Genomic DNA, 115,343 nt, shown 5'->3' on the forward strand with positions numbered 1-115,343 from the left:
CGCGGATTGCTGAGTTACAGGCGCAGTATCGTTTGGTGGAAATGACAGGCCCGGTGTTTTATGCCTGCGATGGCAACCCCGCCAATGAGGTGGTGGTCAGTTACTTTAAGACTGAGCCTGCCACGTTAATTGCCGAGCGTGGCGATCAAACGTCCTTGATGTTTGTTCAGCCCAGTGGCAGCGGTGCTAAGTATCAGGGCCGCAATGAGAGTCTATGGGAACACCATGGCGAAGCCAAAATCGTTTGGGGATACGAAGCGCCCGAGATGACCTGCGTAGTTAAGCCCCAATAAGCCTAGAAGTTGACTCCAAGACCTAGGGTGTAGGAGATATCCCGCGAATGCTGCACAGTCGATTTAGTCTCATTGATGTCGTATTTGAATGAGAGGTAAATCTGCTGTGTCAGCAGATATTTAAGCCCAAATGTGGAGTCCGAAATATATTCAATGGTGGGAATATCGGGGAAGGCGATTTGCAGATCCGCATAGGTTTCTAACACCCCGTCGAACCAATATTGCTTGTAGTTGATGGTTGCCGCCCAAGCGTTTAGCTCATAGGTAAATACTTGATAATCTAGCCAGAAATGGTTGTAAGTAAGCACAAAGTCGAGCTTGTCGCGGTTGACCCCCCAGAAACGATAACCGGGACCTATGGCCGCATAGTAACTGCGAATATCGAGTTCGAGGTTCTCCTCCCTAAAGTAATCCTCCTGACGTACTAACCAATGGTCACTGATCAAGTAGTCGACGCTGTAATGGGCTTCGAGGGTATTACGTTTGGTGGTTTTTTCTTCGGTCTCGTAGCGGACTTCACTCTTTAAATTATGGCGCCACTTTAAGGTTTCGGCGGTTACATCGCCCTTGGCATGTAGCTTTTGAGAATTTTTGCTGTTATCTGTGACATCTATCGCCGCCTCGGCACTGCCGCTGTAGCGCCATTCTGACTCGTTTAAGGTCTCGGAATAGATTAATTCACTGATGGGGATTTGCCGTTGATTGACTATCACAAAGCTCTCTAAGTCAGAGGCTTGAATCGTGACTTCCTCTATCGAGCGGTTGATACTCCAGTGCTGTGACTCACGGGTTTCAAAGCTGCGAATCGCGCTGCGTTCGATAGTGATTTTAGGGGCGTAGCTAGGTTTAATCACCAGATTCTGTTCGTCTAGGGCTTTAATTTCACCTGTGATTTTATCGCCATTGGTAAGAAACACAGTATCGGCAATCGCCGGATGGCTCAGGGCACAGAACAAGAGGGCAAGGCTGAGATTGAGGTCGCGTTTGGGCATCTTGCATCTGGCTCACATGGGAAATTAAGGCATGGTGGAGAGTCTAGCTTATCCTGCACACCGCAGCCGAGTGAGATGGCAAGGAATTGAAACTCATGCTCAATTCCTTACTCGTATCGTTCATTAGCGTGAATTAATCTCAGTGATTTTGAGGTTGAGCAGTTGTTTTTGCCAACGGCTTTTATCGACACCTTCAACCCAAATGACCGGACTCTTACGCTGCTCACCTTTGCGTAGGTAAGTTTCTGGCATGCGGAAAATCGCTTCCCAGACGTCGAGCTTCTCGGTTTTGAGCAGGGTGCCATCGTCGGCAAAGAAACTGGTTTCCACTTCAACTAAGGTCACATGTTCACCGCTGGTGCTGGCAAGCTCGAAGGTCAGGCCGAGTTTATCGCCCTTCCATTGACTTTCACTGAAGGTGACTTTAATGCCATCTTTAGCGGTAGAGCCTAAGAGCTCTGGGCGCGCAATGGCGTTCGCCGTTAGCGTGGTGACAGGTTTGGCTGCTTCAACGGCCACTGGAGTGGAAGCTACGGCTGCGACGCTGGGCGCGGCGGCAACTGTGGCTACCGCAGGCGCTTCGGCGACTTTAGTCTCTGTGATGATATATTCCCAAGTGAAGTCATCTTTTAATCTGACTTGAGCGCCATTCTCTAGGGTGATGGTCGCCACATCGGCCGCCATCACAGATGAAGAGAGCAACAATAATGAGCTGAGCGCGCTGAGGCGAAATGTACTGGGCATGGTTTCTGGCTCCGATATCCGTCTGAGTCAATATTTTGCCCTAACATAAACAATTTACTGCCATTAAGTCACTGTCTAAGTCGCATTTGTACCAATAAAATCGATTTTAAATCCCGACAATACAGCTTGTGCTTGTTGGCTGTGGCACTATCAACCCAAGAGCAGTATTTCAGTCCGCTAAAGGAGATTGCCATGTTTTGTCGATATGGATGTTTAATCGCATTATTGTGTAGCGGAATTGCCACCGCGCAGGAGGATGCGCCCAAGGGCTGTGGAGCTAAACTAGCGGCGATTGAGGCGCAGCTTGCCGAGGCTAAAGCGGCGGGAAATCAAAACAAGGTCAATGGATTAACAACAGCACTGGAGGCGGTTGTCGCCGATTGTGAGGATGACTCCCTATACGCCGAGCGTTTAGCTAAGGTCGAGGCCAAACAGGCTAAATTAGTCGAGCGCCAAAATGAACTCAGCGAAGCCATCGCTAGTGGCCAGTCTATGGAGAAGATCAGCAAAAAACGCCAAAAGGTCGCAGAGGCGCAGGCTGAGCTGCATCAAGCCGAGGCCGAATTGGAGCAATAACGGCGGTAAAACCGAGCCGAAAGGGAACCATTGTCGACTCATGCGGTATTTTACATAGATACGCCCTTTGAGCACTGGGTCTCGGATGCTAAAATCGTTTTAAAAATATATGGTTGTGAAATATTTGTTGCGGGTATGCCGCAGTCGCACGTCATGTGCTCGCAACCTTGAGCCCTTATCTTGGCATGGCTGACCTGGGCAGATAACCCAGCCGTTTTTCTAGGAGTAGATTGTGGATCAAGAAATTCGCCTTCAAATCTCGAACTGGTTATCGAGTATCGGGATCGACAGCCAACCATCCGACGGCATATCGACCAGCATTATGCTGCTTGCCTGTGTGCTGGTGGCGGCCATCGCCTATTTTATTATGCGCCGCGGGGTGATCCGTGCGGTCAACATGGTTATCCTGCGCTCCAAGGCAACTTGGGACGACGTATTTATGCGTTACCGGGTGCTGGAAAAGCTGGCAATGTTAGTGCCTGCTATCGTGCTAAACCTACTGGTGCCTATTACCTTAACCGAGCATCCCGTACTCAGCAGTTTGGTCGACCGTCTATTGAGTATTTGGTTGGTGATCCTGATGATCCGCGCCATTTACGCTGGGCTCGATGCGGTTAATGAGATTTCCGATGTCAATTTGGTCAGCCGCCGCTTGCCGGTAAAAAGCTTTGTGCAGCTGATTAAACTGTTCCTGTTCTTTGTCGGTCTGATCGTGTCGATTTCTGTACTGGCGGATCAATCACCCGTGTACTTCCTCAGCGGTTTAGGTGTGGCAACGGGTTTCGTGATGTTAGTGTTCCGCGACACCATTTTAGGCTTCGTGGCGGGGATTCAGTTGGCGGCTAACCGTATGGTCAGCAAAGGCGACTGGATCCAGATGGACAAGTACGGCGCCGACGGCGCGGTGGAGGAAGTGTCCTTAACTACGGTCAAAGTGCGTAACTGGGACAAGACCATCACTATGATCCCCGCCTATGCCTTAGTGTCGGATGCGTTTCGTAACTGGCGTGGTATGTCGGAATCGGGCGGTCGCCGTATCAAGCGTGCGGTCAATATCGATATCAACAGCATTAAGTTTTTAACCGAGGAAGAGCGTAGTCGACTCAGTAAAATCAATTGCTTGAAAGAGTATTTCCCCGCCAAAATCAGCGAGATCCAAGAGTCGAATGCCAAAGTGTCGGATCTGGATATGAAGGTCAATGGCCGCCATCTGACCAACGTTGGCACCTTCCGCGCATATTTGCAGGAGTACCTGCAACGCCATGATAAAGTGCACAAAGATATGACCCTGATGGTGCGCCAACTGGCTCCAACGACCGAAGGTTTGCCGATTGAGATTTATATCTTTACCAATGACACGCGTTGGGCTTTTTATGAGGCGATACAAGCGGATATCTTCGACCATATCTTTGCCGTGTTGCCCGAATTTGGTTTACAGGCCTTCCAAGCGCCGACGGGCAACGATATCCGCAGTCTAAAATCGGTGAAAGTCGAGGGCTAATCCCGACTGACTAAGATGGCGGCGAGGGTGAGAAACACGCCGCCGCTGGTACGGTCAAACCAATGCAGTTTGTTGCTGGCCTTTAGGCTCGGGGCCAGCACATTGGCCATAGAGGCATACAGCATCACAAAGCTAAAATCGACCAGCGCCCAGGTAAGCGCAAGAATCGTCAGTTGCGGCATTTGTGGGGCGGTTAAATCGATAAATTGTGGAAATAACGCCGCAAAAAACAGTAAGTCTTTAGGATTGCAGATCCCCACTAAAAATGCCTGTTTATAGAGTTGTTTAGCAGTCCCTTTTCCTTCTGTTTTCGTCACTTCCAGCTTTTGCCCCTGCGACTTGGTAAGCACGAGTTTAATGCCCAAAAACACCAGATAGGCGGCGCCGCACCATTTGAGCAAGCTAAAACCGTATTCCGAGGCGCTGATAATGGCGCCCAATCCTGCCGCCGAAGCCGCCATCAGCACCAGCGCGGCGCTGACACTGCCAAGCCCTGTGGCTATGCTGCGTTTTTTACCGAAATGAATGCCGTGGGACATAGACAACATGGCGATAGGCCCAGGGGAAATCCCAATCAACACAATCGCAAAAAGATAGAGTAACCAAGTCTCGGTCTGCATGTTTTACTCCGTAATTCCTCAAGCATTAACGTCTGTTGTCTGGCATATAGTCGGGGATCGTTTTGGGATGACGCCCTTTAATACTGCGGTAAAAACGGAGGATTTCCGCCATATCTTGCTCTATTGCTTTTGGTTGCAGTGGCGGTTGGATCACCACGGCCTTACGGGCAAAGTCTAAGCCCACAGGCACTATGGGTACCTGCGCCTTGGAGGCGATATGGTAGAAGCCGTATTTCCAGCGGGTCACTGGGCTGCGAGTACCTTCGGGAGCGAGCGCGAGTTTATAGTCGGGCTGGGTGGCAAATAGCTGCACGGCAGCATCGACTAAATTATTGTTTTTGCGCCTATCTACTGGGCTGCCACCGATAGCGCGGAAGAACCAACCCCAAGGCGGAATAAACAACTGATGCTTACCGAGGAAGTGTATACGGGTGTTTAAGGCGCCGCGGGCGAGTACGCCGATGATAAAATCCCAGTTACTGGTGTGTGGCGCAACAATCACAATGTATTTGGCCTGAGAGGGTAACTGCCCTTGGATTTGCCAGCCTGAAATCTTAAGTAGCCAGCGGCATAAATGTGTAAACATAATTTGGTGCTCAGAGTCGAAAAATGAATAATATCATCAGCTTTTTTTAATTATAAATCGGCTTTGACAAGATAGTCTGCGCCAATTTGGTTATAGTACAGTCTAACCTGATAGTTGGGGAGCGATACTATGTTGCGACAGGGATTGATGAAAAAACACATTTTACAGTGCCTCGCGGTACTGATGTTGCTGTTTGTCGGGCAGGTGAGTGCGGTGCCGACGGATGACATTGCCCAAATGCTAAAAGGTCAGGAAGATGCGTGGAATCGCGGCGATCTTGACGCTTACATGCAGGGTTATTGGAAGAGCGAACAGCTTAGATTTGTCTCTAATGGAAAGTTTCGTTACGGCTGGGATGAAACCCTTGCCGCCTACAAGAAAAACTATCCGAATAAAGAGGCGCTGGGTGAGCTGAAGTTCACCATCAAAGAAATCAAAATGCTCAGTAACTACGCCGCTATGGTCGTTGGGCGCTGGGATTTAAAGCGGCAAAAGGATGCGCCCACGGGGGTGTTTACCCTGCTGGTGGAAAAAATTGATGACCGCTGGGTGATCACTATGGACCACAGTTCGGACTGAACCACTAAAAATGGGCGAGACAGTCTGGCTCTTTAGGTAATTGTGACGGCAGGGTGAAGTGAAAATCCTGCTGCCCTAGTCGTCGCCCCTTACCGTCATATCTTACCTCGGTAAATTGGACTTCCCCTTGGGCATTTTGCAGTAAAATGCTGGTGGAGCGGGTGCCATAGTCGGGGTGACGAATATAAATTGCCGCGAGTCGGCGTTCCCACTCTAGTCCGACGCCTGTGTCGGGTAGCTCGTTATCCTCTGGCCGCGAATCATCCTGCATCAACTGAATGAGCGACTCTAGCTCAAGCGGCCCCGATTGTTGGATGAGGGCCTCAAGCGAGCGTTGGCCTTTAGCCATTTTCGGCCAGATATCATCGAGCGCGCCATTACTAATGGCGTGGAATCCTGCCGTGAGTTTCACCGTGTTTCGCTTAAGACTGTTAAAGCAATAGAGATTAGTACCTTGGCCAAACACGAGATTAAATGGCTGATAATCTTCGGCGTGCTCCTCAAGCCAGTTAGGGCAGATAAGCGAACCCGAGCTTAAGGCTTTAATGATCAGCTCGCCGCGGCTGCGCATTGGCTCTTGGGACTTTTGCGCCACCCTCAAGTTAGTGACTCCCGCAATTTGCCCCTGTTTATTCACCCCAAACCAAGTGCCCCCTGCCTGCAAATCTTTGCCCGCGAGCATATTTTGCTCAGGTGGCCAAAATTGTGCTGGTGCTGTGGGTCTGTGGTGAAACTCATCCCGATTGGCGCAAATGATCAGCGGATACTGGGGATGAGTTTTAAGGGCGACAAAGAGTATGCACATAACAGGCTAAATTTATCCTAGGAGTAGGATTAACTTAGCCTGTCTGTGATCAAATGAACAGTGCTAGTGATGGTGCTTATTTGCATCGCTGTGGCTGTGGCCGCCACTCTGATGTGAATGAGAGTGTGTATGGCCGTGACTATGGGCGCTTTCTGCTGCCGAGGCATGCGCGTGTGCATGATCATGGTTGTGCTTATGACCATGGCTAGCCGGTTTTAACATCATCAAGCGACGTAAGAACTTACGTGGCCCTAGGCGCAGTAAGCTCGCGGCAAATAAGCCTGATAGAACCAGCAAGGCGGCCAAGTTAATCGCCTCAGGCAAGGTGATTAAAGAGAACCACATAGGTAACCTGATAGCGGCGACGAGGGCGACGGCAATTATCGCCAGTAAAATACCGCGCTGCGGCCAGCTCATGAGTTTAAGTTGGGCGATGTTCAGTACGGGCGCTGCAATCAGAGGCAGTATGATGGCAATAGGGCTCCAGCCGCTGTAGGCGAGGGCAATCGACAGTACTGCTGCGCCTAAGTTACAGAAGCGCATAGGTAAAAACACCAACAAGAGTACGGCAATCTGCAACATAGGATTGCTTAACGGTACCGAAGGATGGCCGATCAGATTGACTAGTACTAGGCTGAGGAGCACCCAAGGGGCACTGCGATCAACCAGATGGGCAAAGCCAAAGCGCAGCGCATTGTTGGGCAACTTGCTGTGGGGATCGGTTATCTCGACCCGAGCATGGGCCAGATAAGCACTCATAATAAACACTACGAGTAGCTGGAATAGTGCTAGCCAAGGGCCAAGCAGTAGCGCGGTGAGCACAAGCGCCTCTGGGCCCGCTAAGCGTTGGAACCAACGGCGAGCAAGGCTGTTATCCTGCGGAGTTAACCCTAGTTGGAATCGCAGCGCGGCCGCGGCATAGCTGAGTAAAAGTACCGGTGCTATGGTCATTAACCAAGTGGTTAGCTGTTCGGTACTGTGATCGTGGTGGGCATGTTCATGGCCGCCAGAATCCATCAGTAACAGCACCATCAACAATCCAATCCCCAGTAAACTGCCGATACCAGCCTGATATTCATACTGGCCTTGCTTATCGGTATCGTGTTGACCATGGGGTTGATGCAGCACAACGTGCAGGATTGAACCTGTTACAAAGGCTTGTAAATAAACGGTATTATCTAAACTGAGTTGGGATAATAATTGCTCGCCCGCGAAATAACCCACGCCTGTGAGCAGCATCATGGCGACTAATACCAAACTCGCCCAACGGGTGCCGACTTGAGGTTTGAGTAACCACCAAATGGCGAGACCTACGGGCAGGCGATGCAATATCACCCCGAGCGCTAATAGGCTGGAATTGCCATCTTGCTGCGCCAGCACCATAGCGCCGCCATCTGTGATGGTATGCAGTAAAAGACCGCCAATCCCGAGTGATAGGGTGAGATTATGGGTGATCTCCGAGTAGCGATGGAATAAGCGTTCGCTGGCGGTCGGTCCCCAGAGGCCGAGGACGACAAAGACGATGGCCAATAGGCCGCCATGCTCGAGCAATTCAGGCAAAATATGGATCAGCACTAGCCCGCCTAAAGAGACGAAGATAAAGCCATCGAGTCCCTTCTGTAAGCCGCTGCCCGATGAAAAGTAGCGATAAAACAGTGGTCCGATTAATAGTGCGATACAGCTAGCGAGAAGATAGAGCATGGATTCCACGAATTTTGCTGAAAAAACGCCATAGTATACCAGTTGTAATCAAAATGAGCAGCGACTTACTGGCAATTTACTCAAGTGACATTTACCTCTCATTGCAGGCGCAGAAATCCCTTTAATGCTTGAGGGCGTAATATCAGTGCGCTTGGTATTTGTCGGGGGGGAAATTGACAATGGCATGCTGGCTTAGGGCCATCATTAGGAATTTTATAGATAATTTTTCACATCTGTAACGAGAAAAAGTTATACAATATCGACTCATGTTGGCTTGGGTGTTGATAACGTTAAATGGATATATTTTCTGCTGCGGTAATGTTGTTTTTGATCATGGATCCCCTCGGTAATTTACCGATTTTCGCGTCGATTTTAAGGCATATCGACCCGAAAAAGCGTCGTAGGGTTTTGATCCGCGAGCTGATTTTCGCATTATTGATCATGTTGGCCTTTCTGTATGCTGGCGAAGCCATCCTCAGTTTCTTAAATCTGCGTTCCGAGTCAGTCAGTATTGCTGGCGGGATTATCCTATTCCTGATCGCCATTCGAATGATTTTCCCTCAGCCGGGCGGCGTGGTGGGTCTTGCGGCGGGAGAGGAACCCTTTATCGTCCCTATGGCGATTCCGTTGATGGCAGGGCCATCGATTCTGGCTGCGCTTATTTTACTCGCGCACACCGACAGCACTCGCATGGGTGACTGGACGATAGCGCTAGTGTCTGCGTGGGGCGCGAGTGCGGTTATCCTAATGTTCTATAAGCTCTTTACTCGGATGTTGGGTGAAAAAGGCTTAACGGCAGTTGAGCGCTTGATGGGGATGGTACTGGTGATGATCTCGGTGCAAATGTTCCTCGATGGGGTTTCAAACTATATGAAAACCGCCAGCTAAACCTAGCTCTGTTTTGCAAGAACCGCATTAACGCCCGTTAATGCGGTTTTTTTATGCCTAAGAGGCGATGAGGCCTGTTTGCTGAATAACGGCTGACAAAACATAAAAAGAATCCCATCCCTGAATGTATCAAGTTGTTACGCAAAAGTAGTCCTGATATGTTTTTACATCCCTCGAAAAGTGGGGAAGGTATTCAAGATAGCGAGCCGCTAAAAACAAACTTGCCATAGAGCAAATAGGCACTAGCCTTAGAAAATAGCTTGGCTATAGCGCACATTGTGACGGAAGGAAGAGTAATGCGAAGTTCAAAAAGTATCACAGCGTTAGGATTGATGTTGGCCTTGGTGAGTGGCGCTAGTATTGCGGCGCCCAATCATACGCCAGCGGATGCAGGGGTCATCAATAAAGAAAGGATCCTTTATTGGTTGATCAAGCGGGGCGAAGTCTCCGCGGATGCCAGCGACAGCGTTAAGCAAGCGGCCGTTGAAGCCTATATTGCCCGTGCCAGCCTAGCCCAGCCCAAAGAGCCGAGAATGGTGGTTGAAGCCGAGCATGACAGGCTACAAAAAGTGAAGTCGACGGCGATGATGCGCGCGCCCGCACAGCGGGTGTTAGCGGATGCCGACGTGACCAAAACGGTGAAGGTATTAACCGTACTGATTGATTTTCCTGATTTAAAGTATAACAACAATGGTTTTACTGCGAGTGATACCGACATGTATTACTCAAGTTACCCTGCGTCTCACTATAAAAATTTACTCTTCTCCACCACTGGTTTTAATGGTCCCCAGGGGCAGACCTTAGACTCGGCCTATCAATATTACCAGGCTGTCTCGGGCAAGACTTTTTCCTTCACTGGCGATGTTAAAGGTTGGTATACCGCGAGCCAAAATGCCGATTACTATGGCGCGAATAATGCTGGCAGGGGAAGCGATGCAAATGTGACTGAGCTGGTTAAAGAGGCGGTCAGCCAAGCGGTTGCCAATATGTCGGAGGCGGAGCTCGCCACCTATGATATTGAAGACCCATACGATTTAAATGATAACGGCAATCTAAACGAGCCCGATGGCATAATTGACCATGTGATGATTTTCCACTCGAGTATTGGGGAAGAAACAGGGGGCGGTAAATTAGGGGACAACGCGATTTGGTCGCACCGTTACTATGTTGACCAGAGCACGCAAGGTTATAGCCTACCTGGGTCGACCAAAAAACTCTTTGGTTACACCATACAACCAATCGATGCGGCGACTGGGGTATGTACCCATGAGTTTGGTCACGATCTGGGCTTGCCCGATGAGTATGACACTACAGAAAACGATAACCAAGACGGCTCACCAGTGGGTTATTGGTCTTTAATGTCTTCGGGTAGCTGGACTGGCGCTCTTGCGGGTACTAAACCTAGCGGTTTTAGCCCCTACGCGCGTTCCTATTTACAGAAAAAATATAAAGGTAAATGGCTGAATGAGCGTGAAATCAGCTTAGACAGTATTCCTAGATCTGGCATGGAAGTGACACTGAATCAGGCGTCAAATCAAGACGTAGTAAACCAGATATCGATTCCTCTCCCCGCTGCACAAATTGCCTTTAAAGCACCCTATCAAGGGAGTTACCAGTATTATTCTGGCCAAGGAAACATGCTGAGCAACAGCATGAGCTTTACGGCAAATTTGCCGTCGACGAGTGAAAAATTCACGCTTGCGATGCAGGCGAGTTGGGAGATTGAAGCCGACTACGACTATATGCAGGTCAAAGTGAACGGTGTGGCGATTGCGGGCAATTACACTAAGCCCGTCAACGCGATTAACAGCGCTCGACATATTATTACGGGTAAATCATCGAGTATTTCGACAGCAGTAGACAGTGATGCTTGGGTGGGGTTGGAATATGATTTATCAGCCTACGCAGGCAAAGCTGTGACGATTGAATTGAACTATGTGACCGATGAAGGGGTGAGTGAATCAGGTATTACTATAGACAATATCAGTATCAAGCAAGGTGTAACTGAGCTGTATGCCGATAATGCCGAGGTTGCTGGTCAAGCCACTCTGGCAGGTTACAATCGTATTACCGACACCCGTCCAGGCCCTGCATCCCGTTATCTTATTCAGTTACGCAGTCACAATGGTGTCGATGCCGGATTAAAGAGTAAAGGTTTTGATCCCGGTGTACTCCTGTGGTTAGAGGATTTTAGTTACTACGATAACAACGTGTCTGATCATCCTGGCCGTAGTTTGATAGGAGTGATTGATGCGGATCAGAATATGATTGGCACTAATTCTACCGATGTGCAAATCCGTGATGCGGCCTTTAGTACGGTAAGACAAACGGCATATCTTGGCGACACTAAGCTTGAGCCTGTGAGCCTGTTTGACGATAGTTTCGATTACAGTGCACCGCTCCAACCTCAGTCGGGGATGGTGCTTCAAAAACTGGGCTTGACGATGCAAGTGGTCTCTCAAGCCAGTGATAACAGCACTGCGGTGATCCGTTTAGCCAATGCGAATGCCGATCCTGCGTTAGCTCCCTTAACGGCGGCAATCACTCTGAACCAAAGTGGCTTAACTGCTACTGTGGCTGCTGTGGTTGATGGTGGCGAAGGCGCATACACTTATGCTTGGGATTTTGGTGTTGCGGGAGCGACCAGTACTTCAGCGTCGGCGACTTATACCTACGCGAATGCAGGAACCTATACACTGACCTTAACGGTAACCGATGCCAAAGGCACAATCGCGACTGCCACTAAAACGCTTGTGGTGAGCTTGCCTTTAACGGCTGGCTTTAGTGTCAGTGCTAACCAACTTACGGTTAACTTTAGCAACACCTCGGCAGGTGGCGTTGGCAGCCTAAGCTATACATGGAACTTTGGCGATGGCACTTCTAGCACTTCGGCATCGCCAACCCACACTTACACTCGCGCGGGCACTTACACTGTCACGTTGACGGTGAAAGATACTCAAAACGCTACCGCGAGTAGCAGTTCAAGCGTTACCGTGACAGCACCAACTACGCCAGTCGAAACCCCAAGTAGTGGCGGTGGTGGTAGCTTAAGCTGGCTGAGCCTAGTGTTGCTCGGTGGCTTTGCGTGGCGCCGCCAGCGCCAATAAGCGGATGTGTTAACGAAAAAATGCCTCTGATTTAGAGGCATTTTTGTTTTAGCTTAGCGGTTAGGGTTGTAGCCTAGCCATCGCTTGTACTGCGGCCGGGAGGAACATTTCGCTGACAAACATTTCCTCCTCGTCATGGTGAAAATATCGGCGTCGGCCCCAGAGCTCGTGTTCGACGTTTTGCGCTAAGCTTTGAGCGAGTTGGGCGAGGCGACTGTCGGTGGTAAAGCGGGCTATTTCGATGCGACCGGGCACAAAACTGTCTTGGCTAAACAATAATTCGCCCAGAGGACGTGTACCTAGGCCTAAAAAATCGGCTTGGCGGGTCGATAATAAAGATTGCGGGATCAAGGTTCTAGCAAATACCCAAGGCACAGAATCGAGGCAGAGTAACACTTCTCGCACCCAAACGGCATTTTGCTTGGGATATTCGCCTTCGAGCGGGGCACATTGGCCTTCACCGAGGATTTTGACTTCGAATTTATCGCAACAGCCCTTGAGCTTTTGTGTCAGGCTTCCCGGTGCCAGCAACCATTCTTTAAGGGGAGAAGAAGGAAGATTTTTGGCATTATCGGCACAAAACCATTGAATAGATTCGCCATAGGGAAAGCTTAAGCTGGTCACATTCATTAAATACTCGTTACAATATAAGCAAACGTCGGCAGTCTACCAGATAGATTGGGAAGTTTCTTCCATTGACCATTATTGTTTTTAGGGAGCCGTAAACCAATATGAAAAAATTATTATCAGCCTGTCTGATCTTGTTCACTGTTGTGTTTAGCGCATATGCGGCCGACGAGAAAGAAGCGGCTCCTGCAGCGGAGTACGCCTATTACGGTTTTGAACCTGAAATCGTGACTAACTATATTTCAAACCGCAAAAAGCTTGGTTTTGTAAAGATCAGTGTCGAGTTGATGGTTAAGAGTCCCGATGATTTAGTGATCGTTGAGCGCCATGATCCTCTGCTGCGGGCGGCGATTATCGAAGTGCTGGGCAATCAGGCTGAAGAAAAAGTTAAGTCCCTCACCGGACGTGAAGAAATCCGCCGTGAATGCTTCGATATGGTGAATAATCTGCTGACCAAAGAAGCGGGTAAACCCTTAGTGGTCAACCTGTTGTTTACCTCCTATCTTTACGATTAATCTCGCCAATATGCTAAGGGCTGATCCTTGGATTAGCCCGCCCTTGTTGATAAGTCATTATGCCTAAACCCGTCAATAAAACTGCCGCTAAACCCGCGACCTCAGCCGCGGGTAAACGGGGCAAGCCAAGCGCGCCTAAGTCAGTGGTCAAACCCCAAGTTGCTAAGCCGAAAACGGTGAGTAAGCCTAAGGCAAAGCGCGGCGAGAAGAAAAGCTTACATCCGCGTAATTTGCATATTAATGGCTATGACTTTCCGGCCCTGATGGTGAGTTTTCCTAAGCTAAAAACCTTCGTTCGGCCCACGCCCTACGGCGCCTTATCTATCGATTTTGCCGACCCCTTAGCGGTAAAAACCCTGAATGCGGCTCTCTTGAAACATCATTATGGGCTGGCATTTTGGGATATTCCCAAGGGCGCGCTTTGCCCGCCAATCCCTGGGCGGGTCGACTATCTACATTACTTGGCCGATCTGTTATTTGAGGGCGGTAAAGTTAAGCGCTCTGCGGCGATCCATGCCTTAGATATAGGCACTGGGGCGAATGGTGTTTACGCCATCCTAGGTCATCAAGTGTATGACTGGCAGTTTGTCGCCTCGGATATTAATCCTCAGTCGCTCACCAATGTGCAGCGGATTATCGATAATAACCCGAGTTTACAGGGGCACTTATCCTTAAGGCGGCAGCAGGATGAAAAGGCGGTCTTTAAGGGAATCATTCAAGCTTCAGATCGCTTCGAGTTAACTCTGTGTAATCCTCCCTTTCATGGCTCGTTAAAGGAAGCGAGTGAAGGCTCGCTGCGCAAGGTGCGTAATCTGCAACTCAATCGTGGTGAGCAGCCTAAAGCGAACAGCGCGACCTTAAACTTTGGTGGTCAGGCGGCGGAGTTATGGTGCCAAGGGGGAGAAAAGCAATTTTTAGCCACTATGATCCGCGAGAGCCACGCGTTTGCCGAACAATGTTTGTGGTTTACCAGCTTAGTGTCGAAGCAGGAGAACCTTAAGCCTTGTTATCAGGCTTTGGAAAAGTTGGGTGTGGATACCGTAAAAACCATTGAGATGCAGCAGGGCAATAAGGTCACTCGGGTGCTCGCATGGAGTTTCCATTCGCAGGCTAAACGTTTGCAGTGGCGTAATCAGGTCGTCAGCGGGACATAAAAAACAGGCGCCGAATGCGCCTGTTGTTTTACTCAGCCTCAATTACTGGGCTTTTTCCTGTGGATGGTCGCGGCGAAATAGCGCCCACTCATCAATTTTTTCACCGCTTGGCAAAGTACAAATGCCATGTTCACCTTCAGCAGTTTTCTGGATTTCCGAAGTGCCACCCAGTGAGACGCAATATTCGGCGGCTGGATTGGCGATTTGCACCTTAGCGCCTGCTTTGGCTTCAGTTTTTACTTCTGCGGGCGACTGAGTTGCAGGCTCAGTCTTCTCGCCGCAGCCGACTAAGCTGCCGCACATAATCAGGCCGATTAACAATGGTGATGTTAACTTCATGCTGTTTTCCTTGTCGTTGAGTGACTTATTTACGTCCTAAAATCCGCAAAATACGCAGAAATAGGTTGATGATATCCATATACAAAGCGGCGGCACTGTCGACGGCATTATCGACAGTTTTCGGGATTTGATTCGCGCGGCCCCAATCGTAGCCAATATAGCCGCAGAAAATGAGCACAACTATCCAATCCAAAATGCCGTGGTGGGTTTTAAAGATAAATATTTCAATCAGTTCAACGACTATCACTAATAACAATGCGATAGTCAGCACCCCGACGATTTTCTGGAAGAAGGCAGGGAACATAGTTCCTAAACACATCATGGCGATAGTGACTAAGCCCGTTATCCGAATCGCTTCGGTCACTAGCTCTGGGTCGTACTGGCTAACGACCATATTAATGATCAAGCCGAAGGGCACGACCACAAAGTTGTAACCAATAAAACTGACGAGGGGATTGCTCGACGATTGAAATAAGTAAATCCCAAAGAAACACGAAGCGAAGTAACCGATAAAGAAAATCCACGGGTTAACGCTGGCAATTGCTTGGGGGTCGATATGGCTGACCATTATATAGTTCACGGCAAAACCCCAAAGTAGGGTTAAGCCAATCACTAAATTATAAAGACCGGCACCTATAAGAGTGTCATTGGTCGTGCGGCGGTCGAATACGCTGTCTCCAGAATCCATTTGATTTTTATATCCTTAGTTGTTAAAAGTAAGCTAGTTACTGACTGCAAATTTTGCAGTGGGGTTGTTTAGGGAGTTTCATTTCGCGAAATTCCATGGTCATGGCATCGATCATCAAGATTCGTCCTGCGAGTGTCTTGCCCATTCCTGCAATTACTTTAATGGCTTCAACCGCTTGCAAGCAGCCGACCATGCCAACTACTGGGGCGAGAATGCCAGATTCGACGCAGCTGAGTTGCTGCTCGCCAAAGAGTGAACTAAAGCAATGATAACAAGGTGTTTGTGCTTGATAGTCGAAGACAGTAACCATGCCTTCCATACGAATCGCGGCGGCTGAGACCAGTGGTATTTTGTGCTTAAAACAGCTTTGATTTAACTGCTCACGCACACTGACATTATCGGTGCAATCGACCACGATACTGTGGCTGGCGACTAAGGCGTCGATCTCATGGTCATCCAATACCGCATTGATGGTATTGATTTTAACGTGAGGATTGAGCCGATTAAGGCTCTGCTTGGCCGACTCGACCTTAGGTTGACCGATAGTGGCGTCTTGATGCAGCACTTGGCGCTGTAGGTTAGAGAGTTCGACCGTATCGAAATCCACTAAAGTTAGCTCGCCAATGCCTGCAACGGTTAGATATTGCCCCGCCGCGCAGCCTAAACCGCCGGCGCCAATCATCAAGACTTTGGCGAGTTTTAAGCGTTCTTGACCATCGATATCCATCGCCTTGATTGAGATTTGGCGACTGTAGCGGGTGAGTTCACCGTCGCTGAGGATCTCTAGTTGTTCATTCATCGAGGCGTACCTTAGCAGAGCACTGAATTAAAAGGTTCAACCGTCACTTGCGTGCCCACAGCCGTGTCACCTTGGAATTGCTCCAGCAGCACGAAACAATTCGCCAGACTCATAGAGGTCAACATGCCCGAACCTTGGCTGCCCGTGATGGCCACTTCCAATTCGCCCTGGGCATTGCGGGATAAAATGCCGCGCTGATACTCGACGCGGCCAGGCTGTTTACGCACTGGGGTTGTCAGGGTGGCGGACAACATCAGTGGCGCTTTCGGGGTTAAGCCCTGCATCTTATTCAGAATAGGCCAAACCAACTTGTAGAAGGTCACCATGGAAGACACAGGATTGCCCGGTAAACCGCAGAATACCGCCTTGCCTATGCGTCCCATGGCGAAGGGTTTACCCGGTTTAATCGCTAGTTTCCAGAAGGTGATTTTGCCCTCTTCATCAAGTATTTGTTTGGTGAAGTCAGCTTCACCGACCGAGACGCCGCCCGAGGTTAACACCATATCCGCTTGACTTGCTGCATGGCGAAATGCGTGGCGAATCGCCTCTGGGTCGTCGGCTATTACGCCTAAATCCAGCCATTCCACATTGGCGCGGCTGAGTAAACCTTGGATGGAATAACGGTTTGAATCGTAAATTTGTCCCGGCGCTAAGTCACTGCCGACGGGGCGTAGTTCATCGCCTGTGGAGAAAAACGCTACTTTGAGTTGGCGGTAAACCCGCACCTGACTCACGCCAATGGTGGCTAATACGCCCAGTTCTGCGGCTTTAATTTCGATGCCCGCTTTCAGCACTTTAGTGCCTTGCAGCAATTCCTCACCACGGTAGCGAACATTGGCGCCCTTAGCTTTAGGGTGATTGATTTGGATTTGGTTGCCCTGTGCTTGGGTCTCTTCCTGCATTTGCACTGTGTCATAACCCGCGGGCACGGGCGCGCCCGTCATAATGCGCACGCAGGAGTGAGGGGGGATTTCACCCTCAAAACCATGGCCCGCGAAGGAGCTACCAATCAGGGTTAATGTGGTTTGATTGGTGTCAGTCGCTAAATCGGCAAAGCGAAAGGCGTAGCCGTCCATCGAAGAGTTATCGAATGGCGGCAAATCGATACAAGAGGCCAAATCCTCCGCTAAAACGCGGCCAAGCGCGTGGGGAAGAGTAACGACTTCTGTGTCTGACACTGGGCTAACCTGCTCAAGCAGAAGGGGAATGGCTTGATCTGGATGCATTAAGCTAGGTTGCGAACAAGGATCGGCTTTCACGGACATCGGGTCTTCCTTATGGGCAAAAGATTGGGCAAATATGGGGGCTATTATGCCACGCTGTGCTTGCTTGGCTATGATCTGCATAGGAGTTTATGTGATTTGTCAGACAGTTTCCCCCTTAAGTGTTGCCTAAGGTGAATCCTTCTACTCTGTGATTTTGCACTACAGTTCAGGCGGCGCTAAACGCGAGTCGATGAACAAATGAAAATCATTTTTATCAACTAATCATTAACTTAGCTCAATAAACAAAGGTAAATTTTGTTGCTTTTGGCGACGCCCTTCATGACAATGTGTGCCAAGATTTCAGTTCGAATGCCCAAGAGGATTAACTATGCTGTCTGCAACCATGATCGAAAAGTTGAATGAACAAATTAATATGGAGTTCTTCTCCTCTAATTTATACCTGCAAATGAGTGCATGGTGTGAAGATCAAGGCTTTGAAGGCGCAGCAAAATTTATGCGCGAACATGCGGATGAAGAGATGGGCCACATGCGTCGTTTGTTCACTTATGTGAGCGAAACTGGCGGCTTACCGCTACTGGGTGCAATTGAAGCGCCGCAGTCGCAGTTTGATTCGCTGCTGGCGTTATTCGAGCTGACCTATGAACAAGAGCAACTGATCACCAGTAAGATCAATGCCTTGGCTCATGCTGCCTTTTCAAACCAAGATTATTCGACCTTCAATTTCCTGCAATGGTATGTGGCCGAGCAGCACGAAGAAGAAAAGCTGTTTAAGTCGATTGTCGATAAGATCCGTTTAGTGGGCGAAGATGGTAAAGCACTGTTCTTTATCGATAAAGATTTAGCTAAGTTGGCATCAAAGGGCGGTGAGAGCATTATGAACCCCCAAAGCCAGCCACAGGCCTAAGCGCCATTGTGATGATAAAAAAGCAGCCTAGGCTGCTTTTTTTATTGGCGATCATTCAGCTTAATGAGCCTTATATCAACTGTTTACGCACTTCTCACGCTGCTCTAAGTGCAACATTTTCGGCAAGGTCTGGCTGAGTAATGGGGTAATCTCATCGAATGGCAGCGGTTTAGAGAGTAAATAGCCTTGTGCATAGTGGCAGCCTAAGTCACGCAAAAACTTCCATTGGGCCTCGGTTTCGATTCCTTCGGCGACAAGCTCCATCTCAAGACTTTGCCCCATCATCACAATGGCCTTGACCAGATTGGCGTTAGAACAGTTTTCGAGGGCGTGCTCGACAAAGCTGCGGTCAATCTTGATCACCGAAATCGGGAATTTCTTCAAATAACTCAATGATGAATAGCCAGTGCCAAAGTCATCGATATAAATCTGCGAGCCTAAGTGGCGGATGGATTCGAGGGTGCTTAAGCAGTGGCTGGCATCACCCATCAGCATGCTCTCGGTGATCTCGATATGCACGTTTCTAGGATTGATATGGTGACGGTTAAAGCATTCCTGCAACACTTGGTCGAAGCCGATACCCCGGGTGTTTATGCACTGACGGCTGGAGACATTGATGGCGACATTCAGGTTGAGTCCCATATGCTGCCATTGTCTTAAATCGTGCATGGCTTGGTTGAGCACCCATTCGCCCATAGGTTCGATAAGCCCTGTCTCTTCGGCGATAGCGATAAACTGGTCTGGCGGGATCAGCCCTAAGTCGGGATCTTGCCAGCGGATCAGCGCCTCAACGCTGCAGATTTGCCCCGTCTTCATATCGACAATCGGTTGATAAAATAGGGTAAATTCATCCTGTGCCACGGCGCGGCGCAGCCGTTGTTCCAGCTCCATGCGGGCAAACATGGCTTGGTTCATGCCAGAGGTAAAGTATTTAAAGTTATTCCGCCCAGCATCTTTGGCCTGATACATGGCCATCTCGGTATTGCGGGTCAGCGAACTCACATCGAGCCCGTCCTCGGGGTAGACGCCGATGCCGAAGCTGGCCGAGATCTGGATTTCCCGCTCATTTAAGTTAAAGGGCGTGGCTAAGGTTTCAATGATCCGGCTCGCCATATGCTCAATCGCGAACTCATTGGTAACGCGGGGGAGGATAAGCACAAATTCGTCGCCACCGATGCGGGCGACAAAGTCGTTCTTACCAGCAATATTTTCCAGCCGCTTAGCCACGTCTTGCAACAAGAGATCGCCCGTCGCATGGCCTTGTACATCATTGATATATTTAAATTGGTCTAAGTCGATCAGCAGAATCGCCAGCTTACGGGAGTCGTGTTGGGCGAGTTGGATTTCATGCTGCAGGCGCTCGTTAAACAACTTACGGTTGGGGAGACCTGTTAAGGTGTCGAAGTTTGCCTGATACCAGAGGTCTTGTTCGTACTGCTTGCGCTTACTGATATCCATAAATAAACCAATATGTTGGATTATTTCGCCCTGTTCATTACGCACCACAGTAATGGCGAGGTACTCGGGATACACTTGGCCATCTTTGCGTTTATTCCAGATTTCGCCTTCCCATTTGCCCTCTTTATGCAGCGCTTCCCACATGGCGGTGTAGTAATGATGCGGGTGGCGATTCGAGCTTAAAATCGAGGGGCTGCGGCCCTTCACCTCTTCGAGGCTATAGCCGGTGATCTGGCTAAAGGCGGGGTTAATCAACTCGATATGGTTATCGGCATCCGTGACCATAATGCCTTCGGCGGAATAGTTAAATACCGCGGCGGCTCGGCTTAGGGCGTGGTTGGCTTTTTGGCGCTCGCTGATCATCCGATTCATGGCTTGTGCCATGCGGGCCAGCTCGTCGGTGCCAGAGGCATCGATATTGATATTGAGCAGCGGATCGGCGGCCATTTGCTGCATATCATTGGCAATCTTAGTGATTTTGACCATAAAGCTGCGAATGATTTTGCGCCCGAGCCAGAGGGTAATTGCCGCGGTAAAAATCGCGGAGAATAGATATAACCCGAGCAAACTTAGTGACTTAGTCTGCTCAACCTCACTCTGATGCGCCATTTTTTCGGTGATTTCATCACTGATGGCGTGCAACTTATTGATCCTATCGCTGGTGAGTGACCACCAGTGCTTGCTGCTGACGGGATGTGGCGGCATAAGCAATTTATTGATGGCGGCACTTAGATCCTGATCATCCACTTGGATAAGGGCGCTGATTTCTTCGAGTGATAGCTGTTGATGCTTTAACTGCTGCAACTGGGTCATGCAGAATTGATATTGATCTATGCTGTCTTCGATGGTTTTTACCGCAGGCTTAAGCTCAGGAATATTGCGGATCTCATGATTTAGCTCATCGAGATTGAGCTGAATAATCGATAGCGCCTTAGTAAATCGTTCCAGCGCGGCACTGTTTCCCTTAATCAAATAGTCTTGAAAACTGTCAATTAAGCCACCGTAGCCTAAATGGGCATTGATATTTTGCACTAAGGTACTGACGCGGATTTGCTGTTCGATGCGTTGGCTTATCTTGAGGATACGCAGGTTTTCGGGGGAGGTTTGTACCTTGCGGATTAAGGATTGGCGGTCGGAAATCGAGGCATTGCTGGCATGTTCAACTGCTTGGCCATATTCGTACATTATGGTGCTGATCGCGCGGTAGTCGTTAATGCTCAGCGTCTGCGACTGTAACATCCGATTAATCGCATCGCGCTCTTTTACCGCCAGCTGTTGCACCATGAGTATATTGAGCAAATCCGTATAGGCCCTAGATTGGCTGATATTGCTGGTTTGTAGCTGTAATTGCTGGATAAGTTTGACCAATTCAGTGTTGAACTGGTTGTATAAATCGATAAATGCCTTGGGATGTTGGTCTAAAGCCTCTTGGCGACCCGAAGCCAGTTTATGGCTCAGCAGTGTCAGGGTATTGAGCTGCTCCTGCAACTGCACGGCGGCGAGTTGATTGCGACCCAATGCGGACATCAAGTTGCTTAAGGCTGAGCCGTTGAGCAGGGTGTCTAAGGCATTGGATGTAATCTGTTGCTGCTGTAGGAGGCGAGTTTCTTCTTGGGGGAGCGCGGGGGCTGAAAGCTGGGCGCTGAGGCCATATTCGTTATGCAGTTGGTAGAGTAGTTCGGTGGTTTGGGCGGTCGCTTGGATTGCCAGATGATTCTGATTGGCGGAGCGATATTCCTTCACTAGCACATACATCCGCGACAATACAAAAATACTCATCATCAGCAAAGGTAGCAGTGAAAACAGAATCAACTTCTGCTTCAGGCTGAGATGCTGTAGCGTGGATGGCATGTAAACTTACTCCTACTTCTGCCTGGTTGGAGACATAAAAAATCAAGGCATAACCTTGATATGTTGAAAGCGAAAAAAAACCAGACACTGGGTGTGGATATTTAACATAGAAGCAAGAGGGTCGCGACCCCTAGTTTATGGATATCTAATCTAGCTCACGAAATTCAGTTATTTATTATATATAACTAACATACTATTTCTATTAGTGTATTTACTCACCTAGCAAACAAATAAATTGCCTGTCTGTGATATCCGATGGGATTTGATACAAAAGCTAAGATTTTGTGCCAAGGATAATCAGCAAATAAAAAAGGACGTGGGCAGGGCCAACGTCCTTTAAATCGAATTTCGCTTGTGGGGTTAATTAGCCAACGTTAGCTAATAACGACTTACGGTAAACGACGATATCTTCAATCGTCAGCACTGGCATATTGTGCACTGCACCAAAGGCGATAATTTCTGGCAGACGCGCCATAGTGCCATCGGGATTGGTGACTTCACATAACACACCCGCAGGCTTGAGTCCGGCCAGTTGCATTAAATCGATAGTGCCTTCGGTATGGCCACGGCGAGTTAATACGCCGCCGGGTTGGGCGCGCAGTGGGTACACATGGCCTGGGCGAGCTAAATCACTCGGCTTAGCATTGTCGGCTATAGCAGCTTTAATGGTGGTGACGCGATCCGCAGCCGAAACGCCAGTGGTAACACCCACTTTAGCTTCGATACTCACGGTAAAGGCAGTGCCATATTGGCTCGAGTTGTTTTCGACCATAGGTGGTAGCTCAAGGGCTTTGACCTTTTCATCTGGTAAACACAAACACACGATACCGCTGCATTCGCGGATCAGCATGGCCATTTGCGCATTGGTCAGTGACTCGGCGGCAAAAATTAAGTCACCTTCGTTTTCTCTATCTTCGTCATCGACGACCAACACACCTTGGCCTTGGCGCAGGGCTTCAAGACCCGCTTCAACGCGTTCGATAGCAGTACCAAAAGGAGCAAGTAAAGACTGATTCATGGTTAATATCCTTCAAAAATACGACATGGGAATTTCCAGAATCAGGGCGTGCAGAAATACAGCTTTTACCCCAAAGGGGATTGAGCTGTAGCAATAGACCCATTTAAGCTCAATGGCTTACGTCGGCAATTGCAAAATATGAGGCTAACATTCAGATGGTGGTAGCTTTCGCTCATTGGCTGAAACGAAGCGCCTGCATCCTAATGTTGTCTTACATTCTCTTCCATCCGGACTCAGTACCTTTGCAATGTATGCAAACAGTCCATTACCGTCGGCTCTGGAATAGTAGCGCTCGATAGGCGTTAACCATAACGAGACAAGCTAAGTCACCAGATCTGCTGACCCCGAAATTGCGTTCGGGCGCTCGCGGGCTTTAGTGGGAGTGAAAACGGCTCACGACACTATTTACCGCCGGTGGGGAGTTTCACCCCGCCCTGAGAATTGTTGTTAGGCCTTAGCCTAAAAACGCGGTTATGTTGCGCCTATTTAGTTGGAATGGCAATAAAATCGCGCCATCAATTGGGCAATGTTTGCGCAAGCGCACAACTAGCCGCCAAGCTTAAACCAGCATCATCTTTAGGAAACTCGCAACAAGCGCTAGCTTGGGTATATCATATCCGGCACATCAACTTATTGGCTTGCCGTCGTGCCCCACGATGGTGTTTGAACGTCACAAGGACGTATAAATGCGCACTCTGCTGCTTACTTTAGGTCTCGCTATGCTATTACCCGGTTGCTCCACTCCAAAAGGGCAAGTCTCTGCGCCCGTTGCGGAAAAAATTCCCCATGTGATGACCTTGCACGGGGTCACGCGCACCGACGATTACTACTGGATGCGCGACGATAAACGCCAAGACCCTAAGGTATTGGCGCATCTGAATGCCGAAAATCGTTACACCCAAGCCTACTTTAAGCCGCTTAAGTCATTACAGGATGGGTTGTTTAACGAGCTGACTGGGCGCTTAGTGGCCGACGAGTCGAGCGTGCCTTACCAATGGCACCAGCACAGCTATTACCGCCGCTACCAAGAGGGCGGCGAATATCCGCTGATCGCCCGCAAAGGCAGTGACGGGGTTGAGCAAATGATGCTGGACGTGAATGAGCGCGCTAAGGGCCATGAGTTTTATGGTTTAGGTGGCGTCAGCGTCAGCCCGGATGAAACCATGTTGGCCTTCGGTGAAGATGTGTTAAGCCGCCGCGTGTATAACATCTACTTTAAAGATATTGAGTCTGGCGCCATGATCACCGATGTGCTTGAAAACACAGAGGGACGCATCGTTTGGGGCAATGACAATCGCCATGTGTTTTATATCGCCAAGGATCTGCAAACCCTGCTGGGTTACCGCGTATATCGCCACGAACTCGGCACGCCACAATCGCGCGATGTGTTGGTGTATGAGGAGCAAGATGATGCTTACTACATCTCCCTCGGCAAGAGTTTAGACGAGTCGCAAATTGTGCTGTTCCACGAGAGCACCACAACCAGCGAAGTGTCGGTGCTGGATGCTAACGATCCCCTAAGCCTGTTCAAACCTGTGCTGGCGCGGGAAGAAGGCCATGAATACAGCGTCTCGAAACTGGGCGACAGCTATTACATTCTGACTAACTGGCAGGCAACCAACTTCCGTTTGATGAAAGTGGCGATTAAGGATGCCGCCGATAAGTCTAAATGGCAGGAAGTGGTTGCCCATAATCCTAATGCGCGCATCGAAGACGAGCTGGTGCTGAAGGATTATTTGGTGATTCAAACCCGTGAAAATGGTCTAACGCGTATTAAAGTGATGCCATTCAATGGTCAAAAGCCCTTTGAGCTGAGTTTTGACGAGCCCGCCTATGTGCTCGGTTTAGATGTTAACGCTCAGCAAGATAGCGATAAGTTACGGATTTTCTACTCGAGCCTGACTACGCCCGAGGCGATTTATGAGTACCACTTAAGCAATCCCGATAGACGCGATCTACTCAAGCAGGAACAAGTGCTCGGCGGCTTCGATGCCAGCCAATATCGCGCCGAACGTTTATTTGTCACCGCCCGTGATGGCGCTAAGGTGCCAGTGTCCTTGGTGTATCGTAAGGATAAGTTCAACAAAGACGGCACCAATCCTCTGTACCAATATGGTTATGGTTCCTATGGTTACACAGTAGAGCCTGACTTTTCGTCGTCGGTGATCAGTCTGCTCGACCGCGGCTTTGTATATGCCATCGCCCATGTGCGCGGCAGCGAAATGCTCGGCCGCCCTTGGTACGATGCGGGTAAGTTGCTGAATAAAAAGAATACCTTTAATGACTTTATCGATGTCACCACCGCCTTAACCGAGCAAGGTTATGGCGATAAAAATAAAGTGGTGGCCTCGGGCGGCAGTGCTGGTGGGCTGTTAATGGGCGCGATTGCCAATTTGGCGCCTGAAAAGTACTTTGCCATTGCAGCACACGTGCCCTTTGTGGATGTGGTTACGACCATGCTCGATGAGTCGATTCCGCTCACCACCAACGAGTACGATGAATGGGGTAATCCAAACGAGAAGACCTATTTCGACTATATGCTCAGCTATTCGCCCTACGACAATGTTGCCGACCACGAGTACCCACACCTGTTGGTCACCACAGGTTTGCATGATTCACAGGTGCAGTATTTCGAGCCTGCAAAATGGGTAGCAAAACTGCGTGAAGTGCAAAATAAATGGTACAAACTGGACGATAAGGTGTTGTTATTCGACGTCAATATGGATGCTGGTCACGGTGGCAAGAGTGGCCGTTACCGTCAGTATCAAGACACGGCGCAGGAATATGCCTTCTTCTTAAGCCTGCTCGGCATGACTAAGTAGGCGCCAACGGGTGACCGATTTAGTGATTGAAGCCGCTAATTCAACTCCCTCGGCTAGCCTCCAAAAAGGGGCTAGCCAAGCTCCAGCTGTTAACCAAACTCAGCTTTCGAGCAAGCCAGAAGCGCTAGGGGCTGAGCAAGCTGTGACTTCGGAGCAAGGCGTAACATCAGAGATAGAACAAGTCTCGATGTGGTATCTGTACCTTATCCGCTGCGCCAATGGCCACTTGTACACAGGCATCACCACTGATGTTGCACGTCGCTTTAACGAACATCAATCAAGCAGCCCCAAGGCAGCAAAGTACCTGCGTGGTAAAGGGCCATTAACCCTGATGTATCAAGAGCAAGTCGGCACCCGCAGTGATGCACTCAAGCGTGAGATCGCGGTTAAGAAACTGAGTCGTGCTCAGAAGTTGGCGTTGATTGAATCTGCTGAACATAGATAGTGCGAGATAAAAGAGCTAAATCATTGGTGTACACGTGTAATGATTAAGCACTGCCATTTCAGTGACACGCCGCCCTTTCATTTAACAAGAAGTATCCCTATAGGCTCGACCGTGACATCTGCTGCATAAGGAAGTGCGAATGCCGCGATCACATGGATGTGAAAGAGCGGCCATATCGCCAACGGTCACTTCCATGCCTGTGCTTAATCCCGTTAACCTCGGAGTGTTCTGTTAGCCTGCACATATCCTGATTCTGTTATTAGTGTAAGAAAAATAGAGCAGCTAAAAGAAGAGTTGAAATGGAACTTGCTCGTTTAAATGTCATTTCTTGTGATGGTGTATTTATTGTAATTCTGATAAATTTATTTTATTACAAGTTATTAAACATATGCACTTTACTGGTTTTATGAGGTTAACGCTCATGCGAACTAAGACGTTATGTTTCAAAGGAAATTGTGCGTCATATATGTTTTTAAAAAAATGTGTATTTATAATTTCTCTTTCAATAATATCTATATCGTGTGCGCCTGTAGTTCGAGATTACTATAAGCCAATATATAGCGAAGGAGTTACATACAGTAGTGGCTGTGGAGGTTCTGGTCCTGCGAATAAAATATCAATACAGCTTAGTGATGGTGTTGAACTCGAAGTATCTAGCTCGAGTTCAGCAAAAAATAAGAGATTTAAGAATTTTCATTTTTCAGCTTCAATTATTGCTCCATCCGGAACATATTTTCAATTCGAGAGCGATGAAATTGTAATTTCTGACAATACAACAAACAAAACATGGAGTGTAAAGATAGCTGAATTAATTACACAGGCGGAGAATATTCCAAACGCTAATTCTGATGAGTCAGCTAAGAGTAATGGATATTTCAGTGTAATTCCAACATCAAAGATAACTGGTAATACCTTTTTTGGTTATAACACATTATTTGGTAAAAAGTACTTTAATTCGGGTGCATCAATAAGTATTTTTTCGAGCGATATTGAGTATAAATTGGAAGATTATTCTGTCCAGTTACCATCCATTATTATAAATGGTAAAAAATACACTATTGAACCCATAAGGTTTTTACATGTGCGAAGCATAGGTATAGACCCGCTAAATTGTTAATTTTATATGTTTTCCTGGCATCAATCAGACATTGTAATTACTAATCATGGATGGCGTAAATGTTACTAAAAGTGTTATTGCTTCTCAGTTTTATATTGAATGGTTACTTGGTTTTTTGGTTCGTAAAGCACAGTTACACCATTGAAGCTCACTCTAGATTAATGCGTGATAGTTTTGTTTTATCCCAATTTGTTAACAGCTCAATTTCCAAAGACGAGCTTTTAAGTATTGCAAAATCAAAAATAGGCATCAAGAAAGTAAAAGAACAATATAATAATCAATCGTGGGACGATAAGAAATTTGCATCGTCTGTAATCATCGAGGGTATTAGCTTCTTTTTTAACGATAAAGATGAATTAATGCAAGTAGACCACTGGTACAAAGAGTGTTCACCTTTATGGGTAAGAACGTTTTAACAAACAGATTATAAGTAGTTTATCAGAATATCGATTGCTAAATTACCTTACCGAAAAATAGGGCAAAAAGTCAGGACAGGCATTCATCGGTTATCAATGGTTGCACCAAATCCAGCATTGTTGCGCCAGTGACATTCTAAAACATGAGAACGGCGAGTCACTGGTGTGGCTCATATAAGAGCGTGCGAAAGCCTGCGGCAGGCAATTAGGGAATACTATAGCCAGAAGCCAGCCTCTCGAGCTTTTACCGAAACTAAGTTTTGCCGTGGAACTGCCCATAGGCAGTATCGATGCCGCTGCTCCTTATGTATTTAAGGTTGCTTGTAGCCAGTCAATAAAGTGTGCGTTATGCCGATTGCTTAGTAGGGCTTTATTGGGGATGTAATAGCAAAGCGATGATTTTACAGCGTTAGGGCTAACGGCTTGCAATATCCCAGCCTGTACATATTGTTGGGTGAGCGTGGTAGAGCTAAAGACCCAAGCTTGCCCTGCGAGCGCCTGCTGAATACCAAACAACTCCTGATCATAGTATTTGATATCCAATCCAGAGTCTTGCAAGCCTTGCAGTGCCAACCAGTCCGTTAGCGGCGGTGGTGGTAAGTTATTATTTTTCCACCTTGTTGTGTATATGGTCAGAGGTTTAGGACCTGCTGGCAATGATGCCGCCGCTGGTGTGGCAAACATATTAAAGAACTCTGTTTTTAATACATCATTAGGATGTTGATGGCGCAGATCCCCAAAACGCAGCGGCAGTGTAAAGGCATCATGCTGCACATCTTCGCCTGTCGCGACTTCAACTTGGGTTTGTGGGTAAGTCGCGTAAAACTGTTGTAGTGCCGGTATCAAGACCAACGCTGCAAGTGACGATGTGGTGGCGACCTTAATATGGCGTCCAGTACTCGCGATATCGTCCAAGGTTTGATTTATGGCCTGAAATCCTTGAGTGGTCACGGTGGATAAACGCTCACCAGCCGGCGTTAAACTAATGCGTCTGGCTTGGCGTTGAAAAAGCGCGACATCCAAGCGCTGTTCTAGATTGTTGATATGGTGCGATATTGCGGTCGGTGATAGTGATAACTCTAGCGCTGCCAATTTAAAACTGCCGAGTCTAGCTGCTGCTTCAAATGCTTTTAACGCTTGTAATGAAACCTGCATAGTCATCCGCCTTCGATAAGTATTAGGTGAAAATAGATGAGTTTGGCTCACCTGTAAATGCGTTTTAGTCGTTTGTCTGTCATTCGCTGAAAAACCACAATAGCTGGGTATTTTCAGCTAAAGAGAGATTCAAGATGACACATATTCTTCATATAGATTCAAGCGTTAGAGCTGTGTTAAACGATAATCCAGCTCATAACTCTATTTCTAAACAATTGGCAGAACGGTTTATAGCTAGCTTTAAAACTCACTGTGCTACAGCTGAGTATACTTACCGTGATGTCGGGATGAATCCACCAGATTTTATCAACCAACAGTGGATAGGTGCGGTGTTTACGCCGGAGGCTAAACGCTCTGCGGCGCAGCGGCAGCAATTGGCATTATCGGATCAATTGATTGCGGAGGTGTCAGCGGCCGATCTGATTGTGATTTCTGCACCTATGTACAACTACGGTATGCCTGCTCAGCTAAAAGCTTGGTTTGATCAGATTGTAAGGATTAACAAGACCTTCGATTTTGACTTGAACCGTGGCGATACCCCTCTAGCGCCATTACTGTCAGGCAAAACCTTAGTGATTCTGACGTCCTGCGGTGAGTTCGGCTTTGAGAAGGGTGGTGTAAACGAACGGCATGGGCATTTGGTGCCGCATTTACGTACCCTGAGTAAGTATTTGGGGGTTGAGCAGATTTTTGAAGTCGCCTCTGAATATCAAGAGTTTGCCGATAATCGACATCGGCAATCGTTACAGCAGGCACTGGTAAAGTCCGCAGCCATGGGGTTACAACTAGCACAACACTACGCAGGGGAAGCGACTGATGTGTAATCACTTTTTACCTGCGGTTAACCACACCTTGGCGTTGGCGCAAAAGGAAGTCGAAGGTACAGGCCTGCCGTTTTCGGCTGTGATTGTGGATGAGTCTGGGCGGATTGTGGCTGAAGGGGTGAATCGGGTACAGGCGCTGCATGATTGTACCGCCCATGCTGAAATCCAAGCGATACGAATGGCGACTCTGCTACTTAAACAAGTCAGCTTGGAGGGCATGACATTAATCGCTTCTGGTGAGCCCTGTGGATTTTGTTATATGGCGATACAGCTGGCCAAAATCAGTCGGGTCATCGTCTTAGTCGATCGCCACGAAGCTTGCCAATATGGCTTTGATTATCGTTGGACCTATCAGCTATTGCAGGAGTCGAAATTGCAAATTGAGATCAGTAAATGGCCGCAGTTGAATTATCGGCTTCAGCCATTTCGCCAAAGTTCTATTGGGTTAGCCTCAATCGGCATGTAGGTCAGTGGTATGGTTTGCGGCAGTATGACTTGCCGCATTCACTAAGGCTTTAAAACGAAGGTCGCTTTTGCACAAAGGTGTGAGTGCTTCGGCTTTATTGAGATACTCCAGCGTGGTGCGAATAGCGTCTTGATGATGGCTACATTCCCTAAAAATACGCTTTGCAATCAACAGATGTAGCTGCTGTTGGTTCAATGCGGCATGCTCATGCTGCATTTGTAAAATAGTCTCCTCTAGGGAAATGGGAGGTATTTCTCCTAGGTTGACGAGGAAGGTTTTGGCGACTGATCTGGCGTGTGAGAAATAGTCCGAGTGCGCATCTAAGGCGTAAATATGCTCGAAAATGTGTTTAGCGAGGGCTGTATTACCATTGTGATAAAAGGTTTCGCCATCAAAACAAATATCCCCTAGTCCTTCCATTATTTCTCTTGGGTTATCCGATTGAGAAAGCGATTCAATTTCTTGTTGGTATTCCGAAAACCGATCCATATTTTCGACCTTACAGGCAATACTGCGTGACTTTGTGACTATCGAGCGGGAAGGTGAATTATCTTAACAAATTCGCGGAGTTAAAGTCTGGTTATCGCAAATTTAAGTTTTATGGTCTCACAAAAAAAGATGCCACTACAAGGGGTTAGTGGCATAAAGTGCATAAGAATGTCCATGGAACGGTAACGCAAAAGGGGTGGGTAGAAGACTGACATTTGGTTGGGTACTGCAACATCAGTCTCTACGCCGGGAAGTTGGTGGAGCGGTAACGCTGTTGGTCAACGGGCTTAGTGTTTACTGACTGGGCCATCGATTTTATCGAAGCTCACATCCCCTGAACCTGCCGAGAGAATGGTTAAGCCCTTAGTGTTCACCACATTGATATCGCCTGAGCCATCGTTGATGGTGACAGTGTTTTGCACATTGGCGACGTTGATTTCACCAGAGCCATCATCGATTGTGATACTGCCTTTAATATCATTAACTTGGATACCGCCAGAGCCATCGACAATCGCCAGATTACCGTTGACTTGGCTGACTTCAATCGCACCAGAACCATCGTCGATACTGACATTATTGCCGCCATGGATAGCCAGTTCGCCCGAGCCATCTTTGACCTTAATATCCGCAGTCATCTTGTTGATCAAAATCGCACCCGAACCATCGTCTATGTCCAGCGCTAATCCGGCGGGCACTTGTAACTTAAGGTCGATATAGGGTGAGTAATTGCTAAAGCTGCTATGGGATTCAAAGTCGGCCTTAAGCTGGGCTTTGTTGGCCTTTTTCTCAAGGGTGAGAATGACTTTGCTATCGTCATTGCTATAGATATCAGCGACTAGCTTAATTTGGGTTAGGCCTTCGACACCGATAATTTCAAGACTGCCCGCACCCGTTTCGGCGACGAGTTCCTGTAGGTCTTGAGCATCTAGGCTGAGTTCACGTTGTTGGTGATCTAAATCCGGCATACCAGCGGCGTTCACATTAATAATGCAGCCCGTGAGTGACACGCCAACCGTAAAGAGGGCGACAAATCCGAGGGTGAATATAAAAGGGCGTAGTGACATTTTCTTCTTCCTTGTTATCGACACTCGACGACCGACTGAGTGCTGAGCTATTAGCGATAAGCTTGATATCAGTCGAGATTGCACATCCTATGCCAATTTTAAAATGTATTAATAATCATGTAGATAAGTTAAATGTGTCCGCTTGGACGAGGGCGGACATGTCCGCTGAATGAGTGATTTTTCCCAAAGAGTGGTGAAATTAATCACTTATTCGGTTAGCGTGTGTCGATTCAGCCCGCTTGGCTAATCGCATGACTAGAAAGGACTCATATGGATTACTTAACGACCAATACAATCGCTTGGGATGCCCGCACTCGAGTGCACTTAACTTCTGATTTTTATGATGTTGAAGGCTTTTTGAGTGGCAACACATCCTTAACGGAAATCGAGCTGAGTGAGCTTGCGGTGGCGGGCAAAAGTCTACTGCATCTGCAATGTCATTTTGGTTTAGATTCCCTGTCGTGGGCGCGAATGGGCGCAAAGGTGACTGGGATCGATTTATCCGAGGTGGCGATTGCTGAGGCGCGCAAGCTGGCGCTGCAGACGGAGTTGTCCGCCGAGTTTATCTGTAGCGATGTCTACAGCGTAGCGGGCAAGGTTGAGCCGCAAGATATTGTTTTTACCTCCTATGGCGCGATTGTGTGGCTGCCTGACTTAACACTCTGGGCGCAGACCATTGCGGCGTGTTTAAAGCCCGGCGGACAGTTTTATATGGCTGAGTTTCATCCGGCGCAGCAGCTATTTGATGGGTATAGCTATTTTAATCGGGGTGAGCCAGATATTGAGCAGGAAGGGACCTATACCGAGAATGCCGGTGATGAGCAGCAGACCTTAATGTGTTGGTCCCATAGCTTGTCTGAGGTGATCAATGCCTTATTGCAGGCGGGTTTAGTGTTGGAGTTCTTCCACGAGTTTGCGTTTAGCCCCTATAACTGTTTCGAAGGGCTAGAGGCGCAAGCCGATGGCCGTTATGTACTCACACACCAAGGGCAACAGGTGCCCTTGGTGTATAGCATTAGTGCGCGTAAGCCTGCTTAATCCTTGCCGTTTTTAACGCATGGATTAACGGCTACGGTAGACCGGATACTTAAGATATTGATTATCGTAGTAAGGGCTGCGCTCATAGAACCAGCGTAAGCGTGCCTCAGGATCGGCGGCAAACTCTGGGTTTTCCAGCGCTTTGTTAAATTCCGTCTGCAGCTTAGGATCTTCCTTAAGCATCTTGGCGGCCAGCGGCTCTACGGCGTAGTCCTCAATGTATTCGGTACGGGTAAAGATAGGGTTGAAGAAGCCCCATTGCAGTAACGAGTCCGGTGATTGTGGCTCGAGTAGTAAAATCGCCAGATCGCCTAAGGGTTGATCTGTGCTGATTTTCACTGTGCCCGCGGGCAAGGTGGTGGTCAGTTTGGCTAGTGTCGAGTCGGCCTTCACTGTGAGTCGTCCCTCGAACGCCTTGGTATTAAACACCGGATTGCTCAAGCTGTATTGCTGCAATTTAAGTTCTGTTGGCTTGCTTAAACGCGTCATCCGAATGCCGTGTAGATTTAAGCGGTCGATCACTTGTGTCCACTGGGCAGGAATATAGTAAGCACTCGGGCGAGTGACTTTAATGTCGGGCACAGTTTCGGCAATCACAGGTAGGTTCGGGTACAGCTTGGGCTCGCCTGTCCAGCGCACTACCTCGGTGCCGCTAATCGGGCTCTGCTCAAGCTTGTAATCTATGCCTTTAAAATCCCAGCCTTTAGCCAGTGGCGCCGATTTCCACGTTAATGTGATCAGTGGCGAGGCGCGGTATTTATCCTCTTGAATCGCACTCTTTAACTTAGTCGCTTGATCACCCACGGTTTTCAGGGTTTGCTCTAGCATCACATAGGTGCCAAGTACGCGCTGCTTAAAAGGTTTTAAGCTGTGGTTCTCAATCAAAATGGTGGGCAGATGGCGGGCATCACCATAACCATTAGAGAAACGTGGGCTAGGGTTCCACAGTGACATGCCTTTAGTGATGTCGGTATTGTCGACGGCAAAAATCAGCGGACCTGGGATATGACCTTGGGCGGTTAATGCCGCTTCGACCGCTGGGCGGTAGCTATTTTCGAGCCAGCGGAAACTGGCGGGACTCAAACCTTGGGCAAGGTTGTAGCCGAAGGTGATGTCGTACTGGTAGTCGATACCGTCGGTGACATGCACATCGATATACAAATCTGGTTGCCACACATTGATTGCCCGCAGCATATGCTGCATTTCTAAGGTGTCGGCCTTGGCGTAGTCGCGGTTTAGGTTGAGGTTATTGGCATTGGTGCGCCAACCCATATTGACCGGGCCACGTTGATTAACACGGTTAAATTCGCCGCTGCGCTCATGGGCATCGACGCTAAACATAGGCACAAACAGCAAGTTGGCCTTTTCGAGCAAGTCGCTCTTGTCGCCTTTGATGATATCCCGCAGTAGCATCATGCCGGCGTCTTTACCGTCGATTTCGCCCGCGTGGATCCCGGCCTGTACCAGAATCGTCGGCTTAGTGTTTTGCTTTAGCCGTGCCGATTCGTTAATGCCTTCGCTGCTGGCGACATACATCCAAATGTCGCGCCCTTGAGGGCTCTTGCCTAGGCTGACTTTCTGCAATTTGGTGGTTTCGGCCGCTAATCGGTCGAGCCAAGTAATAGTATCGTCATAGCTTGGGCTTTCGATGCCGTTGCTTTGCTCGAAGGGCGTCGCCCATTCGTTATCGGCGCTGAGTAACAGGGCTTCGCTGCCACCATGCCAAGTGATGCTCGGCGGGAGAATGGCGTCATTCACAAAGGTATTGGCGCGAGTTGCTGTTACTGCTGCTTCTGGAGTGGTTTCTGCAGTGGGCGAAGCGCTGCTGTCGGCACTGGCGTCAACCGCGTCGGTTTTAGCTGCCTCAGTGTTTGCGACTTCAGCATTGGCGGCTCCAGTCGTTGTCACTTCGGGTTGTGCGACTTCGGTATTCGCGGCAACGGCAAATTGGGCGGTGAATAGTGAACCCGCCGATAAGCAGGCAATGGCGATAACGGAAGGGGAAAACAAGCGCATGAAAACAGTCCACACATCGAATTTTTATTAGGGCGGTATCTTTTCATTAAGCCCCTGCGAGTGCAAGGGCTGTCAAGGGTTTATCTTGGTTCGAGTGAGTGATTTTCACTGCCATGCCCCGTGGTAACAGTCTATGAAGGTTTGGCGGTTTTATGTAACACGGTTTGTCCGCTATAGGCGATTTCAATAATCTCGATATCGGCGTAGAGCGCTTCGACGGCAATGGCGAGTTGATAGATAAGCCAGCCATATCCCGTGAGGGCAAATCCCTGCGCAACTTCATTGGCTAAAGGGGCCGAATTTGGCGTTTGGGCGGCCAAGCTGAGTTGTAATCTGTGCTGTAACTCCTGCTCTAATGAATTTGGTAGTGTGGGCAATGTGGCTGTTTTGCCGGCAACAAATTCACTCAGCCTATGAAGATAAGCCGTAAGCTCGGCAGCGACACGGTTGATTTGGTGGTATGCCTCTTTGTCGGCCTCCTGCCAGCGACTCAAAGGTAATAGCTCGAGTAGGGTGATCAGCCGTACTTGTTTATTCACTAATTCTGCCAGCAACACTTTATGTTTTTTCAGGGTTTGGCTTTCCCACTCGAGGGAGAAAAACAGTTTCTTCTGGGTTAATACCGCCTTCATTGCCGCCTCGAGTTCGGCGCGAAAATCTAAATCATGGTTGGCGGGGGCCTGTAGATGTTGGGTAAGCACTTTGGCCATACTGTCGATGGCATTGGCGAGCTGGCTGCGCCAGTCCTGCTTGGCCTTAATCGGAAAGATAAACAGCGATACCAGGATGGCGATAACACAACCGAGCAGAATATTCGCCGTGCGCCAGAGTGCCTCTGAGGTGTCGTGGTTCGCATCGCCCACCACGATAATAATGGTGAATCCTGCCACCAGATAGGCATAGCTGTAGCGCCCCGCCGAGATAAAACAGATCAGCGTGACCCCTAAGATCAGCAGCCCCATAATCAGCCAATAACTGTCGATAGTGGCCACTAACATCACGCCATAAGCCGACCCTAAACAGGTGCCTACCGCCCGTTGCAGGGACTTTTCAATTGCGCCGCCCACCTGTGGCAGACTCATCATAATGATCACTATGGTCACCATGCTCCAAATAAAATGCGGCGGCGACCAAATGGCGTTAATGGTGACGGCAATCAGCAGGGCGAGGCCGAGTTTAAGGGCATGAATGGCACGGAAATGACGATAGATAAAGTCGGCAAAAGGGCTTGCAGGGGCAAATACGGACATAATGCAACACTCCTTTGGACTGATGGTAGCCAAGCCATTATCGCAGAAAGGCACTGTGTCTGTGTGGCTTGGTGGATAAAGAAATACGAATTGCGAGGCGGCGCCGTTTGAGCTTAGACCAAGGCGTCGGCAAGATCACATAAATCTACATTAAGTGATATAAAATCAGTAGGATAAGATGCGGTATCTCGAGGGGTTAGGTATAAAAAAGGCTTGAATAAGTAAGCCTATTCAAGCCTTGGTATATCAATGTATTTATGCTGTTAGTTCGAGTTTGGCTCTGCGGTGTACTTATCCATAATGATGGCGCAGGCGGCATCACCCGTGATGTTGAGCGCGGTGCGGATCATGTCAAACACTCGATCGAGGGCGAATAACAGTGGTAAACCATCAATGGGAATACCGGCTGCCAGTAGTACAGCGACCACTAAAAATGACGGACCGGGGACACCCGCTTGGCCAATGGCGCCTAGGGTTGAGGTAAAGATAATTGCGGCATAGGCGGTCATCGACAGATCGATGTTGTACATTTGCGCGAAAAACATGGCGACTAAACCATAGTAAATCGCGTTGCCGCTCATATTGATGGTGGCACCTAAAGGCAGCACAAAGGCGGTGGTTGCCTTAGAAACCTTAAGATCTTCTTCGCAGGTTTCCATATTCACCGGCAGCGTTGCCATAGACGATGCCGTCGACAGTGCCATCACCTGAGGTTTTTTCATCGCCGAAATAAATTGGCGTGCCGATACCTTAGAAAATAGCTGTACCACTAAGGGGAAGAACACAAAACCGTAGATCAGAATCGCGGCCACAAACACGGCAAACAGCTTAAACACGACTTCTAAGGCATCGAAACCGAAGGTGCCGACGGAATCGGCCATCAAACCAAATACCCCAATGGGCGCAATCACCATCACACAGTTGATCATCCATACAAAGGCGTCGACGACGGTATTTAACGCCGCCATGATTGGCTTGGCGCCATCGCCTTTGACCTTGGTCAGCGCGATACCGAAAAATATACTAAACACCAGAATTTGAAGGATATTCCCGCCAGTCAATGATTCGAACACATTGGTTGGGATCATGCCAATAAAGGTGTCCATGACCCCCGGCAGTGCGCCATGTTCGGCGGTGACTTCCATCAGGCCGCTACTGCTATGGGCGGTAAAGTCGACCCCCGCGCCCGGGGTAAACACCTTGCCCATGACTAATGCCAGAGCCACGGCAATCCCCGAGGTGACAATAAAGAAACCGAAGGTGCCGACACCAATCTTACCTGCCGAGGGGCTATCGCCTAAGCTGGCGGCGCCGCTGATGATAGACACCAGTACCAGTGGGATCACTAGCATTTTGATTAAATGGATAAAGATGGTACCCAGTGGGGCGAAGATGCTCGCACTTTCGCCCATAAAACCAACCAGTGCGCCAATAATCATGGCAATAACCACTTGCACACCAATGTTGCCTAATAAACTCTTGCTTTTCATTCTTGCGAAACTCCCCAATTACCGCGGCATTTTGTGTCTTAAGACTAGTTATCTATTTACAGGCCTGCCCTCGCTTTTGGCGTAAAAGCTCAGCCCTGACACGTTTTTTGGGCGCTTAAGGTATCACAGTTGGCGTAACGGGTTTTGTGAAACATCACCAACCTTGGTTTGAAAATAACCAAAAACTAAATAACACCATGTCTAAATGGATAATATTTAAAAACTCATTCAATAAAATGATGTTTGTTTAATTTTGGCTTGGGTTTTGTCCATCGAATTGATGAATTGTGATTTTGGCTTTGATGGACGCAGATGTCCTCTCGTATTCTTGGGGCGGGTTGAGTCGCGAGAACTCCCATCTGTTACTTGTATGCATCTTGGGAGTGGTAAATAGCCTCTATGACTATGCAACTTAGTGGCTCACTCGGTTTTACTATGACAACGCCATTCGAGGACATTATGAATATCACCTCATTTTTCGGCCAGCCCGAGTCGTTACAGCGCTGGATAAGAAAGTGCATCGAACAACCGGGATTAAGTTATTGGCTGGTTTATCAAGATCTGGAACAAGGTGAATCCCTACAACTGACCACATTATTATTCCCGATAGTGGCCGATATGAGGGATCTATCGGATGACGAAATCGATGCCTTTGAGGATGGCTTAGGCCACAGTGACTATGGTTATCTGCTAAACACGGATCAAATCGAGGATGTGATTGATAATCTTAAGCAGCAAAAAGCTGAGCCCTGTGAACAGGAACTGCTTGAAGCGATTATCTTTTACTATGAGCGAGATGCGTTTATCAGCCTCTGATGGACTCCTTTACGGAGCATCGCGACTTAAGTTGAGATAAGCGCCCCGGAGGAATCAACTCAGGGGCGCGGAGGGAGTAAGGTTTACTTTGCTAGCGACTTAAAGTGGTTGTGCAGGGTATTGCTGAAGCTTTGGTCGTAGGTAAAGCGATATAACTGTTTATTGTCAGTCGTATCAAATGCCGTGTTTAGCTCAACTTCTGTCAGCAAGTTTGAGGTCACAAGATAGTAGCTCGGTTGCACCATCTGGCTCGCAATCGGATCCTCCACAATTTCAGTGATAGTTAGCAGCTTGCCGCCATTTGGGCTGGTGCTAATGCTCCATTCATGTTGGCTTTCAGGCTGACCGAAACTATCGAGAATGGTGAATTTATTCGTTGAGTCCTCAACGTAACTCTCGGGGTAAGCGAAGGGCCACAATAGCTCCACGATCACGCTAGAGGAAAGCTCGCTCGCGGTTTCAACGCCCGTTTCATAGGTGATGGGATCTTCTGCGCGGCATAACACGTCGGCCGTTTGCTTAATGTCCATGCGATATATTTGCGAAGGCCAGCTGAGTGACGCCAGTTTGAGATCGCTCGGGAGGTTTGCCAGTAAATCCTGCCAGTCGGCGGCCGTGTTTTGATACTTATGGAAATTCATTTCGACAGGGATTTCAGTGCCAGCATAAACGGTCTTTATTTTGTTACCTTCAATCACAGGATCTTTCAGGACATACCCTTGGTCGTTGCGCGAGGCATTGATCCATTTTTTCATCGGCTCATTCCAGCATTCGGTAGGGACCTCTTCTCCCGACGTGTTGTCGAAGATCATCACTGCGTCACCCGAAAATACGCCAGTAAGAGTTTGGTCACCAGTACCATAATCTAAGTTGACAAAGTGGCTGTTGCGAACGGTGGCGATATTGAGCACATGAGAGGCGTCGGTATGATTGAGCATGCTGCTAAAGACTGTATCCCAGTCAGTGCTGTTCATCGCCTTGCCATCAACTGGCGCCTCCATATAACCGAAGGACACTAAGGTGCTCTCCACCTTATTGGTGACGGCAATGGGATTGGTTTGCAGATAAGCCTCAGTGCCAAAACCATACCCTAGGATTAAATTCTCGAAGGCTTCAAATGCGGCGATTAACACTTCGATGGCTGCCAAAATTTCCACTGTGCGCTCGTTGGTGAGATTTAGCAGATAATCGTGTAACAGCAGGGTGTCGATAAATGTCGGTTGCAGGGTGATTTCGGGCGAAAGACTAAATAAATCGGCTTCAACTTGTTTAAATCCACTGGCGTATAAGGTTTTTAGTTTGGCGCGAAACTCAATCACTTGCTGTGGCGTTAAGTCGGCCTCAATCATCTTGCGATAGCGTGAAAACTCAATATTGGTCAGCGCGTTGATATGACCCGAATGATCGGGCAGGGCAACGATATTCATGCCGCCAGTGGTGGCACTGGTGTTAGCTGCGGCGGAGCTCATCGCCAATGCTGAGCGTGCAGATGACGGTGCGGTATCAATCCAATTGGCTAACAGGTAATAGTTAGGTTTTTCGGTCTCGCTTTTCCAATCGATTTGATACTTACCGTCAGTGTCCGTAGTGGTGCTCGGTTCACCCTCTGAGCAGCTTAAGTCTTGGTTGAGATCGACGCACACGTTGGCCCCGGCGATAGCGCCGATATAAGTGACTTGACCTGTGACCTTATGTGCGTATTCAGTTGGAGGCGTCGGCTCTGGCGTCGTGGTGGTGTCATCTTTATCGTCTGAGCCAGAACATGCCGTCAGCAAACTGGTGGCGATCAGCAAAGAGAGCAGTTTAGGTTTAAACATCTTGTGTCCTTACATCAATTTGGCAATTTCCATTGCACTGAGTTAGCGTGGAGTCATCTGATAACGTCGAGTATTCAACGTTTTGCAGTGTTATTCGTGGCCAAGCCAAATAGGATTAGCCTAGGTGACTAAGAAGGGAGTGAGTATCGGTCTGGATGGATAAAAATCGACGCCGCTTGTGATAAAACATGCGGCTTGATGTGAAATCCCTTTCACGACAACGTTTGGCATCCTTCCGGTCAAAATGCGGCTGTTTTTAAATCAGTCTGCATTTTCGGCAGCTATTTTTGCCTGTACAACCCATCGCCTCAATCACGCTAAAGTATTAACTTGTTTCATATTTGTTATTGCGCAATCCGTTTAGTGTTACTTTTCGCAGCAGTATTTCTATGGAGGGTAAATATTGATGCGTGTTTCTAAGCGGAGTTATTTAGCGGGGTTATTGGCAATTTCGACGAGCCTGTTGCCATTGTCGTTAATGGCGGCGGATGAGGGATTATTTACGCCTTTTCCTACGGCGAAATTAAAGGATGAATTGACGCGCCATTATGCCGAATATCCCTTTATTATCAGCGCGGGTGAACAAAGATCTGACTATCGTTTTAAGCCTATCTTCGGTCAGGTCCATCAGCAAAAATATAAATTAGCGCCCGAATATAGCCCAGCGCATATTCTCGACAATTACCGTGAGCAGATTAAAAAGCTTGGTGGCGAAGTCCTATTCGAGTGTCTGCTTGAGGCCTGTGGTGATTCTCGCTTATTGCGAGAGAAAATTGCGCTGTTGGATGGTGTTATTGGTGTTGAAAGTGGTTACTTGTTTGCTCGAGTGAAGAACGAGCAAAAAGAGTTTTATACTGCCATACAAGCCGCAAATCTGAAGAGTTCTGCGGGTATTCATATTACGACGCTCGAGGTGATCCCCGAGCCGCTAGATTTAGTCACAGTTAATGCTGCATTTTTGCAGCAGGCGCCTAAGCAAATCGAGTTTAAAGATAATCAAAAGAAGGATAAGAACGGCGCCGAGGATCATCCGCTTATCAGCCGCCTAAAGGGAAGCTATATCCAAGACTTTAAACGCCAAGGCTTTGCCAGCACTGCTTTTGTGTCTTCAATGGATGCAAGCAATAAGCCTGTGCTGGTGGAGCGTGCGGGTAAGTTGACTCAAAATGGCTATTCAATACCAAAGGAATATTCGGGTTACGAGGTGTTCACTAACTACAAGGTGGCATTGGCTAAACTCGGATTCGAGACGCAATTTGAGTGTCAGGGAAAGGCCTGTGGTAGGGAGGATAAGTTTATCAAAGCCATCGATTCTCTAGTGAATATTGGTAACGAAGACAGCCAGTTTTATGCTTGGTATACCTTAACGCGCCCCGAGGGGAATGTGCATGTGAGCACTTATACCATTGGTTATATCGGCGGGTTATGGACCGACCTGCGGGTGTTGGAGGAGACTGAGCTTAAGGATGATCGCGTGGGGATCAATCTTGAGGCGCTGACCGACCAAATCGAAGCTAAGGGGCATGTTGCCTTAGAAGGGCTGTTATTTGAGTACGATAGCGACAAGTTGTTGCCCGAGGCGCAGCCCGTTGTCGAGGTGCTTGCGAGTTACTTAAAGGCAAATCCTAAGCGTGCATTTTATGTGGTGGGTCATACCGATGACAAAGGTAATCAAGCCTATAACCAAGGTCTATCCCAACGCCGCGCGGTGGCGATTGTGAAGTTATTGACCACGAGTCATGGTATTCAAACTCAACAATTGGAAGCCGTAGGGATAGGTGAACATGCTCCCGTTGCTAGCAACAGTGATGAGGCGGGGCAGCAGCAGAATCGCCGTGTCGAGTTAGTATTGAGATCGGATAGTAAGTAAACCCAATCGTTTGATTCAATGGATATAAAAATGGCGTCAGCTCTTGTCGAGTTGGCGCCATTTTTGTTTATCTGCGATCGCTCAGCCGACGTCTCTGCCAAGCGATATTCAGGCTAAGGCTAAGATAGTGCCGGGAAGGAGAGCGAACTGCCAATTCCTAATGGCAGACCTAAGGCCCAGTAAGCGAGTAAGAAACCGCTCCAAAGCAGCAGAAAACTGATTGAAAACGGCAGCATCAGCGCCACTAAGGTGCCAATGCCTGATTCCTTAACGTATTTTTGGCAAAACACCACAATCAACGGAAAGTAAGGCATCAGCGGGGTAATGATATTGGTCGACGAGTCGCCCACGCGGTAAGCGGCTTGAGTCAAATCTGGCGATACGCCCAGCTCCATTAACATGGGCACCATGATGGCACCAATCAAGGCCCATTTGGCCGATGCCGAGCCGACTAATAGATTGACGAACGCGGTGAGAAACACAATCCCGACTAATGTTACGCCCATAGGAAGGGCCAATTCTTTCAGCGCCAACGCGCCTTTAATCGCCATTAATGCGCCTAAATTGGATTGACCAAAGGCATAAATAAACTGAGCGCAGAAGAAGGCCATGACAATGTAATAACCCATGCCGCTCATGGACTTACTCATGCCTTGAATAATGGCTCTGTGGTTATTCGCCGTGCCCGCAACGTAGCCATAAACTATGCCAGGCACGAGGAAGAACACAAAAATAATCGCCACAATGGAGCGCATTAAGGGAGCCGAGGCACTGGTTAGCGCGCCATCGGTACCACGCCAGGCAGAGTTGTCACCATAGGCGGTAAACACCAACCCTAAGGCACATAACAACATAGCGCCCATAGCGAATTTGAGACCGCGGCGCTCATGGGGCGCCAGCTCATCAAGCGTTGGCAGTGTGCTGGGATCGCCATTCACCGCGGTACTTTTTAGACGCGGCTCAATCACTTTATCCGTTAAGAACCAGCCAACTAAGATAATTAACACGGCTGAAGCCGACGTAAAGAAGATATTATTTAGTGGGTTAATCGTTAATGTGGCGGCCGCTGGGTCGGCCGATAATCTTGCTGCTGCCTGAGTTAAGCCCGCTAACATAGGGTCAAGGCTCGATGGCACACCCACGGTCGCAGAAAAACCGCCGGATACGCCAGCAAAAGCGGCGGCAATACCGGCTAGAGGATGACGACCCGCGGCATAGAAGATCACCGCGCCGAGTGGGATAACCAGTACATAACCCGCATCAACCGCGACATGGCTCAGGATACCTACGGCGATCAATACCGGGGTGAGTAACATCTTGGGGGTCACCGATAAAATCGAGCGCAGCCCAGCATTAATAAAGCCGGTATGCTCAGCCACGCCAAGCCCCAGCATAGCAACCAGCACGACACCGAGCGGCGGGAAAGTCACAAAGGTGGAGACTATGTTCGAGGTAAACGCAGTCAGTGCGCCGCCTTCGAGCATATTCACGACTTGAATGGGGTTGCCAGTACGAGGGTCGATTTCATCAAAACTGACACCCGATAATCCCCAAGAGATCAGCCAGACTAGGCCCAGAAACATCGCAAATAACACCGCCGGATCGGGCAGTTTATTGCCGACGACTTCGACGCCATTGAGAAATCGCTGGAATCCAGTGACAGGTTTATGGTTTTCCATTTGGGTGCCGCTTCCTAAAAAATGATGATTGTTATCTGTGATTATAAAAACGCAGCATTAATTTAAGCTTGGTTTAACTAATCGATAAGAAATAAAACACATAAAAATCTATTGCAGTGACTTTAGTGCGGCAGGCTCTTAGCCATAAAATCAACAGGCAAATAAAAAGCGCGGATTCATCGCTGAACCCGCGCTTTTTTACTCAATAATGTGTTTGATTACATTATCTAAATGAGTCCGCTACCCGCTTATGCCTTTGGGCCAGCGTTACGGATGGCATCTGACACTTGGTACTTAGCGAAGTTCTTAGTGAAGGCTTCGGCCAGTTTTTGAGCGTATTCGGCGTACAGTGCCTTATCGCTCCAAGTGTTCACTGGGTTGAGTAGGTTAGTGTCTACACCGGGTACCGCCACAGGCACGGCCAGATTCAGCGTCTCTAAGTGTACGGTTTCGACGTTTTTCAGCTCACCGCTGACAATCGCATCGACAATGGCGCGCGTCGTTGGGATGTCGAAACGTTTACCAATACCGTGTGGGCCGCCAGTCCAGCCAGTGTTAACTAGGTATACTTGGCTACCGAATGACTCGATACGCTTCATCAGCAGCTCTGCATACACGCCCGCAGGACGTGGGAAGAAAGGCGCGCCGAAGCAAGTAGAGAAGGTTGACTGAATCGCCGAGGTTGAACCGATTTCAGTCGAACCGACTTTAGCGGTGTAACCAGAGAGGAAGTGGTAAGCCGCTTGCTCTTTGCTCAGGATAGAAACCGGTGGTAATACGCCAGACACGTCGCAGGTTAAGAACACAACAGCGTGCGGCTCGGCGCCACGGTTGTCTTCTTTACGCTGAGCGATATGCTCGAGCGGGTAAGCTGCACGGGTGTTTTCCGTCAGGCTGCTGTCTTTGTAGTTAGGCACGCGGTGTTCGTCCATGACCACGTTTTCCAACACAGTACCGAAGCGAATCGCATCCCAAATCACTGGCTCGTTCTTTTGGCTCAGATCGATACACTTGGCGTAGCAGCCGCCTTCGATGTTGAATACGCCGCCTGGTGCCCAGCCGTGCTCATCGTCACCGATCAGGAAGCGTTTTGGATCCGCAGACAGGGTGGTTTTACCTGTGCCTGACAGACCGAAGAATAGGGTAGTGTCGCCATCTTTACCTACGTTTGCCGAGCAGTGCATTGGCAATACGCCTTGGGCTGGCAGCAGGAAGTTTTGTACAGAGAACATCGACTTCTTCATTTCGCCAGCGTATTTCAGGCCCGCTAGCAACACTTTGCGTTCGGCAAAGTTTAAGATCACCGCCGCATCTGAATTGGTACCATCACGCTCAGGAACACAGACGAAGTCTGGCGCGTTGATGATTTGCCATACAGGCTTGTCTTGACGGTTAAATTCTTCTGGGATGATAAAAAGGTTGCGGGCGAACAGTTGGTGCCAAGCGTATTGAGTCGTCACACGCACTGGCTGGTAATGTTCTGGGTCTGCACCGACTTCGAGGTCAGATACAAACAACTCTTTATCGGCGAGGAATGCTTCTACACGCGCCCATAATCCTTCAAAAGCACCGGGTTCAAATGCTTGGTTGACGGGTCCCCATTCGATGTCAGCCGCTGAACTATCTTCTTTTACAATGAAGCGATCGCCAGGAGAGCGACCTGTGCGGGTACCAGTTTTAGCAACCAGTGCGCCGTTTGCAGTCAATTCACCTTCGCCGCGTAGCAGGGCAAATTCGACCAGTTGTGCTGTTGAGGGGTTGTAGTGAACGCGGTTTAATCCATCCGCCATAGTGAGGTCTCCATTGACTTGTATTTGTAAGGTTATTTTTTTATCGATCGTCTGCCGATTTTGTTTTTATTTATCGCGCTAGTCGTGCTAGGCGACAAAGTGTGCCGATTGTATCCTATCCGTGGGTAAAGTGTGAGCTGGATCATTGAGGCGGTACAAAAAAGGGCACCCTAAGGTGCCCTTTTAACAGTCAATTTTGACTTACTGCTGGGTATTTGAACCAGTGCCGTTGGCATAAATGGCTGCGATATCAATGCCATCGAATACGTATTTCGCATTGCAGTATTCACAGCCCATTTCGACCTTACCGTCTTCGGCCAGAATGGCTTCGACTTCGGCTTGATCAATTGTTTTGATCGCGGCTGCGCTGCGCTCACGTGAGCAAGTGCATTTAAAGCTGACTTCGATAGGATCGAACAGACGCACTTCTTCTTGGTGATATAGGCGGTGCAAGACGTCCTGCGCATCTAAGGTGAATAACTCTTCTGCCTTGATGGTCGCGGTCAGCTGACACAAATGCTCGAAGTCGGCATTGTGGTCTTCTTGGCTTGGTAATACTTGCAGGAACATACCCGCAGCTTGTTTACCGTCGGCAAATAACCACAGTGCAGTAGGTAATTGCTCTGACTGGTTAAAGTAGTCTTCAACACAGGCGGCTAAGGTTGGCTTGTCGAGGGCGACCACGCCTTGGTAACGCTCGCCTTCATCTGGTGTTAAGGTGATAACCATATAACCTTGGCCAAACAGATCGGCTAGGCTAGCATCGTCGGCTAACTCACCTTCCCAGCGCGCAATACCGCGTAATTGCTGCTGATTATTGCCATTGATCACCGCCAGTGATACTGGGCCGTTACCCTGCAACTGCACGCTGATATCGCCACTGAATTTTAAAGTGGCGGTTAACAGCGACGTTGCCGCCAGTAATTCACCCAGCAGGATTTGTAACACGGGTGGGTAAGCGTGTGAGCCAATCACCTGTTGATAGCTGTCTTGTAACTGTACGAGTTCACCACGCACATCGGCATTGTCGAACAGGTAGCGGTTTAAAATATCTTGTATCATCTTGTATCTCACTGTTAGGTAACTTTTACGTAATTCTTAGCATTCTTTAAAACGGATAAGTTGGCGTCGTTGCTTTTTATCCGGTTTATGGTCGGGCGCAGGATTATTGAGAATATTCAATCGTCTTGCTTCGGCGTTTACCGCACGCTTGGCCACACTAGCAGCCGTTTCTTCGTACAATTCCTGCGCAATCGTCGCGCTTTGGCGCATTTCAGATAATTTTTTTATGACGATCTCTTTATCGTCATATCCCTGTCGTATCTTAAGGACGGCACCTATCTCGGCATTCTTACTAGATTTGGTGCGAGCACCGTTGTAATGTACTTTGCCGCCGTTGATCATTTCTTTGGCAATGGCACGGGTTTTATAAAAACGTGCGGCCCATAACCACTTATCGAGTCGAACGCTGCCACTGTCGCCTGAACTTTGCGTCATAGTGTCTCCAAGATAAAAGCTCGATGAGCTCACATGCTGAGCAATAAAATGCCTAAGTCGCATTGCGATGATGTTAAAGGGTGGTGTGCTTCACACCCTTTTGAGGCGGGCAAAGTTAGCATAAATGGCCAATTTTCGCCAATTGCAATACTGTTATGGGCTTGTTGCCAAATGCGGCCTAGGTTAGCATGTGGCGAACATTATAAATTTTATAATCAGAACAGAGACCTGTATTGAGGGTCCACATAAATATGGATTTATTAGATAAAGTTATCGCTAAAGCTGTAGGTATCCCGCATAAGCCATTGAGTCAGGTTGTTTTCTGGTTTGGTTTTATTCTGAGTTTACTCTTAGCCGCGCAAATTACATGGAAACTCGTACCTAGTACCTCATCCCCAACGGCTTGGTCGCCAACGGCTGTCACGACAACGGGCAAAGGCGCTGGGCAAGTTGATCTTGCGGGATTACAGCAGCTTGCATTGTTTGGTCGAGCCGATGCCAAATCGGATAAACCCAAAGTGGAAGTGGTTGAGACTGTGACCGATGCGCCCAAGACTTCCCTCTCTATTCAATTAACGGGTGTGGTGGCTTCAACCGCCGATCAAAAAGGCCTCGCGATTATCGAGTCCAGCGGTAGCCAAGAAACCTACAGCCTAGGCGATAAGATCAAAGGCACTTCGGCGTCGCTAAAAGAAGTCTATGCCGACCGGATTATCATCACTAACGCGGGCCGTTACGAGACCTTAATGCTCGATGGTCTGGTTTACACCAGCCAAAGCCCAGCGAATCAGCAATTACAAAAGGCTAAGAGTGAAAAGGCCGAAGTGGTTAGCCGCGTTGATCAACGCAAAAATACTGAAATTTCCCAAGAGCTGGCCGAATCCCGCAGTGAACTCTTAGCCGATCCCAGCAAAATTACCGATTACATTGCGATTTCTCCCGTTAGACAGGGCGAAAGTGTCGTGGGTTACCGTTTAAACCCAGGTAAAGATGTGAACCTTTTTAAGCAAGCGGGCTTTAAACCCAATGACCTTGCTAAATCGATTAATGGATACGACCTGACTGTGATGAGTCAGGCGTTAGAAATGATGAGCCAATTGCCTGAATTAACTGAAGTTTCCATCATGGTTGAGCGGGAAGGACAATTGGTTGAAATCATGTTTAGTTTGCCGCAATAACACGCGTTAGAGGAAAGTAAAATAATGAATAACAAACGGATTCGACGCAAACTGATTGCTGGAGTTGTGGCTGGCGCCACTATGCTGACCTCGCAATTTGTTTGGTCTGAACAATATGCGGCCAACTTTAAAGGCACTGATATCCAAGAATTTATCAACATCGTTGGTAAAAACCTGAATAAAACCATCATTGTTGACCCGACCATTCGCGGCAAGATCAACGTGCGCAGTTATGATCTGCTCAACGATGAGCAGTATTACCAATTCTTCCTCAACGTGTTGCAAGTCTACGGTTATGCCATCGTCGAGATGGAAAACAACGTCATCAAGGTCATTAAAGACAAAGATGCGAAAACCGCGGCGATTCGTGTAGCTAACGACAACGACCCAGGTTTAGGTGATGAAATGGTCACCCGCATCGTGGCGCTGTATAACACCGAAGCCAAGCAGTTGGCGCCGTTGTTACGTCAGTTAAACGATAATGCCGGTGGCGGTAACGTAGTGAACTACGACCCATCGAACGTACTGATGCTGTCAGGCCGCGCCGCTGTAGTGAACAAGTTAGTTGAAATCGTTCGCCGTGTAGATAAACAGGGCGATACCTCGGTACAAGTGGTGCCGCTCGAATACGCCTCTGCCGGTGAAATGGTGCGAATTATCGATACCCTTTACCGCGCGACAGCTAACCAAGCGCAGCTCCCTGGCCAAGCGCCTAAGGTCGTTGCCGACGAGCGTATTAACGCCGTCGTGGTCAGCGGTGACGAAAAGAGCCGCCAACGCGTGGTTGAGCTTATCCATCGCCTCGATGCCGAGCAGGCCAGCACGGGTAACACTAAAGTACGTTATTTACGTTATGCCAAGGCTGAAGACTTGGTTGAAGTGCTGACCGGATTTGCGCAAAAGCTTGAGGGTGAAAAAGATCCAAGCGCCCAGGCTGGCGGTAAACGTCGTAATGAAATCAATATTATGGCCCACACTGATACTAACGCCTTAGTGATCAGCGCCGAGCCAGATCAAATGCGCACTATCGAGAGCGTGATTAACCAACTCGATATTCGCCGCGCTCAAGTATTAGTTGAAGCCATTATCGTGGAAGTTGCCGAAGGCGATAACGTCGGCTTTGGGGTGCAGTGGGCATCTAAAGCGGGTGGTGGTACTCAGTTCAATAACTTAGGCCCAACCATTGGTGAAATTGGCGCCGGTATTTGGCAGGCTCAAGATGTAAAAGCTTCTCAAACTTGTACTGGTTCTGGGGACAATCAGACCTGTACAGACAACCCTGATACCAAAGGTGATGTGACCTTACTTGCCCAAGCCTTAGGTAAAGTGAACGGTATGGCCTGGGGCGTGGCCATGGGTGACTTTGGCGCCCTAATACAAGCAGTGTCGGCCGATACCAACTCGAACGTTCTAGCAACGCCTTCGATTACCACTTTAGATAACCAAGAAGCCTCGTTTATCGTCGGTGATGAAGTGCCGATTCTGACCGGTTCTACCGCCAGCTCAAACAACAGCAACCCATTCCAAACCGTTGAACGTAAAGAGGTTGGGGTGAAGTTAAAAGTGGTGCCTCAGATCAACGAAGGCAACGCGGTTAAGCTCGCCATTGAGCAAGAAGTCTCGGGTGTGAACGGTAACACGGGTGTGGATATCTCCTTCGCGACTCGCCGTTTAACCACCACTGTGATGGCTGATTCTGGGCAAATCGTGGTACTCGGTGGTTTGATTAACGAAGAAGTCCAAGAAAGTGTGCAGAAAGTGCCATTCCTCGGTGATATTCCGGTGCTCGGACACTTATTCAAGTCTTCTTCCAGTAAGAAGACCAAAAAGAACCTGATGATCTTCATCAAGCCCACCATTATCCGTGATGGTGTGACTATGGAAGGTATCGCTGGCCGTAAATACAACTATTTCAGAGCATTACAACTTGAGCAGCAAGAGCGCGGCGTGAATCTGATGCCAAATACTCAAGTGCCAATCCTAGAAGAATGGAATCAATCTGAATACCTGCCGCCGGAAGTGAATGAGATTTTAGAGCGTTACAAAGAAGGCAAAGGGTTAGATACCAATATGCGTAAAACGGACTCGACCCTCAAGTCGCTGGATGAAAACAAGAACAAAGACAAAACACAATGAGTGAAATACAAGTAACCCAAGTCGAGGATTTAAGCCTAGTTTCTAACGAACTAGGGCTTGAAGCCGAAGGTGATGAGGTATTTCGCTCCAGCAGCAAAGAGCGTTTACCCTTTGCCTTTGCCCATCGCCATGAGGTGATTTTAGCCTATGGCGATGATGGTGCCTTGAACCTGTTTTATACCGCCAAAACCCCATTAGCAGCCATGCTCGAAGCGCGCCGCTACTCGGGCGCGGATTTGCCGCTGGTCTTGCTCGAGCCGGGCAAGTTTGAGGCGAAATTAACCCAGGCCTATCAAGCCAACTCCTCCGAAGCGCAGCAGCTGATGGAAGATATTGGCAACGAGATGGATTTATTCACCCTCGCCGAAGAGCTGCCGCAAACCGAAGATCTGCTCGAAGGCGATGATGATGCGCCTATTATCAAGCTGATTAACGCCTTGTTATCTGAAGCGATTAAAGAAGAAGCCTCGGATATCCATATCGAAACCTACGAGAAGCAGTTGGTCGTGCGTTTCCGTATCGACGGTGTGCTGAAGGAAGTGCTTAAACCGAATCGTAAGCTGTCATCCCTTTTGGTGTCGCGGATTAAGGTCATGGCGCGTCTCGATATCGCCGAGAAACGTGTACCACAGGACGGCCGTATTTCGCTGCGGATTGCGGGTCGTGCGGTGGACGTGCGGGTATCGACCATGCCATCGAGCCATGGCGAGCGTGTGGTGCTGCGTCTGTTAGATAAAAACGCTGGCAATTTGGACTTAAAACAACTGGGGATGACCGACAGTATCCGTGCCCAGTTTGACGAGATTATCCGTCGTCCACACGGCATTATTCTGGTGACAGGCCCTACGGGTTCGGGTAAGAGTACCACGCTGTACGCGGGTCTTACCGAGATTAACTCTAAAGATACCAATATCTTAACCGTTGAAGACCCAATCGAATACGAGTTAGAAGGTATAGGTCAAACTCAAGTGAACACTAAGGCGGACATGACCTTCGCCCGTGGTCTGCGTGCAATTCTGCGTCAAGACCCGGATGTGGTGATGATCGGGGAAATCCGTGACCTAGAAACCGCCCAAATTGCGGTGCAGGCATCTTTGACTGGTCACTTAGTGATTTCAACCCTGCATACCAACACGGCCTCTGGCGCGATTACCCGTCTGCAGGACATGGGCGTAGAGCCTTTCTTAGTCTCATCGAGTTTGCTCGGGGTACTAGCCCAGCGCTTAATTCGTACTCTCTGTCCAAAATGTAAGACAGAGCATGTGCCCGATGAGCGTGAGCGTGAGCTGCTGGGAATGGCAGCAGACGATCATCGCCATATTTACCGCGCCAATGGCTGTAAGGCCTGTGGTAGCAGTGGCTACCGTGGTCGTACGGGTATCCATGAGCTGTTGCTGGTCGATGATAATGTGCGCGAGCTGATCCACGGTGGACGTGGCGAACTGGCGATTGAGAAATATATCCGCCAGTCGGTGCCAAGCATTCGCCACGATGGCATGAGCAAGGTGCTCTCAGGTATCACCACTCTAGAAGAAGTCCTGAGGGTGACCCGCGAGGAGTAAGCTATGCCAGCATTTGAATATAAGGCGCTGGACGCCAAGGGAAAACAGCTAAAAGGGGTGATTGAGGCGGATACCGCCAGACATGCCCGTAGTCAGCTGCGTGACCAACGCATGATGCCGCTGGAGATTTTGCCGGTCACCGAAAAGGAAGCCAAGGCAAAAGGCACCGGATTCTCGCCCTTTAAACGCGGGATTTCGGTGGCGGAGTTAGCGTTAATCACCCGTCAAGTCGCCACACTAGTTGCGGCGGGCTTACCGATTGAGGAGTGTCTCAAGGCGGTCGGCCAGCAATGTGAGAAGGCGCGCTTAGCCAGCATGATCATGGCGGTGCGCTCCCGCGTGGTGGAGGGCTATAGTTTGGCCGACTCTCTTGCCGAATTTCCGCATATTTTCGATGACTTGTACCGCGCCATGGTGGCCTCGGGTGAAAAATCCGGCCACTTAGAAGTGGTGCTGAACCGCTTAGCCGATTACACCGAGCGCCGCCAGCAACTGAAGTCCAAACTGCAACAGGCGATGATTTACCCCATTATGCTAACGATTGTCGCCATTGGGGTGGTATCAGTGTTATTGGCCGCAGTGGTGCCAAAAGTGGTTGGCCAATTTGAGCATATGGGCGCCGAGTTACCGGCGACGACCCGTTTCTTAATTGCCGCCTCAGACTTTGTTCAACACTATGGTCTGTTTGTTATCTTGGCGATCGGTATTTTGCTGGTGGTGTTCCAGCGTCTACTCAAGTCACCGATTTTCAAGATGAAATACCATACGTTTTTGCTAAAAATGCCGGTGATTGGCCGAGTGAGTAAAGGCCTCAATACCGCGCGGTTTGCGCGAACCTTGAGTATTTTATCCGCCAGTTCGGTACCTTTGTTAGATGGGATGCGCATTGCCAGCGAAGTGTTGCAAAATGTGCGGGTGCGAGCGGCAGTGGATGATGCCACGGCGCGCGTACGGGAAGGAACTAGCCTAGGTGCAGCGTTGACTAACACTAAGCTATTCCCAGCGATGATGTTATATATGATCGCCTCGGGGGAGAAGAGTGGTCAGCTCGAGGAAATGCTTGAGCGTGCTGCGGATAACCAAGATAGGGAATTTGAGAGTAATGTTACACTGGCGCTGGGCGTGTTCGAGCCCATGTTGGTGGTGAGCATGGCGGGGGTTGTACTCTTTATCGTGATGGCCATTCTGCAACCTATTTTGGCACTGAACAATTTGATTAGTGGCTAGTTTTTAAATTTATGGATTATTGCCTCTTTGGACTCAGAGATGGCGCAGGTTTTTCTAGGAGATGTAGTCGATGCAAATGAACAAAAAGCACAAGGGTTTTACCTTACTCGAAGTGATGGTGGTAATCGTTATCCTCGGTATTTTGGCATCTATGGTGGTGCCAAACCTGATGGGCAACAAAGATAAAGCCGACCAACAGAAAGCGGTATCTGACATAGTGGCGCTCGAAAACGCCTTAGATATGTACAAGTTAGATAACGGTGTTTATCCAACGACTGAACAAGGTTTAGAAGCCTTAGTACAAAAACCAACAATTTCACCCGAGCCACGTAACTACCGTGAAGAAGGCTATGTGAAGCGTTTACCACAGGATCCATGGCGCAATAACTACTTACTGTTAAGCCCAGGCGAAAACAGCAAGTTAGATATCTTTAGTGCAGGCCCAGATGGTCAGCCAGGTACCGAAGACGATATCGGTAACTGGAACTTACAGAACTTCCAATAAGATGTTAACGCTGCGCCACGCCGGCTTCACCTTGATGGAGGTGATGCTGGTGATTTTGTTAATGGGACTCACCGCGGCAGCGGTGACTATGTCTATTGGCAATTCAGGCCCACAACAGGCGCTGGAAAAAAATGCGCAGCAATTTATCGCCGCCACAGAGCTAGTGTTGGACGAAACCGTATTGAGCGGTCAATTTATCGGTATCGTGGTGGAAAAAACCAGTTATCAGTTTGTTTATTATAAAGATGGTAAATGGAATCCATTGGAGAAGGACAGAATTCTGTCTGAAAAACAAATGGAACCCGGCATCGCGCTGAATCTGGTGCTCGACGGTTTACCCTTAGTGCAGGAGGATGAGAAGGACGAGTCGTGGTTCGACGAGCCCTTAATCGAGCCTTCTGCGGAAGATAAGAAAAAGCACCCAGAGCCGCAGATTTTGCTGTTCCCGAGTGGTGAAATGAGCGCCTTCGAGCTGAGCTTTATGACCAAGACCGACAAGGGGCCACTCGATGTGTTAGTGGTGGGCGATGCCCTTGGCCGTTTAACCCTAGGGCGACCCGATGAAATACGCTAAGGGTATGACCCTACTCGAAGTCATTGTGGCCTTGGCGGTATTTGCCATTGCCGCCGTCTCTATCACCAAAAGCTTAGGTGAACAGATGGCGAATATGCCGATTCTGGAGTCACGCACTCTTGCCCAATGGGTGGCGGATAATCAAATGGTCGACGCCAGACTCGACCCGCAATTTCCCGAATTAGGCAAAAAAGAAGGGCAGGTTGAACTCGCGGGTAAGGATTGGTACTGGCGCAAAGAAGTGGTGAAAACCACGGATGATAACTTTCGCATGATCCGCATTAGTGTCAGTGAAGATGAGCGTTATCAGCGTATTGCAGCACAAGTGAGCAGTTATGTCCTTAAAACAAACTAAGGCTCATAAGGGATTTACCCTGCTGGAAATGCTGATCGCGATTGCGATTTTTGCCATGTTAGGTTTAGCCGCCAATGCGGTATTAAGCACTGTGCTGACCAACGATGAAGTGACCCGTAACTTCTCGGTGCGTTTAAAGGCATTGCAGCAAGGCTTTGGCGCGATTGAGCGCGACCTTGGGCAGATGGTGGCGCGGACACCCAGATTACTCGAAGGCGGCCGTGGTACCACAGTCTTCCAAACGGGTAACGATATTTTAGATTCGGAATCAGAGGCCTTAGTGTTTTACCGCTTAGGCTGGCTCAACCCCGACGGCATATTGCCCCGTGGCAGCATACAGTCAGTTGCCTACGTGGTGCGCGAAGGAAAATTAGAGCGTTGGTACTTTCCGTATCCCGAACCCGAGTTTGGCGCCGAGCCAATGAAGACTGTGCTTATCGATAAGGTGCTCTCGGTCGAGTATTCCTTCTTTATGGAGGACAAATGGGAGCGTAAGGTCGAAGCGACCAAGTTACCCAAAGCCATCGCCATGGAAATTGAGATTGAAGGCTTAGGCAAAATTCAACGTAAGTTTATGTTGCCCTTGGGCGCGGCGGCGCCAGAAAAGTCCAATGATGAGGACAACAAGAACGATAACGCCGATGACAATAAAGACGACAACGGCGACCAAGACAATAACGGCGATGGCTCGGGTAACGGTGAAGAAGATCCCGGCAAAGGTGACCCAGGTAATGAGGATGGCGCATGATAAAGCGAAGTCCGACTAAACAACGTGGTGTCGCGCTGATTGTGGTGTTGTTGATCGTGGCTATGGTGGTGATTATCGCCACCAATATTACCAGCCGAAATCAGTTGTCGATGCGCCGCACCTTAAATTTAGCCCAGTACGATCAGGCCTATTGGTACGCGATTTCCGCTGAAGAGCTGGCGAAAAAGATCCTCAAACAGGACTTAGACGATTCGGAAGGCCGGGTACACAAGCAACAATATTGGGCCATGAGCGACGTGGTATTTCCGGCGGAATATGGTGAGATTGCAGGCAAGATCACCGATATGCGTTCGTGTTTTAACTTAAATGCCTTGTCCGTCACCACAAAAGATGTGGAAAACGGTCAACCTAAATTGCCGTTAGCGGCAAAGCAATACAAAGCGTTATTAGTGAGTTTAGGGATGGATGATTTTACCGCGGATCATCTGACCCAAACCCTCAAGGATTATATCGACGAGGACACGGTCGCGAGCCCATATGGCGCCGAAGATGCCGAGTACGAGGCACGAAATGTGCCATATCGCGCCGCAAATACCCTGATGAATCACAGGAGTGAGTTGCGGGCGGTGATAGGTTATACCCAAGATATTTATCTGAAATTATTGCCTTATATTTGCGTCATTCCAGGGAATGACAGACAACTGTTAAACGTGAACACCATAGAGGTTGAGCAAGCAGCGCTGCTGGCGGCCATGCTGGATAATCAGATTTCGGTTGGCGAGGCCGAAAGCATTATCAACCAACGCCCCGGCGATGGTTTTGCCAAGATCGATGATTTTTATGAATCCTCCTCAATGGGGTCGATTAAATGGGAAGATGCGATGAAGTCCAGTTTTGTGGTGGACAGTCAGTACTTCCTCCTCGCCTCGGGCGCAAAGGTCGACAACGCCATTTTTAGAATGGAGAGCGTGCTCAAAAAGAGCAGCGGTAACAAAATGGATGTGCTCACCCGTCAGTTTGGTGGACAAAAATAATAGCAAACAAGCTCAATCTTTTAAGATGGAAGCTGGTGGAGAAAAACTGTGAGTGAACGGCTATTTATTCGCTTAGGCAGAACCGCAGAGCAGGCATGCTCTTGGCTGGTTTGGTCCGAACAAGAACAAGAAATTATCGCCTCTGGTGAACTTGCCAACGCCCAAGGTTTATCAACCTTAACCGAGCGCGCGGGAAATCGGCCTATCGATGTATTGGTGCCAGCCTCCGCCATGACGCTCACCAGCGTGAATCTGCCCGAAAAAGGCCAACGCCAAGCCTTAAAAGCCCTGCCTTTTATGCTGGAAGAAACCATCGCCGATGATGTGGATGCAATGCACTTTACCGTTGGCCCACGCAATGGCGATGCCCTCAGCGTGGTAGCCGTTGCCCATGAGCAAATGCAAACTTGGCTTAGCTGTTTGGCCGAAGCAGGTTTAAAAGTGAAGCGTATCGTGCCCGATTGCCTCGCCTTGCCATTGCAGGAATGCCAATGGGCGGCAATGCGTTTCGGTAACGAGTTATTACTGCGTACAGGATTAGGAACCGGCCATAGCCTGCCTTTACCTTGGCTGCCAGTCGCGATGAAGCAACTGACGGCGCAGGCCGACGAAGTGTCGGTCGCCAGTTACACTGAAATGGAGCTGGACGGCGTTGAACTTAAGCCACAGCCGCTCGATTTGCCTATGTTGGTGCTAGCGCGCGGTATTTTACATGCGCCCATCAACTTACTCACGGGTGTGTATACGCCGAAGCGCGAATACAGTAAGCATCTGTTGCAATGGAAAAATGCCGCAATCGTGTTAGGCGTTGCCATTGTCTTGTCCTTAGTCAATAAGGGCTTAACTATCCATCAGGTGAATGGCCAGATTGCCGATTTGAAGGCACAGAGTGAGGCTATTTATCAACAAGTGGTGCCGGGGAACTCACGCATTGTGAATTTACGTTCGCAGATGGAAAGCCAGCTGCGCGCACTCCAAGGCCAAGGTAGTGGTGCTGAGTTTTTTGCGATGCTCGATGGTTTGCAGGACGCCTTTAAACAAGTGCCTGAGCTGAAACCAAATACCCTAAGATTTGAGAGCGCCCGTAATGAAATCCGCATGCAAGTTACGGCCAAGAATTACGCGCAAATTGAGAAGTTTAAAGAGATAGTCGGCCGTCGCTTCCAAATGGATGGCGGTACGATGAACAGCGGTGAAGATCAGGTCACCAGTACCTTAACCTTGAGGAGCAAATAAGATGGATAATTTGCGGACTTGGTGGCAAGGGCTTGCATCGCGCGAGCAGCAAATAGTCGGATTCGGCGCCGTTTTCTTAGTGATCGGCGTGTTTTACTGGGGTATCTGGACACCCATTGCCAATGCCGAAGCCAATGCTCTTCGCAACCTAACGGCGCAGCAGCAGACACTGACCTATGTAAAGCAAACGGCGAATAAAATCGCTGGCTTAAAACAAAGCGGCGCTAAACCGACAATGTCAGGCAGCTTAAGCTCGGTCGTTAACCAAACGGCGGGCACTTACGGATTAGTGATCACTCGTATGCAGCCCCAGGGCGATAAAATCCAAGTGTGGATGGATGATGTGCCATTCGATGCCTTACTCAATTATTTGAGTGACTTAGTGCAGAAAAAAGGCCTATCACTTGAGAGTGTTGATTTGGCAGAGGCCGACGCGGCTGGCTATGTCAAAGTAAGACGTATCCAACTAGCGCAATAGGTTAAGGTGTAGCTGTGAGTTTGATAAAAAAAATCATTATAGGTGTACTGGTTTATTTAGTGTTTTTACTGGCGTTATTTCCCGCCAGTGTTGCTGTGCGCCTCGCACCACTGCCTGCAAATGTGGGGATTTCTGGCGTGAGTGGCAGTATTTGGTCTGGCAGCATTGAAACCTTAAATCTGCAGCAACGCCAATTGGAACAAGTACGCTGGGAGCTGAGCCCTTGGGCGTTGTTTTTAGGTAAAGTGAAGCTGGATTTTCAAGTAGGTAGCCGTGCAACCCCAGTGAGTGCCAAAGGGGTAATCACTTGGTCAATGGGCGGTATCAGCGCTCAAGGATTGCGTTTTGAAGCGCCCGATAGTTTCTTGATTGGCAATGCAAAACTGCCCTTTAGAACCGAAATTAACGGTGAAGTCAGCTTGCTGGTGGAAACCCTAGAACAAGGTAAACCTTGGTGCGAGCAGTTATCGGGTAAGTTGTTTTTAAATCAAACCAATGTGAAGAACCAATTCGGCAATTATCCTCTGGGTAATATCGAGTTGGGGCTGAGTTGTGTTGAGGGTAAAGCCCAGCTTGCCACCGATGAGAGTAAAAACCAGTTGGGGATTATCGGCACGTTACAACTAGACGAAGGCAATATGGTCAAGGTTGCCGCTAAAATTAAAGAAACCAACGAACAGCCAGAAGATATGCGTAAATCCCTCGGTATGCTCGGCAAGCGTGGTAGCGATGGTTACTTCCCTGTAGTTTATCAAGGCCGTATTCCAGGGCTTTAATCTTAGAAAAGCTCGTGCATGATTCGATAAAGGCACCTTAGGGTGCCTTTTGTATTTTAAGGGATTAACCCGCCAGATCGGCAAACAGCAGGCGATAGTCGCTAATAGCCGGAAAATCATTGAAGGTTTTAGCCGGTTTTTGGCTATCGGGATTGCTAATCCCCAGTTGATGCCCCACGCCCGCTAAGCGCGCCGCATTCAAAATCGGCTCGCTATCATCGATAAACAGGCAGCGCTCTGGCACTAGGGCGAATTTTTCAAATAGCGTTTGCCAAAATTGTGGGTGTTCCTTGGGATAACCCGTTTCATGGCTTGAAATCATCGCATCTAAGCCGTTCGCCAGTTCAGTGTGCTCCAGCTTAAGCGCAAGACTCTTAGGGTGGGCATTGGTGACTAAGATACGTTTTTTCCCTGCGGCGGCGAGGGCATCGAGAAAAGGCATACTGTCTTGGCGCAGCTGGATACGGTCAACTAAGTTACGGTGAAGCCCCATAATGTCGAGCTGCAGCTCGGACTGCCAATAATCGAGGCAATACCAGTCTAACGTGCCCGCGACTCTGCCGTAGGCTTGTTCCACCAGTTGTTGTGCCTGGCACTGGCTTAATCCCCGTTGCTTGCTCAGCTCCTGCGGCACCAGACTCAGCCAAAAATGGTTGTCAAAGTGCAGGTCGAGCAGGGTGCCATCCATATCGAGCAGTACAGTATCAATCTTCTTCCAGTCAAACATGGGATGTCCTGTGTGGTTGCTATTTGTCCAACAAAAAGTGGCGAATATATTCCGAACGATAAAATATGTTTTCAGATGTTTTGTATTTGTTTTGCACTATCCTTATTTGGTGTCTATTTTGTTTATTGTTGGTTAAATTTTGCAGGTTGAAATCGGTAAGTCGAAATGATTATACCGTGAATTCAACACTGCTTTGGATAACTGCCCTAGATTGTGTGGGTAAGAAGTTCATTTATCCACATAAGTTTATTTTCACCCAGATTATGGTTAGGTGTCTTAGTCGTACGCTTTGACATTTCTATATAAATAATGATTTCAGAAAGCAAGGGATTGAATGGCGGCTCAATTACATTTTATTTCGGGTTTACCTCGTTCTGGCTCCACGCTGCTTGCGGGAATATTGAGGCAAAATCCACGTTTTCACGCTGCTATGAGTAGTCCTGTTGCGGGACTTGTGAATGGCGCCTTGGAGCAAATGGGCGCAGGAAGTGAAAGCTATTCCTTTTTTGATGAACAAAAGCGCAAAGCCATTTGTCGAGCATTGATCGATGCCTACTACAGCGATAAAAGCCAAGCAGTTATTTTTGATACCAATCGTCTATGGACAGCGCGTCTTCATCAGTTAGTTGAATTAGTTGATGATTTTAAAGTGATTTGTTGTGTGCGAAATCCTGCATGGATTATGGATAGCTTTGAAAAAATTTACCGTAAAAACCCCTTTGACTACAGTCGGATGTTTAACGCAGCTACTCGCCAAACCGTATATAGCCGCTGCGAAGCTCTTATTAATACTGGTGGTAGTGTGGGGGCCGCTTGGACGGCATTAAAAGAGGCTTATTACGGCGAATATTCAGAGCGATTGTTATTGGTGGATTACGATCTGCTGACTCAGCATCCTGCTCGCACTCTAGAATTAATTTACCGCTTTATTGGCGAGCCTTTGTTTGCGCATGATTTCGATAATGTCGATTATTCAGAGAATGAGTTTGATCAAAACCTAGGTGTAAAAGGTTTACATAACGTTGGTAGAAAGGTGGAGTTTAAAAGTCGGCGCAGCATTTTGCCGCCGGATTTATTTGTGAAGTACCAAGAAATGGACTTCTGGCTGGATACTACTGGCACTGCAGCCAATATTATTGCCAGTAAAAAGTCGCCAGTAATACCAGTTAAAAACTAAGGAACTTAGAGTACTATGGCAAACAAAATTCTTACCGGGTTGTCTTCTCTGTTGCTTCCCTTTGGGCTTTATGGCGCGCCCGTGCAGCTTTCTTCTGGTTATTCACGTTCGTATCTTTCGGCTACGGCTCAAGGAAACCCACTTCCAGTAAGCACTGCTGCATCTTCAAAGGTGCTACGCGGATTAGCGCCTGAAAAGGCTAACGACCTAGATATAATTGGTGCCTACCTCGTTAAGGAGTTGGTGGTTATTGATTCTGCTGTACCGGACAAACAACTCTTTTATCGTGGCCTTAAACCCGGGATTGATATTGTTGAAATCGATTCGAGCCAATCTGGGGTACGTCAACTAAAGACTATTCTCGCTAAATATCATGACCTTACTGCAATTCACATTGTCTCCCATGCGCAAGAGGGGGCCTTATTACTCGGTAACTCTCATATCACTGCCGAGAATATCAAGAAAGAAGTGGAGGTTTTCGCTGCCTTAAATGGTGCAGTACGCGAAGGTGGTGACCTGCTGTTTTACGGTTGTGAGTTAGCGGCAAATGCTGCTGGTGAGGAGTTGCTGGATATAGTTCAGCACAACACTCATCTGGATGTGGCTGCATCAAACAATTTAACTGGAGATGCACGGCAACATGGTGACTGGAACTTAGAGATTCAGCGCGGTCATATTGAGACTGAACTGGCCTTTACCGAAAAAGCGCTTAAGGATTTTTCTGCGGTCTTAGGTCAGTATACGCCAAGGAGTTTTTGCCCTAGCACATATGTTTCCAACGCAGCCAATATCACTTCTACAGATACACACTACACCATTACAACCTCTCCTAATTCATTGTTTTGTGGCCCAAATGGACAAGTTGGTTACTCAAGTTCACTTTCACCTACACACACTATTACCGTGACAGGCAATAACGGAGTTTTTAATCTCAGCCAGCTTCAAATAGGCGGTGGGACTTGTCCAACTAACAAGGTTTATGGCTATAACAGTAACTCATTAGTTGTTTCGTCGACTAGCAATCCTCCAGATCCTACGAACTTTAAAACAGATATTAATATGTCCGCTTTTAGCGGAATAGCTATCGATAAGTTTGTTATTAAACTCTCTAGTTGTGCTGGTTTATCGGGTATCACCTCATTTACCGTGCCCGATCCGGATAATACGCCGCCAACAGTAAATTCAGTGAGTTCGAGTGTCGCAAATGCTACGTACAAAGTGGGTGATGTTATTGGTGTTCGGGTGAACTTTAGTGAGGTTGTAAACGTTATTGGCACTCCACAGTTAACCCTTGAAACTGGTTCAACAGATAGGGTAGTGAATTATTCAAGTGGTACAGGGACAAGTGCACTGCTCTTCAATTATACGGTTCAGGCAGGGGATACTACGTCCGACTTGGATTATGTGACAACGAATCCCCTGTCGCTCAACGGCGGTTCTATAAAAGATGCTGCGGCCAATAATGCAACACTGACATTACCATCTCCGGGTGCTGCCAACTCTCTAGGGGCCAATAAAAACATCGTCATAGATGGCGTGGTGCCTACTGTGTCATCGGTCACTTCAAGCACAAGCAGTGGCACTTATAAAGCTGGTGATGTGATTAGTATCCAGGTGAATTTCAGTGAAACAGTTAATGTGACCGGTACGCCACAACTGACGCTGGAAAATGGATCAAGTAATAGGACTGTGAACTATTCGAGTGGGACAGGTACTAGTTCGCTCACATTCAGTTACACAGTACAAGCGGGAGATATCTCCAGCGATCTGGATTATGTGGCAACAAATTCCCTTGCACCCAATGGCGGTACAATTAAAGATGCTGCAGGTAACAATGCGACTTTAACTCTTGCATCGCCTGGAGCAGCAAACTCCTTAGGTGCGAATACAGCGATAGTGATTGACGCGGTGACACCTTCGGTGACGAGTATCGCCCCCAGTGGTGGAGCAGTATCAACTGATACCAGTGTGGATTTCACGGTGAACTTCAGTGAGTCAGTGAACAATATTTCCACCGATGATTTCAGCTTAGTAGCAACTGGCGGTGCAATGGGCACAATTGCCAGTGTGTCTGCTAGTACAGGTTCCAGTGTGACAGTGACGGTCAGTGGTATCAGTGGGAATGGCTCGATCAAGCTCAATCTGAACGGTTCAACAAACATTTCAGATGCCGCAGGTAATTCAGGTCCTGCAGCCTATAGCAGCGGTACAACCCACACGGTCGCAATTCCTACTGCACCAAATGCACCTACGATAGGTACGGCTACAGCGGGGGATGGTCAAGCAAACGTGACCTTCACAGCTCCTGGCAGTAATGGTGGTTCGGATATTACCACTTACACCGCAACAGCTAATCCTGGAGGGGCGACAGGAAACTGTGCTGGTCCTGCAGCCTGCACCATTACAGTTGGATCATTAACCAACGGTACTGCCTATACCTTCACTGTAACTGCGACCAATGCTATTGGAACTGGCTTGGCATCAGGGAGCTCAAATGCAGTAACTCCGAAAGCTGATCAGATCATTACTTTTGCGCAACCTGCCAATTATAACTTTGGTGCTACACCAACGCTGACGGCGACTTCTAATTCAGGACTGACAGTAAGTTTCTCGTCGTCAACCTCAGGCGTTTGTACTATCACTTCCGGTGGCGCGCTTACCTTTGTCACTGCCGGTACTTGTACTATAGATGCCGATCAATCCGGTAACGCTGCGACTAATGCCGCTATGACGGTTACGCGTTCGTTTGCTGTTAATGCGGTAACACCGACGGCACCAACAATCGGTACTGCAACCGCGGGGAATACTCAAGCATCGGTTAGCTTTACCGCTCCTGTAAGTAATGGCGGTGCAGCGGTTACGGGTTATACAGTTACCTCTAATCCCGGTGGTTTTATTGGATCAGGAACCAGCTCGCCAATTGCTGTTACTGGTTTGACAAATGGAGTGTCCTATACATTTACCGTTACCGCGACCAACTCTGTCGGGACAGGTTCTGCTTCCGCAGCGTCCAATTCTGTTACTCCAGTGTCACCTCAGACAATTACTTTTACGAATCCTGGTGCACAGAGTTTTGGTTCCTCGCCAACTTTAGTCGCGACATCCGACTCAGGGTTAACAACGACTTTTACTTCATCAACTACAGGGGTTTGTACTATCACAACGGGCGGAACCCTGACGTTCGTTACGGCTGGTTCTTGTACCATTAACGCTGACCAAGTGGGTAATTCATCCTACTTGCCTGCAACTCAAGTTTCCCAAACCTTTACAGTTAATCCTGCATTGCCTAGTGTTCCTACAAGTGTAACTGCGACGGCTGGGAATGCTCAGGCAAGTGTGGCCTTTACCGCTCCGGTCAATACTGGTGGCACGAGTATTACAGGTTATACAGTAACAGTCAGCCCTGCGGATGTTGCACCAATTAATGGTTCAGGTTCACCGATAGTAGTGTCGGGTTTAACTAACGGGCAGGCTTATACTTTTACTGTCACTGCTAATAACTCAGCAGGAACTGGTCCTGCATCAGCAGCATCCAACTCGATAACCCCCAAAGCGACTCAGATCATTACTTTCAATAACCCCGGTGCGCAGAACTTTGGTTCGTCACCAATGTTTAGTGCGACTTCTGATTCTGGTTTGTCACCGACCTTTACTTCATCCACAACTGGTGTCTGTACGATCACAAGCCTTGGTGCTGTGACATTCGTCACTGCGGGAACTTGTACTATTAATGCAGATCAGTCTGGTAACGCCAGTTATTTACCAGCGACTCAAGTTAGTCGTTCCTTTACAGTGAATGCTGTTGTTCCTGGTGCGCCAGTCATTGGCACGGCGACAGCGGGTGATGCTCAAGCCTTGGTGAGTTTTACCGCTCCAGGATTTAGTGGTGGTACAGCAGTTACGGGATATACCTTAGTCTCTACTCCTGGTGGTATTACCGCATCGGGTGCTTCTTCACCCATCACAATTACGGGATTAACCAATGGAACTTCCTATTCATTTACTGTAGCTGCGACAAATTCGGCTGGTTTAGGTAGTGCTTCAGCGGCAAGTAACACAGTAAAACCCAATGGCGCACCAGTCATTAATGGCACACCAACGTTAACCGTTAACCAAGGTGCGTTATATAACTTCGCGCCAGTAGCGACTGATTCCCTTGGAGATAGTCTAACGTTTAGTATTAATCAGACTATTTCATGGCTGACCTTTAATAGCGTAACGGGAGCTTTATCTGGCACACCTTCTAATCAAGATGTGGGTGTGATTAACGGTATTGTGATCAGTGTTTCTGATGGTTCACTGTCTGCCAGTCTTCCTCCCTTTGATCTGAGAGTGATTAACGTCAACGATGCACCGACCATCAGTTCAACGGCGTTAACGAGTGCCACTCAAGATGCGGCCTATAGCTACACCTTGGTGGCGACGGACAGCGACGTGGGCGACAGTCTCACCTTAAGCGCCGTGACACTGCCAAGTTGGCTGAGCTTCAATGCGGCGACGGGCGTGCTGAGTGGTACCCCAACTAATGCTAACGTCGGCAGTCATGCAGTAGTGTTACGTGCCACGGACGGGGATGGTCTGACGATTGACCAGAGCTTTACGATTGTGGTGGCAAACGTTAACGATGCACCGACTATCAGCTCAACGGCGTTAACCAGTGCCACTCAAGATGCGGCCTATAGCTACACCTTGGTGGCGACGGACAGCGACGTGGGTGACAGTCTCATCTTAAGTGCCGTCACACTCCCAAGCTGGTTGAGCTTTAATGCGGCGACGGGGGCTCAGTGGTACGCCAACTAATGCTAACGTGGGCAGTCATTCGGTAGCGTTACGAGCAACGGATGTGGATGGCTTAACCGCAGACCAAAGCTTTACGATTGTGGTGGCAAACGTCAACGATGCACCGACCATCAGTTCAACGGCACTCACCAGTGCCACTCAAGATGCGGCCTATAGCTACACCTTGGTGGCGACAGACAGCGACGTGGGCGACAGTCTCACCTTAAGCGCCGTGACACTGCCAAGCTGGCTGAGCTTCAATGCGGCGACAGGCGTGCTGAGTGGTACCCCGACTAACACTAACGTGGGTAACCATTCGGTAGCGTTACGCGCCACGGATGTTGATGGCTTAACCGCAGACCAGAGCTTTACGATTGTGGTGGCGAACGTCAACGATGCACCGACCATCAGTTCAACGGCACTCACCAGTGCCACTCAAGATGCGGCCTATAGCTACACCTTGGTGGCGACAGACAGCGACGTGGGCGACAGTCTCACCTTAAGCGCGGTGACCTTACCAAGCTGGCTAAGTTTCAATGCGGCGACGGGCGTGCTGAGTGGTACCCCAACTAATGCTAACGTCGGCAGTCATGCAGTAGTGTTACGTGCCACGGACGGGGATGGTCTGACGATTGACCAGAGCTTTACGATTGTGGTGGCAAACGTTAACGATGCACCGACTATCAGCTCAACGGCGTTAACCAGTGCCACTCAAGATGCGGCCTATAGCTACACCTTGGTGGCGACGGACAGCGACGTGGGTGACAGTCTCATCTTAAGTGCCGTCACACTCCCAAGCTGGTTGAGCTTTAATGCGGCGACGGGGGTGCTCAGTGGTACGCCAACTAATGCTAACGTGGGTAACCATGCGGTAGTGTTACGCGCCACGGATGTTGATGGGTTAACCGCAGACCAGAGCTTTACGATAGTGGTGGCGAACGTCAACGATGCACCGACCATCAGTTCAACGGCGTTAACGAGTGCCACTCAAGATGCGGCCTATAGCTACACCTTGGTGGCGACGGACAGCGATGTGGGCGACAGCCTGACCTTAAGCGCCGTCACACTGCCAAGCTGGCTGAGCTTTAATGCGGCGACGGGCGTGCTGAGTGGTACCCCGACTAATGCTAACGTCGGCGGTCATGCAGTAGTGTTACGCGCCACAGACGGAGATGGTCTGACGATTGACCAGAGCTTTACGATTGTGGTGGCGAACGTCAACGATGCACCGACCATCAGTTCAACCGCACTCACCAGTGCCACCCAAGATGCGGCCTATAGCTACACCTTGGTGGCGACGGATAGCGACGTGGGCGACAGTCTGACCTTAAGCGCCGTCACACTGCCAAGCTGGCTGAGCTTCAATGCGGCGACAGGCGTGCTGAGTGGTACCCCAACTAATGCTAACGTGGGTAACCATGCGGTATTGCTACGAGCAACGGATGTTGATGGCTTAACCGCAGACCAGAGCTTTACGATTGTGGTGGCGAACGTCAATGATGCACCGACCATCAGTTCAACCGCACTCACCAGTGCCACCCAAGATGCGGCCTATAGCTACACCTTGGTGGCGACGGATAGCGACGTGGGCGACAGTCTGACCTTAAGCGCCGTGACACTGCCAAGCTGGCTGAACTTCAATGCGGCGACAGGCGTGCTGAGTGGTACCCCAACTAATGCTAACGTCGGCAGTCATGCAGTAGTGTTACGCGCTACGGACGGAGATGGTCTGACGATTGACCAGAGCTTTACGATAGTGGTGGCAAACGTTAACGATGCACCGACCATCAGTTCAACCGCACTCACCAGTGCCACCCAAGATGCGGCCTATAGCTACACCTTGGTGGCGACGGATAGCGACGTGGGCGACAGTCTGACCTTAAGCGCCGTGACACTGCCAAGCTGGCTGAACTTCAATGCGGCGACGGGTGTGCTGAGTGGTACGCCAACTAATGCTAACGTCGGCAGTCATGCAGTAGTGTTACGTGCCACGGACGGAGATGGTCTGACGATTGACCAGAGCTTTACGATAGTAGTGGCGAACATCAACGATGCGCCGACTATCAGTTCAACGGCGTTAACGAGTGCCACTCAAGATGCAGCCTATAGCTACACCTTGGTGGCAACGGACAGCGATGTAGGCGACAGTCTCACCTTAAGCGCCGTCACACTGCCAAGCTGGCTGAACTTCAATGCGGCGACGGGCGTGCTGAGTGGTACTCCAACTAACGCCAATGTCGGCAGTCATGTGGTGGTGCTACGCGCAACGGACGGAGATGGTCTGACGATTGACCAAAGTTTTACGATAGTGGTGGCGAACGTCAACGATGCGCCGACTATCAGTTCAACGGCGTTAACGAGTGCCACTCAAGATGCAGCCTATAGCTACACCTTGGTGGCAACGGACAGCGATGTAGGCGACAGTCTCACCTTAAGCGCCGTCACACTGCCAAGCTGGCTGAACTTCAATGCGGCGACGGGCGTGCTGAGTGGTACTCCAACTAACGCCAATGTCGGCAGTCATGCGGTGGTGCTACGTGCCACGGACGGGGATGGCCTGACGATTGACCAGAGCTTTACGATTGTGGTGGCAAACGTCAACGATGCACCGACCATCAGCTCGACGGCAATAACGAGTGCCACTCAAGATGCAGCCTATAGCTACACCTTGGTGGCAACGGACAGCGATGTAGGCGACAGTCTCACCTTAAGCGCCGTCACACTGCCAAGCTGGCTGAGCTTCAATGCGGCGACGGGCGTGCTGAGTGGTACTCCAACTAACGCCAATGTCGGTAGTCATGCGGTGGTGCTACGTGCCACGGACGGGGATGGTCTGACGATTGACCAAAGCTTTACGATTGCGGTGGCAAACGTTAACGATGCACCAGTTGCTACCAATCAGACAGTAACGCTAGAAGAAGATAGTTCGCTGATGATCACGCTTGCCGCTGAGGATGCCGATAATGATCCTCTGACCTATGAGATCACCTCGCAACCTGCCTCTGGTACCTTAGAGCAACATGGTAGTGTCTGGCTCTATACGTCTGAGAAGGATTTTAATGGTACTGATTCTATTAGCTTTATCGCTAAAGATGCAGAGTTAAGCTCAGAGCCTGCGACAGTCACCATTACGGTTACGCCAGTGAACGATGATCCTCAAGCTGTCGATGACAGCTATACCTTAACCAGTACCCCCAATGACACCTATTCGCTGGCGGTGTTGGCAAACGATGTGGATGTTGATGGTGACACCTTAACCATTGATGGTGCTACTGCGGATATTGGTAGTGTGCAAATCACCTCGGATGGACTCAGTTTTACCGCGCCCGAGGCTTATGTAGGCCCTGTTGCACTGCGTTATACCATTAGCGATGGCAACAAAGGCCGAGCAACCGCCAAAGTGAATGTGCTGATTGAAGGCGCTGACTCAGCGAATCAACCCGTGATCACCCTACCTGATGATGTGGAGGTAAATGCGACTGGTCTGTTTACGCGGGTGAAACTCGGTTTTGCCAAGGCGGTTGACCGTAATGGGCATCCATTACCTGTGTCGCTGGTGAATAAGAGCTTGTTCTTCGCCCCTGGCAACTACTTAGCCTATTGGCAGGCAGTGGATGGCGAGGGTAATAAGGCGATTAAAGCGCAGAAGGTCAAAGTCAATCCATTGATTTCACTGAGCAAAGATCAAGTTGTTGCTGAAGGTAATCAAGTGACTGTGAGTGTTCACCTCAATGGTGAGGCGCCAAACTATCCATTGAGTATTCCATACACAGTATCCGGTTCAGCCGATAGCAGCGACCATGATTTGGTTGATGGTGTTGTCGAGATAACCTCGGGTCAAATGGCAGAAATCCACTTTACTACTCTGAACGATGGTGTGACCGAAGGGAATGAAGAGGTGCTTATCAGCCTAGATTCAAGCCTGAATCTTGGTAGTAAGCAGCAGACTCAAGTGGTGATTACCGAAGCCAATATTGCACCACAGGTCAGTTTAGCGGTGACTCAAGCTGGCCAGCAGCAAGTCATTGTCGCGCAAAATGGCGGTGATGTGCATATTCGTGCCACTGCCTCCGATGCCAATGAGCAAGATACATTGACGCTGACGTGGGCAAGCGGCGCGTTAAGCTTGCAAGCGGATGCGACAGGCATGACATTCTCTCCAGCCGCGGTGTCACCGGGGATTTATCCTGTGAGCCTAACGGTGACCGATGATGGTTCGCCTGTGCTGTCGAGTACCGAAACAGTGTACATCGTAGTGCGTCCAAGTTTAGCCGCATTGACGAGTGCCGATACGGATGGCGATTTAATTCCCGATGATCAAGAAGGCTATAGCGACAGCGATCGTGATGGCATCCCAGATTATTTGGATGCAAATAACGACTGTAATGTGATGCCTGAAGGTGAATTGCAGCCAGTCTACTTCTTGGCCGAAGGGCAGGCGGGCGTCTGTTTACGTTTGGGGAATATTGCCCTAAGCCGTGGACAGAGCGGCGTGCAGCTACAGCCAGAAGCCGTGGCAGAAGATGCTTTAGCCGCAAATGTGGGCGGTATTTTCGACTTTATCGCCACGGGCCTACCACAACAGGGCCAAAGCTATAGCTTAGTATTGCCACAACGCTCACCTGTTCCTGCGAATGCCGTCTACCGCAAGTTCAATGCTCAAGCGGGCTGGCGAGACTTTGTAATTGATGCAAACAACACTGTTGCCAGTACCGAGGGTGAACGTGGTTTCTGCCCGCCACCAGGGGATAGCCGTTGGACGCCGGGATTAACTGAAGGCCATTGGTGTGTGCAGTTGACCATCGAAGATGGCGGCCCTAACGATGATGATGGTGTGGCTAACCGTACTATTGTTGACCCAAGTGGTGTTGCTGTGATGCTCAATGGTAACCACTTACCTGTCGCCAATCCCGACTCGGCAGCAATTGCTTGGAACCAGAGTATTGATGTGAACGTGCTTGCCAACGATACGGATAGCGATGGGGATAGTTTGAGCGTCACACAAGTGATTAGTGAGTTTGGCACTGTCACAGTGTTAGCGGATCAACGGATCAGTTACATGCCGGCGGCAGACTTTATCGGCACCGATGTGTTGGTGTATAGCATTACCGATGGCAAAGGTGGTACGGCAAGTAGTGAGCTGACGATAGTGGTGAATGGCAACACTGCACCTGTGACTGTCGACGACAGCGCCGCCACCGATGATCGTACCAGCCTGCTTATCGATGTGCTAAGTAATGACACCGATGTGGATGGTAATACGTTGACCCTGCTAAGTGCGACGGCTCAACAAGGCACTGTGACTATCGAGGCGAATAAACTGCGCTATATCCCTAAAACAGGATTCGATGGTGTGGATACCGTGACCTATAGGATTAGCGACGGCCAAGGTGGTGAAGCGACGGGGCAAGTGCTTATCACAGTGAAAGCCTATCAAGAGGTCATTATCGATAATAAGTCAGGAGGAGGTAGTATGACCTTATGGGCGTTGGCATTTATCTTGGTATGCGCGATGTTGCGTCGCCGTGAGTTACAGCGATTGGCCTTAGGCTGCCTGTTATTGCTCAGTGTTACGCAACAGGCGCAGGCAACAGACTGGTATGTTGAGGGTTTTATTGGCGAAGCTCAGGCCGATAAAACACTGCCTGAGTTGAATACCCAAGTGGGAGAGGGACAGCTCCTCAACGTCGATGACTCGGATACTGCTTTTGGGGTGAGTCTGGGTTATCAATGGACGCCGACCGTAGCGTTAGAACTGGGCTATGCCGATTTTGGTGAAGGAAGTGCGAGAATTAAGGGCGCAACGCTAACGCCGGAGCAATACCATGAGTTGGTGAAAGCCGTCACTCCAGTCCTTGCCGATGGGGTTATGTTGGGCTTGAGATTTACCTTGTTGCAGCATCAAAGTTGGCGCTTTGAAGTGCCCGTTGGCTTGTTCCATTGGCAAGCCGATATCAGCAGTACCATGGGGAATACCACGATCAAGACCGACTTAGATGGCACCGATTGGTATGCGGGAGTGCGTTTCAGTTACCAATTTAGTGATGCTTGGTCTGTAGGCTTAGGTTATCAATATATTGATATTGAACCGAATGACCTATTGAGCTATCAACTCAATCTGCGTTATCAGTTTTAGTTTATGTCGACATTAAAAGGGGCTTAGCCCCTTTTTTGTTGGTGAATTTTCGCGATAAAAAGCGGAAAGTTTTAACCGCTTCTCCTTTGTCGTGGCTGAGTATGTGATTTAAATCCCATGGCTTGGATGGTGGTCTTTGGAATAGCCGCACTAAATTCAGGTTGTAGATTAAAGACAGGATAGTAAGATTGTCACTTATCCTAGTTAGTTTGTTGCTATTTTTATCCAGGGGCAGTTATGTCGCAGCGGCACCATAAGCCGGAAATCTTACATACCGAAGTTGTCGCTAAGAGCCGCTTGTTTCAAATCGAACAGGTCCATCTTAAATTCTCCAACGGTGTCGAGCGCCAGTATGAGCGGATGAAAGGTGGTAGTCGTGGCGCTGTGATGGTGGTGCCCATTCATCAAGGCAACATGCTGTTAGCCCGTGAGTATGCTGCTGGCACCGACAATTACGAGCTAGGTTTTCCTAAGGGATTAATAGATCCAGGTGAGCAAGCTATCGAAGCGGCCAATCGAGAATTGCAGGAAGAAATCGGTTTTGGGGCGCGTAAGCTGACATTGTTGAAAGAACTTAGCCTTGCGCCGGGTTATTTCTCTAGCAAGATGCAAATTTTCATAGCAGAAGATTTATATGAAAGCCGTCTCGAAGGCGACGAGCCTGAACCCATAGATGTGGTGCCTTGGGCGTTGGCCGAGTGGGAAGCGTTACTCGATAATAGCGATTTTTCCGAATCTCGTAGTGTGAGCGCATTGTTTTTAGCGCAGAAACACCTACAACTTAAATAATCTTTTTCGTTAAAGCGTTCAGCAACTGAGTGCTTGTAAATCATTCGCGAAGTTTGCGATTGGAGTGGTTATGAAGCCAGAAGAGTTAATCGACGAGGTGATTGCGATAGCAACGGATGCGGGTCGCACTATTCGTGAGATTTACCTCAAGGGTAATTTTGAGCGAGAAACCAAGTCTGATAATACCCCTGTCACCTCTGCGGACCTGGCGGCGAATAAGCTGATCTGTGAACGCTTAGCCGCATTGACGCCCGATATTCCTATCCTGTCTGAAGAGGCTGCCGATATTCCCTTAAGCGTGCGTGAAGGCTGGAAACGTTATTGGTTAGTCGATCCTCTCGATGGTACGGGGGAGTTTATTGCCGGTAGTGGTGACTTTTCGGTGATCATCGCGCTGGTGGAGCACAATCGTCCGGTAATGGGTGTGGTTTATGTGCCGATGACGCAGGTGTGTTACTACGCTATCGCTGGATTAGGTGCCTATAAACGGACCGATAAGCAAGAAGTGCGTATTAGCAGTCGGCAGATTGAGCACCGTGAGCAAGTTTCCCTAAGGTTAGCTGTGAGTCGTCGTCAGGATCCTCAATCTGTGTTGACCCTGTTCAATCAGCCTAAGCACTGTGAGCTGGTGGTCATGGGCGGTGCGGCCCTGAAGAGTTGTCTGGTTGCCGAAGGGCGCGCCGATTGTTATGTGCGAGTCGGGCCGACGGGGGAGTGGGACACCGGCGCCGCGCAGATTATTATTGAGGAGGCGGGTGGTCAGCTCATGGATACCGAGCTGCAGCCTTTAACCTATAACGAGCGTGAAACGCTTGAAAATCCTAACTTTATTGTTGTTGGTGCGCCCAATTTAGAGTGGGATAAGATTTTAATTGGTGAATAGTTTTACATGCAGTCTATCCGTCCAGTATTAAAGTCAGAGTTAGCCGATGTTTTTCAACTTGAGCAGGCTATCTTTGGCGATCATAGTTATCCCGATTTTTTCTTCCGCCAAGGGTTTGATTGTTGGCCTGAGCAGTTTCTGGTTGCCCTAGATGATAGCGGGGAGCTTTTAGGCTATTTGCTCTGCGCTCAAAGTAGCGACCCTGCCTGTATGTGGATTCTATCCGTGGCGGTGAGTGAGCAAGCCCGCGGCCAAGGCATTGGTAAACAATTAATCCAACAATGTTTAAGCCAACTACCACCTCAGGTGAAGCGGGTGGATTTAACCGTCGATCCCCATAATCCTGCCCATGGTTTATACCAGCGTTTAGGATTTGTCGATACCGACTTCGAAACGGACTATTTTGGCGCTGGGGCCGATAGGGTCGTGATGAGTTATCACTGCCGCTAGGTAAAAGTTCAATGTTGAAACGGTGTCCTCGATTGAGGGCGCCGTTTTTTTTATGCGCTAAAAGTTAAATTTCTACCAAGGTTCCCATCGAGCGAATACCTCAAAATTAGCCCTTCTTCCCTCATTTTTATGCCTTTTATTTCATGCTGTACGCAAAATAAACTTATTTTGAACGTTGTTTTTTATTTTTGAGACTGTTAATCTCACTGCATTCAACAGGGAGTGAGACCTATGGCGAGACGCAAAGAACATAGTCATGATGAGATTCGTGCTATGGCAGTAGAGGCGGCAATGGCATTGCTGCAACAGCAAGGGACACAAGAACTGAGTTTACGCAAGATTGCTAGCCAGATTGGCTATGTGCCGAGTACCTTAATCAATATCTTTGGTAGTTATAACTACCTACTGTTAGCCGTTTCTGAGGCAACGTTGCAGGCGCTGATGCACCAGCTCTCCGAGGTAAATGCTGAGAATAGTCGCAATCAAATCATTAGCATGGCGCAAAAATACGCTGAGTTTGCCCATGCACAGCGCCAATGTTTTAAGTTGGTATTTGAACTGCAGTTACTCGACAGTGAACCTTTGCCCGAATCCCAAGGCCAACTTATCGCAGGTTTATTCAGTTTAATTGAACGTGAGTTAGCCCTGTTGTTCCCCAATAAGACTACAGAGCAGCAACTCCAAATGAGCCGAGTACTCTGGGGCGGCATTCACGGCCTCACCGCCTTATCACTGGATAATAAATTGTTTGCCGATACGGCATCTTTACCCGCTTTGTTAGAAAGTCATGTGACTGGGTATTTACAGGGAATGGGTTATCAGAGGGAAGCATCATGCTGCTAACAAAACGTTTTTTACCGTATTTTGCTACCCAATGCCTTGGGGCTCTTAACGACAATATCTATAAAAATGTGTTGTTGCTGCTGGTTACCTTCAGCCAAGTCAACGATTTACCAATTAGTGTCGATATGTTTGTCAATTTAGCGGCGGGGGTCTTTATTCTGCCGTTTTTCCTGTTTTCGGCCCATGCAGGCGTGGTGGCCGACAATATGGATAAGGCCAAACTTATCCGTCGCTTAAAACTGCTCGAAGTCATCATTATGTTCAGCGCCGCGGCGGCCATCGTGAGCGAGAATTATATGATGATGTTATTACTGTTGTTTTTAACCGGTAGTCAGTCAGCTTATTTTGGCCCGGTCAAATATTCCCTATTACCTCAAGCCTTAAAAGAGGATGAGTTAGTGACGGGTAATGCCTGGGTTGAGATGGGGACGTTTTTGTCTATCTTGATTGGTACCTTGAGTGCCGGGATTTTAGTATCTGAAAACAATGCCACCCTATGGTCGGCCATCACGGTCGCAGCCCTTGCCTTGGCGGGGTATTTATCTAGCCGTGCGATCCCTGCTTTACCGCCGCAGGGCACAGTAGAAAAAATCCAATTTCGCCCATTATCAGGCACTTGGCGCACTATAAAGAAGGCGCGTCAAACGCCTTCGATTTGGATGGCTATCCTCGCCATTAGCTGGTTCTGGTTCTTGGGGGCGACATATCTGACCCAATTCCCTAACTTTGCCAAGTTGCATTTGCACTCAGGCGCGACCGTGGTGTCGCTGCTGCTGGGGATGTTCTCTATCGGGATTGCGGTGGGCTCCTTTGTCTGTGAGCGTTTTTCCTTTGGCCATGTGGAGTTAGGCTTGTTGCCCTTTGGGGTGCTTGGGTTAACTGTGTTTGGTGTGGACTTGCTTTGGGCGATTCCTCCCGCACCTGCGGATGCGCAGTTTGTCTATGGCTTACAGACCTTTATTGCCGAGCCGAAGCATTATCGAGTGATGCTGGACTTCTTTATGATTGGTGTCAGCGGTGGTCTATTTATCGTGCCTCTGTATGCCTTTATTCAAGCGCGCTCCGCTAAGGGTGAATGTGCGCAAGCGATTGCTGCGAATAACATTATGAACTCGCTGTTTATGGTGGCGTCGGCGTTGTTGTCTATGCTGCTGCTTGGGGTGGCTGGCTGGAGTATCCCACAGTTATTCTTACTGCTAGCGGTGATGAACTTTGTGGTTGCACTTTACGTGTATTCGCAAGTGCCTGAGTTTACACAACGATTTATCAGTTACTTACTCAGCCATGTGATGTATCGAGTGACTGTGACTGGGCGAGAAAAGATCCCAAAAGAAGGTGCTGGGATTATCGTCTGTAACCATGTGAGCTATGTGGATGCGTTGATCATTATGGGGGCCTCGACCCGGCCGATTCGTTTCGTGATGGATAAATCCATCAGTGAAATCCCTGTGCTGAAATACCTGTTCCGCCATGCTGGGGTGATCCCGATTTGTTCCCCGCGTCAGAGTGAGGCCACTTACAATCAAGCTTTTGAATCGATTCATGAGGCGTTAGCGAATGGCGAGTTGGTGTGTATCTTCCCCGAAGGCCGCTTAACCCCCGATGGTGAACTTGGCGAGTTCCGTCCCGGTATCGATAAAATCTTGGCCCGCGATCCCGTGCCCGTGATCCCTATGGCACTCAATGGTCTGTGGGGCTCTTACTTTAGTCATAAGGATGGCCATGCATTGACCACAATGCCGAAACGCTTTTGGTCCAAGGTATCGGTGAGCTTAACGGATGTGGTGGATGGGCAAAATGCTGATCGGCACTCGCTCAGGGATAGTGTCGCGAATCTACTCAATAAGTCCTAACTTGACGAGATAGATAAAGAAAACCGTGGCAGTTAGCACACGGTTTTCTTGTTTTTAGCCTTTTGAGTGCTGGCTATCCAACGGATGGTTATTCCGCTGATAGTTATCTCGCTGATAGTTATCCAGCCACTCATGCGTGGCTTGGTGACTCCCTCTAAACAGAATATTGCCAGCTTTTTTCTGCAACTGGTATTCGTACATGGGGTCGTAATACTTGTGCAGTAGTAGGCTTATCCAAGCCAAATGTTGTGAGGTTTGGTTTTGATTAAGTTGCTGAGACAGTGCTTGCTGCATGATGTCTTGCAACTCTTGATATTGCTTACCGCCAAGACGTTTGCGAATGCTGCCAAGACTCTGCAATAGATAGTGGCTAAAGGCTTCGAAACCTGCCTCTAAGCCGAGGCGTTCGATAAATCCTCGGTGCATTTTATGAACATATTCATCGAGTAAGCGAGTGAGCCTGATGTCATCATCTTCTTCGAGTACTACAATATCGGCCGTCTGCATGGCGCTATAAAAGCTTTGCGGCAGCGCCGAGCGGCCAATCAAAAAGCTTTCATCCTCGAGCAACAAACAGGCGTGATTGCCTAATTGATGGTGCAACAGGGCAATGGCGAGCCGATTTTCAAAGTTAATTTGCGTCGGTTGTGGGTCGATGTTTTTTCCAAAGCTCGAGCCTCTGTGATTTGCTATGTCTTCGAGATCGATTGCTTCTTTACGTCGTTTTAAAAAATCGGTTTTACCACTTCCCGTCATACCGCTCAGGCTTAGCAAGGGTTGCAGACTTGGCGCCGCCTCAATCACACCAATTAAATATTGGCGCATGCCTTTGTAGCCGCCTTGCACATAAGGCACAGTAACGCCTGCTTCTTGCAGCCATTGTTGAGTTAACTGTGAGCGTAGCCCGCCGCGAAAGCAGTAAAGATAAGCTTGGGGGTGGGCCGATAAAAAGTTTAACCAAGCATCAATACGCTGCTGTTTTACCACGCCATGTACGAGGGAATGGCCTAGGGCTATCGCGGCTTGCTGTCCTTGCTCTTTGTAGCAAGTGCCAACCTTTTCCCTTTCCTTATCAACCATTAACGGCAGATTTGCCGAGGAAGGAAAAGCGCCGCGGTCAAACTCGATTGGCGCTCTTAAGTCGATTAATGGCTGCCCAGCGATAAAGATATCGTGATATTGCTGGGCGGGGATGAGCTTAGTTGTCATTAACACAGCACCACATTGGCGGTGGAGGTGGGTGTTTCTAGCGAACCAATGCAGATAGGCTCAATCTGATGGGCATTCAGCAGTGCCACCAGTTCTGCTTCGGCCTCACTCGATACCGCCACTAACAAGCCGCCACTGGTTTGCGGGTCACACAAAATGGCTTTTTGATGATCGGTAAGTGCGGGCAAGTGTTCGCCATAACTGTCGTAGTTACGATGGGTACCACCGGGTATACAGCCTTGCGCTAGATAGTCGAGGGCGCGGGGCAAGAGTGGTACCGAATCGAGGTCAAGCTTAGCGGTGAGTTTAGCGCCTTGGCATACTTCCAGTAGGTGGCCCGCAAGTCCAAAACCTGTGACATCGGTGAGGGCGTTTACGCCTGTAATCTTAGCGATTTTGGCGCCTATGCTATTGAGCTGGCACATGGCATTGACTGCAATTTGGCTATCTTCATCTTTGAGCTTCTTCTGCTTTTGTGCCGTGGTGAGAATGCCAATTCCGATAGGTTTAGTGAGATACAAGCGATCGCCCGCTTTTGCGGTATCGTTTTGTTTTAAATCCGTCAGGGCGATTTGCCCTGTGACCGCAAGGCCAAAGATTGGCTCAGGCGCATCGATACTGTGACCTCCGGCCAGCATTATCCCTGCTTCCATACAGGCTTGACGACCACCATCGACTACTTGCTGCGCGATCTCGGCGGGGAGTTTGTTCACTGGCCAGCCTAAAATCGCAATCGCCATCATGGGCGTGCCACCCATGGCATAGATATCGCTAATGGCATTGGTGGCGGCGATACGGCCAAAGGTAAAGGGGTCATCTACGATGGGCATAAAAAAGTCGGTGGTGCTGATAATGCCGATTTCATCATTGAGCTTATAAACGGCGGCATCATCACGACTTTGATTGCCGACCAACAGGTTAGGATCGGTAAATACAGGCAGCTGCGAGGCAAGAATCGTGGTCAGTACTTTAGGGGAAATTTTACAGCCGCAGCCGGCACCATGACTATATTCTGTGAGTTTAATGCTATCGGCGGAAGATACAGCGGAATTCGACATGAGCCCTACATCCTGTAAAAAGTGATTGAGGCATCATCATAATAGGATACGGCCACCATGCAAGGCGGCCGTATGATTTTTACCGAGAATTGTGGTCTAGCTATAACTTGCCGTGAGGCTCTTCCAGCTTTTTTGCTGAGTCAGGAATCGTGTCTTCAATTCTTCGACTTGCAGTAACAACTGTTGATCGACCAGTTGCTTACGCTTGGCTTCTAACAGCGCCTTTTTCGCCTGATAGTATTCGAGTAAATGTTCCTTCATTAACTCGTATTCCTGTTGGATTTTCTCAATCACTTCATCGGCATTGGGCAGATGGATCACTTTATTTTTGGCATTCAGCAGTTGCATCTGCAAGCGTGCGCTCTCAATCCGTTCCTGTGGACTGGTGCGTAAGTCTTTGGCTAAGCCAACCCAAGATAACGCCTTAATCAACCACTTAGTCGGATCGTAATGCCACCACTTAATGCCGTTACGGTAATCGTTTTCGAAGATATGGTGGAAATTATGATAACCCTCACCGTAGGTCAGTACAGCCAGAAAACCATTATCGCGAGCCGTATTTTTATCGGTATAAGGTTGGCTACCCCACACGTGGGCGAGGGAGTTAATGAAGAAGGTGCAGTGATGCACGACCACTAAGCGCAGAAGTCCCGCCATCAGTAACATACCCGCGATATTGCCAGTGAACCAGCCTAATAAAGCAGGCAGACCAATATTCATAAGTAGCACAAGTGCAAGATAGTGCTTGTGTTGCCACATCACGATACGGTCGTTCTGTAAATCACGCACGTTTTGGTAGTCATGGTAACGCTGGGCTTGGTATTCGCGCAGCATCCAACCGATATGGCTGTACCAGAAACCCATGTTGGCGGAGTAAGGATCTTTGTCATTGTCATCGACATGCTTATGATGCACTCGATGATCGGATGCCCAATGTAATGCGCTGTTTTGTAATGCTAATGCACCACCAAGTGCGTAGATGAAACGTATTACAGGGTGTGCCTTATAGGCTTTATGTGACCAGAGTCTATGGTAACCCGCAGTGATCGACAGACCACTGGCAAAGGCTAACACCACAAAAGCAATCCATTCGCTGGCACCGTAACCGTGGGCTAGGCCATACCAAGGAACGAGGATTACCGCACTGAGAAAGGTTAGGCTAAATAGGGTGACATTAAGCCAGATGATAGGGGGTTTATTCATTATAGTTTCCAATATCCGCATTTGAGCGTACAACTGTAAGCTAATTTAGCCCAGCAATCTTGTTTGGTCAAGGTGGATAGGGCTGTGTTTCAATCGCAAAAGCGGTATTATCGCGTCATTACATTCAGTTAGCGGATTCAAGAATGGGTATTCGTGCACAGCAAAAAGAGAAAACTCGGCGGGCTCTAGTCGATGCGGCCTTTAATCAGCTCAGTGCTGAGCGGAGCTTCTCTAGCTTAAGTTTGCGAGAAGTGGCGAGGGAAGCCAACATTGCGCCCACATCCTTTTATCGTCATTTTAAGGATATGAATGAGCTCGGGTTGACTATGGTCGACGAGGGCGGGCTTACCCTAAGGCAAATGATGCGCAAGGGGCGTCAACGTGCTGAAGCGGGTGGTAGCGTGATCCGTATATCAGTGGATACCTTTATGGAAGTACTTGATTCTAATCCAAACGTTTTCAGAATTTTACTGCATGAGCGTTCAGGTACCTCGGCGGCATTCCGCGCAGCGGTGGCTCGCGAGATTGAACATTTTATTTCTGAATTGGCCCATTACACCGAAGCGACGGCGGGCCGTACACCTATGCTAGCCAGAGCGCAGGCAGAAGCGCTAGTGACCTTAGTGTTTAACGCCGGAGCGTCGGCACTGGATATGAAGCGTGCCGATCGTAAAGTGCTTGCCGATCAACTGGTGATGCAATTACGTATGGTGGCGAAGGGCGCCGAAGCCTTACAACATAAGGTTGAGCATCGTTAAGTGAAATTGTGATTTAGTCCAAAAATAAAGGAGCCAATGGCTCCTTTATTTTTAGGTACATAGAGTCGCTTAACGACGCTCAAGCAGTACACCTGTTTCCATATGATCGGTATAAGGGAACTGATCAAACAGAGCAAAACGGGTGACTTTATGGGTCTGATTTAATTGCTGCAAATTGTCTTTCAGGGTGTCGGGATTACAAGAGATATACAGGATCCGCTCATAACCTTGCATTAACTCTAACGTGGCAGGGTCGATACCTGCTCGTGGAGGGTCGACAAAAATGGTGTTGCAGACATAGCTATCCAGATCTATGCCTTCTAAGCGTCTAAAACTGCGTTTTTTAGCCATCGCATCGCTAAATTCTTCCGCCGACATACGGATAATCTGCAGATTATCGATATTGTTGACTTCGATATTGTACTGGGCAGCATCGACTGAAGGTTTAGCCAACTCGGTTGCGAGCACGCGATTAAAGTTTTGTGCCAGCGCGATGGAGAAGTTGCCATTACCACAGTAAAGCTCCAGTAAATCCCCTTGGCTATTTTGAGTCACGTCGATAGCCCACTCCAGCATCTTGATAGCCACTTTGGCATTTGGCTGGGTAAAGCTGTTTTCGATTTGTTTGTAATGGAAAACTTTGTCATTCACTTGCAGTGACTCAACCACGAAGTCTTTATCTAAATCGATTTTCTGTTTGCGCGCACGGCCAATGATATTGACCTTAAATTGGCTGCTCAATCTGGCTTTAAGTGCAGCGGCTTCGCTGCGCCATTGATCATCAAGCTGTCTGTGATACAGCAGTGACACTAAAATCTCACCACTGAGCGTTGATAAAAAATCAACCTGGAAGAGTTTATGACGTAGGTTGTGGTTCGGTTTTAACTCGGCGATCAGAGCCGCCATCATCTGATTGATTAAGGCACTCGCGGGTAAGTATTGATCGCAACGAACTTTGTCGTTCAATACTTTATCGAACATGTAATAGTATAAATCGTCGCCCTCGTGCCATACGCGAAACTCGGCGCGCATCCGATAGTGGGCAGGTTCTGAGGCAAACACTTCAACACTCGGTGTCTCAAATTGGGCAAAGGCCTGCTCTAGCTTGATACGCTTTGCCGTTAGTTGCGCATCATAGGTCGTGGGATCCATTGCTGCTAAGTTCATTGTCGATTCACCGTGGCTGTAAATTGGGGCGCAAATTTTATACTAGGTGACACGAATGTCCAGCATCTTGGTTTTGCGGTTTGAGCAAAGCTGTGGGAAAATCCGCCCGCGCATGGGGCAACGAATTAACTGGAGACGGGCTTGTCGCAACCAATATTAGTATTCGATTCTGGCATCGGCGGTCTATCCGTATTGGCCGAAATTCGCAAACTGCTCCCACATCACGATTACTGCTATTTATTCGATAATGCCAGATTGCCCTATGGCGAATTGGAAGAGCAGGAACTTATCTCGGGTTGTGTTGCGCTCATCGACCAAGTTGTCGAGCGTACCCACGCTGCCATTGTTGTCGTAGCTTGCAATACCGCGAGTACTGTTGTGCTGCCCGCGCTGCGTGCCACTCTATCTATTCCTGTGGTGGGCGTTGTCCCCGCCATTAAACCCGCGGCGCAGTTATCTAAAAGTAAGCGTATTGGTTTGCTGGCCACTCCTGGTACGGTCAAGCGTCACTATACCTACGAACTCATTAGCCAATTTGCCGATGATTGCCACGTTGAGCTGTTCGGATCTTCCGAATTAGTGCTAATGGCCGAACAGAAGATTGCTACCGGCCAATTAGATATGGTGCGGTTAACACAGGTGCTATCACCAATAGTCGAAGCGGACTTAGATGTTTTGGTGCTTGGATGTACTCACTTCCCCATGCTGCGTGATGAACTGCAACAGGTATTAGGCCAAGGTGTCACCTTGCTCGATTCTGGAGAGGCTATCGCCAAGCGAGTCAAAACCTTGTTGGCTGAGACTAAGAGTGATGAGCAAGTTCAGGAAGAAGACGCGCACAGTAATTTACTTATGCAGGCGTTTTATACTAAAGCAGAAATCAGTGAGGGATTAGCGACTACGTTAGTCGATTGTGGCTTTTCAACCCTAGAGCGAATCACCACAATCAACTCAAACGGATAAATTAACGCGGATTATTCATCGGTACCTGTACGGTCGGCAGCTTCCGAATCTTGAGTCTTCGCTTCTCTAACCTTCAAGGTTCTTTCTTGGAAGTTAAAATCGTTCAACTTGACCATCGCCTTTTGAGCTCCCGCTTCGGACATTTCCACAAAGCCGAACCCTTTACGACGTCCCGTTTTACGATCACGTACTAAACGTACTGAGTTGACGGGGCCGAACTCACCAAACAGAACCTTTACTTCACCCTCATGGACACGATAAGGCAAATTGCCTACATAGAGTGTCATAGTCGGGCCAACATATTGCTCATCTGCACCTTGAGCTTGGTTTGTCTCAGGGACAAATTTAAAAACGAGAGTAGTAATGATAACGCCAGCAACAAAAGCGATGTACGCAGGTAATGTAGTTGCAAATTGAGATAGCGCGATTGCGCCGAGAATGGCAATAACCAAAACAATAAGAAATGACTTTTGCATATAAATGCTCTCTGAATGAAATAGAAAATGATAAATAACTGTTAACAGCAAGTCATATGGTAATGAATTATTTACTTTTACACTAGACCGCTGCCGAAAAATTGAGCGTGATTTATCATTTCTCAGATAAAAATTCGCTTTTAAATCGAATAACAAAGCAGAAATAGATAAAAAATAGACATGATGTTTAAAATATCGGCGTACGATTTGAAGAAGCGAAAAAAGCCCTTGCGTAAAAAGTTCTGCTGCCTATAATGCGCATCCACTGACACGGCAGACAGCGATACGCAGTTTCAAGTGCCAGTTCATCGAGTGATTTACTCCTCGATGAGCGAAAAGAAAGTTGCAAAAACTACTTGACGCAAAAACGGGAATGCGTAGAATACGCAGCCCTGACCCGCTGAAATCACTTGCGATAAGGCGATGGTCAACGCTCTTTAACAATTTATCAAGCAAATCTGTGTGGACACTCACAGGTGTTGAGTTAATCGAAATTACTCTGCCGTTTGGCGAGTAATCAAAATTTACATCAATGAATGAGTGTTCATAGCAATATGTACAACGACTTATTAAGTTAAGTCGATTCAGAATTCATTGAGTCGAATCTTCGGATTCACAAAACTTTTAATTGAAGAGTTTGATCATGGCTCAGATTGAACGCTGGCGGCAGGCCTAACACATGCAAGTCGAGCGGCAGCACAAGGGAGTTTACTCCTGAGGTGGCGAGCGGCGGACGGGTGAGTAATGCCTAGGGATCTGCCCAGTCGAGGGGGATAACAGTTGGAAACGACTGCTAATACCGCATACGCCCTACGGGGGAAAGAGGGGGACTTTCGAGCCTCTCGCGATTGGATGAACCTAGGTGGGATTAGCTAGTTGGTGAGGTAATGGCTCACCAAGGCGACGATCCCTAGCTGTTCTGAGAGGATGATCAGCCACACTGGGACTGAGACACGGCCCAGACTCCTACGGGAGGCAGCAGTGGGGAATATTGCACAATGGGGGAAACCCTGATGCAGCCATGCCGCGTGTGTGAAGAAGGCCTTCGGGTTGTAAAGCACTTTCAGTAGGGAGGAAAGGTTGTAAGTTAATACCTTGCAGCTGTGACGTTACCTACAGAAGAAGGACCGGCTAACTCCGTGCCAGCAGCCGCGGTAATACGGAGGGTCCAAGCGTTAATCGGAATTACTGGGCGTAAAGCGTGCGCAGGCGGTTTGTTAAGCGAGATGTGAAAGCCCCGGGCTCAACCTGGGAATTGCATTTCGAACTGGCAAACTAGAGTCTTGTAGAGGGGGGTAGAATTCCAGGTGTAGCGGTGAAATGCGTAGAGATCTGGAGGAATACCGGTGGCGAAGGCGGCCCCCTGGACAAAGACTGACGCTCAGGCACGAAAGCGTGGGGAGCAAACAGGATTAGATACCCTGGTAGTCCACGCCGTAAACGATGTCTACTCGGAGTTTGGTGTCTTGAACACTGGGCTCTCAAGCTAACGCATTAAGTAGACCGCCTGGGGAGTACGGCCGCAAGGTTAAAACTCAAATGAATTGACGGGGGCCCGCACAAGCGGTGGAGCATGTGGTTTAATTCGATGCAACGCGAAGAACCTTACCTACTCTTGACATCCAGAGAATTCGCTAGAGATAGCTTAGTGCCTTCGGGAACTCTGAGACAGGTGCTGCATGGCTGTCGTCAGCTCGTGTTGTGAAATGTTGGGTTAAGTCCCGCAACGAGCGCAACCCCTATCCTTATTTGCCAGCACGTAATGGTGGGAACTCTAGGGAGACTGCCGGTGATAAACCGGAGGAAGGTGGGGACGACGTCAAGTCATCATGGCCCTTACGAGTAGGGCTACACACGTGCTACAATGGCGAGTACAGAGGGTTGCAAAGCCGCGAGGTGGAGCTAATCTCACAAAGCTCGTCGTAGTCCGGATTGGAGTCTGCAACTCGACTCCATGAAGTCGGAATCGCTAGTAATCGTGGATCAGAATGCCACGGTGAATACGTTCCCGGGCCTTGTACACACCGCCCGTCACACCATGGGAGTGGGCTGCAAAAGAAGTGGGTAGCTTAACCTTCGGGAGGGCGCTCACCACTTTGTGGTTCATGACTGGGGTGAAGTCGTAACAAGGTAGCCCTAGGGGAACCTGGGGCTGGATCACCTCCTTACCTATACGACTAACTCGATGTTTGTTGAGTGTTCACACAGATTTGCTTGATAGAAGATAGAGTAAAAGATGGGTCTGTAGCTCAGCTGGTTAGAGCGCACCCCTGATAAGGGTGAGGTCGGTGGTTCAAGTCCACTCTGACCCACCAATCCTTTGAGGGTTGGGACATCTGATACTCGCACTGCATGTAAATGGGGCTATAGCTCAGCTGGGAGAGCGCCTGCCTTGCACGCAGGAGGTCTGCGGTTCGATCCCGCATAGCTCCACCACTTACTGCAATCTGGTTAGAGATGCCAAAGATAAACTGAAAAATTATCTTTGGCTTTTTTAAGCCCGCTCTTTAACAATTTGGAAAGCTGATAGTAATTAATACAATGATGTCTGTCGTTGTGTTAATACGAAAAAAATTGAGTTCTTAAAACACTTTTTAAGTGTCTTGAATATTCAAGTCTAAGGCGAGTCCATTTCCTTGGTCGGAAATGAGACAAGTAAAACCAGCTGGTCGCAACAGCGCAAGTGATGTGAAACTCATTTGGGTTGTATGGTTAAGCGACTAAGCGTATACGGTGGATGCCTTGGCAGTCAGAGGCGATGAAGGACGTAGTAACTTGCGAAAAGCGTTGGCGAGCTAGTAACAAGCATTTGAGCTAACGATGTCCGAATGGGGGAACCCAGCAGCATAAGCTGTTATCACTGCATGAATACATAGTGTAGTGAGGCAAACGAGGGGAACTGAAACATCTAAGTACCCTTAGGAAAAGAAATCAACCGAGATTCCCCTAGTAGCGGCGAGCGAACGGGGATTAGCCCTTAAGTCAGAGGGGTGTTAGTGGAATGGTCTGGAAAGTCCAGCGGCACAGGGTGATAGCCCCGTACACGAAAACTAACCTTTGATGAAAACGAGTAAGGCGGGACACGTGATATCCTGTTTGAATATGGGGGGACCATCCTCCAAGGCTAAATACTCCTGACTGACCGATAGTGAACCAGTACCGTGAGGGAAAGGCGAAAAGAACCCCTGTGAGGGGAGTGAAATAGAACCTGAAACCGTATACGTACAAGCAGTGGGAGCGGTTCTTGAGACCGTGACTGCGTACCTTTTGTATAATGGGTCAGCGACTTACGTTTTGTAGCGAGGTTAAGCGAATAGCGGAGCCGTAGGGAAACCGAGTGTTAACTGCGCGTTTAGTTGCAAGGCGTAGACCCGAAACCCGGTGATCTAGCCATGGGCAGGTTGAAGGTTGAGTAACATCAACTGGAGGACCGAACCGACTAATGTTGAAAAATTAGCGGATGACTTGTGGCTGGGGGTGAAAGGCCAATCAAACCGGGAGATATCTGGTTCTCCTCGAAAGCTATTTAGGTAGCGCCTCGGACGAACACCTTTGGGGGTAGAGCACTGTTAAGGCTAGGGGGTCATCCCGACTTACCAACCCTTTGCAAACTCCGAATACCAAAGAGTGCTATCCGGGAGACAGACGGCGGGTGCTAACGTCCGTCGTCAAAAGGGAAACAACCCAGACCGTCAGCTAAGGTCCCAAAGTGTATGTTAAGTGGGAAACGATGTGGGAAGGCTTAGACAGCTAGGATGTTGGCTTAGAAGCAGCCATCATTTAAAGAAAGCGTAATAGCTCACTAGTCGAGTCGGCCTGCGCGGAAGATGTAACGGGGCTAAACATACCACCGAAGCTACGGGTGCAATCCATTAGGGTTGCGCGGTAGAGGAGCGTTCTGTAAGCCGTTGAAGGTGAAGGGGTAACCCACGCTGGAGGTATCAGAAGTGCGAATGCTGACATGAGTAACGATAAAGGGGGTGAAAAACCCCCTCGCCGAAAGACCAAGGGTTCCTGTCCAACGTTAATCGGGGCAGGGTGAGTCGACCCCTAAGGCGAGGCCGAAAGGCGTAGTCGATGGGAAACAGATTAATATTTCTGTACTTCCGCTAACTGCGATGGAGAGACGGAGAAGGCTAGGCTAGCGCGGCGTTGGTAGTCCGCGTTTAAGGTGGTAGGTGGAATGCTTAGGCAAATCCGGGCGTTCTTAACACTGAGAGCTGATGACGAGTCCCCAAGGGGATGAAGTAGTTGATGCCATGCTTCCAGGAAAATCTTCTAAGCTTCAGGTTAGCGGGAATCGTACCCCAAACCGACACAGGTGGTCGGGTAGAGAATACCAAGGCGCTTGAGAGAACTCGGCTGAAGGAACTAGGCAAAATGGTACCGTAACTTCGGGAGAAGGTACGCTGCTGTTGGTGATGGGACTTGCTCCCTAAGCTGACGGCAGTCGCAGATACCAGGTGGCTGCAACTGTTTATCAAAAACACAGCACTGTGCAAAATCGCAAGATGACGTATACGGTGTGACGCCTGCCCGGTGCCGGAAGGTTAATTGATTGGGTTATCGCAAGAGAAGCTCATGATCGAAGCCCCGGTAAACGGCGGCCGTAACTATAACGGTCCTAAGGTAGCGAAATTCCTTGTCGGGTAAGTTCCGACCTGCACGAATGGCGTAATGATGGCCACGCTGTCTCCAGCCGAGACTCAGTGAAGTTGAAATTGCGGTGAAGATGCCGTATACCCGCGGCTAGACGGAAAGACCCCGTGAACCTTTACTATAGCTTGGCACTGAACATTGACCCTACATGTGTAGGATAGGTGGGAGACTTTGAAGCGGGAACGCTAGTTCTCGTGGAGTCGTCCTTGAAATACCACCCTTGTAGTGTTGATGTTCTAACTTGGGCCCCTAATCGGGGTTAAGGACAGTGCCTGGTGGGTAGTTTGACTGGGGCGGTCTCCTCCCAAAGAGTAACGGAGGAGCACGAAGGTTGGCTAAGTACGGTCGGACATCGTACGGTTAGTGCAATGGCATAAGCCAGCTTAACTGCGAGACAGACACGTCGAGCAGGTACGAAAGTAGGTCATAGTGATCCGGTGGTTCTGAATGGAAGGGCCATCGCTCAACGGATAAAAGGTACTCCGGGGATAACAGGCTGATACCGCCCAAGAGTTCATATCGACGGCGGTGTTTGGCACCTCGATGTCGGCTCATCACATCCTGGGGCTGAAGTCGGTCCCAAGGGTATGGCTGTTCGCCATTTAAAGTGGTACGCGAGCTGGGTTCAGAACGTCGTGAGACAGTTCGGTCCCTATCTGCCGTGGGCGTTGGATGATTGAGGGGAGTTGCTCCTAGTACGAGAGGACCGGAGTGAACGAACCGCTGGTGTTCGGGTTGTCATGCCAATGGCATTGCCCGGTAGCTATGTTCGGAATCGATAACCGCTGAAAGCATCTAAGCGGGAAGCGAGCCCCAAGATGAGTCATCCCTTGGACTATAAGTCCACTAAAGAGCCGTTCGAGACTAGGACGTTGATAGGTCAGGTGTGTAAGCGTTGTGAGGCGTTGAGCTAACTGATACTAATGACTCGAGAGGCTTAACCATACAACCCAGATGGGTTTTACTAAGTGATACTTAGACGAATACAAACACTTAAGAAGTGCAACTCAATCCAGCTTTCCGAATTTAATTTACTGCCTGCATGAGATAAGACGGGTAAGTAAATACCAAATTTGCTTGGTGACAATAGCATTGTGGTCCCACCTGATCCCATCCCGAACTCAGAAGTGAAACGCAATCGCGCCGATGGTAGTGTGGGGTCTCCCCATGTGAGAGTAGGTCATCGCCAAGCGCCTAATTAAACAATGAAGCCAGCTGAATAAGCTGGCTTTTTTGTTTTAAGTGTTTGGCATTTGGCGTTCTTAACTGTCACTTCCACTGTTCTTTTTACTCTTGTTCAAGATCTTGCAGTATCAATCTGCCTACTTTTACCGATCTACCTCAGTTTGCTGCAATTCTAGGGTGAAGCGTTTACAATGTCGCTTTTGTCGCGGCAGAACATCACCATGTCTTTTCCATATTCGTTAAAGCCGTTTAATACTTTTGGCGTGGAGCAATCTTGCTTATCCATGATTGAAGTCCATTCCAAGGCAGAGCTGCAATCGACCTGCTTATCCTTATATCAGTCTAAGCGACCTATGCTTGTCCTCGGCGGCGGCAGCAATATCGTATTCACCGATGATTTTAATGGCACTGTAGTGCGTGTGTTGACTAAGGGTGTTTCCTGCTCTGAAGATGACTCTCACTTTTACCTTGCTGTTGAGGCGGGTGAGAACTGGCATGAATTGGTTCAGTTCAGCTTAAATCAGAACATGCCAGGTCTTGAGAACTTAGCGCTTATCCCTGGTACTGTTGGTGCAGCTCCGATCCAAAACATCGGTGCCTATGGCGTTGAGCTTTGCGATATTTGTGATTGGGTCGAATACATGGATCTCGAGTCTGGCAACTTGTTAAGGCTTACAGTCGATGAGTGTGAGTTTGCCTATCGGGAGTCGATATTTAAAGGCAGCTTACGCGACAAAGCTGTGATAAGCGCCGTTGGTTTGCGCCTCCCTAAAGCTTGGCAACCGAAATTGGCCTATGGTCCGTTGCAATCATTTAACGCTGAGACGGTGACCCCAAGGGAGATTTTTGAGCGTGTCTGTGAGGTGAGGAGCGAAAAGCTGCCCAACCCAAAAGAACTCGGTAATGCAGGTAGCTTCTTTAAGAATCCTATCGTAAGCGCGGCGACATATATGCAGCTTGCTGCGCGTTTCCCGAGTATTGTCGGTTATGCTCAACCCAATGGAGAGGTTAAACTGGCTGCGGGTTGGCTAATTGAGCACGCGGGTCTTAAGGGCTTTTCCCTGGGAAACGCGGGAGTGCATGCGAAGCAAGCCTTAGTATTAGTCAATTTAGGCTATGCAACTGGCCAAGATATTTGTCGATTAGCATTACATGTTATTGCGCGAGTGAATGAGGTTTTTGGCGTTAAGTTAGAAGCTGAGCCAAGAATTATGGGATTAACAGGGGAGACGAGTCTCGATGTCTGATAACTGGGTGAGAAAACGCGAAATACTGGGATTACTGTCGAGCGAACATTTTGTCTCGGGTGAAGAGTTGGCGACACAATTGGGTATTTCTCGTGCGGCGGTCAGCAAGCATGTCGATGCTTTGGAAGATTATGGCGTGGCGATTTACAGTGTCAAAGGCCGTGGTTATAAGTTAGCGAACCCCATCTCCCTTATCGACTCGGCTCGGTTAATTCAGTCGATTGATAATCGGTGCTTTTATTTTGATGAGATCCCAAGCACCAACGGCTTTATGTTAAGTCATACGGGTGAGCTTAAGAGTGGCGACCTATGTGTAGCGGAATACCAGTCGGCAGGGCGAGGTCGCCGTGGCCGTACTTGGGTTTCTCCCTATGGGCATCATTTATATTTCTCGCAGTTTTGGTCATTCCCCCAAGGGATGGCGCAGGCAATGGGCTTAAGCCTTGTGGTGGCTTGCAGCTTAGTCGAGGTATTGAAGTCCTTTAGCGTGGATAATATCGGCGTGAAATGGCCAAACGATATTTACCTTAATTATAAAAAGCTTGCTGGGATTTTAATTGAGATGTCAGGTCAGGCAGATAGCGAGTGCCAATTGATCATTGGTATTGGCGTCAACATGGCCATGTCGGAAGACCAAGGTAAGGGCATAGACCAGCCTTGGAGTGATCTATCCGCCTTAGCGACTATGCCAAATAAAACGGATCTTGTGATTGCGCTGCAAAAGCAGCTTAAGAAAGATATTCAACTATTTGAGCGCGAAGGATTAGCTGCATTCAAAATGCGTTGGCAATCGGCTGATTTATTCTATGGTAAAGAGATCCGTCTACTCATGGGTGAAAATCATGTTGAGGGTATTTGCCGCGGCGTCGACGAACAGGGCGCGGTGCTACTTGAAACCGCCGATGGCACACAGGCATACATCGGCGGCGAAATTAGTTTAAGGCCGAAATAGACTATTTGCGCAACAATACGTGGGACATCAAGTGATCCTGACCTTTTTGCAGGATCAGATGTGCCCGCTCTCTTGTCGGCTGGATATTGAGTTGTAAATTGGGGCCGTTGATCGTGTCCCAAATCTTCGCCGCAATCGCATTCGCCTCATCATCGGTTAGGCTGGCGTAGTGATGGAAATACGACTTTTCATCACTAAAGGCGCCTTTACGGAATTGCAAAAAGCGCTCCTGATACCACTGCTTTAATAAGTGCTCTTCGGCATCAACGTAAATAGAGAAGTCGACAAAGTCGGAGACGAAAGGGCGACGTATATCTACCGGTGAATCTAAACCAGTTTGCAGTACATTGAGTCCTTCAAGGATCAAAATATCGGGCTGAGAAACCGTTTGATGCTGGCCGCGAATACGATCATAAGTCACGTGGGAATAGATAGGCGCATTCACATGGGCCTGCCCGGATTTTACCGCCGAAATAAATTCGACCAACATCTTCATGTCGTAACTTTCGGGGAAGCCTTTACGCTGCAAAAGGCCCTTGCGCTTTAAGTCGGCTAGAGGATACAGAAAACCATCGGTAGTCACTAAATCGACCTTAGGATGTTCCGGCCAGTGGCGCAGCAATGCTTGTAAAATACGCGCTGTGGTACTTTTGCCCACTGCAACGCTACCAGCAATACTAATGATATAAGGACTGCTCGAGGGTTTTTGACCGAGAAACTCATCCAAGACTAAGCCACGCTGTTGCTTAGATTTTACGATGAGATTGAGTAACCGGCTGAGAGGCAAGTAAATATCGGTTACTTCTGAGAGGGAAACCTTCTCATTAATACCGCGCAAATTTTCCAAGTCTTGTTCACTCAGTGTCATTGGCACTGCGTCCCGTAAAACAGACCATTGCGCGCGCTCAAAGGCAAGATAGAGTGCTTTTTGAATTGGATTTTTTGACGTCATTGGCTTTCCTCGGCTTAGGGATCGCACAGTACACCATGACTTAAGTATCGACAATATAAAATCTATTCTCGATGCCCCGTTTGTTTGTCTCGCTTGAGTATTCGCAGAATAATTGCTCTACGGCCTAGGTTTAAGTGTAAAAAAGCATCATTTGATTGCTTTTTTTAAACAAATCGTCGATTTTTGCTTGCACTTGGGCACACATTTACCTAATATCCCGTTCCGAAATGATTTGCCGGCATAGCTCAGTTGGTAGAGCAACTGACTTGTAATCAGTAGGTCCCGAGTTCGACTCTTGGTGCCGGCACCATTTTACTGGAGGGGTTCCCGAGTGGCCAAAGGGATCAGACTGTAAATCTGACGGCTCCGCCTTCGAAGGTTCGAATCCTTCTCCCTCCACCATTTTCTAGGTAGTTAGGTAGCCTTAGTTAGGTTGCGCGGGCATCGTATAATGGTATTACTCCAGCCTTCCAAGCTGATAACGCGGGTTCGATTCCCGCTGCCCGCTCCAAATTTAGTTGCTGATATGGCTCAGTTGGTAGAGCACACCCTTGGTAAGGGTGAGGTCGGCAGTTCGAATCTGCCTATCAGCACCAGCCTCTCTAAATTAAGCTCCTATACCTAAATAATCGGTTCGATGTCATTTATATGCATCGGATTTTTTCTATATGTATGTTTTCATCACCAAGACTCTTGGATTGAGGCAATACCATGGCAAAAGCTAAATTTGAACGTAATAAGCCCCATGTTAACGTGGGCACCATCGGTCACGTTGACCATGGTAAAACCACTCTGACTGCAGCTATCTCTCACGTACTGGCTAAGACCTACGGTGGTGAAGCTAAAGACTTCTCTCAAATCGATAACGCTCCAGAAGAGCGTGAGCGCGGTATTACCATCAATACCTCTCACATCGAATACGATACTCCAACTCGCCACTACGCACACGTAGACTGCCCAGGCCACGCTGACTATGTTAAAAACATGATCACTGGTGCTGCACAGATGGACGGCGCGATCCTGGTAGTAGCTTCTACTGACGGTCCAATGCCACAAACTCGTGAGCACATCCTGCTGTCTCGCCAAGTAGGCGTACCATTCATCATCGTATTCATGAACAAGTGTGACATGGTTGACGATGCTGAACTGTTAGAATTAGTAGAAATGGAAGTACGTGAACTGTTATCAGAATACGACTTCCCAGGTGATGACTTACCAGTTATCCAAGGTTCAGCTCTGAAAGCGCTAGAAGGCGAGCCAGAGTGGGAAGCTAAGATCATCGAATTAGCAGCGGCACTGGATTCTTACATTCCAGAACCAGAGCGTGATATCGATAAGCCATTCCTGATGCCAATCGAAGACGTATTCTCAATCTCTGGCCGTGGTACAGTAGTAACTGGTCGTGTTGAGCGTGGTATCGTACGTGTTGGTGACGAAGTAGAAATCGTTGGTATCCGTGCAACTACTAAGACAACCTGTACTGGTGTTGAAATGTTCCGTAAGCTGCTTGACGAAGGTCGTGCAGGTGAGAACTGTGGTATCCTGTTACGTGGTACTAAGCGTGATGACGTAGAACGTGGTCAAGTATTATCTAAGCCAGGTTCAATCAACCCACACACTACTTTTGAATCAGAAGTATACGTTCTGTCAAAAGAAGAAGGTGGTCGTCACACTCCATTCTTCAAAGGCTACCGTCCACAGTTCTACTTCCGTACAACTGACGTGACTGGAACTATCGAACTGCCAGAAGGCGTAGAGATGGTAATGCCAGGCGACAACATCAAGATGAAAGTGACTCTGATCTGCCCAATCGCGATGGACGAAGGTTTACGCTTCGCAATCCGTGAAGGTGGTCGTACAGTAGGTGCTGGTGTTGTAGCTAAGATTTTCGCTTAATCGCGAATTAGTTATAGTACTGAAAAAGGAAGCTTCGGCTTCCTTTTTTGTTTAAGTCGATTATTTACTAGGTTTTGTGGGTTGCAACGGCTGTGCATCCTTGCTAACAAAGTCGAATAAGAATACAATCTATGGCCGATTTTTGACCCTGAGCTTATGCAGCATGCGTTTCTAAGGGTATTCGGAATGCAGAGTATCTAAAGCGTATTGTAACTGGGTCGTATGTCCCTAATTATTGTGCTCAAGCTCAGGCCGTATTGAGTAACGGAATAACCGATGACAACAAATACTGAAAACCAGACTAACTCTCTGGATATCGTGAAGTGGGGTTTAGCGATCCTATTGCTGGCCGCTGCTGTTATTGGCAATCAAATGTATAGCGAGACAAGTGCCGTGATCCGTGCACTGGCTGTTATCGTTGCATTCGCTATTGCTGGTTTTATTGCCCTGCAAACAGAAAAGGGTAAGAAAGCCTTAGCGTTCGCTCGTGAGTCGCAAATTGAAGTGCGCAAGGTCGTATGGCCAACACGTCAAGAAGCGCTTAACACCACTTTTATTGTCCTTGCTGCAACAGGTATTTTAGCCCTTGTTTTATGGGGTTTAGATGCAGTGTTAATGCACATTGTCAATTTCATCACTGGCGTATAGGCACCTCGAATGACTGAAGCTAAAGAAGCTAAAAAAAGATGGTATGTAGTGCAGGCATTCTCAGGCTATGAAAGCCGAGTTTGTAAGTCACTGATTGAATACATTAAAATGCACGGCATGGAAGAGTACTTCGGCGAAGTATTGGTTCCGACTGAAGAAGTCATTGAAATGCGTGCAGGCCAGCGTCGTAAGAGCGAGCGTAAGTTTTTCCCTGGTTATGTTCTAGTCCAGATGGAAATGAACGATGACAGTTGGCATTTAGTCAAAAGCATCCCGCGTGTTTTAGGCTTTATTGGCGGAACTTCTGATCGTCCTGCCCCAATTTCAGATAGAGAAGCGGATGCAATTCTGCGTCGCTTACAAGAAACCACAGCTTCACCGACTCACCGTGTTATTTTCGAGCCGGGCGAAGTGGTGCGTGTTTGTGATGGTCCATTTGCTGACTTTAACGGTACTGTTGAAGAAGTGGATTATGACAAGAGCCGCGTAAAAGTGTCAGTAATGATCTTTGGTCGTTCTACACCTGTTGAGCTTGATTTTAATCAGGTCGAAAAAGGCTGATTAAATTAAATACAAAAATCCGTTTGGCAACGGGTGCGGATTTCTATATAATCCGCACCCGTTGTTTTCGGGGGAGCACGTCGGCATGTCGCTGATGCGCGTTTGAACCCAAACTGAGGAAATGTCAGATGGCAAAAAAGATTGATGCTTATATTAAGCTACAAGTGAAATCAGGTTCTGCGAACCCTTCACCACCAGTTGGTCCAGCTCTGGGTCAGAAAGGTGTGAACATCATGGAATTCTGTAAAGCGTTCAACGCACGTACAGAAAAAATGGAAAAAGGCATGCCTATTCCAGTCGTGATCACTGTATACAGTGACCGTTCATTCACTTTCGAAACTAAGACTCCGCCAGCTTCTTACTTACTGAAGACTGCTGCAGGCCTGAAATCAGGTTCTCCACGTCCAAACACTCAGAAAGTAGGTACTATCGCTCGTGCTAAGATTCAAGAAATTGCTGAATTGAAAGCGGCCGATATGACTGGTGCTGATGTTGAAGCGATGACTCGCTCAATCGAAGGTACTGCGCGTTCAATGGGTTTGGTTGTAGAGGGTTAATATAATGGCAAAACTAACTAAACGCATGCGCGTAATCCGCGAGAAAGTTGACGGTACTAAGTTATACGAAATCAACGACGCTGTTGCTCTGTTAAAAGAATTAGCAACTGCTAAGTTCGTTGAAAGTGTTGACGTTGCTGTTAACCTGGGTATCGACCCACGTAAATCAGACCAAAACGTTCGTGGTGCTACTGTATTACCACACGGTACTGGTCGTGAAGTTCGCGTTGCAGTATTTACACAAGGTGCAAATGCTGAAGCTGCAAAAGCTGCTGGTGCAGAACTCGTTGGTATGGATGATCTGGCTGAGCAAATCAAAGCCGGTGAAATGAACTTCGACGTAGTTATCGCATCTCCAGATGCAATGCGCGTTGTTGGTATGTTAGGTCAAATCTTAGGCCCACGTGGTTTAATGCCTAACCCAAAAACTGGCACAGTAACACCAAACGTTGCTGAAGCAGTTAAGAACGCTAAAGCTGGTCAAGTTCGTTACCGTAACGACAAGAACGGTATTATCCACACTACTATCGGTAAAGTGGATTTCACACCAGTTCAATTGAAAGAAAACTTGGAAGCGTTAATCTCTGCACTGAAAAAGGCTAAGCCTGCAGTTGCTAAAGGTGTATACGTGAAGAAAGTTAGCATCTCTACCACTATGGGTGCAGGTGTAGCTATCGACCAAGCGACTCTCGATACAGCTAACTAATTTTACAAGGTGAGCGCATTAGTCTATAATGCGCGCACTTTGTGGGTTGAAGCCTGTTTTTGATGTGTAACGCATCGTGAAACGGGCTTCCGTCCAAGACCGCAGGTGTTTTCCTTATCGGTTTACTTAATTTCCTGCGTAGACGGTGTCAGGCCCCAGCTAAATTTTTTTACTGGATAATCTGCACCGTAAGTCACTAAATACATAAGTATTTAGTATGGTAAATACTAGGGGAATACCCTAGGTGGAATCCAGGAGTAAAGCCAATGGCATTAAGACTCGAAGACAAAAAAGCGATTGTTGCTGAAGTCAACGAAGCTGCCAAAGGTGCGCTATCTGCAGTAGCCGCTGATTCACGCGGTGTAACTGTAGGTGCTATGACCGGTCTGCGTAAAAAAGCTCGTGAAGCTGGTGTTTATGTACGTGTAGTACGTAACACTCTGGCTCGTCGTGCTGTTGAAGGTACTGCATTTGAGTGCCTAGCAGAAACGTTCACTGGCCCAACTTTGATTGCTTTCTCTAACGAGCACCCAGGTGCTGCAGCTCGTCTGTTAAAAGACTTTGCTAAAGAGCAAGCTAACTTCGAAGTTAAAGGCGCAGCCTTTGAAGGGAATTTCATCCCTGCAGCTGAAATTGATCGTTTGGCGAAACTGCCAACATACGAAGAAGCACTAGCACAGTTAATGATGACTATGAAAGAAGCATCTGCTGGCAAGTTCGTTCGTACTCTGGCCGCCCTGCGCGATCAAAAACAAGAAGCCGCTTAATTTTAAGCTGGCTGCTTAATAAAATTGAATTCAGAACAATAGGAAACATTTGTTATGTCTATCACTAAAGACCAAATCTTAGAAGCCTTTGCAGCTATGTCTGTAATGGAAGTTGTTGAACTGATCGAAGCTATGGAAGAGAAGTTCGGCGTTTCTGCTGCTGCTGCAGTAGTTGCTGGCGGTGCTGCTGATGCAGGTGCTGCTGCTGAAGAACAAACAGAATTCACTGTTATGTTAACTGCTCACGGCGACAACAAAGTTGCTGTTATTAAAGCAATCCGTGGCGCAACTGGTTTAGGCCTGAAAGAAGCTAAAGCAATGTCTGAAGCTGCTCCAGTAGCAGTTAAAGAAGGCGTTTCTAAAGAAGAAGCTGAAGCTCTGAAGAAAGAACTGGTTGAAGCTGGTGCTACAGTAGAGATCAAGTAAGCTATTATGTAGCTTACTCACCCAAGCCAATTGGGTGGAGGCTGGCGGTTTTTTAACCGTCGGCCTTTTTTGCGCTATATGCGTCGGCGATTTTTTTTCACCGTTTATCGCCAAATTTTGCAGTCCCTAGCAGAGATTACTGGTTAGGTTTTTGCCATCAACGGTGATGGGCAAACGTGCTGAATTTAATGACTATTGTTATAAGTTCAGTCTTGGTCACATCTCGCAAGCAGAGGAAACCCATGGTTTACTCCTATTCTGAAAAGAAGCGTATTCGCAAAGACTTTGGTAAGCGTCCACAGGTGTTGGATATTCCTTACCTTTTGTCTATTCAGTTAGACTCTTTTAAGAAGTTCACCGATCAAGATCCTACCGGTGAGCGCGGTTTAGAAGCCGCCTTCCGTAGCGTTTTTCCCATCAAGAGCTTTTCTGGTAATTCAGAACTGCAATACGTCAGCTATAAGCTTGGCGAGCCTGTTTTTGATGTGAAAGAGTGTCAGATCCGTGGTGTTACATATTCAGCTCCACTGCGCGTTAAGTTACGCATGGTGTTGTATGATCGTGAAGCAGCGGCCGGCACTGTAAAAGATATTAAAGAACAAGAAGTCTACATGGGCGATATCCCATTGATGACTGATAACGGTACCTTTGTGATCAACGGTACTGAGCGTGTAATCGTATCTCAATTACACCGTTCTCCAGGCGTATTCTTCGATCACGACCGTGGTAAAACCCACTCATCAGGTAAGGTGCTGTATAACGCACGTATCATTCCTTACCGTGGTTCATGGTTAGACTTTGAATTCGATCCTAAAGATGCGCTGTTCGTACGTATTGACCGTCGCCGTAAATTACCTGCGACCATCATTCTGCGCGCATTAGAGTACTCTACTCAAGAGATCCTCGACCTGTTCTTCGAACGTGTTGAATTCAAGATCAAGAAAGATACTCTTGTTATGACCTTAGTTCCTGAGCGTCTGCGTGGCGAAACCGCCAGCTACGACATCAAGGATGCTGAAGGTACCGTATTGGTTGAAGCGGGCCGTCGCGTGACTGCACGTCATATTCGCCAACTCGAAAAAACCAACACCACTGAACTCGAAGTACCAGTTGAGTACATCGTGGGCAAATATGCTGCTCAAGATTACATCGATCCGGACACGGGTGAAGTATTAGTTTCTGCTAACAGTGAAATCAGCTTAGAAGACTTAGCGAAGTTATCACTGGCAGGCATCAAAGAGCTGAGCACGTTGTACATCAACGAGCTAGACCACGGTGCTTACATCTCTGACACTCTGCGTATCGACCCAACCACTAACCGCTTAGAAGCGTTAGTTGAGATCTACCGTATGATGCGTCCTGGTGAGCCACCAACCAAAGATGCAGCAGAAGCCCTGTTCCAAAACTTATTCTTCAGCGAAGAACGTTATGACCTGTCTAAAGTAGGTCGTATGAAGTTCAACCGTCGTCTCAGCATTCCTGATGACGAAGGTAGCGGCGTACTGTCTAAAGAAGACATCGTTGCAGTAATGAAGAACATCATTCACATCCGTAACGGCTTCGACGAAGTGGACGATATCGACCACTTAGGTAACCGTCGTATTCGTTCTGTGGGTGAAATGGCTGAAAACCAATTCCGTGTTGGTCTGGTCCGTGTTGAGCGCGCCGTGCGTGAACGTCTGTCATTAGGCGATCTGAACGAGCTGATGCCACAAGACTTAATCAACGCTAAGCCAATCTCTGCTGCAGTGAAAGAGTTCTTCGGTTCTTCTCAGCTGTCACAATTCATGGACCAAAACAACCCGCTGTCAGAAGTAACGCATAAGCGTCGTATTTCTGCTCTAGGCCCAGGTGGTTTGACCCGTGAACGTGCTGGCTTCGAAGTCCGCGACGTACACCCAACGCACTATGGTCGTTTATGTCCAATTGAGACCCCTGAAGGTCCAAACATTGGTCTGATCAACTCATTAGCGAGCTTTGCCCGTACTAACTCTTACGGCTTCTTAGAAACCCCATACCGCAAAGTGGTAGACGGTGTGATCACTGACGATGTGGAATACTTGTCAGCGATTGAAGAAGGTCGTTATGTGATTGCACAGGCGAACATTGAAGTTGACTCACAAGGTCGCATGGTTGAAGAACAGATCGCGTGTCGTCACAAAGGTGAATCTACCTTTATGCGCGCGTCTGACATTCAATACATGGACGTATCGCCACAACAGATCATCTCTGTTGCTGCGTCTCTGATCCCGTTCTTAGAACACGACGACGCGAACCGTGCATTGATGGGTGCGAACATGCAACGTCAAGCGGTACCAACACTGAAATCAGAGAAGCCTCTGGTTGGTACTGGTATTGAGCGTACGTTGGCTGTGGACTCAGGCGTAGTTGTTGCTGCCAAACGTGGCGGTGTGATCGATTACGTTGATGCGAGCCGTATCGTTGTTAAAGTAAATGAAGACGAGCTGCGCCCAGGCGAAGCAGGTATCGACATTTACAACCTGACTAAGTACACCCGTTCTAACCAAAACACTTGTATCAACCAACGTCCATGTTGTTCAGTTGGTGAGCCAGTGGTTCGTGGTGACGTGTTAGCAGACGGTCCGTCTACTGACTTAGGTGACTTAGCCCTTGGCCAGAACATGCGTATCGCGTTCATGCCTTGGAACGGTTACAACTTCGAAGACTCGATCTTAATTTCTGAGCGTGTTGCACAGGAAGACCGTTTCACCACTATCCACATTCAAGAGCTGTCTTGTATCGCTCGTGATACTAAGCTGGGTAGCGAAGAAATCACTGCTGACATTCCAAACGTAGGTGAATCTGCTCTGTCGAAACTCGACGAGTCAGGTATCGTTTACATCGGTGCAGAAGTGAAGGGTGGTGACATTCTGGTAGGTAAAGTCACGCCAAAAGGCGAGACACAACTGACTCCAGAAGAGAAGTTACTGCGCGCCATCTTCGGTGAGAAAGCGTCTGATGTGAAAGACAGCTCACTGCGTGTACCTAACTCTGTTAAAGGTACCATCATCGACGTTCAGGTATTTACCCGTGACGGCGTTGAGAAAGACAAACGCGCCATTGAAATCGAAGAAATGCACATTGCCCAAGCTCGTAAAGACTTAGGCGAAGAGTTCAAGATCCTTGAAGAAGGCGTATTGAGCCGTGCGCGCAACTTATTATTAAGTGCCGGTTTCACTGAAGCACAAATCGCAGCATTGCCACGTAAAGATGTATTGGTTCAAGTCATTGACGATGAAACCAAACAAACTGAACTTGAGCAATTAGCTGAACAGCATGAAGAGCTGAAAGCAGACTTCGATAAGAAGTTTGAAATCAAACGTCGCAAGATCACCCAAGGTGATGACTTGGCACCAGGCGTACTGAAGATCGTTAAGGTTTACTTAGCGGTTAAACGTACTATCCAACCAGGTGACAAGATGGCGGGTCGTCACGGTAACAAGGGTGTTATCTCTAAGATTAACCCAATTGAAGACATGCCGTACGACGAGCAAGGCAACCCTGTGGACATCGTATTGAACCCGCTAGGCGTTCCATCACGTATGAACATCGGTCAGGTTCTTGAAGTTCACTTAGGTGCTGCTGCTAAAGGTATTGGTAACAAGATTGCTGCCATGCTGGAAGATCAGCGCGAGAAGGGACTTGCAGAAGTTCGTAGCTACATCAAGCAAGTGTACGAATTAGGTGACGAAGTGCAGCAGCGCGTTGACATCGATTCATTCACTGACGATGAGTTACTGCGCTTAGCGAACAACCTGAAAGGCGGTATCCCAGTTGCTACGCCAGCCTTCGACGGTACTAAAGAGAAAGAGATCAAGCAGATGCTTGAGCTTGCAGGCTTGCCAACCTCTGGTCAGCTGAAATTATTTGATGGTCGTACCGGTAACGAATTTGAGCGTCCAGTAACTGTAGGTTACATGTACATGCTCAAACTGAACCACTTAGTTGACGATAAGATGCACGCCCGTTCTACCGGTTCGTACAGCTTAGTGACTCAACAACCACTGGGCGGTAAAGCTCAGTTCGGTGGTCAGCGTTTCGGGGAGATGGAAGTGTGGGCACTAGAAGCATACGGTGCCGCTTATACGCTTCAAGAAATGCTCACCGTGAAATCGGATGACGTTAACGGTCGTACTCAGATGTATAAGAACATCGTCGACGGTAACCATCAGATGCAGCCTGGCATGCCAGAGTCCTTCAACGTATTACTGAAGGAGATCCGTTCACTCGGTATCAACATCGAGTTGGATCAGGAATAAGCGCAGGTATTTAGCCGCGTTTGGCAACAGAATGGTGCTCCGTGAGAGCGGAGCACCCGGTTTAACTCCTTCAGGAGAGAAACGTGAAAGACTTATTAAAGTTTCTGAAACAGCAAAGCAAGACTGAAGAATTTAACGGCATCAAAATTGGTCTGGCATCGCCTGATCTGATCCGTTCTTGGTCTTTTGGTGAAGTTAAGAAGCCAGAAACCATTAACTACCGTACCTTCAAGCCTGAGCGTGAAGGTCTGTTCTGTGCGCGTATCTTTGGCCCGGTCAAAGATTACGAATGTTTGTGCGGTAAGTACAAGCGTTTGAAGCACCGTGGTGTGATCTGTGAAAAGTGTGGCGTAGAAGTTACCCAGACTAAAGTACGTCGTGAGCGTATGGGTCACATTGAACTGGCTAGCCCAGTTGCCCACATTTGGTTCTTGAAATCACTGCCGTCCCGTATCGGTTTAATGCTGGACATGACGCTGCGTGATATCGAGCGCGTACTGTATTTTGAATCTTTCGTCGTGATCGAGCCTGGCATGACCAGCCTTGAACGTGGCCAAATGCTGACAGAAGAAAACTATCTGGACGCATTAGAAGAATACGGTGACGAATTCGAAGCTAAGATGGGTGCTGAAGCGGTATTAGAACTGCTGCGCGCAATCGATCTCGAAAAAGAAATCGAACAAATGCGTGAAGAGCTGCCATCAATCAACTCTGAGACTCGTCGCAAGAAAGTGACCAAGCGTCTTAAGTTGATGGAAGCGTTCCACACGTCTGGCAACAAGCCAGAGTGGATGATCTTAAAAGTACTGCCTGTGTTACCACCTGACTTACGTCCGCTGGTACCGCTTGATGGCGGCCGCTTCGCGACTTCAGATCTGAACGATCTGTACCGCCGCGTGATCAACCGTAACAACCGTTTGAAGCGTCTGTTAGATTTAGCTGCGCCGGACATCATCGTACGCAACGAAAAGCGTATGTTACAAGAGTCTGTTGATGCGCTATTAGATAACGGTCGTCGTGGTCGTGCTATTACCGGTTCTAACAAACGTCCTCTGAAATCTTTGGCCGATATGATCAAAGGTAAACAAGGTCGTTTCCGTCAGAACTTGTTAGGTAAGCGTGTTGACTACTCTGGTCGTTCGGTAATTACCGTAGGTCCTACTTTACGTCTGCACCAATGTGGTCTTCCGAAGAAGATGGCACTGGAACTGTTCAAGCCATTCATCTATGGCAAGCTGGAAGGTCGTGGCTTAGCGACAACCATCAAAGCTGCTAAGAAGATGGTAGAGCGTGAAGTGGCGGAAGTTTGGGATGTTCTGGATGAAGTGATCCGCGAACATCCAGTGATGCTTAACCGTGCACCAACACTGCACAGACTGGGTATCCAAGCGTTCGAACCTGTACTGATTGAAGGTAAAGCAATCCAGTTACACCCACTCGTTTGTGCGGCATACAACGCCGACTTCGACGGTGACCAAATGGCGGTACACGTACCGTTAACACTGGAAGCGCAGCTTGAAGCTCGTGCCCTGATGATGTCTACCAACAACATCCTGTCACCTGCGAACGGCGAACCTGTAATCACGCCGTCTCAAGACGTGGTATTAGGTCTGTACTACACCAGCCGTGAGCGTATCAACGGCCGTGGTGAAGGTATGTACTTTATGTCTGTTGCTGAAGTTGAAAAAGCTTACGCAACTGGCGCTGCTGAACTGCATGCCCGCGTGAAAGTGCGTATCACTGAAACCGTTATCGGTGACAATGGTGAACGTACTGAACAACGTCGTATCGTAGATACTACTGTTGGTCGTGCTCTGCTGTCACAAATTCTGCCAGCAGGTTTGTCATTTGATCTGGTTAACCAGAACATGGGCAAAAAGCAGATTTCTAAACTATTGAACACTTGTTACCGTCAATTAGGTCTGAAAGATACAGTTATCTTCGCTGACCAACTGATGTACACAGGTTTCCGTTACGCCACTATCTCTGGTGCATCTGTCGGTATCGACGACATGGTGATCCCAGCTGAGAAGTACACCTTAGTTGCTGACGCTGAAGCAGAAGTGCTCGAAATTCAAGAGCAGTTCCAATCAGGTCTAGTGACCGCGGGTGAGCGTTACAACAAAGTAATCGACATCTGGGCAAGTGCGAACGAAAAAGTTTCTAAAGCGATGATGGAAAACCTGTCAACTGAGACAGTAATTAACCGTGATGGCGTTGAAGAGAAACAAGCTTCGTTCAACAGCATTTACATGATGGCCGACTCGGGCGCTCGTGGTAGTGCCGCACAGATCCGTCAGTTAGCGGGTATGCGTGGTCTGATGGCGAAACCAGACGGTTCGATCATCGAAACCCCAATCGTGGCGAACTTCCGTGAAGGTCTGAACGTTCTTCAGTACTTCATCTCAACCCACGGTGCGCGTAAAGGTCTAGCCGATACCGCATTGAAGACAGCGAACTCGGGTTACCTGACTCGTCGTCTGGTTGACGTTGCTCAAGACTTAGTTGTCATCGAAGACGATTGTGGTACTCACGAAGGTCTGACAATGAAGCCGCTGATCGAAGGTGGTGACGTTGTTGAGCCATTGCGTGAACGCGTACTGGGTCGTGTGGTTGCTGTTGATGTTCTGTACCCAGGTACTGAAGATGTGCTTGCGCCACGTAACACTCTGCTCGACGAAGCATGGTGTGACAAGTTAGAAGAACACTCAATCGACGAAGTGATTGTACGTTCTGTAATTACTTGTGATACCGACTTCGGTGTGTGTGCGGCATGTTATGGCCGTGACTTAGCCCGTGGTCACCTGATTAACCACGGCGAAGCCATCGGTGTTGTCGCGGCACAATCAATCGGTGAACCAGGTACACAGTTAACGATGCGTACGTTCCACATCGGTGGTGCGGCATCGAGAGCGTCTGCAGAAAACAACGTCCAAGTGAAGAACTCTGGTTCGTTAAAACTGCACAACGCTAAGTACGTGACTAACACTGACGGCAAGCTGGTTATCGTTTCTCGTTCTTCTGAACTGGCGATCATCGACGAATTAGGTCGTGAGAAAGAGCGTTATAAAGTGCCTTACGGTACTGTGCTCGAGAAGTTAGAAGAAGCATCGGTTGAAGCGGGCGATATCATCGCTAACTGGGATCCACATACTCACCCAATCATCACTGAAGTGGCGGGTAGTATTAAGTTCGTTGATATGATCGACGGCGTGACCATGACTCGTCAAACAGACGAACTGACTGGTCTGTCTTCAATCGTGATCCTCGACGTGGGTCAACGTGGTTCAGCGGGTAAAGAAATGCGCCCAATGATCCGTCTGGTTGGTGCCGACGGTAGCGACCTGATGATCCCAGGTACTGAAGTGCCAGCACAATACTTCTTACCAGGCAGTGCGATCGTTAACCTTGACGACAACGCGCAAATCGCCGTGGGTGACGCGTTAGCACGTATTCCACAAGAATCGTCTAAAACACGCGACATCACGGGTGGTCTACCACGCGTTGCTGACCTGTTCGAAGCTCGTAAGCCAAAAGAGCCAGCAATTCTGGCGGAAATCTCTGGTACCATCTCGTTTGGTAAAGAGACCAAAGGCAAGCGTCGTCTGGTGATCACACCAGCGGATGGCGGTGAACAGTACGAAGAGATGATCCCGAAATGGCGTAACTTAAACGTGTTCGAAGGTGAAAAAGTCGAACGTGGTGAAGTTATTGCTGACGGTCCAGAAGCGGCGCACGACATTCTGCGTCTACGCGGTATCCACAACGTAGCAAACTACATTGTGAATGAAGTACAAGACGTATACCGTCTACAAGGCGTGAAGATCAACGATAAACATATCGAAGTGATCATCCGTCAAATGCTGCGTAAGTGCGTGATCACCTCTGCGGGTGACAGTGAGTTCTTAGAAGGCGAACAAGTAGAAGTGTCTCGCGTGAAGATCGCTAACCGCGACCTGATCGAACAAGGCAAAGTGCCTGCGACCTTCGAACGTGAACTGCTGGGTATTACCAAAGCGTCTCTGGCTACAGAATCGTTTATCTCTGCAGCATCGTTCCAAGAAACAACTCGCGTACTGACAGAAGCTGCCGTAGGTGGTAAGTCTGATAACTTACGTGGTCTGAAAGAAAACGTAATCGTTGGCCGTCTGATCCCAGCCGGTACTGGTTATGCTTATCACAAGACCCGTAACGATGCCCGTGCTAAGAAAGACGAGCCAGTTGTAGTGAATAAGATCACTGCAAGTGAAGCGGAACAAAACCTTGCAGACCTCTTAAACCTGGCTGGTAGCCAAGATTAAGTAATCAGTTTGTAACAAAAAGGCGCCTATGGCGCCTTTTTTATTGTAAAATGCCGCAAAAGTTGGCTATTTCTTGACAGTCAGGCATTACCTTTCTAAAATTCCGCGTCCCACCATTGTGGGATATAGATTTTTCACACCTTATCGTTGAGTTTGATTCAACTGTTTCGGAGCTATACATGGCAACTGTAAACCAGTTGGTACGTAAGCCACGCGCACCTAAAGTCGAAAAGACTAACGTGCCTGCGTTGAACGCGTGCCCACAAAAACGTGGTGTATGTACACGTGTGTACACTACTACCCCTAAAAAACCTAACTCTGCACTACGTAAAGTAGCTCGTGTGCGCTTAACTAACGGTTTCGAAGTAACTTCGTACATCGGCGGTGAAGGCCACAACCTGCAGGAACACAGCGTGATCTTAATCCGTGGTGGTCGTGTTAAAGACTTACCAGGTGTGCGCTATCACACTGTTCGTGGCGCCCTAGACTGTGCTGGCGTGAACACTCGTCGCCAAGGTCGTTCTAAGTACGGTGCTAAGCGTCCTAAGTCTTAACGCAATCCGTTAAGTAAGGCCAAGCTAGTTTTATTTTGAGAATTCCAGTTTTGGAAATCCCTGAAGCATACGGAGAATTGTTATGCCAAGACGTCGCGTTGTAGGACAACGTAAAATCCTACCAGATCCAAAGTTTCACAGTGAGTTGCTGGCTAAGTTCATCAACGTCATTATGCAAGACGGCAAAAAGTCGACTGCAGAAAAAATCATTTACAAGGCGCTAGATGTTATCGCTGAAAAGAAAGGCGCTAACCATTTAGACGTTCTTGAAGCAGCCCTGGACAACGTACGCCCATCAGTCGAGGTTAAATCTCGTCGTGTTGGTGGTTCTACTTACCAGGTACCATGTGAAGTTCGTCCTGTGCGTCGTAACGCACTGGCGATGCGCTGGTTAGTTGAAGCTGCTCGTAAGCGTGGTGAAAAATCTATGGCTTTACGTCTAGCAGGTGAAATGCTAGATGCGTCTGAAAACAAAGGTACTGCTGTTAAGAAGCGTGAAGACGTGCACCGCATGGCTGAAGCTAACAAGGCCTTTGCTCATTACCGTTGGTAATCTGATGGTGTGGGCTTAGGCCCACACCATTGTTGTTGATATTGCCAAGACAATTGTCTTGGTGGAGAGGGTATAATAGTGGCTCGTACAACCCCAATTGAGCGTTATCGTAATATCGGTATTTGTGCTCATGTGGATGCAGGTAAAACCACCACAACAGAACGTGTTCTGTTCTATACCGGTTTGTCTCATAAAATCGGTGAGGTGCATGACGGCGCCGCGACCACTGACTGGATGGTACAAGAGCAAGAGCGTGGTATTACTATCACCTCGGCCGCTGTAACCACATTCTGGCGTGGTATGGATGCTCAATTCACTGAACACCGCATCAATATCATCGATACCCCTGGTCACGTTGACTTCACTATTGAAGTTGAACGTTCTTTGCGCGTTCTCGACGGCGCTGTAGTGGTTTTCTGTGGTTCTTCAGGTGTTGAACCTCAATCAGAAACCGTTTGGCGTCAAGCTGACAAATACCGCGTTCCACGCTTAGTGTTTGTTAACAAGATGGACCGCGCAGGTGCGGACTTTGAACGTGTAGTGAAGCAAATCAGAACTCGCCTTGGAGCGACTTGTGTGCCTATTCAACTGAATATCGGCGCAGAAGAAAACTTCACTGGCGTGATCGACTTAATCAAGATGAAAGCCATTAACTGGAACGAAGCGGACCAGGGTATGACTTTCACTTATGAAGAGATCCCTGCAGAGTTAGCGGCGAAAGCGGCTGAAATGCATGAGTATCTGGTTGAGGCAGCAGCCGAGGCCTCGGATGAACTGATGGACAAGTACCTTGAAGAAGGCACACTGTCAGAAGACGAGATCAAAAAGGCACTGCGTCAGCGTACTATTAATAATGAAATCGTTTTGGCGACCTGTGGTTCTGCATTTAAGAACAAAGGCGTTCAAGCGGTTCTTGATGCGGTTGTTGAATTCTTGCCTGCCCCCGTCGATGTGCCTCCAATTAAGGGCATTGATGACAATGAGCAAGAAGTTGAGCGCCCATCAGATGACAATGCCCCTTTTGCGGCGTTGGCATTTAAGATTGCTACAGACCCGTTCGTGGGCACTTTGACCTTTATCCGCGTGTACTCTGGCGTACTCGAATCAGGTTCTGGCGTTTATAACTCTGTTAAACAGAAGCGTGAACGTATCGGCCGTATCGTGCAAATGCACGCTAACGATCGTACAGAACTGAAAGAAGTTCGTGCAGGTGATATCGCTGCGGCTATCGGTCTGAAAGAAGTCACCACGGGTGATACACTTTGTGATCCTGATCATAAGGTGATCTTGGAACGCATGGAGTTCCCTGAGCCAGTAATTACCATTGCCGTTGAGCCTAAGTCTAAAGCAGACCAAGATAAAATGGGTATCGCGCTGCAAAAACTCGCAGCGGAAGATCCATCCTTCCGGGTTGAGACTGACGAAGAATCATCACAAACACTGATTTCTGGAATGGGTGAGTTACACTTAGACATTATCGTTGACCGTATGCGTCGCGAATTTGGTGTTGAGTGTAACGTTGGTAAGCCACAAGTGGCCTACCGCGAAACCATTCGCGCATCAGTCGAGGCTGAAGGTAAATTTGTACGCCAATCAGGTGGCCGTGGACAATTCGGTCATGTTTGGTTAAAACTAGAGCCTAATGAAGAAGGCGCTGGTTACGAATTTATCAACGCGATCGTTGGGGGTGTAGTTCCACGTGAATTCATTCCAGCGGTTGATAAAGGTATCCAAGAGCAGATGAAGAACGGTGTTCTCGCCGGCTTCCCTGTGTTGGACGTGAAGGTCACTCTGTTCGACGGTTCATATCACGATGTGGACTCGAATGAAATGGCGTTCAAAATTGCGGGTTCTATGGGCTTCAAAAAGGGTGCGCTCGAAGCGAATCCTGTGTTGCTCGAGCCTTGCATGAAAGTAGAAGTAACTACTCCTGAGAACTACATGGGCGATGTGGTTGGTGACTTAAACCGTCGTCGTGGTTTGATTGAAGGTATGGATGATGGCTTTGGTGGCATCAAAATAGTCCATGCTGTAGTGCCTCTTTCTGAAATGTTTGGTTATGCAACTGATTTGCGTTCTGCGACTCAGGGTCGTGCTTCCTACTCCATGGAGTTCTTGAAGTACACTGATGCACCGCAAAACATTGCGAAAGCGATTATTGAATCTCGTAGCTAATTTTAAGTTACGACATAAATGTAATATGGTCCTGTTGATACAGGATTATTCTGAAAAGAAAGGAATATATCGTGGCAAAAGCTAAATTTGAACGTAATAAGCCTCACGTAAACGTGGGCACCATCGGTCACGTTGACCATGGTAAAACCACTCTGACTGCAGCTATCTCTCACGTACTGGCTAAGACCTACGGTGGCGAAGCTAAAGACTTCTCTCAAATCGATAACGCTCCAGAAGAGCGTGAGCGCGGTATTACCATCAATACCTCTCACATCGAATACGATACTCCAACTCGCCACTACGCACACGTAGACTGCCCAGGCCACGCTGACTATGTTAAAAACATGATCACTGGTGCTGCACAGATGGACGGCGCGATCCTGGTAGTAGCTTCTACTGACGGTCCAATGCCACAAACTCGTGAGCACATCCTGCTGTCTCGCCAAGTAGGCGTACCATTCATCATCGTATTCATGAACAAGTGTGACATGGTTGACGATGCTGAACTGTTAGAATTAGTAGAAATGGAAGTACGTGAACTGTTATCAGAATACGACTTCCCAGGTGATGACTTACCAGTTATCCAAGGTTCAGCTCTGAAAGCGCTAGAAGGCGAGCCAGAGTGGGAAGCTAAGATCATCGAATTAGCAGCGGCACTGGATTCTTACATTCCAGAACCAGAGCGTGATATCGATAAGCCATTCCTGATGCCAATCGAAGACGTATTCTCAATCTCTGGCCGTGGTACAGTAGTAACTGGTCGTGTTGAGCGTGGTATCGTACGTGTTGGTGACGAAGTAGAAATCGTTGGTATCCGTGCAACTACTAAGACAACCTGTACTGGTGTTGAAATGTTCCGTAAGCTGCTTGACGAAGGTCGTGCAGGTGAGAACTGTGGTATCCTGTTACGTGGTACTAAGCGTGATGACGTAGAACGTGGTCAAGTATTATCTAAGCCAGGTTCAATCAACCCACACACTACTTTTGAATCAGAAGTATACGTTCTGTCAAAAGAAGAAGGTGGTCGTCACACTCCATTCTTCAAAGGCTACCGTCCACAGTTCTACTTCCGTACAACTGACGTGACTGGTACCATCGAACTGCCAGAAGGCGTAGAGATGGTAATGCCAGGCGACAACATCAAGATGAAAGTGACTCTGATCTGCCCAATCGCGATGGACGAAGGTTTACGCTTCGCAATCCGTGAAGGTGGCCGTACAGTAGGTGCTGGTGTTGTAGCTAAGATTTTCGCTTAATCGCGAATTAGTTATAGTACTGAAAAAGGAAGCTTCGGCTTCCTTTTTTATTTTGGGCTGGCGTTATTCTGAAATTTGTGTAAAATACCCGCCACTCTGAAGTTGAATAGTCTTTTTGATGACTATTTACACAGCGGGCTTGAAATCTAATTTTAGATAAGTATAATGGCCCCCTCGTTAACCTAGGTTAGCGAATTAAATGATGAGTCAATGAATTCGTCATTATCATAGCGGCTCCGATTGGGAGTCGAACGGTTAAATCATCTCGCTCTGCTTTTCCAGTTAGGAAGAAGCTAGAGGGTGATTTTTTATGTGTCCATTTTAGGAGCTCTGGTCAATGCAGAACCAAAGAATCCGTATCCGCTTAAAAGGATTTGATCATCGCTTAATTGATCAGTCTACAGCGGAAATCGTTGAAACTGCTAAGCGTACAGGCGCCCAAGTACGTGGTCCAATTCCACTACCTACGCGCAAAGAGCGTTATACCGTTTTGATCTCTCCGCACGTTAATAAAGATGCTCGTGACCAGTACGAATTACGTACTCACAAGCGCCTGGTTGACATCGTAGAGCCAACTGAAAAGACTGTAGACGCTCTAATGCGTTTAGATCTTGCGGCTGGTGTCGACGTACAGATTAGCTTGGGTTAATTGAGATCCTTAGAAGAGGTTTGAGAGATGGCTATCGGTCTTATTGGTCGTAAAGTTGGTATGACTCGCATCTTCACTGAAGATGGTGTTTCTATACCTGTTACAGTAATTGAAGTTGCTGGCAACCGTGTTACTCAAGTGAAAACTTTAGAAACTGACGGTTACCGCGCGCTTCAAGTTACTACTGGTACCAAAAAAGCCAATCGCATCACTAAACCAGAAGCAGGTCACTTTGCCAAGAGCGGTGTTGAAGCCGGTCGTGGACTGTGGGAATTGCGTCTGGCAGACGGTGAAGGCGAAGGCATTGAAGTTGGTGCTGAGCTAAATGTAGGTATCTTCGCTGATGTAGCGAAAGTTGACGTTACTGGTCAATCTAAAGGTAAAGGCTTCCAAGGCGGCGTTAAGCGTTGGAACTTCCGTACTCAAGATATGACTCACGGTAACTCTTTGTCGCACCGTTCGAACGGTTCTATCGGTCAGAACCAAACGCCTGGTCGCGTATTTAAAGGCAAGAAAATGTCAGGCCACATGGGTGCCGAGCGTGTTACTACTCAAAATCTAGACGTTGTACGTGTAGATGTTGAACGTAACCTGCTACTGGTTAAAGGTGCTGTTCCGGGCGCAACTAACGGCGACCTGATCATCAAGCCTGCAGTTAAAGCTTAAGGTCTGAGGAGATAGTAATGGAATTGGTATTGAAAGACGCGCAAAGCGCTCTTGAAGTTTCCGAAACTACCTTCGGCCGTGACTTTAACGAGGCACTGGTTCATCAGGTAGTTGTAGCATACGCTGCAAACGCACGTCAGGGCACTCGTGCTCAAAAGACTCGTGCGGAAGTAACTGGCTCTGGCAAAAAGCCATGGCGCCAAAAAGGCACTGGCCGCGCTCGTGCGGGTGGTGTTAAGGGCCCAATCTGGCGTGGCGGTGGCGTAACTTTCGCTGCTAAAACTCAAGATCACAGCCAAAAAGTTAACAAGAAGATGTACCGCGGCGCGCTGAAAAGCATTCTGTCTGAGCTGGTGCGTCAAGACCGTCTGGTTGTTGTTGAATCATTCAGCGTTGAAGCTCCTAAAACTAAAGAGCTGAAAGCTAAACTGAAAGCAATGAACTTAGAAGACGTGTTAATTGTGACTTCAGAAGTTGACGAGAATTTATTCTTAGCAGCTCGCAACCTGTACAAGGTTGACGTTCGTGACGTTGCAGGTCTAGACCCAGTAAGTCTGATCGCGTTCAACACAGTGCTCGTGACTGCTGATGCAGTTAAGCAAATCGAGGAGATGCTAGCATGATGATCCGCGAAGAACGTTTGCTAAAAGTAATTCTTGCACCTCACATCTCTGAAAAGAGCACTGTGAATGCTGAGAAGCACAACACTGTTGTTTTCCGCGTAGCTATCGATGCAACTAAAGCTGAAATCAAAGCTGCTGTTGCTAAGCTATTTGAAGTTGAAGTCGAATCAGTTCGCACTTTAGTGAGCAAAGGCAAAACTAAACGTACTGGTGGCCGTGCTGGCCGTCGTAGCGATTGGAAAAAAGCCTACGTGACTTTAGCTGCTGGTGCTGACATCGATTTCGTCGGCGGCGCTGAGTAAGCAAAGGAGAATTATCATGGCAGTTATTAAGTGTAAGCCAACCTCTCCAGGTCGTCGCCACGTTGTTAAAGTGGTGAACTCTGACCTGCACAAGGGTAAACCTTTTGCTGGCCTGTTGGCGAAAAAATCTAAAAGTGGTGGCCGTAACAACACTGGCCGTATCACTGTTCGTCACGTTGGTGGCGGTCACAAGCAGCATTACCGTTTAATCGACTTCAAACGCGATAAAGACGGTATCCCTGCAAAAATCGAGCGTCTGGAATACGATCCAAACCGTACTGCGCACATCGCTCTAGTACTGTATGCGGATGGTGAGCGTCGTTATATCCTTGCAGCCAAAGGCATGCAAGCTGGCGACAAGATCCAGTCTGGTGTTGAAGCCGAAATCAAAACCGGTAACGCAATGCCACTGCGCAACATTCCAGTAGGTTCTGTTGTGCACGCTGTAGAAATGAAGCCTGGTAAAGGTGCTCAGATCGCGCGTTCAGCGGGTGCTTATGTACAAGTTGTTGCTCGTGATGGCGCATATGCCACTTTACGTCTTCGCTCTGGCGAAATGCGCAAAGTGCCAGTTGATTGCCGCGCAACATTTGGTGAAGTTGGTAATGCCGAACACATGCTACGCCAGTTAGGTAAAGCAGGTGCTAAGCGCTGGAGAGGCGTTCGCCCAACAGTTCGCGGTGTTGCAATGAACCCAGTAGACCACCCACACGGTGGTGGTGAAGGCCGTACTTCTGGTGGTCGTCACCCAGTGACTCCATGGGGTGTGCCAACTAAGGGTTATAAGACTCGTAGTAACAAGCGCACTGACAAGTACATCGTACGTCGTCGTAATAAATAGTAAGAGGATTCGCCATGCCACGTTCTCTCAAGAAAGGTCCCTTCATTGACCTGCACTTGCTGAAGAAGGTAGAGAAAGCGATGGAAGCCGGTGACAAAAAGCCTATTAAGACTTGGTCACGTCGCTCAATGATCATTCCAAACATGATTGGTTTGACCATCGCTGTCCATAATGGTCGTCAGCACGTTCCTGTGTTCGTAACTGACGAAATGATCGGCCACAAACTTGGTGAATTCTCACCAACTCGCACTTATCGCGGCCATGCTGCTGATAAGAAAGCGAAGAAGCGTTAATACGGGAGGAATAAGATGGAAGTTTTAGCTAAACATCGTTTTGCCCGTACGTCTGCGCAGAAGGCTCGTCTGGTTGCCGATCAAATTCGTGGTTTGCCTGTTGCTAAGGCCCTCGAAATTTTGACTTTCAGCCCAAAGAAAGCCGCCGTACTGGTTAAAAAAGTACTTGACTCAGCTATCGCAAACGCCGAACACAACGAAGGCGCTGACATTGATGAGCTAAAAGTAGGCGCCGTCTTCGTTGACGAGGGTCCAACTATGAAGCGTATCATGCCACGTGCTAAAGGCCGCGCTGATCGTATCATGAAGCGTACCAGCCACATCACTGTGGTTGTATCAGATCGCTAGGAGAGAGCAATGGGACAGAAAGTACATCCTAATGGTATCCGTCTGGGTATCACCAAGCCTTGGATCTCTACCTGGTACGCAGATAAGTCAGATTATGCAAATAACCTGAACAGCGACTGGGAAGTGCGTAAGTATCTTGCAGACAAACTGCAAGCTGCATCAGTATCTAAGATTGTTATTGAACGCCCAGCGAAAAGCATCCGCGTTACTATTCACACTGCCCGTCCAGGCGTTGTGATCGGTAAGAAAGGTGAAGACGTTGAAGTATTGCGTGCTGCAGTTTCAAAACTGGCTGGCACTCCTGCTCAAATTAACATCGCTGAGATCCGTAAACCTGAGCTAGATGCCAAGTTAGTTGCTGACTCAATTGCACAGCAATTAGAGCGTCGTGTTATGTTCCGTCGCGCTATGAAGCGTGCGGTTCAAAACGCAATGCGTATTGGTGCTCAAGGTATCAAAGTTGAAGTTAGTGGCCGTTTAGGCGGTGCTGAGATTGCGCGCTCTGAGTGGTACCGTGAAGGTCGTGTACCTTTGCATACACTGCGTGCTGATATCGACTATTCAACCTCTGAAAGTCACACTCAATACGGTGTGATTGGTATTAAAGTTTGGATCTTCAAAGGTGAAGTTCTGGACGGAATGCTGCCACAGATTGAAGAGCCGAAACAGCAGC

94 protein-coding genes, 6 tRNA genes, 3 rRNA genes and 1 riboswitch (2 of these 104 running past the window's edge) are annotated in these 115,343 nt (G+C 48.5%); of the genes, 72 read left to right on the forward strand and 31 right to left on the reverse strand.

Annotated elements, in window-relative coordinates:
* Nucleotides 1–293 carry the 3' end of an MliC family protein gene (locus ACUZ8J_RS00810; RefSeq protein WP_446694890.1) on the forward strand. Its footprint begins 304 nt before the window's first position, so only the last 293 of its 597 coding nucleotides appear in the window; its start codon lies off the left edge, out of view; its stop codon occupies nt 291–293.
* A 2-nt stretch (nt 294–295) separates the two neighbouring features.
* On the opposite strand, the gene ACUZ8J_RS00815 is transcribed toward ACUZ8J_RS00810, so the two are convergent.
* Both ACUZ8J_RS00815 and ACUZ8J_RS00820 read right to left on the reverse strand, forming a co-directional pair.
* On the reverse strand, nt 296–1,285 hold the full coding sequence (locus ACUZ8J_RS00815; protein ID WP_446692811.1) for a DUF481 domain-containing protein: 990 nt from the start codon (nt 1,283–1,285) through the stop codon (nt 296–298).
* A gap of 123 nt (nt 1,286–1,408) precedes the next feature.
* Entirely contained in the window at nt 1,409–2,029 is a 621-nt protein-coding gene (locus ACUZ8J_RS00820; protein ID WP_446692812.1) for a DUF3157 family protein, read from the reverse strand.
* Between the two features lie 192 nt (nt 2,030–2,221).
* Here ACUZ8J_RS00820 and ACUZ8J_RS00825 point away from each other — a divergent pair, with 192 nt between their 5' ends.
* Nucleotides 2,222–2,605, forward strand: a complete 384-nt coding sequence (locus ACUZ8J_RS00825) for a DUF1090 domain-containing protein (protein WP_446692813.1) — start codon at nt 2,222–2,224, stop codon at nt 2,603–2,605.
* Between the two features lie 232 nt (nt 2,606–2,837).
* Nucleotides 2,838–4,106 (forward strand): mechanosensitive ion channel family protein, encoded by a 1,269-nt coding sequence (locus tag ACUZ8J_RS00830; RefSeq protein WP_011620950.1) that lies wholly within the window; start codon nt 2,838–2,840, stop codon nt 4,104–4,106.
* Here ACUZ8J_RS00830 and ACUZ8J_RS00835 read toward each other — a convergent pair.
* Both ACUZ8J_RS00835 and ACUZ8J_RS00840 read right to left on the reverse strand, forming a co-directional pair.
* On the reverse strand, nt 4,103–4,726 hold the full coding sequence (locus ACUZ8J_RS00835) for a LysE family translocator (protein WP_446692814.1): 624 nt from the start codon (nt 4,724–4,726) through the stop codon (nt 4,103–4,105). The two genes, ACUZ8J_RS00830 and ACUZ8J_RS00835, sit on opposite strands and share 4 nt — an antisense overlap.
* Before the next feature lie 25 nt (nt 4,727–4,751).
* Complete coding sequence (locus ACUZ8J_RS00840; RefSeq protein WP_446692815.1) at nt 4,752–5,312, reverse strand: lysophospholipid acyltransferase family protein; 561 nt, start codon at nt 5,310–5,312, stop codon at nt 4,752–4,754.
* A gap of 129 nt (nt 5,313–5,441) precedes the next feature.
* Between ACUZ8J_RS00840 and ACUZ8J_RS00845 the strand changes: the two genes are divergently transcribed.
* On the forward strand, nt 5,442–5,891 hold the full coding sequence (locus ACUZ8J_RS00845; protein WP_086902886.1) for a YybH family protein: 450 nt from the start codon (nt 5,442–5,444) through the stop codon (nt 5,889–5,891).
* A 4-nt stretch (nt 5,892–5,895) separates the two neighbouring features.
* Here ACUZ8J_RS00845 and ACUZ8J_RS00850 read toward each other — a convergent pair whose 3' ends face one another.
* Nucleotides 5,896–6,696 carry an NRDE family protein gene (locus ACUZ8J_RS00850; RefSeq protein WP_248968719.1) on the reverse strand — a complete coding sequence of 267 codons (801 nt, stop codon included), beginning with the start codon at nt 6,694–6,696 and terminating at the stop codon, nt 5,896–5,898.
* Nucleotides 6,697–6,759: 63 nt separating this feature from the next.
* Nucleotides 6,760–8,397: a metal transporter gene (locus tag ACUZ8J_RS00855; RefSeq protein WP_446692816.1), complete on the reverse strand. Its 1,638-nt coding sequence runs from the start codon at nt 8,395–8,397 to the stop codon at nt 6,760–6,762.
* A 294-nt stretch (nt 8,398–8,691) separates the two neighbouring features.
* On the opposite strand from ACUZ8J_RS00855, the gene ACUZ8J_RS00860 reads away from it, so the two are divergent.
* Both ACUZ8J_RS00860 and ACUZ8J_RS00865 read left to right on the forward strand, forming a co-directional pair.
* Nucleotides 8,692–9,285, forward strand: a complete 594-nt coding sequence (locus tag ACUZ8J_RS00860; protein WP_089066652.1) for a YhgN family NAAT transporter — start codon at nt 8,692–8,694, stop codon at nt 9,283–9,285.
* 296 nt (nt 9,286–9,581) lie between these two features.
* Entirely contained in the window at nt 9,582–12,392 is a 2,811-nt protein-coding gene (locus ACUZ8J_RS00865) for an immune inhibitor A domain-containing protein (RefSeq protein ID WP_446692817.1), read from the forward strand.
* A gap of 60 nt (nt 12,393–12,452) precedes the next feature.
* Here the strand turns inward: ACUZ8J_RS00865 and ACUZ8J_RS00870 are convergent, their stop codons facing one another.
* The gene (locus tag ACUZ8J_RS00870) at nt 12,453–13,022 is read right to left on the reverse strand and encodes a chorismate--pyruvate lyase family protein (protein ID WP_086902881.1); all 570 of its coding nucleotides are present in this window, start codon (nt 13,020–13,022) and stop codon (nt 12,453–12,455) included.
* A gap of 101 nt (nt 13,023–13,123) precedes the next feature.
* Between ACUZ8J_RS00870 and ACUZ8J_RS00875 the strand changes: the two genes are divergently transcribed.
* Nucleotides 13,124–13,534: a flagellar basal body-associated protein FliL gene (locus ACUZ8J_RS00875; RefSeq protein WP_446692818.1), complete on the forward strand. Its 411-nt coding sequence runs from the start codon at nt 13,124–13,126 to the stop codon at nt 13,532–13,534.
* A gap of 59 nt (nt 13,535–13,593) precedes the next feature.
* The gene (gene rlmF, locus ACUZ8J_RS00880; protein WP_446692819.1) at nt 13,594–14,688 is read left to right on the forward strand and encodes a 23S rRNA (adenine(1618)-N(6))-methyltransferase RlmF; all 1,095 of its coding nucleotides are present in this window, start codon (nt 13,594–13,596) and stop codon (nt 14,686–14,688) included.
* Between the two features lie 42 nt (nt 14,689–14,730).
* Here rlmF and ACUZ8J_RS00885 read toward each other — a convergent pair whose 3' ends face one another.
* From ACUZ8J_RS00885 to moeA, 4 genes are read right to left on the reverse strand one after another with little or no spacing between them, the layout of a single operon-like run.
* Nucleotides 14,731–15,027, reverse strand: coding sequence for a putative hemolysin (locus tag ACUZ8J_RS00885; RefSeq protein ID WP_446692820.1), 297 nt, complete (start codon nt 15,025–15,027; stop codon nt 14,731–14,733).
* A 25-nt stretch (nt 15,028–15,052) separates the two neighbouring features.
* Nucleotides 15,053–15,715, reverse strand: a complete 663-nt coding sequence (locus tag ACUZ8J_RS00890; protein WP_446692821.1) for a Bax inhibitor-1 family protein — start codon at nt 15,713–15,715, stop codon at nt 15,053–15,055.
* 37 nt (nt 15,716–15,752) lie between these two features.
* Nucleotides 15,753–16,514, reverse strand: coding sequence for a molybdopterin-synthase adenylyltransferase MoeB (gene moeB, locus ACUZ8J_RS00895; protein WP_011624757.1), 762 nt, complete (start codon nt 16,512–16,514; stop codon nt 15,753–15,755).
* An 11-nt stretch (nt 16,515–16,525) separates the two neighbouring features.
* Nucleotides 16,526–17,779: a molybdopterin molybdotransferase MoeA gene (moeA, locus tag ACUZ8J_RS00900; protein WP_446692822.1), complete on the reverse strand. Its 1,254-nt coding sequence runs from the start codon at nt 17,777–17,779 to the stop codon at nt 16,526–16,528.
* Nucleotides 17,780–18,107: 328 nt separating this feature from the next.
* Here moeA and ftnA point away from each other — a divergent pair, with 328 nt between their 5' ends.
* The gene (ftnA, locus tag ACUZ8J_RS00905; RefSeq protein WP_446692823.1) at nt 18,108–18,644 is read left to right on the forward strand and encodes a non-heme ferritin; all 537 of its coding nucleotides are present in this window, start codon (nt 18,108–18,110) and stop codon (nt 18,642–18,644) included.
* A gap of 75 nt (nt 18,645–18,719) precedes the next feature.
* Here ftnA and ACUZ8J_RS00910 read toward each other — a convergent pair whose 3' ends face one another.
* Nucleotides 18,720–21,953 (reverse strand): EAL domain-containing protein, encoded by a 3,234-nt coding sequence (locus tag ACUZ8J_RS00910; RefSeq protein WP_446692824.1) that lies wholly within the window; start codon nt 21,951–21,953, stop codon nt 18,720–18,722.
* 364 nt (nt 21,954–22,317) lie between these two features.
* Complete coding sequence (ribB, locus tag ACUZ8J_RS00915; RefSeq protein WP_446692825.1) at nt 22,318–22,971, reverse strand: 3,4-dihydroxy-2-butanone-4-phosphate synthase; 654 nt, start codon at nt 22,969–22,971, stop codon at nt 22,318–22,320.
* 211 nt (nt 22,972–23,182) lie between these two features.
* Nucleotides 23,183–23,417, reverse strand: a riboswitch (FMN riboswitch).
* Nucleotides 23,418–23,657: 240 nt separating this feature from the next.
* Between ribB and ACUZ8J_RS00920 the strand changes: the two genes are divergently transcribed.
* The 4 genes from ACUZ8J_RS00920 to ACUZ8J_RS00935 all read left to right on the forward strand — a co-directional run bounded on the left by ACUZ8J_RS00920 (nt 23,658) and on the right by ACUZ8J_RS00935 (nt 27,771).
* Nucleotides 23,658–25,793: a S9 family peptidase gene (locus ACUZ8J_RS00920; RefSeq protein ID WP_446692826.1), complete on the forward strand. Its 2,136-nt coding sequence runs from the start codon at nt 23,658–23,660 to the stop codon at nt 25,791–25,793.
* Between the two features lie 10 nt (nt 25,794–25,803).
* Nucleotides 25,804–26,238 (forward strand): GIY-YIG nuclease family protein, encoded by a 435-nt coding sequence (locus ACUZ8J_RS00925; RefSeq protein ID WP_446692827.1) that lies wholly within the window; start codon nt 25,804–25,806, stop codon nt 26,236–26,238.
* 466 nt (nt 26,239–26,704) lie between these two features.
* On the forward strand, nt 26,705–27,355 hold the full coding sequence (locus ACUZ8J_RS00930; RefSeq protein ID WP_446692828.1) for a hypothetical protein: 651 nt from the start codon (nt 26,705–26,707) through the stop codon (nt 27,353–27,355).
* Nucleotides 27,356–27,414: 59 nt separating this feature from the next.
* On the forward strand, nt 27,415–27,771 hold the full coding sequence (locus ACUZ8J_RS00935; RefSeq protein WP_446692829.1) for a hypothetical protein: 357 nt from the start codon (nt 27,415–27,417) through the stop codon (nt 27,769–27,771).
* A 303-nt stretch (nt 27,772–28,074) separates the two neighbouring features.
* Here the strand turns inward: ACUZ8J_RS00935 and ACUZ8J_RS00940 are convergent, their stop codons facing one another.
* A complete protein-coding gene (locus ACUZ8J_RS00940) occupies nt 28,075–28,926 on the reverse strand; it encodes a LysR family transcriptional regulator (RefSeq protein ID WP_446692830.1) in 852 nt (283 codons plus the stop codon).
* 134 nt (nt 28,927–29,060) lie between these two features.
* On the opposite strand from ACUZ8J_RS00940, the gene ACUZ8J_RS00945 reads away from it, so the two are divergent.
* Both ACUZ8J_RS00945 and ACUZ8J_RS00950 read left to right on the forward strand, forming a co-directional pair.
* On the forward strand, nt 29,061–29,750 hold the full coding sequence (locus tag ACUZ8J_RS00945; protein WP_446692831.1) for an FMN-dependent NADH-azoreductase: 690 nt from the start codon (nt 29,061–29,063) through the stop codon (nt 29,748–29,750).
* The gene (locus tag ACUZ8J_RS00950; RefSeq protein WP_446692832.1) at nt 29,743–30,216 is read left to right on the forward strand and encodes a nucleoside deaminase; all 474 of its coding nucleotides are present in this window, start codon (nt 29,743–29,745) and stop codon (nt 30,214–30,216) included. Before ACUZ8J_RS00945 ends, ACUZ8J_RS00950 begins: the two co-directional genes overlap by 8 nt.
* Here ACUZ8J_RS00950 and ACUZ8J_RS00955 read toward each other — a convergent pair.
* Nucleotides 30,202–30,705, reverse strand: a complete 504-nt coding sequence (locus tag ACUZ8J_RS00955; protein WP_446692833.1) for a hypothetical protein — start codon at nt 30,703–30,705, stop codon at nt 30,202–30,204. The genes ACUZ8J_RS00950 and ACUZ8J_RS00955 overlap by 15 nt on opposite strands.
* A 287-nt stretch (nt 30,706–30,992) precedes the next feature.
* Entirely contained in the window at nt 30,993–31,769 is a 777-nt protein-coding gene (locus ACUZ8J_RS00960; protein ID WP_248968700.1) for a DUF4097 domain-containing protein, read from the reverse strand.
* A gap of 270 nt (nt 31,770–32,039) precedes the next feature.
* On the opposite strand from ACUZ8J_RS00960, the gene ACUZ8J_RS00965 reads away from it, so the two are divergent.
* Nucleotides 32,040–32,807, forward strand: a complete 768-nt coding sequence (locus ACUZ8J_RS00965) for a class I SAM-dependent methyltransferase (protein ID WP_279774903.1) — start codon at nt 32,040–32,042, stop codon at nt 32,805–32,807.
* Between the two features lie 24 nt (nt 32,808–32,831).
* Here the strand turns inward: ACUZ8J_RS00965 and ACUZ8J_RS00970 are convergent, their stop codons facing one another.
* The 3 genes from ACUZ8J_RS00970 to ACUZ8J_RS00980 all read right to left on the reverse strand — a co-directional run bounded on the left by ACUZ8J_RS00970 (nt 32,832) and on the right by ACUZ8J_RS00980 (nt 37,563).
* The gene (locus tag ACUZ8J_RS00970; protein WP_446692834.1) at nt 32,832–34,823 is read right to left on the reverse strand and encodes a M14 family zinc carboxypeptidase; all 1,992 of its coding nucleotides are present in this window, start codon (nt 34,821–34,823) and stop codon (nt 32,832–32,834) included.
* Nucleotides 34,824–34,954: 131 nt separating this feature from the next.
* On the reverse strand, nt 34,955–36,073 hold the full coding sequence (locus ACUZ8J_RS00975) for an FUSC family protein (RefSeq protein ID WP_011624770.1): 1,119 nt from the start codon (nt 36,071–36,073) through the stop codon (nt 34,955–34,957).
* A gap of 263 nt (nt 36,074–36,336) precedes the next feature.
* Nucleotides 36,337–37,563, reverse strand: a complete 1,227-nt coding sequence (locus ACUZ8J_RS00980; protein ID WP_446692835.1) for a dicarboxylate/amino acid:cation symporter — start codon at nt 37,561–37,563, stop codon at nt 36,337–36,339.
* A gap of 399 nt (nt 37,564–37,962) precedes the next feature.
* On the opposite strand from ACUZ8J_RS00980, the gene ACUZ8J_RS00985 reads away from it, so the two are divergent.
* Nucleotides 37,963–38,379 carry a DUF7716 domain-containing protein gene (locus ACUZ8J_RS00985; protein WP_446692836.1) on the forward strand — a complete coding sequence of 139 codons (417 nt, stop codon included), beginning with the start codon at nt 37,963–37,965 and terminating at the stop codon, nt 38,377–38,379.
* Nucleotides 38,380–38,462: 83 nt separating this feature from the next.
* On the opposite strand, the gene ACUZ8J_RS00990 is transcribed toward ACUZ8J_RS00985, so the two are convergent.
* Nucleotides 38,463–40,196: a hypothetical protein gene (locus ACUZ8J_RS00990; RefSeq protein WP_446692837.1), complete on the reverse strand. Its 1,734-nt coding sequence runs from the start codon at nt 40,194–40,196 to the stop codon at nt 38,463–38,465.
* Nucleotides 40,197–40,602: 406 nt separating this feature from the next.
* On the opposite strand from ACUZ8J_RS00990, the gene ACUZ8J_RS00995 reads away from it, so the two are divergent.
* A complete protein-coding gene (locus ACUZ8J_RS00995; RefSeq protein ID WP_446692838.1) occupies nt 40,603–42,066 on the forward strand; it encodes a DUF4892 domain-containing protein in 1,464 nt (487 codons plus the stop codon).
* A gap of 119 nt (nt 42,067–42,185) precedes the next feature.
* Here the strand turns inward: ACUZ8J_RS00995 and ACUZ8J_RS01000 are convergent, their stop codons facing one another.
* The 4 genes from ACUZ8J_RS01000 to hslR all read right to left on the reverse strand — a co-directional run bounded on the left by ACUZ8J_RS01000 (nt 42,186) and on the right by hslR (nt 47,032).
* A complete protein-coding gene (locus ACUZ8J_RS01000; protein ID WP_446692839.1) occupies nt 42,186–43,745 on the reverse strand; it encodes an AbgT family transporter in 1,560 nt (519 codons plus the stop codon).
* Nucleotides 43,746–43,993: 248 nt separating this feature from the next.
* A complete protein-coding gene (locus ACUZ8J_RS01005; RefSeq protein ID WP_011715419.1) occupies nt 43,994–45,535 on the reverse strand; it encodes a phosphoenolpyruvate carboxykinase in 1,542 nt (513 codons plus the stop codon).
* 201 nt (nt 45,536–45,736) lie between these two features.
* Nucleotides 45,737–46,597 carry an Hsp33 family molecular chaperone HslO gene (hslO, locus tag ACUZ8J_RS01010; RefSeq protein WP_126512252.1) on the reverse strand — a complete coding sequence of 287 codons (861 nt, stop codon included), beginning with the start codon at nt 46,595–46,597 and terminating at the stop codon, nt 45,737–45,739.
* A gap of 36 nt (nt 46,598–46,633) precedes the next feature.
* The gene (hslR, locus tag ACUZ8J_RS01015) at nt 46,634–47,032 is read right to left on the reverse strand and encodes a ribosome-associated heat shock protein Hsp15 (RefSeq protein WP_011715421.1); all 399 of its coding nucleotides are present in this window, start codon (nt 47,030–47,032) and stop codon (nt 46,634–46,636) included.
* A 251-nt stretch (nt 47,033–47,283) separates the two neighbouring features.
* Between hslR and gspC the strand changes: the two genes are divergently transcribed.
* From gspC to ACUZ8J_RS01075, 12 genes are all read left to right on the forward strand, one after another.
* Nucleotides 47,284–48,210: a type II secretion system protein GspC gene (gspC, locus tag ACUZ8J_RS01020; protein ID WP_446692840.1), complete on the forward strand. Its 927-nt coding sequence runs from the start codon at nt 47,284–47,286 to the stop codon at nt 48,208–48,210.
* Nucleotides 48,211–48,234: 24 nt separating this feature from the next.
* Nucleotides 48,235–50,346 carry a type II secretion system secretin GspD gene (gene gspD / locus ACUZ8J_RS01025; protein WP_446692841.1) on the forward strand — a complete coding sequence of 704 codons (2,112 nt, stop codon included), beginning with the start codon at nt 48,235–48,237 and terminating at the stop codon, nt 50,344–50,346.
* The gene (gene gspE, locus ACUZ8J_RS01030) at nt 50,343–51,908 is read left to right on the forward strand and encodes a type II secretion system ATPase GspE (protein ID WP_011715424.1); all 1,566 of its coding nucleotides are present in this window, start codon (nt 50,343–50,345) and stop codon (nt 51,906–51,908) included. The genes gspD and gspE overlap by 4 nt, the downstream gene beginning before the upstream one ends.
* A gap of 3 nt (nt 51,909–51,911) precedes the next feature.
* Nucleotides 51,912–53,135 carry a type II secretion system inner membrane protein GspF gene (gene gspF / locus ACUZ8J_RS01035; RefSeq protein ID WP_446692842.1) on the forward strand — a complete coding sequence of 408 codons (1,224 nt, stop codon included), beginning with the start codon at nt 51,912–51,914 and terminating at the stop codon, nt 53,133–53,135.
* Nucleotides 53,136–53,205: 70 nt separating this feature from the next.
* Nucleotides 53,206–53,640: a type II secretion system major pseudopilin GspG gene (gene gspG / locus ACUZ8J_RS01040; protein ID WP_011715426.1), complete on the forward strand. Its 435-nt coding sequence runs from the start codon at nt 53,206–53,208 to the stop codon at nt 53,638–53,640.
* 1 nt (nt 53,641) lies between these two features.
* Nucleotides 53,642–54,214, forward strand: coding sequence for a type II secretion system minor pseudopilin GspH (gspH, locus tag ACUZ8J_RS01045; RefSeq protein WP_446692843.1), 573 nt, complete (start codon nt 53,642–53,644; stop codon nt 54,212–54,214).
* The gene (gene gspI, locus ACUZ8J_RS01050; RefSeq protein ID WP_011715428.1) at nt 54,201–54,569 is read left to right on the forward strand and encodes a type II secretion system minor pseudopilin GspI; all 369 of its coding nucleotides are present in this window, start codon (nt 54,201–54,203) and stop codon (nt 54,567–54,569) included. The genes gspH and gspI overlap by 14 nt, the downstream gene beginning before the upstream one ends.
* A complete protein-coding gene (gene gspJ / locus ACUZ8J_RS01055; protein WP_446692844.1) occupies nt 54,550–55,317 on the forward strand; it encodes a type II secretion system minor pseudopilin GspJ in 768 nt (255 codons plus the stop codon). The genes gspI and gspJ overlap by 20 nt, the downstream gene beginning before the upstream one ends.
* Nucleotides 55,314–56,312 (forward strand): type II secretion system minor pseudopilin GspK, encoded by a 999-nt coding sequence (gene gspK, locus ACUZ8J_RS01060; RefSeq protein ID WP_011620996.1) that lies wholly within the window; start codon nt 55,314–55,316, stop codon nt 56,310–56,312. Before gspJ ends, gspK begins: the two co-directional genes overlap by 4 nt.
* A 48-nt stretch (nt 56,313–56,360) precedes the next feature.
* Complete coding sequence (gene gspL, locus ACUZ8J_RS01065) at nt 56,361–57,548, forward strand: type II secretion system protein GspL (RefSeq protein WP_011620997.1); 1,188 nt, start codon at nt 56,361–56,363, stop codon at nt 57,546–57,548.
* A 1-nt stretch (nt 57,549) separates the two neighbouring features.
* Nucleotides 57,550–58,026: a type II secretion system protein M gene (locus tag ACUZ8J_RS01070; RefSeq protein ID WP_011620998.1), complete on the forward strand. Its 477-nt coding sequence runs from the start codon at nt 57,550–57,552 to the stop codon at nt 58,024–58,026.
* A gap of 14 nt (nt 58,027–58,040) precedes the next feature.
* Nucleotides 58,041–58,802: a type II secretion system protein N gene (locus ACUZ8J_RS01075; protein ID WP_446692845.1), complete on the forward strand. Its 762-nt coding sequence runs from the start codon at nt 58,041–58,043 to the stop codon at nt 58,800–58,802.
* A gap of 64 nt (nt 58,803–58,866) precedes the next feature.
* Here the strand turns inward: ACUZ8J_RS01075 and yrfG are convergent, their stop codons facing one another.
* Nucleotides 58,867–59,529, reverse strand: coding sequence for a GMP/IMP nucleotidase (gene yrfG / locus ACUZ8J_RS01080; protein WP_446692846.1), 663 nt, complete (start codon nt 59,527–59,529; stop codon nt 58,867–58,869).
* Between the two features lie 334 nt (nt 59,530–59,863).
* On the opposite strand from yrfG, the gene ACUZ8J_RS01085 reads away from it, so the two are divergent.
* The 8 genes from ACUZ8J_RS01085 to ACUZ8J_RS01120 all read left to right on the forward strand — a co-directional run bounded on the left by ACUZ8J_RS01085 (nt 59,864) and on the right by ACUZ8J_RS01120 (nt 76,439).
* Nucleotides 59,864–60,706 (forward strand): sulfotransferase family protein, encoded by an 843-nt coding sequence (locus ACUZ8J_RS01085; protein WP_446692847.1) that lies wholly within the window; start codon nt 59,864–59,866, stop codon nt 60,704–60,706.
* Nucleotides 60,707–60,721: 15 nt separating this feature from the next.
* The gene (locus ACUZ8J_RS01090; protein ID WP_446692848.1) at nt 60,722–65,506 is read left to right on the forward strand and encodes a DUF4347 domain-containing protein; all 4,785 of its coding nucleotides are present in this window, start codon (nt 60,722–60,724) and stop codon (nt 65,504–65,506) included.
* Entirely contained in the window at nt 65,472–71,621 is a 6,150-nt protein-coding gene (locus tag ACUZ8J_RS01095; RefSeq protein WP_446692849.1) for a putative Ig domain-containing protein, read from the forward strand. The genes ACUZ8J_RS01090 and ACUZ8J_RS01095 overlap by 35 nt, the downstream gene beginning before the upstream one ends.
* Before the next feature lie 237 nt (nt 71,622–71,858).
* Complete coding sequence (nudE, locus tag ACUZ8J_RS01100) at nt 71,859–72,410, forward strand: ADP compounds hydrolase NudE (RefSeq protein WP_011621002.1); 552 nt, start codon at nt 71,859–71,861, stop codon at nt 72,408–72,410.
* 70 nt (nt 72,411–72,480) lie between these two features.
* Nucleotides 72,481–73,293, forward strand: coding sequence for a 3'(2'),5'-bisphosphate nucleotidase CysQ (gene cysQ, locus ACUZ8J_RS01105; protein WP_011624787.1), 813 nt, complete (start codon nt 72,481–72,483; stop codon nt 73,291–73,293).
* 6 nt (nt 73,294–73,299) lie between these two features.
* On the forward strand, nt 73,300–73,743 hold the full coding sequence (locus tag ACUZ8J_RS01110) for a GNAT family N-acetyltransferase (protein WP_446692850.1): 444 nt from the start codon (nt 73,300–73,302) through the stop codon (nt 73,741–73,743).
* 231 nt (nt 73,744–73,974) lie between these two features.
* On the forward strand, nt 73,975–74,586 hold the full coding sequence (locus tag ACUZ8J_RS01115; RefSeq protein ID WP_446692851.1) for a TetR/AcrR family transcriptional regulator: 612 nt from the start codon (nt 73,975–73,977) through the stop codon (nt 74,584–74,586).
* A complete protein-coding gene (locus tag ACUZ8J_RS01120; protein WP_446692852.1) occupies nt 74,577–76,439 on the forward strand; it encodes an MFS transporter in 1,863 nt (620 codons plus the stop codon). Before ACUZ8J_RS01115 ends, ACUZ8J_RS01120 begins: the two co-directional genes overlap by 10 nt.
* Before the next feature lie 54 nt (nt 76,440–76,493).
* On the opposite strand, the gene mnmH is transcribed toward ACUZ8J_RS01120, so the two are convergent.
* From mnmH to ACUZ8J_RS01135, 3 genes are all read right to left on the reverse strand, one after another.
* Nucleotides 76,494–77,648 (reverse strand): tRNA 2-selenouridine(34) synthase MnmH, encoded by a 1,155-nt coding sequence (gene mnmH / locus ACUZ8J_RS01125; protein ID WP_446692853.1) that lies wholly within the window; start codon nt 77,646–77,648, stop codon nt 76,494–76,496.
* Entirely contained in the window at nt 77,648–78,706 is a 1,059-nt protein-coding gene (gene selD / locus ACUZ8J_RS01130; protein ID WP_011624792.1) for a selenide, water dikinase SelD, read from the reverse strand. The genes mnmH and selD overlap by 1 nt, the downstream gene beginning before the upstream one ends.
* Nucleotides 78,707–78,802: 96 nt before the next feature.
* Nucleotides 78,803–79,909, reverse strand: coding sequence for an acyl-CoA desaturase (locus tag ACUZ8J_RS01135; RefSeq protein WP_446692854.1), 1,107 nt, complete (start codon nt 79,907–79,909; stop codon nt 78,803–78,805).
* A gap of 143 nt (nt 79,910–80,052) precedes the next feature.
* Here ACUZ8J_RS01135 and fabR point away from each other — a divergent pair, with 143 nt between their 5' ends.
* Nucleotides 80,053–80,667 (forward strand): HTH-type transcriptional repressor FabR, encoded by a 615-nt coding sequence (gene fabR, locus ACUZ8J_RS01140; RefSeq protein WP_011070594.1) that lies wholly within the window; start codon nt 80,053–80,055, stop codon nt 80,665–80,667.
* A 69-nt stretch (nt 80,668–80,736) separates the two neighbouring features.
* Here fabR and trmA read toward each other — a convergent pair whose 3' ends face one another.
* Nucleotides 80,737–81,834, reverse strand: coding sequence for a tRNA (uridine(54)-C5)-methyltransferase TrmA (gene trmA, locus ACUZ8J_RS01145; protein ID WP_446692855.1), 1,098 nt, complete (start codon nt 81,832–81,834; stop codon nt 80,737–80,739).
* Between the two features lie 141 nt (nt 81,835–81,975).
* Between trmA and murI the strand changes: the two genes are divergently transcribed.
* Nucleotides 81,976–82,797 carry a glutamate racemase gene (gene murI, locus ACUZ8J_RS01150; RefSeq protein ID WP_011715449.1) on the forward strand — a complete coding sequence of 274 codons (822 nt, stop codon included), beginning with the start codon at nt 81,976–81,978 and terminating at the stop codon, nt 82,795–82,797.
* A gap of 11 nt (nt 82,798–82,808) precedes the next feature.
* On the opposite strand, the gene ACUZ8J_RS01155 is transcribed toward murI, so the two are convergent.
* Nucleotides 82,809–83,273: an RNA-binding protein gene (locus ACUZ8J_RS01155; protein ID WP_011715450.1), complete on the reverse strand. Its 465-nt coding sequence runs from the start codon at nt 83,271–83,273 to the stop codon at nt 82,809–82,811.
* Between the two features lie 625 nt (nt 83,274–83,898).
* Between ACUZ8J_RS01155 and ACUZ8J_RS01160 the strand changes: the two genes are divergently transcribed.
* From ACUZ8J_RS01160 to birA, 7 genes are all read left to right on the forward strand, one after another.
* Nucleotides 83,899–85,441 (forward strand): 16S ribosomal RNA (locus ACUZ8J_RS01160).
* 70 nt (nt 85,442–85,511) lie between these two features.
* Nucleotides 85,512–85,588, forward strand: a tRNA-Ile gene (locus ACUZ8J_RS01165).
* Between the two features lie 45 nt (nt 85,589–85,633).
* Nucleotides 85,634–85,709 (forward strand) — tRNA-Ala (locus ACUZ8J_RS01170).
* A 274-nt stretch (nt 85,710–85,983) separates the two neighbouring features.
* A 23S ribosomal RNA gene (locus ACUZ8J_RS01175) occupies nt 85,984–88,877 on the forward strand.
* A gap of 131 nt (nt 88,878–89,008) precedes the next feature.
* Nucleotides 89,009–89,124: ribosomal RNA gene (gene rrf, locus ACUZ8J_RS01180) — 5S ribosomal RNA — on the forward strand.
* Together the 16S, 23S and 5S rRNA genes with 2 tRNA genes alongside form the textbook arrangement of a ribosomal RNA operon.
* A 214-nt stretch (nt 89,125–89,338) precedes the next feature.
* Entirely contained in the window at nt 89,339–90,364 is a 1,026-nt protein-coding gene (gene murB / locus ACUZ8J_RS01185; RefSeq protein ID WP_446692856.1) for a UDP-N-acetylmuramate dehydrogenase, read from the forward strand.
* Nucleotides 90,357–91,316 (forward strand): bifunctional biotin--[acetyl-CoA-carboxylase] ligase/biotin operon repressor BirA, encoded by a 960-nt coding sequence (birA, locus tag ACUZ8J_RS01190; protein ID WP_446692857.1) that lies wholly within the window; start codon nt 90,357–90,359, stop codon nt 91,314–91,316. Before murB ends, birA begins: the two co-directional genes overlap by 8 nt.
* 1 nt (nt 91,317) lies before the next feature.
* On the opposite strand, the gene coaA is transcribed toward birA, so the two are convergent.
* Complete coding sequence (gene coaA / locus ACUZ8J_RS01195) at nt 91,318–92,268, reverse strand: type I pantothenate kinase (RefSeq protein WP_011715453.1); 951 nt, start codon at nt 92,266–92,268, stop codon at nt 91,318–91,320.
* A 234-nt stretch (nt 92,269–92,502) separates the two neighbouring features.
* Between coaA and ACUZ8J_RS01200 the strand changes: the two genes are divergently transcribed.
* From ACUZ8J_RS01200 to rpsC, 25 genes are all read left to right on the forward strand, one after another.
* Nucleotides 92,503–92,578, forward strand: a tRNA-Thr gene (locus ACUZ8J_RS01200).
* Nucleotides 92,579–92,585: 7 nt separating this feature from the next.
* Nucleotides 92,586–92,670: transfer RNA gene (locus ACUZ8J_RS01205), tRNA-Tyr, on the forward strand.
* Between the two features lie 35 nt (nt 92,671–92,705).
* A tRNA-Gly gene (locus tag ACUZ8J_RS01210) sits at nt 92,706–92,779 on the forward strand.
* A gap of 9 nt (nt 92,780–92,788) precedes the next feature.
* A tRNA-Thr gene (locus ACUZ8J_RS01215) sits at nt 92,789–92,864 on the forward strand.
* 115 nt (nt 92,865–92,979) lie between these two features.
* Complete coding sequence (gene tuf, locus ACUZ8J_RS01220) at nt 92,980–94,164, forward strand: elongation factor Tu (RefSeq protein ID WP_011715454.1); 1,185 nt, start codon at nt 92,980–92,982, stop codon at nt 94,162–94,164.
* 276 nt (nt 94,165–94,440) lie between these two features.
* Nucleotides 94,441–94,812 carry a preprotein translocase subunit SecE gene (secE, locus tag ACUZ8J_RS01225; protein WP_011621018.1) on the forward strand — a complete coding sequence of 124 codons (372 nt, stop codon included), beginning with the start codon at nt 94,441–94,443 and terminating at the stop codon, nt 94,810–94,812.
* Nucleotides 94,813–94,821: 9 nt separating this feature from the next.
* On the forward strand, nt 94,822–95,373 hold the full coding sequence (nusG, locus tag ACUZ8J_RS01230) for a transcription termination/antitermination protein NusG (RefSeq protein WP_088213140.1): 552 nt from the start codon (nt 94,822–94,824) through the stop codon (nt 95,371–95,373).
* Between the two features lie 128 nt (nt 95,374–95,501).
* Nucleotides 95,502–95,930, forward strand: a complete 429-nt coding sequence (gene rplK, locus ACUZ8J_RS01235) for a 50S ribosomal protein L11 (RefSeq protein ID WP_011621019.1) — start codon at nt 95,502–95,504, stop codon at nt 95,928–95,930.
* A gap of 4 nt (nt 95,931–95,934) precedes the next feature.
* The gene (rplA, locus tag ACUZ8J_RS01240) at nt 95,935–96,636 is read left to right on the forward strand and encodes a 50S ribosomal protein L1 (protein ID WP_011715456.1); all 702 of its coding nucleotides are present in this window, start codon (nt 95,935–95,937) and stop codon (nt 96,634–96,636) included.
* 266 nt (nt 96,637–96,902) lie between these two features.
* A complete protein-coding gene (gene rplJ, locus ACUZ8J_RS01245) occupies nt 96,903–97,403 on the forward strand; it encodes a 50S ribosomal protein L10 (RefSeq protein ID WP_023265431.1) in 501 nt (166 codons plus the stop codon).
* A gap of 54 nt (nt 97,404–97,457) precedes the next feature.
* Nucleotides 97,458–97,829, forward strand: coding sequence for a 50S ribosomal protein L7/L12 (gene rplL / locus ACUZ8J_RS01250; RefSeq protein ID WP_011624800.1), 372 nt, complete (start codon nt 97,458–97,460; stop codon nt 97,827–97,829).
* 242 nt (nt 97,830–98,071) lie between these two features.
* Complete coding sequence (rpoB, locus tag ACUZ8J_RS01255; protein WP_446692858.1) at nt 98,072–102,109, forward strand: DNA-directed RNA polymerase subunit beta; 4,038 nt, start codon at nt 98,072–98,074, stop codon at nt 102,107–102,109.
* Nucleotides 102,110–102,192: 83 nt separating this feature from the next.
* Nucleotides 102,193–106,410 carry a DNA-directed RNA polymerase subunit beta' gene (gene rpoC, locus ACUZ8J_RS01260; protein WP_109287940.1) on the forward strand — a complete coding sequence of 1,406 codons (4,218 nt, stop codon included), beginning with the start codon at nt 102,193–102,195 and terminating at the stop codon, nt 106,408–106,410.
* A gap of 179 nt (nt 106,411–106,589) precedes the next feature.
* Entirely contained in the window at nt 106,590–106,964 is a 375-nt protein-coding gene (rpsL, locus tag ACUZ8J_RS01265; protein WP_011494631.1) for a 30S ribosomal protein S12, read from the forward strand.
* A gap of 82 nt (nt 106,965–107,046) precedes the next feature.
* Nucleotides 107,047–107,517 (forward strand): 30S ribosomal protein S7, encoded by a 471-nt coding sequence (rpsG, locus tag ACUZ8J_RS01270; RefSeq protein ID WP_011715460.1) that lies wholly within the window; start codon nt 107,047–107,049, stop codon nt 107,515–107,517.
* Between the two features lie 78 nt (nt 107,518–107,595).
* Nucleotides 107,596–109,692, forward strand: coding sequence for an elongation factor G (gene fusA / locus ACUZ8J_RS01275; RefSeq protein ID WP_089066697.1), 2,097 nt, complete (start codon nt 107,596–107,598; stop codon nt 109,690–109,692).
* Between the two features lie 71 nt (nt 109,693–109,763).
* Nucleotides 109,764–110,948: an elongation factor Tu gene (gene tuf / locus ACUZ8J_RS01280; RefSeq protein WP_011715454.1), complete on the forward strand. Its 1,185-nt coding sequence runs from the start codon at nt 109,764–109,766 to the stop codon at nt 110,946–110,948.
* Nucleotides 110,949–111,285: 337 nt separating this feature from the next.
* Entirely contained in the window at nt 111,286–111,597 is a 312-nt protein-coding gene (gene rpsJ, locus ACUZ8J_RS01285) for a 30S ribosomal protein S10 (protein ID WP_011070616.1), read from the forward strand.
* A 27-nt stretch (nt 111,598–111,624) separates the two neighbouring features.
* On the forward strand, nt 111,625–112,263 hold the full coding sequence (gene rplC / locus ACUZ8J_RS01290; protein ID WP_011070617.1) for a 50S ribosomal protein L3: 639 nt from the start codon (nt 111,625–111,627) through the stop codon (nt 112,261–112,263).
* A 17-nt stretch (nt 112,264–112,280) separates the two neighbouring features.
* Nucleotides 112,281–112,886, forward strand: a complete 606-nt coding sequence (gene rplD / locus ACUZ8J_RS01295) for a 50S ribosomal protein L4 (RefSeq protein ID WP_011070618.1) — start codon at nt 112,281–112,283, stop codon at nt 112,884–112,886.
* Entirely contained in the window at nt 112,886–113,188 is a 303-nt protein-coding gene (gene rplW / locus ACUZ8J_RS01300) for a 50S ribosomal protein L23 (protein WP_039977607.1), read from the forward strand. The genes rplD and rplW overlap by 1 nt, the downstream gene beginning before the upstream one ends.
* A gap of 16 nt (nt 113,189–113,204) precedes the next feature.
* Nucleotides 113,205–114,029: a 50S ribosomal protein L2 gene (gene rplB, locus ACUZ8J_RS01305; RefSeq protein WP_011621028.1), complete on the forward strand. Its 825-nt coding sequence runs from the start codon at nt 113,205–113,207 to the stop codon at nt 114,027–114,029.
* Nucleotides 114,030–114,043: 14 nt separating this feature from the next.
* Complete coding sequence (gene rpsS / locus ACUZ8J_RS01310; protein WP_006083596.1) at nt 114,044–114,322, forward strand: 30S ribosomal protein S19; 279 nt, start codon at nt 114,044–114,046, stop codon at nt 114,320–114,322.
* Between the two features lie 15 nt (nt 114,323–114,337).
* Entirely contained in the window at nt 114,338–114,670 is a 333-nt protein-coding gene (gene rplV, locus ACUZ8J_RS01315; protein WP_006083595.1) for a 50S ribosomal protein L22, read from the forward strand.
* A 9-nt stretch (nt 114,671–114,679) separates the two neighbouring features.
* Nucleotides 114,680–115,343 carry the 5' portion of a 30S ribosomal protein S3 gene (rpsC, locus tag ACUZ8J_RS01320; protein ID WP_011070621.1) on the forward strand. Its footprint extends 29 nt past the window's final position, so only the first 664 of its 693 coding nucleotides appear in the window; its start codon is at nt 114,680–114,682; its stop codon lies beyond the right edge, outside the window.

The organism is Shewanella sp. Koi 1 (assembly GCF_052907445.1).

What these genes read in the sequence shown, in the direction of transcription:
- ACUZ8J_RS00815 (WP_446692811.1), bottom strand. Translation starts at nt 1,285, where the DNA reads ATGCCCAAACGCGACCTCAATCTCAGCCTTGCCCTCTTGTTCTGTGCC.
- ACUZ8J_RS00820 (WP_446692812.1), bottom strand. Translation starts at nt 2,029, where the DNA reads ATGCCCAGTACATTTCGCCTCAGCGCGCTCAGCTCATTATTGTTGCTC.
- ACUZ8J_RS00825 (WP_446692813.1), top strand. Translation starts at nt 2,222, where the DNA reads ATGTTTTGTCGATATGGATGTTTAATCGCATTATTGTGTAGCGGAATT.
- ACUZ8J_RS00835 (WP_446692814.1), bottom strand. Translation starts at nt 4,726, where the DNA reads ATGCAGACCGAGACTTGGTTACTCTATCTTTTTGCGATTGTGTTGATT.
- ACUZ8J_RS00840 (WP_446692815.1), bottom strand. Translation starts at nt 5,312, where the DNA reads ATGTTTACACATTTATGCCGCTGGCTACTTAAGATTTCAGGCTGGCAA.
- ACUZ8J_RS00845 (WP_086902886.1), top strand. Translation starts at nt 5,442, where the DNA reads ATGTTGCGACAGGGATTGATGAAAAAACACATTTTACAGTGCCTCGCG.
- ACUZ8J_RS00850 (WP_248968719.1), bottom strand. Translation starts at nt 6,696, where the DNA reads ATGTGCATACTCTTTGTCGCCCTTAAAACTCATCCCCAGTATCCGCTG.
- ACUZ8J_RS00855 (WP_446692816.1), bottom strand. Translation starts at nt 8,397, where the DNA reads ATGCTCTATCTTCTCGCTAGCTGTATCGCACTATTAATCGGACCACTG.
- ACUZ8J_RS00860 (WP_089066652.1), top strand. Translation starts at nt 8,692, where the DNA reads ATGGATATATTTTCTGCTGCGGTAATGTTGTTTTTGATCATGGATCCC.
- ACUZ8J_RS00865 (WP_446692817.1), top strand. Translation starts at nt 9,582, where the DNA reads ATGCGAAGTTCAAAAAGTATCACAGCGTTAGGATTGATGTTGGCCTTG.
- ACUZ8J_RS00870 (WP_086902881.1), bottom strand. Translation starts at nt 13,022, where the DNA reads ATGAATGTGACCAGCTTAAGCTTTCCCTATGGCGAATCTATTCAATGG.
- ACUZ8J_RS00875 (WP_446692818.1), top strand. Translation starts at nt 13,124, where the DNA reads ATGAAAAAATTATTATCAGCCTGTCTGATCTTGTTCACTGTTGTGTTT.
- rlmF (WP_446692819.1), top strand. Translation starts at nt 13,594, where the DNA reads ATGCCTAAACCCGTCAATAAAACTGCCGCTAAACCCGCGACCTCAGCC.
- ACUZ8J_RS00885 (WP_446692820.1), bottom strand. Translation starts at nt 15,027, where the DNA reads ATGAAGTTAACATCACCATTGTTAATCGGCCTGATTATGTGCGGCAGC.
- ACUZ8J_RS00890 (WP_446692821.1), bottom strand. Translation starts at nt 15,715, where the DNA reads ATGGATTCTGGAGACAGCGTATTCGACCGCCGCACGACCAATGACACT.
- moeB (WP_011624757.1), bottom strand. Translation starts at nt 16,514, where the DNA reads ATGAATGAACAACTAGAGATCCTCAGCGACGGTGAACTCACCCGCTAC.
- moeA (WP_446692822.1), bottom strand. Translation starts at nt 17,779, where the DNA reads ATGTCCGTGAAAGCCGATCCTTGTTCGCAACCTAGCTTAATGCATCCA.
- ftnA (WP_446692823.1), top strand. Translation starts at nt 18,108, where the DNA reads ATGCTGTCTGCAACCATGATCGAAAAGTTGAATGAACAAATTAATATG.
- ACUZ8J_RS00910 (WP_446692824.1), bottom strand. Translation starts at nt 21,953, where the DNA reads ATGCCATCCACGCTACAGCATCTCAGCCTGAAGCAGAAGTTGATTCTG.
- ribB (WP_446692825.1), bottom strand. Translation starts at nt 22,971, where the DNA reads ATGAATCAGTCTTTACTTGCTCCTTTTGGTACTGCTATCGAACGCGTT.
- ACUZ8J_RS00920 (WP_446692826.1), top strand. Translation starts at nt 23,658, where the DNA reads ATGCGCACTCTGCTGCTTACTTTAGGTCTCGCTATGCTATTACCCGGT.
- ACUZ8J_RS00930 (WP_446692828.1), top strand. Translation starts at nt 26,705, where the DNA reads ATGTTTTTAAAAAAATGTGTATTTATAATTTCTCTTTCAATAATATCT.
- ACUZ8J_RS00935 (WP_446692829.1), top strand. Translation starts at nt 27,415, where the DNA reads ATGTTACTAAAAGTGTTATTGCTTCTCAGTTTTATATTGAATGGTTAC.
- ACUZ8J_RS00940 (WP_446692830.1), bottom strand. Translation starts at nt 28,926, where the DNA reads ATGCAGGTTTCATTACAAGCGTTAAAAGCATTTGAAGCAGCAGCTAGA.
- ACUZ8J_RS00945 (WP_446692831.1), top strand. Translation starts at nt 29,061, where the DNA reads ATGACACATATTCTTCATATAGATTCAAGCGTTAGAGCTGTGTTAAAC.
- ACUZ8J_RS00950 (WP_446692832.1), top strand. Translation starts at nt 29,743, where the DNA reads ATGTGTAATCACTTTTTACCTGCGGTTAACCACACCTTGGCGTTGGCG.
- ACUZ8J_RS00955 (WP_446692833.1), bottom strand. Translation starts at nt 30,705, where the DNA reads ATGGATCGGTTTTCGGAATACCAACAAGAAATTGAATCGCTTTCTCAA.
- ACUZ8J_RS00960 (WP_248968700.1), bottom strand. Translation starts at nt 31,769, where the DNA reads ATGTCACTACGCCCTTTTATATTCACCCTCGGATTTGTCGCCCTCTTT.
- ACUZ8J_RS00965 (WP_279774903.1), top strand. Translation starts at nt 32,040, where the DNA reads ATGGATTACTTAACGACCAATACAATCGCTTGGGATGCCCGCACTCGA.
- ACUZ8J_RS00970 (WP_446692834.1), bottom strand. Translation starts at nt 34,823, where the DNA reads ATGCGCTTGTTTTCCCCTTCCGTTATCGCCATTGCCTGCTTATCGGCG.
- ACUZ8J_RS00975 (WP_011624770.1), bottom strand. Translation starts at nt 36,073, where the DNA reads ATGTCCGTATTTGCCCCTGCAAGCCCTTTTGCCGACTTTATCTATCGT.
- ACUZ8J_RS00980 (WP_446692835.1), bottom strand. Translation starts at nt 37,563, where the DNA reads ATGAAAAGCAAGAGTTTATTAGGCAACATTGGTGTGCAAGTGGTTATT.
- ACUZ8J_RS00985 (WP_446692836.1), top strand. Translation starts at nt 37,963, where the DNA reads ATGACTATGCAACTTAGTGGCTCACTCGGTTTTACTATGACAACGCCA.
- ACUZ8J_RS00990 (WP_446692837.1), bottom strand. Translation starts at nt 40,196, where the DNA reads ATGTTTAAACCTAAACTGCTCTCTTTGCTGATCGCCACCAGTTTGCTG.
- ACUZ8J_RS00995 (WP_446692838.1), top strand. Translation starts at nt 40,603, where the DNA reads ATGCGTGTTTCTAAGCGGAGTTATTTAGCGGGGTTATTGGCAATTTCG.
- ACUZ8J_RS01000 (WP_446692839.1), bottom strand. Translation starts at nt 43,745, where the DNA reads ATGGAAAACCATAAACCTGTCACTGGATTCCAGCGATTTCTCAATGGC.
- ACUZ8J_RS01005 (WP_011715419.1), bottom strand. Translation starts at nt 45,535, where the DNA reads ATGGCGGATGGATTAAACCGCGTTCACTACAACCCCTCAACAGCACAA.
- hslO (WP_126512252.1), bottom strand. Translation starts at nt 46,597, where the DNA reads ATGATACAAGATATTTTAAACCGCTACCTGTTCGACAATGCCGATGTG.
- hslR (WP_011715421.1), bottom strand. Translation starts at nt 47,032, where the DNA reads ATGACGCAAAGTTCAGGCGACAGTGGCAGCGTTCGACTCGATAAGTGG.
- gspC (WP_446692840.1), top strand. Translation starts at nt 47,284, where the DNA reads ATGGATTTATTAGATAAAGTTATCGCTAAAGCTGTAGGTATCCCGCAT.
- gspD (WP_446692841.1), top strand. Translation starts at nt 48,235, where the DNA reads ATGAATAACAAACGGATTCGACGCAAACTGATTGCTGGAGTTGTGGCT.
- gspE (WP_011715424.1), top strand. Translation starts at nt 50,343, where the DNA reads ATGAGTGAAATACAAGTAACCCAAGTCGAGGATTTAAGCCTAGTTTCT.
- gspF (WP_446692842.1), top strand. Translation starts at nt 51,912, where the DNA reads ATGCCAGCATTTGAATATAAGGCGCTGGACGCCAAGGGAAAACAGCTA.
- gspG (WP_011715426.1), top strand. Translation starts at nt 53,206, where the DNA reads ATGCAAATGAACAAAAAGCACAAGGGTTTTACCTTACTCGAAGTGATG.
- gspH (WP_446692843.1), top strand. Translation starts at nt 53,642, where the DNA reads ATGTTAACGCTGCGCCACGCCGGCTTCACCTTGATGGAGGTGATGCTG.
- gspI (WP_011715428.1), top strand. Translation starts at nt 54,201, where the DNA reads ATGAAATACGCTAAGGGTATGACCCTACTCGAAGTCATTGTGGCCTTG.
- gspJ (WP_446692844.1), top strand. Translation starts at nt 54,550, where the DNA reads ATGTCCTTAAAACAAACTAAGGCTCATAAGGGATTTACCCTGCTGGAA.
- gspK (WP_011620996.1), top strand. Translation starts at nt 55,314, where the DNA reads ATGATAAAGCGAAGTCCGACTAAACAACGTGGTGTCGCGCTGATTGTG.
- ACUZ8J_RS01070 (WP_011620998.1), top strand. Translation starts at nt 57,550, where the DNA reads ATGGATAATTTGCGGACTTGGTGGCAAGGGCTTGCATCGCGCGAGCAG.
- yrfG (WP_446692846.1), bottom strand. Translation starts at nt 59,529, where the DNA reads ATGTTTGACTGGAAGAAGATTGATACTGTACTGCTCGATATGGATGGC.
- ACUZ8J_RS01085 (WP_446692847.1), top strand. Translation starts at nt 59,864, where the DNA reads ATGGCGGCTCAATTACATTTTATTTCGGGTTTACCTCGTTCTGGCTCC.
- ACUZ8J_RS01090 (WP_446692848.1), top strand. Translation starts at nt 60,722, where the DNA reads ATGGCAAACAAAATTCTTACCGGGTTGTCTTCTCTGTTGCTTCCCTTT.
- ACUZ8J_RS01095 (WP_446692849.1), top strand. Translation starts at nt 65,472, where the DNA reads ATGCGGCGACGGGGGCTCAGTGGTACGCCAACTAATGCTAACGTGGGC.
- nudE (WP_011621002.1), top strand. Translation starts at nt 71,859, where the DNA reads ATGTCGCAGCGGCACCATAAGCCGGAAATCTTACATACCGAAGTTGTC.
- cysQ (WP_011624787.1), top strand. Translation starts at nt 72,481, where the DNA reads ATGAAGCCAGAAGAGTTAATCGACGAGGTGATTGCGATAGCAACGGAT.
- ACUZ8J_RS01110 (WP_446692850.1), top strand. Translation starts at nt 73,300, where the DNA reads ATGCAGTCTATCCGTCCAGTATTAAAGTCAGAGTTAGCCGATGTTTTT.
- ACUZ8J_RS01115 (WP_446692851.1), top strand. Translation starts at nt 73,975, where the DNA reads ATGGCGAGACGCAAAGAACATAGTCATGATGAGATTCGTGCTATGGCA.
- ACUZ8J_RS01120 (WP_446692852.1), top strand. Translation starts at nt 74,577, where the DNA reads ATGCTGCTAACAAAACGTTTTTTACCGTATTTTGCTACCCAATGCCTT.
- mnmH (WP_446692853.1), bottom strand. Translation starts at nt 77,648, where the DNA reads ATGACAACTAAGCTCATCCCCGCCCAGCAATATCACGATATCTTTATC.
- selD (WP_011624792.1), bottom strand. Translation starts at nt 78,706, where the DNA reads ATGTCGAATTCCGCTGTATCTTCCGCCGATAGCATTAAACTCACAGAA.
- ACUZ8J_RS01135 (WP_446692854.1), bottom strand. Translation starts at nt 79,909, where the DNA reads ATGAATAAACCCCCTATCATCTGGCTTAATGTCACCCTATTTAGCCTA.
- fabR (WP_011070594.1), top strand. Translation starts at nt 80,053, where the DNA reads ATGGGTATTCGTGCACAGCAAAAAGAGAAAACTCGGCGGGCTCTAGTC.
- trmA (WP_446692855.1), bottom strand. Translation starts at nt 81,834, where the DNA reads ATGAACTTAGCAGCAATGGATCCCACGACCTATGATGCGCAACTAACG.
- ACUZ8J_RS01155 (WP_011715450.1), bottom strand. Translation starts at nt 83,273, where the DNA reads ATGCAAAAGTCATTTCTTATTGTTTTGGTTATTGCCATTCTCGGCGCA.
- murB (WP_446692856.1), top strand. Translation starts at nt 89,339, where the DNA reads ATGTCTTTTCCATATTCGTTAAAGCCGTTTAATACTTTTGGCGTGGAG.
- birA (WP_446692857.1), top strand. Translation starts at nt 90,357, where the DNA reads ATGTCTGATAACTGGGTGAGAAAACGCGAAATACTGGGATTACTGTCG.
- coaA (WP_011715453.1), bottom strand. Translation starts at nt 92,268, where the DNA reads ATGACGTCAAAAAATCCAATTCAAAAAGCACTCTATCTTGCCTTTGAG.
- tuf (WP_011715454.1), top strand. Translation starts at nt 92,980, where the DNA reads ATGGCAAAAGCTAAATTTGAACGTAATAAGCCCCATGTTAACGTGGGC.
- secE (WP_011621018.1), top strand. Translation starts at nt 94,441, where the DNA reads ATGACAACAAATACTGAAAACCAGACTAACTCTCTGGATATCGTGAAG.
- nusG (WP_088213140.1), top strand. Translation starts at nt 94,822, where the DNA reads ATGACTGAAGCTAAAGAAGCTAAAAAAAGATGGTATGTAGTGCAGGCA.
- rplK (WP_011621019.1), top strand. Translation starts at nt 95,502, where the DNA reads ATGGCAAAAAAGATTGATGCTTATATTAAGCTACAAGTGAAATCAGGT.
- rplA (WP_011715456.1), top strand. Translation starts at nt 95,935, where the DNA reads ATGGCAAAACTAACTAAACGCATGCGCGTAATCCGCGAGAAAGTTGAC.
- rplJ (WP_023265431.1), top strand. Translation starts at nt 96,903, where the DNA reads ATGGCATTAAGACTCGAAGACAAAAAAGCGATTGTTGCTGAAGTCAAC.
- rplL (WP_011624800.1), top strand. Translation starts at nt 97,458, where the DNA reads ATGTCTATCACTAAAGACCAAATCTTAGAAGCCTTTGCAGCTATGTCT.
- rpoB (WP_446692858.1), top strand. Translation starts at nt 98,072, where the DNA reads ATGGTTTACTCCTATTCTGAAAAGAAGCGTATTCGCAAAGACTTTGGT.
- rpsL (WP_011494631.1), top strand. Translation starts at nt 106,590, where the DNA reads ATGGCAACTGTAAACCAGTTGGTACGTAAGCCACGCGCACCTAAAGTC.
- rpsG (WP_011715460.1), top strand. Translation starts at nt 107,047, where the DNA reads ATGCCAAGACGTCGCGTTGTAGGACAACGTAAAATCCTACCAGATCCA.
- rpsJ (WP_011070616.1), top strand. Translation starts at nt 111,286, where the DNA reads ATGCAGAACCAAAGAATCCGTATCCGCTTAAAAGGATTTGATCATCGC.
- rplC (WP_011070617.1), top strand. Translation starts at nt 111,625, where the DNA reads ATGGCTATCGGTCTTATTGGTCGTAAAGTTGGTATGACTCGCATCTTC.
- rplD (WP_011070618.1), top strand. Translation starts at nt 112,281, where the DNA reads ATGGAATTGGTATTGAAAGACGCGCAAAGCGCTCTTGAAGTTTCCGAA.
- rplW (WP_039977607.1), top strand. Translation starts at nt 112,886, where the DNA reads ATGATCCGCGAAGAACGTTTGCTAAAAGTAATTCTTGCACCTCACATC.
- rplB (WP_011621028.1), top strand. Translation starts at nt 113,205, where the DNA reads ATGGCAGTTATTAAGTGTAAGCCAACCTCTCCAGGTCGTCGCCACGTT.
- rpsS (WP_006083596.1), top strand. Translation starts at nt 114,044, where the DNA reads ATGCCACGTTCTCTCAAGAAAGGTCCCTTCATTGACCTGCACTTGCTG.
- rplV (WP_006083595.1), top strand. Translation starts at nt 114,338, where the DNA reads ATGGAAGTTTTAGCTAAACATCGTTTTGCCCGTACGTCTGCGCAGAAG.